General features: G+C 38.9%; 101 protein-coding genes, 1 tRNA gene and 1 riboswitch (2 of these 103 only partly in view). Of the genes, 57 read left to right on the forward strand and 45 right to left on the reverse strand.

From position 1 onward, the window contains the following. On the forward strand, positions 1-386 hold the 3' portion of the coding sequence (locus ACN0TV_RS08480) for a hypothetical protein (protein WP_417362011.1). The gene continues 586 nt to the left of window position 1, outside the view; only the last 386 of its 972 coding nucleotides appear in the window; its start codon lies off the left edge, out of view; the stop codon is at positions 384-386. 35 nt (positions 387-421) lie between these two features. On the opposite strand, the gene ACN0TV_RS08485 is transcribed toward ACN0TV_RS08480, so the two are convergent. Further along, positions 422-1,258, reverse strand: coding sequence for a GIY-YIG nuclease family protein (locus ACN0TV_RS08485; RefSeq protein WP_417362013.1), 837 nt, complete (start codon positions 1,256-1,258; stop codon positions 422-424). 199 nt (positions 1,259-1,457) lie between these two features. On the opposite strand from ACN0TV_RS08485, the gene ACN0TV_RS08490 reads away from it, so the two are divergent. Beyond that, positions 1,458-1,727: an OmpA family protein gene (locus tag ACN0TV_RS08490; RefSeq protein WP_417362015.1), complete on the forward strand. Its 270-nt coding sequence runs from the start codon at positions 1,458-1,460 to the stop codon at positions 1,725-1,727. Between the two features lie 98 nt (positions 1,728-1,825). Here the strand turns inward: ACN0TV_RS08490 and ACN0TV_RS08495 are convergent, their stop codons facing one another. The 3 genes from ACN0TV_RS08495 to ACN0TV_RS08505 all read right to left on the reverse strand — a co-directional run bounded on the left by ACN0TV_RS08495 (position 1,826) and on the right by ACN0TV_RS08505 (position 5,974). Further along, positions 1,826-2,671 carry a phosphatase PAP2 family protein gene (locus ACN0TV_RS08495; protein ID WP_417362017.1) on the reverse strand — a complete coding sequence of 282 codons (846 nt, stop codon included), beginning with the start codon at positions 2,669-2,671 and terminating at the stop codon, positions 1,826-1,828. A 192-nt stretch (positions 2,672-2,863) separates the two neighbouring features. After that, a complete protein-coding gene (locus tag ACN0TV_RS08500; RefSeq protein ID WP_417362019.1) occupies positions 2,864-4,780 on the reverse strand; it encodes a sialate O-acetylesterase in 1,917 nt (638 codons plus the stop codon). A gap of 66 nt (positions 4,781-4,846) precedes the next feature. Continuing rightward, positions 4,847-5,974: a glycoside hydrolase family 43 protein gene (locus ACN0TV_RS08505; protein ID WP_417362021.1), complete on the reverse strand. Its 1,128-nt coding sequence runs from the start codon at positions 5,972-5,974 to the stop codon at positions 4,847-4,849. Between the two features lie 289 nt (positions 5,975-6,263). Here ACN0TV_RS08505 and ACN0TV_RS08510 point away from each other — a divergent pair, with 289 nt between their 5' ends. The 7 genes from ACN0TV_RS08510 to metE all read left to right on the forward strand — a co-directional run bounded on the left by ACN0TV_RS08510 (position 6,264) and on the right by metE (position 21,445). After that, a complete protein-coding gene (locus ACN0TV_RS08510; protein WP_417362023.1) occupies positions 6,264-9,347 on the forward strand; it encodes a SusC/RagA family TonB-linked outer membrane protein in 3,084 nt (1,027 codons plus the stop codon). A 12-nt stretch (positions 9,348-9,359) separates the two neighbouring features. Continuing rightward, the gene (locus ACN0TV_RS08515) at positions 9,360-11,312 is read left to right on the forward strand and encodes a RagB/SusD family nutrient uptake outer membrane protein (RefSeq protein WP_417362025.1); all 1,953 of its coding nucleotides are present in this window, start codon (positions 9,360-9,362) and stop codon (positions 11,310-11,312) included. Between the two features lie 238 nt (positions 11,313-11,550). After that, complete coding sequence (locus ACN0TV_RS08520) at positions 11,551-12,942, forward strand: M16 family metallopeptidase (RefSeq protein WP_417362027.1); 1,392 nt, start codon at positions 11,551-11,553, stop codon at positions 12,940-12,942. Then, a complete protein-coding gene (locus ACN0TV_RS08525) occupies positions 12,939-14,327 on the forward strand; it encodes a M16 family metallopeptidase (protein WP_417362029.1) in 1,389 nt (462 codons plus the stop codon). The genes ACN0TV_RS08520 and ACN0TV_RS08525 overlap by 4 nt, the downstream gene beginning before the upstream one ends. A gap of 134 nt (positions 14,328-14,461) precedes the next feature. Then, positions 14,462-15,388: a malate dehydrogenase gene (gene mdh / locus ACN0TV_RS08530; RefSeq protein ID WP_417362031.1), complete on the forward strand. Its 927-nt coding sequence runs from the start codon at positions 14,462-14,464 to the stop codon at positions 15,386-15,388. 157 nt (positions 15,389-15,545) lie between these two features. After that, positions 15,546-18,527: a protein translocase subunit SecDF gene (gene secDF / locus ACN0TV_RS08535; protein WP_417362033.1), complete on the forward strand. Its 2,982-nt coding sequence runs from the start codon at positions 15,546-15,548 to the stop codon at positions 18,525-18,527. Positions 18,528-18,808: 281 nt separating this feature from the next. Continuing rightward, positions 18,809-18,989: riboswitch (cobalamin riboswitch) on the forward strand. A 140-nt stretch (positions 18,990-19,129) separates the two neighbouring features. Further along, a complete protein-coding gene (gene metE, locus ACN0TV_RS08540) occupies positions 19,130-21,445 on the forward strand; it encodes a 5-methyltetrahydropteroyltriglutamate--homocysteine S-methyltransferase (RefSeq protein ID WP_417362035.1) in 2,316 nt (771 codons plus the stop codon). Between the two features lie 94 nt (positions 21,446-21,539). Here the strand turns inward: metE and ACN0TV_RS08545 are convergent, their stop codons facing one another. Together ACN0TV_RS08545 and lgt are read right to left on the reverse strand one after the other, a co-directional pair. Beyond that, the gene (locus tag ACN0TV_RS08545) at positions 21,540-21,983 is read right to left on the reverse strand and encodes a DUF192 domain-containing protein (protein WP_417362037.1); all 444 of its coding nucleotides are present in this window, start codon (positions 21,981-21,983) and stop codon (positions 21,540-21,542) included. A 44-nt stretch (positions 21,984-22,027) separates the two neighbouring features. Beyond that, positions 22,028-22,867 (reverse strand): prolipoprotein diacylglyceryl transferase, encoded by an 840-nt coding sequence (lgt, locus tag ACN0TV_RS08550; protein ID WP_417362039.1) that lies wholly within the window; start codon positions 22,865-22,867, stop codon positions 22,028-22,030. A 238-nt stretch (positions 22,868-23,105) separates the two neighbouring features. Here lgt and ACN0TV_RS08555 point away from each other — a divergent pair, with 238 nt between their 5' ends. Together ACN0TV_RS08555 and ACN0TV_RS08560 are read left to right on the forward strand one after the other, a co-directional pair. Next, entirely contained in the window at positions 23,106-24,557 is a 1,452-nt protein-coding gene (locus ACN0TV_RS08555) for an MBOAT family O-acyltransferase (RefSeq protein ID WP_417362041.1), read from the forward strand. A gap of 10 nt (positions 24,558-24,567) precedes the next feature. Further along, on the forward strand, positions 24,568-25,527 hold the full coding sequence (locus ACN0TV_RS08560) for a hypothetical protein (RefSeq protein ID WP_417362042.1): 960 nt from the start codon (positions 24,568-24,570) through the stop codon (positions 25,525-25,527). On the opposite strand, the gene ACN0TV_RS08565 is transcribed toward ACN0TV_RS08560, so the two are convergent. Together ACN0TV_RS08565 and ACN0TV_RS08570 are read right to left on the reverse strand one after the other, a co-directional pair. Beyond that, complete coding sequence (locus ACN0TV_RS08565; RefSeq protein ID WP_417362044.1) at positions 25,472-29,311, reverse strand: glycosyltransferase; 3,840 nt, start codon at positions 29,309-29,311, stop codon at positions 25,472-25,474. The genes ACN0TV_RS08560 and ACN0TV_RS08565 overlap by 56 nt on opposite strands. Continuing rightward, positions 29,308-30,597: a glycoside hydrolase family 2 TIM barrel-domain containing protein gene (locus ACN0TV_RS08570; protein ID WP_417362046.1), complete on the reverse strand. Its 1,290-nt coding sequence runs from the start codon at positions 30,595-30,597 to the stop codon at positions 29,308-29,310. The genes ACN0TV_RS08565 and ACN0TV_RS08570 overlap by 4 nt, the downstream gene beginning before the upstream one ends. A gap of 245 nt (positions 30,598-30,842) precedes the next feature. On the opposite strand from ACN0TV_RS08570, the gene argS reads away from it, so the two are divergent. Then, positions 30,843-32,624: an arginine--tRNA ligase gene (gene argS, locus ACN0TV_RS08575; protein WP_417362048.1), complete on the forward strand. Its 1,782-nt coding sequence runs from the start codon at positions 30,843-30,845 to the stop codon at positions 32,622-32,624. Positions 32,625-32,785: 161 nt separating this feature from the next. Here argS and ACN0TV_RS08580 read toward each other — a convergent pair whose 3' ends face one another. Beyond that, positions 32,786-33,136, reverse strand: coding sequence for a DUF6686 family protein (locus ACN0TV_RS08580; RefSeq protein ID WP_417362050.1), 351 nt, complete (start codon positions 33,134-33,136; stop codon positions 32,786-32,788). A gap of 387 nt (positions 33,137-33,523) precedes the next feature. Between ACN0TV_RS08580 and ACN0TV_RS08585 the strand changes: the two genes are divergently transcribed. From ACN0TV_RS08585 to ACN0TV_RS08600, 4 genes are all read left to right on the forward strand, one after another. Beyond that, positions 33,524-34,294, forward strand: a complete 771-nt coding sequence (locus tag ACN0TV_RS08585) for a membrane metalloprotease (protein ID WP_417362052.1) — start codon at positions 33,524-33,526, stop codon at positions 34,292-34,294. A 62-nt stretch (positions 34,295-34,356) separates the two neighbouring features. Further along, on the forward strand, positions 34,357-35,724 hold the full coding sequence (locus ACN0TV_RS08590; RefSeq protein ID WP_417362053.1) for an MATE family efflux transporter: 1,368 nt from the start codon (positions 34,357-34,359) through the stop codon (positions 35,722-35,724). Positions 35,725-35,911: 187 nt separating this feature from the next. Then, complete coding sequence (ffh, locus tag ACN0TV_RS08595; RefSeq protein WP_417362055.1) at positions 35,912-37,240, forward strand: signal recognition particle protein; 1,329 nt, start codon at positions 35,912-35,914, stop codon at positions 37,238-37,240. A gap of 61 nt (positions 37,241-37,301) precedes the next feature. Continuing rightward, the gene (locus ACN0TV_RS08600; protein WP_417362057.1) at positions 37,302-38,195 is read left to right on the forward strand and encodes a bifunctional 5,10-methylenetetrahydrofolate dehydrogenase/5,10-methenyltetrahydrofolate cyclohydrolase; all 894 of its coding nucleotides are present in this window, start codon (positions 37,302-37,304) and stop codon (positions 38,193-38,195) included. A 66-nt stretch (positions 38,196-38,261) separates the two neighbouring features. On the opposite strand, the gene ACN0TV_RS08605 is transcribed toward ACN0TV_RS08600, so the two are convergent. Together ACN0TV_RS08605 and rho are read right to left on the reverse strand one after the other, a co-directional pair. Then, positions 38,262-39,281 (reverse strand): AI-2E family transporter, encoded by a 1,020-nt coding sequence (locus tag ACN0TV_RS08605; RefSeq protein ID WP_417362059.1) that lies wholly within the window; start codon positions 39,279-39,281, stop codon positions 38,262-38,264. A 302-nt stretch (positions 39,282-39,583) separates the two neighbouring features. After that, entirely contained in the window at positions 39,584-41,374 is a 1,791-nt protein-coding gene (rho, locus tag ACN0TV_RS08610; protein ID WP_417362061.1) for a transcription termination factor Rho, read from the reverse strand. Between the two features lie 194 nt (positions 41,375-41,568). On the opposite strand from rho, the gene ACN0TV_RS08615 reads away from it, so the two are divergent. Beyond that, positions 41,569-41,979 (forward strand): DUF4293 domain-containing protein, encoded by a 411-nt coding sequence (locus ACN0TV_RS08615; RefSeq protein WP_417362063.1) that lies wholly within the window; start codon positions 41,569-41,571, stop codon positions 41,977-41,979. Between the two features lie 83 nt (positions 41,980-42,062). On the opposite strand, the gene ACN0TV_RS08620 is transcribed toward ACN0TV_RS08615, so the two are convergent. Continuing rightward, entirely contained in the window at positions 42,063-43,652 is a 1,590-nt protein-coding gene (locus tag ACN0TV_RS08620) for a peptide chain release factor 3 (protein ID WP_417362065.1), read from the reverse strand. A gap of 262 nt (positions 43,653-43,914) precedes the next feature. On the opposite strand from ACN0TV_RS08620, the gene idi reads away from it, so the two are divergent. From idi to ACN0TV_RS08645, 5 genes are all read left to right on the forward strand, one after another. Next, on the forward strand, positions 43,915-44,457 hold the full coding sequence (gene idi, locus ACN0TV_RS08625) for an isopentenyl-diphosphate Delta-isomerase (RefSeq protein ID WP_417362067.1): 543 nt from the start codon (positions 43,915-43,917) through the stop codon (positions 44,455-44,457). Continuing rightward, a complete protein-coding gene (locus ACN0TV_RS08630) occupies positions 44,454-44,858 on the forward strand; it encodes a 6-pyruvoyl trahydropterin synthase family protein (RefSeq protein WP_417362069.1) in 405 nt (134 codons plus the stop codon). Before idi ends, ACN0TV_RS08630 begins: the two co-directional genes overlap by 4 nt. Before the next feature lie 50 nt (positions 44,859-44,908). Further along, entirely contained in the window at positions 44,909-45,922 is a 1,014-nt protein-coding gene (locus ACN0TV_RS08635; RefSeq protein ID WP_417362071.1) for a type I phosphomannose isomerase catalytic subunit, read from the forward strand. A 33-nt stretch (positions 45,923-45,955) separates the two neighbouring features. Further along, a complete protein-coding gene (locus tag ACN0TV_RS08640; protein WP_417362073.1) occupies positions 45,956-46,237 on the forward strand; it encodes a hypothetical protein in 282 nt (93 codons plus the stop codon). 68 nt (positions 46,238-46,305) lie between these two features. Next, positions 46,306-46,379: transfer RNA gene (locus ACN0TV_RS08645), tRNA-Thr, on the forward strand. Positions 46,380-46,769: 390 nt separating this feature from the next. Here the strand turns inward: ACN0TV_RS08645 and ACN0TV_RS08650 are convergent. Genes ACN0TV_RS08650 through ACN0TV_RS08660 form a run of 3 tightly spaced genes read right to left on the reverse strand, consistent with a single transcriptional unit; the run spans position 46,770 to position 49,514 of the window. Further along, a complete protein-coding gene (locus ACN0TV_RS08650; RefSeq protein ID WP_417362075.1) occupies positions 46,770-47,873 on the reverse strand; it encodes a peptidylprolyl isomerase in 1,104 nt (367 codons plus the stop codon). Positions 47,874-47,892: 19 nt separating this feature from the next. After that, positions 47,893-48,465, reverse strand: a complete 573-nt coding sequence (gldI, locus tag ACN0TV_RS08655; protein ID WP_417362077.1) for a gliding motility-associated peptidyl-prolyl isomerase GldI — start codon at positions 48,463-48,465, stop codon at positions 47,893-47,895. A 35-nt stretch (positions 48,466-48,500) separates the two neighbouring features. Next, positions 48,501-49,514 carry a DHH family phosphoesterase gene (locus tag ACN0TV_RS08660; RefSeq protein ID WP_417362079.1) on the reverse strand — a complete coding sequence of 338 codons (1,014 nt, stop codon included), beginning with the start codon at positions 49,512-49,514 and terminating at the stop codon, positions 48,501-48,503. Between the two features lie 186 nt (positions 49,515-49,700). Between ACN0TV_RS08660 and ACN0TV_RS08665 the strand changes: the two genes are divergently transcribed. Both ACN0TV_RS08665 and ACN0TV_RS08670 read left to right on the forward strand, forming a co-directional pair. Further along, positions 49,701-50,726: an alkaline phosphatase D family protein gene (locus ACN0TV_RS08665; protein ID WP_417362081.1), complete on the forward strand. Its 1,026-nt coding sequence runs from the start codon at positions 49,701-49,703 to the stop codon at positions 50,724-50,726. Between the two features lie 208 nt (positions 50,727-50,934). After that, positions 50,935-51,354 (forward strand): nucleoside-diphosphate kinase, encoded by a 420-nt coding sequence (locus ACN0TV_RS08670; RefSeq protein ID WP_417362218.1) that lies wholly within the window; start codon positions 50,935-50,937, stop codon positions 51,352-51,354. 90 nt (positions 51,355-51,444) lie between these two features. On the opposite strand, the gene ACN0TV_RS08675 is transcribed toward ACN0TV_RS08670, so the two are convergent. The 3 genes from ACN0TV_RS08675 to recF all read right to left on the reverse strand — a co-directional run bounded on the left by ACN0TV_RS08675 (position 51,445) and on the right by recF (position 53,332). Then, positions 51,445-51,741 carry a DUF721 domain-containing protein gene (locus ACN0TV_RS08675; RefSeq protein WP_417362083.1) on the reverse strand — a complete coding sequence of 99 codons (297 nt, stop codon included), beginning with the start codon at positions 51,739-51,741 and terminating at the stop codon, positions 51,445-51,447. Next, on the reverse strand, positions 51,741-52,079 hold the full coding sequence (locus tag ACN0TV_RS08680; protein WP_417362085.1) for a hypothetical protein: 339 nt from the start codon (positions 52,077-52,079) through the stop codon (positions 51,741-51,743). Before ACN0TV_RS08680 ends, ACN0TV_RS08675 begins: the two co-directional genes overlap by 1 nt. Positions 52,080-52,252: 173 nt before the next feature. Continuing rightward, complete coding sequence (recF, locus tag ACN0TV_RS08685; protein ID WP_417362220.1) at positions 52,253-53,332, reverse strand: DNA replication/repair protein RecF; 1,080 nt, start codon at positions 53,330-53,332, stop codon at positions 52,253-52,255. A 134-nt stretch (positions 53,333-53,466) separates the two neighbouring features. On the opposite strand from recF, the gene ACN0TV_RS08690 reads away from it, so the two are divergent. The 7 genes from ACN0TV_RS08690 (at position 53,467) to ACN0TV_RS08720 (ending at position 59,835) form a co-directional block, all read left to right on the forward strand. Further along, a complete protein-coding gene (locus tag ACN0TV_RS08690) occupies positions 53,467-54,231 on the forward strand; it encodes a tetratricopeptide repeat protein (RefSeq protein ID WP_417362087.1) in 765 nt (254 codons plus the stop codon). Between the two features lie 76 nt (positions 54,232-54,307). Next, positions 54,308-54,817 carry a 6,7-dimethyl-8-ribityllumazine synthase gene (ribH, locus tag ACN0TV_RS08695; RefSeq protein ID WP_417362089.1) on the forward strand — a complete coding sequence of 170 codons (510 nt, stop codon included), beginning with the start codon at positions 54,308-54,310 and terminating at the stop codon, positions 54,815-54,817. Positions 54,818-54,994: 177 nt separating this feature from the next. Then, positions 54,995-55,288: a hypothetical protein gene (locus ACN0TV_RS08700; protein ID WP_417362091.1), complete on the forward strand. Its 294-nt coding sequence runs from the start codon at positions 54,995-54,997 to the stop codon at positions 55,286-55,288. Continuing rightward, positions 55,288-57,129 (forward strand): DNA mismatch repair endonuclease MutL, encoded by a 1,842-nt coding sequence (gene mutL / locus ACN0TV_RS08705; RefSeq protein WP_417362093.1) that lies wholly within the window; start codon positions 55,288-55,290, stop codon positions 57,127-57,129. The genes ACN0TV_RS08700 and mutL overlap by 1 nt, the downstream gene beginning before the upstream one ends. A gap of 4 nt (positions 57,130-57,133) precedes the next feature. Further along, positions 57,134-57,877 carry a rhomboid family intramembrane serine protease gene (locus tag ACN0TV_RS08710; RefSeq protein WP_417362095.1) on the forward strand — a complete coding sequence of 248 codons (744 nt, stop codon included), beginning with the start codon at positions 57,134-57,136 and terminating at the stop codon, positions 57,875-57,877. A gap of 42 nt (positions 57,878-57,919) precedes the next feature. Beyond that, the gene (locus ACN0TV_RS08715; protein WP_417362097.1) at positions 57,920-58,789 is read left to right on the forward strand and encodes a rhomboid family intramembrane serine protease; all 870 of its coding nucleotides are present in this window, start codon (positions 57,920-57,922) and stop codon (positions 58,787-58,789) included. A gap of 32 nt (positions 58,790-58,821) precedes the next feature. Beyond that, positions 58,822-59,835 carry an endonuclease/exonuclease/phosphatase family protein gene (locus ACN0TV_RS08720; RefSeq protein WP_417362099.1) on the forward strand — a complete coding sequence of 338 codons (1,014 nt, stop codon included), beginning with the start codon at positions 58,822-58,824 and terminating at the stop codon, positions 59,833-59,835. Here the strand turns inward: ACN0TV_RS08720 and ACN0TV_RS08725 are convergent. From ACN0TV_RS08725 to ACN0TV_RS08760, 8 genes are all read right to left on the reverse strand, one after another. After that, positions 59,824-60,144 carry a DUF6122 family protein gene (locus ACN0TV_RS08725; protein ID WP_417362101.1) on the reverse strand — a complete coding sequence of 107 codons (321 nt, stop codon included), beginning with the start codon at positions 60,142-60,144 and terminating at the stop codon, positions 59,824-59,826. The genes ACN0TV_RS08720 and ACN0TV_RS08725 overlap by 12 nt on opposite strands. Continuing rightward, a complete protein-coding gene (locus ACN0TV_RS08730; protein ID WP_417362103.1) occupies positions 60,141-60,776 on the reverse strand; it encodes a WbqC family protein in 636 nt (211 codons plus the stop codon). Before ACN0TV_RS08730 ends, ACN0TV_RS08725 begins: the two co-directional genes overlap by 4 nt. Before the next feature lie 27 nt (positions 60,777-60,803). Beyond that, positions 60,804-62,363, reverse strand: coding sequence for a signal peptidase I (gene lepB, locus ACN0TV_RS08735; RefSeq protein WP_417362105.1), 1,560 nt, complete (start codon positions 62,361-62,363; stop codon positions 60,804-60,806). 100 nt (positions 62,364-62,463) lie between these two features. Next, entirely contained in the window at positions 62,464-63,165 is a 702-nt protein-coding gene (dapB, locus tag ACN0TV_RS08740) for a 4-hydroxy-tetrahydrodipicolinate reductase (protein ID WP_417362107.1), read from the reverse strand. Positions 63,166-63,184: 19 nt separating this feature from the next. Further along, on the reverse strand, positions 63,185-63,946 hold the full coding sequence (locus ACN0TV_RS08745; protein ID WP_417362108.1) for a DUF5683 domain-containing protein: 762 nt from the start codon (positions 63,944-63,946) through the stop codon (positions 63,185-63,187). Further along, a complete protein-coding gene (locus ACN0TV_RS08750) occupies positions 63,946-64,842 on the reverse strand; it encodes a ParB/RepB/Spo0J family partition protein (protein WP_417362110.1) in 897 nt (298 codons plus the stop codon). The genes ACN0TV_RS08745 and ACN0TV_RS08750 overlap by 1 nt, the downstream gene beginning before the upstream one ends. Further along, positions 64,843-65,616 carry a ParA family protein gene (locus ACN0TV_RS08755; protein WP_417362112.1) on the reverse strand — a complete coding sequence of 258 codons (774 nt, stop codon included), beginning with the start codon at positions 65,614-65,616 and terminating at the stop codon, positions 64,843-64,845. A 169-nt stretch (positions 65,617-65,785) separates the two neighbouring features. Then, positions 65,786-66,664 (reverse strand): SDR family oxidoreductase, encoded by an 879-nt coding sequence (locus ACN0TV_RS08760; protein WP_417362115.1) that lies wholly within the window; start codon positions 66,662-66,664, stop codon positions 65,786-65,788. A 196-nt stretch (positions 66,665-66,860) separates the two neighbouring features. On the opposite strand from ACN0TV_RS08760, the gene nirK reads away from it, so the two are divergent. From nirK to ACN0TV_RS08775, 3 genes are all read left to right on the forward strand, one after another. Further along, a complete protein-coding gene (gene nirK, locus ACN0TV_RS08765) occupies positions 66,861-68,291 on the forward strand; it encodes a copper-containing nitrite reductase (protein WP_417362117.1) in 1,431 nt (476 codons plus the stop codon). Between the two features lie 183 nt (positions 68,292-68,474). Further along, positions 68,475-69,191 (forward strand): formylglycine-generating enzyme family protein, encoded by a 717-nt coding sequence (locus ACN0TV_RS08770; protein ID WP_417362119.1) that lies wholly within the window; start codon positions 68,475-68,477, stop codon positions 69,189-69,191. Between the two features lie 19 nt (positions 69,192-69,210). Then, a complete protein-coding gene (locus ACN0TV_RS08775) occupies positions 69,211-69,834 on the forward strand; it encodes an SCO family protein (RefSeq protein WP_417362121.1) in 624 nt (207 codons plus the stop codon). Positions 69,835-69,863: 29 nt separating this feature from the next. Here ACN0TV_RS08775 and ACN0TV_RS08780 read toward each other — a convergent pair whose 3' ends face one another. The 8 genes from ACN0TV_RS08780 to udk form a co-directional block, all read right to left on the reverse strand. Next, the gene (locus ACN0TV_RS08780) at positions 69,864-71,087 is read right to left on the reverse strand and encodes a hypothetical protein (protein ID WP_417362123.1); all 1,224 of its coding nucleotides are present in this window, start codon (positions 71,085-71,087) and stop codon (positions 69,864-69,866) included. A gap of 258 nt (positions 71,088-71,345) precedes the next feature. Further along, positions 71,346-72,068, reverse strand: coding sequence for an iron-sulfur cluster repair di-iron protein (ric, locus tag ACN0TV_RS08785; RefSeq protein ID WP_417362125.1), 723 nt, complete (start codon positions 72,066-72,068; stop codon positions 71,346-71,348). A gap of 7 nt (positions 72,069-72,075) precedes the next feature. Then, a complete protein-coding gene (locus tag ACN0TV_RS08790; protein ID WP_417362127.1) occupies positions 72,076-74,319 on the reverse strand; it encodes a nitric-oxide reductase large subunit in 2,244 nt (747 codons plus the stop codon). Positions 74,320-74,383: 64 nt separating this feature from the next. Continuing rightward, positions 74,384-74,812, reverse strand: coding sequence for an RrF2 family transcriptional regulator (locus ACN0TV_RS08795; protein WP_417362129.1), 429 nt, complete (start codon positions 74,810-74,812; stop codon positions 74,384-74,386). Between the two features lie 68 nt (positions 74,813-74,880). Next, a complete protein-coding gene (gene scpA / locus ACN0TV_RS08800) occupies positions 74,881-77,010 on the reverse strand; it encodes a methylmalonyl-CoA mutase (RefSeq protein WP_417362131.1) in 2,130 nt (709 codons plus the stop codon). Continuing rightward, complete coding sequence (locus ACN0TV_RS08805) at positions 77,007-78,380, reverse strand: methylmalonyl-CoA mutase subunit beta (RefSeq protein WP_417362133.1); 1,374 nt, start codon at positions 78,378-78,380, stop codon at positions 77,007-77,009. The genes scpA and ACN0TV_RS08805 overlap by 4 nt, the downstream gene beginning before the upstream one ends. Before the next feature lie 163 nt (positions 78,381-78,543). Further along, positions 78,544-78,870: an FtsB family cell division protein gene (locus ACN0TV_RS08810; RefSeq protein WP_417362138.1), complete on the reverse strand. Its 327-nt coding sequence runs from the start codon at positions 78,868-78,870 to the stop codon at positions 78,544-78,546. Between the two features lie 2 nt (positions 78,871-78,872). Further along, positions 78,873-79,481 carry a uridine kinase gene (udk, locus tag ACN0TV_RS08815; protein ID WP_417362140.1) on the reverse strand — a complete coding sequence of 203 codons (609 nt, stop codon included), beginning with the start codon at positions 79,479-79,481 and terminating at the stop codon, positions 78,873-78,875. Between the two features lie 211 nt (positions 79,482-79,692). On the opposite strand from udk, the gene ACN0TV_RS08820 reads away from it, so the two are divergent. From ACN0TV_RS08820 to ACN0TV_RS08880, 13 genes are all read left to right on the forward strand, one after another. Continuing rightward, the gene (locus ACN0TV_RS08820; RefSeq protein ID WP_417362142.1) at positions 79,693-80,565 is read left to right on the forward strand and encodes an AraC family transcriptional regulator; all 873 of its coding nucleotides are present in this window, start codon (positions 79,693-79,695) and stop codon (positions 80,563-80,565) included. Between the two features lie 102 nt (positions 80,566-80,667). Continuing rightward, complete coding sequence (locus ACN0TV_RS08825) at positions 80,668-81,963, forward strand: L-fuconate dehydratase (RefSeq protein ID WP_417362144.1); 1,296 nt, start codon at positions 80,668-80,670, stop codon at positions 81,961-81,963. A 31-nt stretch (positions 81,964-81,994) separates the two neighbouring features. After that, positions 81,995-83,335, forward strand: coding sequence for an alpha-L-fucosidase (locus tag ACN0TV_RS08830; protein ID WP_417362146.1), 1,341 nt, complete (start codon positions 81,995-81,997; stop codon positions 83,333-83,335). Between the two features lie 39 nt (positions 83,336-83,374). Continuing rightward, entirely contained in the window at positions 83,375-84,154 is a 780-nt protein-coding gene (locus ACN0TV_RS08835) for an SDR family NAD(P)-dependent oxidoreductase (RefSeq protein ID WP_417362223.1), read from the forward strand. A gap of 47 nt (positions 84,155-84,201) precedes the next feature. Beyond that, positions 84,202-85,056: a fumarylacetoacetate hydrolase family protein gene (locus ACN0TV_RS08840; RefSeq protein ID WP_417362148.1), complete on the forward strand. Its 855-nt coding sequence runs from the start codon at positions 84,202-84,204 to the stop codon at positions 85,054-85,056. Between the two features lie 8 nt (positions 85,057-85,064). Beyond that, positions 85,065-85,880: an amidohydrolase family protein gene (locus tag ACN0TV_RS08845; protein ID WP_417362150.1), complete on the forward strand. Its 816-nt coding sequence runs from the start codon at positions 85,065-85,067 to the stop codon at positions 85,878-85,880. 24 nt (positions 85,881-85,904) lie between these two features. Then, the gene (locus ACN0TV_RS08850; RefSeq protein WP_417362152.1) at positions 85,905-88,283 is read left to right on the forward strand and encodes a glycosyl hydrolase family 95 catalytic domain-containing protein; all 2,379 of its coding nucleotides are present in this window, start codon (positions 85,905-85,907) and stop codon (positions 88,281-88,283) included. A gap of 12 nt (positions 88,284-88,295) precedes the next feature. After that, positions 88,296-90,359, forward strand: a complete 2,064-nt coding sequence (locus tag ACN0TV_RS08855) for an alpha-L-fucosidase (protein WP_417362154.1) — start codon at positions 88,296-88,298, stop codon at positions 90,357-90,359. 4 nt (positions 90,360-90,363) lie between these two features. Further along, positions 90,364-91,155, forward strand: coding sequence for an SDR family oxidoreductase (locus tag ACN0TV_RS08860; RefSeq protein WP_417362156.1), 792 nt, complete (start codon positions 90,364-90,366; stop codon positions 91,153-91,155). Beyond that, positions 91,156-92,463, forward strand: coding sequence for an L-fucose:H+ symporter permease (fucP, locus tag ACN0TV_RS08865; RefSeq protein WP_417362158.1), 1,308 nt, complete (start codon positions 91,156-91,158; stop codon positions 92,461-92,463). It abuts the gene before it with no gap. Between the two features lie 13 nt (positions 92,464-92,476). Then, entirely contained in the window at positions 92,477-92,815 is a 339-nt protein-coding gene (locus tag ACN0TV_RS08870; protein WP_417362160.1) for an L-rhamnose mutarotase, read from the forward strand. A gap of 2 nt (positions 92,816-92,817) precedes the next feature. After that, the gene (locus tag ACN0TV_RS08875; RefSeq protein ID WP_417362162.1) at positions 92,818-93,975 is read left to right on the forward strand and encodes an alpha-hydroxy acid oxidase; all 1,158 of its coding nucleotides are present in this window, start codon (positions 92,818-92,820) and stop codon (positions 93,973-93,975) included. Between the two features lie 209 nt (positions 93,976-94,184). Further along, the gene (locus tag ACN0TV_RS08880; protein WP_417362164.1) at positions 94,185-94,562 is read left to right on the forward strand and encodes a DoxX family membrane protein; all 378 of its coding nucleotides are present in this window, start codon (positions 94,185-94,187) and stop codon (positions 94,560-94,562) included. 78 nt (positions 94,563-94,640) lie between these two features. On the opposite strand, the gene ACN0TV_RS08885 is transcribed toward ACN0TV_RS08880, so the two are convergent. The 6 genes from ACN0TV_RS08885 to ACN0TV_RS08910 all read right to left on the reverse strand — a co-directional run bounded on the left by ACN0TV_RS08885 (position 94,641) and on the right by ACN0TV_RS08910 (position 101,522). Continuing rightward, positions 94,641-95,120, reverse strand: a complete 480-nt coding sequence (locus ACN0TV_RS08885) for a hypothetical protein (RefSeq protein WP_417362166.1) — start codon at positions 95,118-95,120, stop codon at positions 94,641-94,643. Positions 95,121-95,181: 61 nt separating this feature from the next. Then, positions 95,182-95,451, reverse strand: coding sequence for a hypothetical protein (locus tag ACN0TV_RS08890; RefSeq protein WP_417362167.1), 270 nt, complete (start codon positions 95,449-95,451; stop codon positions 95,182-95,184). A 279-nt stretch (positions 95,452-95,730) separates the two neighbouring features. Then, positions 95,731-96,105 carry a hypothetical protein gene (locus tag ACN0TV_RS08895; protein ID WP_417362169.1) on the reverse strand — a complete coding sequence of 125 codons (375 nt, stop codon included), beginning with the start codon at positions 96,103-96,105 and terminating at the stop codon, positions 95,731-95,733. A 79-nt stretch (positions 96,106-96,184) separates the two neighbouring features. Then, a complete protein-coding gene (locus ACN0TV_RS08900; RefSeq protein ID WP_417362171.1) occupies positions 96,185-97,174 on the reverse strand; it encodes a Gfo/Idh/MocA family protein in 990 nt (329 codons plus the stop codon). After that, positions 97,158-98,885, reverse strand: a complete 1,728-nt coding sequence (locus ACN0TV_RS08905) for a sodium:solute symporter (protein ID WP_417362173.1) — start codon at positions 98,883-98,885, stop codon at positions 97,158-97,160. Before ACN0TV_RS08905 ends, ACN0TV_RS08900 begins: the two co-directional genes overlap by 17 nt. 111 nt (positions 98,886-98,996) lie before the next feature. After that, positions 98,997-101,522: a PIG-L family deacetylase gene (locus ACN0TV_RS08910; RefSeq protein ID WP_417362175.1), complete on the reverse strand. Its 2,526-nt coding sequence runs from the start codon at positions 101,520-101,522 to the stop codon at positions 98,997-98,999. 295 nt (positions 101,523-101,817) lie between these two features. On the opposite strand from ACN0TV_RS08910, the gene ACN0TV_RS08915 reads away from it, so the two are divergent. Further along, positions 101,818-102,471, forward strand: coding sequence for a TrmH family RNA methyltransferase (locus ACN0TV_RS08915; RefSeq protein WP_417362177.1), 654 nt, complete (start codon positions 101,818-101,820; stop codon positions 102,469-102,471). A 15-nt stretch (positions 102,472-102,486) separates the two neighbouring features. On the opposite strand, the gene ACN0TV_RS08920 is transcribed toward ACN0TV_RS08915, so the two are convergent. From ACN0TV_RS08920 to rlmH, 4 genes are all read right to left on the reverse strand, one after another. Next, complete coding sequence (locus ACN0TV_RS08920) at positions 102,487-103,254, reverse strand: carboxypeptidase-like regulatory domain-containing protein (protein ID WP_417362179.1); 768 nt, start codon at positions 103,252-103,254, stop codon at positions 102,487-102,489. 170 nt (positions 103,255-103,424) lie between these two features. Further along, positions 103,425-105,194, reverse strand: a complete 1,770-nt coding sequence (locus ACN0TV_RS08925) for a DEAD/DEAH box helicase (RefSeq protein ID WP_417362181.1) — start codon at positions 105,192-105,194, stop codon at positions 103,425-103,427. 198 nt (positions 105,195-105,392) lie between these two features. Then, positions 105,393-105,962: a non-canonical purine NTP diphosphatase gene (locus ACN0TV_RS08930; protein ID WP_417362183.1), complete on the reverse strand. Its 570-nt coding sequence runs from the start codon at positions 105,960-105,962 to the stop codon at positions 105,393-105,395. 25 nt (positions 105,963-105,987) lie between these two features. Further along, positions 105,988-106,461, reverse strand: a complete 474-nt coding sequence (gene rlmH, locus ACN0TV_RS08935) for a 23S rRNA (pseudouridine(1915)-N(3))-methyltransferase RlmH (protein WP_417362185.1) — start codon at positions 106,459-106,461, stop codon at positions 105,988-105,990. A gap of 210 nt (positions 106,462-106,671) precedes the next feature. Between rlmH and nadC the strand changes: the two genes are divergently transcribed. From nadC to priA, 4 genes are all read left to right on the forward strand, one after another. Next, complete coding sequence (nadC, locus tag ACN0TV_RS08940) at positions 106,672-107,529, forward strand: carboxylating nicotinate-nucleotide diphosphorylase (RefSeq protein WP_417362187.1); 858 nt, start codon at positions 106,672-106,674, stop codon at positions 107,527-107,529. Between the two features lies 1 nt (position 107,530). Next, positions 107,531-108,472: a YihY/virulence factor BrkB family protein gene (locus ACN0TV_RS08945; protein WP_417362189.1), complete on the forward strand. Its 942-nt coding sequence runs from the start codon at positions 107,531-107,533 to the stop codon at positions 108,470-108,472. Between the two features lie 39 nt (positions 108,473-108,511). After that, positions 108,512-108,937: a DUF2147 domain-containing protein gene (locus ACN0TV_RS08950; RefSeq protein ID WP_417362191.1), complete on the forward strand. Its 426-nt coding sequence runs from the start codon at positions 108,512-108,514 to the stop codon at positions 108,935-108,937. 61 nt (positions 108,938-108,998) lie between these two features. Continuing rightward, the gene (priA, locus tag ACN0TV_RS08955) at positions 108,999-111,461 is read left to right on the forward strand and encodes a replication restart helicase PriA (RefSeq protein ID WP_417362193.1); all 2,463 of its coding nucleotides are present in this window, start codon (positions 108,999-109,001) and stop codon (positions 111,459-111,461) included. Here the strand turns inward: priA and ACN0TV_RS08960 are convergent, their stop codons facing one another. Next, positions 111,462-112,154, reverse strand: coding sequence for a LytR/AlgR family response regulator transcription factor (locus ACN0TV_RS08960; RefSeq protein WP_417362195.1), 693 nt, complete (start codon positions 112,152-112,154; stop codon positions 111,462-111,464). It abuts the gene before it with no gap. 211 nt (positions 112,155-112,365) lie between these two features. On the opposite strand from ACN0TV_RS08960, the gene rpsF reads away from it, so the two are divergent. The 5 genes from rpsF to hisS all read left to right on the forward strand — a co-directional run. Further along, a complete protein-coding gene (gene rpsF / locus ACN0TV_RS08965; protein WP_008991038.1) occupies positions 112,366-112,704 on the forward strand; it encodes a 30S ribosomal protein S6 in 339 nt (112 codons plus the stop codon). A 5-nt stretch (positions 112,705-112,709) separates the two neighbouring features. Next, positions 112,710-113,009, forward strand: coding sequence for a 30S ribosomal protein S18 (rpsR, locus tag ACN0TV_RS08970; RefSeq protein ID WP_008991037.1), 300 nt, complete (start codon positions 112,710-112,712; stop codon positions 113,007-113,009). Between the two features lie 13 nt (positions 113,010-113,022). Further along, positions 113,023-113,475, forward strand: a complete 453-nt coding sequence (rplI, locus tag ACN0TV_RS08975) for a 50S ribosomal protein L9 (protein WP_417362198.1) — start codon at positions 113,023-113,025, stop codon at positions 113,473-113,475. A gap of 99 nt (positions 113,476-113,574) precedes the next feature. Further along, positions 113,575-114,045 (forward strand): DUF6495 family protein, encoded by a 471-nt coding sequence (locus ACN0TV_RS08980; protein WP_417362225.1) that lies wholly within the window; start codon positions 113,575-113,577, stop codon positions 114,043-114,045. A gap of 113 nt (positions 114,046-114,158) precedes the next feature. Beyond that, a protein-coding gene (hisS, locus tag ACN0TV_RS08985; protein WP_417362200.1) for a histidine--tRNA ligase crosses the window boundary here: on the forward strand, positions 114,159-115,343 show its 5' portion. Its footprint extends 189 nt past the window's final position; the window shows 1,185 of its 1,374 coding nt (coding positions 1-1,185); its start codon is at positions 114,159-114,161; the stop codon falls past the right edge of the window.

Genomic DNA, 115,343 nt, shown 5'->3' on the forward strand with positions numbered 1-115,343 from the left:
CTACAGCTGATGTAGTAGTTGATATCTCGAGTAAAAAAGGTATAGTGTTCAATCCTCCTACCGAAGCCGGAACATTTACCATTGCGGTAAACTTTTTAGACCAGAAAAAGTATGGTAATTTTGTTGGACATGATGTGAACCTCGTGAGAATTGCAGAAAATTCTGATGTAGCTACCCTTGAAGCATGGATGAATTGGATCGATCTCGAAGGACTTATTGATCCAGTTCCTAAGGGTTTCGAATTCCTTGGTGGAGTTAATGATATGACGGCTGGAAGCAAAGGGTATTTTAAAGCTAAACTCGAGCCAGGGAACTATGCCTTGATTTCTGAAGTACCAAATAGTTCCTCTAAAAATTTATTAAAAACCTTTGTTATTTCTGATTAGTATTTTTTAGCAGGATTCTTTGTTTATAGAGATAGCTATTTCCTACTATATTTTCTGACTAGAAATCGCATAAGAATTCTCCGGACATCTCGATTATCTTGTCGAAAAGAGATGCATTCTAACAATTGTTTTTTGGGAGTATCTCTAGGGCAAAATCCAAATCCCTTGTACACACCATTTTCAATATAAACAATGCCGATTTCATTTTCTTTTCTACCGGGTAGTTCGCAAAGTTGTGTGAATTTCTTCGGGAAATTATGGTTGATGAAGTCATCCACCCTTTGGTTATACGATTCAACCGGTTCTATTGATAAACACGCACCATTACATGCTTTGATTTGGTATTGAAAGCATGCTGATTTAGATTTATATAGGCCATTTATTTTTTGACATAGTCCATATTTTTCCGTTATCTTAAATAAAGCTTCTTTGGCTTCAGTAAGGGATGTGAAGGTTGTAAGTTCGTCAATGTCATGACCAATTTTTTTAATGCTCAAGCTCTTATATCCATGAACTTCGTTTAAAAACAGGCCGTATTGATAAAGTGTACGACGTTGTGCTCGGTTGTATATGGGTTTGTTTTTTTTGATTAAATCCGATTCGTAGAGAAGCGCAATGAGCTCACTTCCTGTGCTCTCAAAGGTGATCTTTTTTGTAAAGTGCTGAATTTTAATAGACTTCCTGTCCTTACCACCGAAATGCTGTTTTACTCTTTTTTGAATATTAATGCTCTTCCCTATATAAATGAGCCGATCCTCATCGTCATAAAAGAAGTATACTCCAGGCTGTGGTGGAAGGTTTGATATTTGTGAACTTATACTGATCGAAAGAGCCTTTAGAAAAATGAACTTAATTAAGGCAAAATTAAACAAATTTTGGACGGCATTGATGAGAAGTCATAAGATTATTCTTTGGCTTTATCAGGTAATACGATGTGTTTTTTTCTCGATACTTACATACAATTTAACAGTTACTCCAGTCTACTTTACTTTCAATCTAGCTTTTTAGGTTCCATCACCCTTGAAAGTGAGATTGGATTCCATAGCGTAATTGGTCAAGGGAGTGGAAGGTGTGAATCTAAGAGTGATCGGATATACTTGTGATTTAGGTAGTGCTTCCATAAATCAGTGGGTCGGTATACAAAGAACAGAATCAGTGACGGATTACCTAGAAGCTCAAGGCATACCAAGAAACCGTATGGATCTTGTATCCAAAGGAGAATTGACGCCTATTGTTCCTAATTTATCAGTTTCTATTAGGAAGAAAAATAGGAGGGTAACCTTTGAGGTGTTATCCGAATATTATGTTCAATGGGGTACAAGAATTAGTTCAAGAAACTAAATATTGAACTAGAGATCATTTAAGGATTTTAAAACTGTTATGTTGTGTAGCTGTTTAACCTCTTCTATACTGAAAATAAGGGTCCTATGTCCTTAGCTCTAAAAATTTACACTAACTCCAAGTTGTCCTGGAGCGAATTGTAAGTTCCAAGTGTATTTCTTTTGACGTTGATTGTATTTTTGATCATATCGACTATCTAAGTACTTATCGATGGCCTCGACTGTAGCAATACTGATAGCAACACCTACAACGACGTCTGAAAGCCAGTGAGCGCCTTCCCATAACCTTGACACACCCGGGACTAGACCAACAGCATATAGACCACCTTTAACCCAAGGACTTTTGAATTGTTTGGCAATGGCATAGGCATTGGTAAAGGCTAAAATAGCATGCCCTGAAGGAAACGAATGATAGTCTTTATTGGTAGAAAATGGGTAGAAGGTATTTTTGTCATCACCACTTCGAGGACGTGCTCTACCAAAGGCATATTTACTTGCTTGTTGTAATAAACCGGCAGCAGAGGCAGAGGCAATTAAAAGTACCCCGGTTCTGCGGAGTTTTTCGTTTTTCAGTGCCAAACCTGTTGCGTATACCCCAGCTGTAATCATATAGTTGTTTTGCGGGCTTCCGTAATACCAACCGTAGTCGCGGACAACTTGAGGGACATCATCTGCCTGGTCTATGAAATATTGTGTAGTTTGATCGTCGAAAATGTACAGGATTGAAGCTCCGGCGGCAACACCGCCGAACTGTAACCATTGTTTCTTCTCCCAATGAAATGGTCGGCTATAGGAGTGTATAATCCCTCCAAAAATACTTCCGGTATCATATTTGAGCATTTGCCAACGCGTGGCATCCTTCGAAGGCGCATTATTGTATTGCGCATGTAAACCTGATAACGTCCCAAGAAACATTATAACGGTGATGAATACGAATCTTTTCATGATAGTTAGTTGAATTCGTAAATTTAGTGATAATCCTAGAGTCCCTAATGTTAATTTTATCCATAGGTGAAATGGTTTTAATTCTTTGGGATTATCTCAATTAAAAACCTAATGCAACCGATTGTGTGAAATAGACCTTTTTCCTAGCAATAAGAGGGTTTATTTTTGTATTTTTCTTGAGTTTTTGACCGATTAACGATCAGTCTTAAATGGACTAGCGGGAAGACCTTCTTTATTGTATAGATTTGCATGCTCCGGATTGTCTGCCCACGCATATCGAACATATTTTGGTCGGGCTATATCAGGGCTCCAAACTTCAATGTTATCGCCTTTGATCTGTGCCTTTGCCCATACAAATTTCTTATCGGCTCCGGCGATTGCAAATTCCTTTAAAGGTCCTTTTGAAGTTAAACCGCGGCCTATGTGATCAAAGCTCAGGATGATTTTTTGTTTTTTGATTTTCTGGGATTTGAATTGTGGTCCAGAATATACAATGTTGTCATTTCCATAAGCTAAGTGCTCTGCAGCCAATGCGAGACGATGTCCGACATCCTTTTTGTTTAAGGGGTGTATGTCATTCCATTCCCCTATATCGATGGTTACAGCCATCGCTGTATGATCTATTTTTAAGCTTTGTAGTTGCGCATCCCTTAGTGCTGCCCAATTGCTCTGGGAAGGTTTATCCTTGGCTTGCATGAAGTTTGCCAGCTGTACATAAAGAAACGGAAACTTACCTTGGCCCCAATCTTCTCGCCATGTTTTAATTAAAGTAGTGAAGTGTTCTTCATACTTCTGAGCTGCACCAGTGTCTGATTCACCTTGGTACCAAAGGGCGCCTTTGATACGATAGTTCAAAAGAGGAGCTATCATGGCGTTATATAACCCACCTGGCTCCCAACGGACAAAGGTTTGTCCTGCCAAAGGTTCTGCTGATGAACCTTGGTGTATACTCCAACTGCCTTGAAGGTCGATTTCTTCGGTTCCAACTTCAATTTTGTATTCTTTTTGGGGTGTGAATCCTCCTCGACCTCTTTCATTAATGACCTTTACGGCAATAGTGTTTATGCCTTCCTGTAAAATAGTTGAAGGTATGATATATCTTCTGGGAGGATACTGATAGGTGGTATGACCAACGTAACTCCCATTGACAAATACGGAGTCTGCATCAACAATTGTTCCTAGAAGGAGTTTAGACTCCTTGGTTGATGCAGTTTTAGAAACTTTAAATTCTTTTCTAAGCCAAACAATTCCTTGTTTAAGCTCAGGATAGGTGGAAGACCAGAATCCTGGCATTTGTATTTTTTTCCAGTTATCAGTGTTCACGTCTTTTGCTTTCCAGTTCTTCTGTATTCCTTTATCTTGCTTATTTACAGTTTTATACCAGTTCTGAATGCGATTTTGATCTGCCTGTTTAATGGAGTCTATATAGTGGTCTTGTTGGAATATTTTGTACTGTTTGTGTGCCTCTGGAAATCTTTTCAATGCCTCTTCACTTAACCATGCATCTACTGGAGATCCGCCTAATGCAGAGTTAATTAGGCCAATTGGTACGTTGTAAGTGCTGTGGATTTCATGGGCGAAGAAATAGGCTACCGCCGAAAATTTCAAGACTGTTTCCGGTGTTGTTTTTGTCCATTTCCCACCTGGAATTCGGTCTTGAGCTCCCTTGAAATTGAATGTTTTAGGCACCTCGAAGTATCGGATGTTTTCAAAGTTTGCGTTTTTGATTTCTTCTGGATATATAGGACTTGTCCGCTGTAAGGATATCTCCATATTGGATTGTCCTGAACATAACCATACATCACCGATCAGTACATCATTTAAAGTGATTTTTGAATCGGTGTTGCTAATAATCATTTGGTAAGGGCCACCTGCCTCTATAGGGGGCAGTGTGGTAGCCCAATATCCCGTATGATCCGCTATTGCTTGATGTGTGCTGCTGTTAAATTGTACTTCAACGGTGTCTTGTGCGGTTGACCATCCCCAAATTGTCAGGGGTATGTCTCGTTGTAGCACCATGCCATCGCTTATCAGTTTTGGTAATTCTATTTGACAATGTACATGGATGCCGTAAAAGAGTAACAGACAAGTAATCAGTAAAGATTTCATCAAGAATATGGTTTTGCCGGGCCGTATAACCCGGCGATTAGTGTATTATTGGTTGTTTTGGTGGTCCTATGGTTGTTCTACCATAGCGTCAATGGTTATAATAGTTCCATCAGCGTTATATTCAATTGGAGCCATTTTCATACTTCTTAAGTATGTTTTACCTCCTGAAAGTGAACTGTCATGGAAGAATAAATACCATTGCCCATCAAATTCTGCAATAGAATGGTGGTTTGTCCAGCCTAATACTGGTTTAAGGATCACTCCCTGATAGGTGAATGGACCATAAGGAGAATCACCGATACCGTAAGCAATATTATGAGTGTCACCTGTGGAATAAGAGAAATAGTATTTTCCGTTATATTTGTGAACCCAAGCTGCTTCAAAGAATCGACGCTCGTTATCACCAGTTAATAAAGGTTTTCCTTCCTTATCAAGGATAATAACATCTTTTGGTTCCTCAGCCAAAGTAACCATATCATCACTTAACTTAGCGATTTTAGCCGTCAAAGCAGGTTGGTCATCCTCAGGATAAGTATCTGTTCCTTTGTAGGTTCCATTGTCCCAGCGTTGTAGTTGTCCACCCCAGATTCCTCCAAAATACATATAGTAGTCGTCCCCATCTTTAAAAACAGAAGGGTCAATACTATAGGTGTTAGCGATTGGTTTATCTAAAGCTTTGAATGGTCCCGAAGGTGTTGGGCCTGTTGCAACGCCTAATCTAAAAATATCAGAAGAGTCCTTTGCCGGAAAATAGAAATAATAGGTTCCGTCTTTCTCTGCAGCATCCGGAGCCCATAATTGTTTTTTAGCCCATTTAACATCAGCTAATTCCAGCACCTTTCCATGATCTTTAACTGGACCACCGAAACTATCCATGGAATACACATGGTAGTCGTTCATGTTGAAATGGTTTCCGAGATCATCCTCAGGCACTCCTGAATCCCAATCGTGAGAAGGGTAGATGTATATTTTGTTTTCAAATACATGAGCTGACGGATCTGCAGTATACAGATCAGATACAAGTACTGGGTATTTTTCGGTTTTTACTTCGGATGGAACACTGTCTACTGTTGTGCTTTGGGTAGTGGCTTGTTTTTTCGTGTTGGTGTTGCAGCTTACACAGAAGACAGTAAATGCCAGGGCGGCATAAAAAAGACTTGGGTGCTTACTGCTTAATAATGTTGATTTGTTCATGAATTCATTGAATTATTGGTTGTACTTTTATTGAATTATCCGCACGAATATATAAAAAAATAAAATCAATCGTTTTCTTAAATTGTTATAATTTTTAACATACTGAAAATAAGATGGTTATACCTTTTCAGTTTCCCAGGTTAGACTTTTTAAGTTCTGTATTTGTAAAATAATTGCGCAACCGATTGCGTTGATCGATTATTTATGTATATTTATCACATCAAATAAAATTTCGAATATTTTAACTAATAACGCATTAAACTAACTTATTCATTAAACATTCTATAAAATGACTGACCGATTTTTATTTAAAATTCATTATGAAAGGAGAAAACTTTTAGGTTCCCTCTTTTTCATGCTCTTTGTCTTTGGTAATGTGCTTTATGCACAAAACCAAAATGTTTCGGGTGTGGTTTCCGATCAATTTGGTCCTATGCCCGGTGTAACTGTAATTGTTTCTGGTACTGATAAGGGAACTACTACAGATTTTGACGGGAAATATTCACTTGATAATGTTTCACCAAACGCTGCGTTGGAGTTTAGCTATATCGGCTTCTCCGCCCAGAATATTAAAATTGACGGGAGATCCACCGTTAATGTGACTCTTGTTCAAGATACCCAGCAACTTGATGAAGTGGTGGTTGTGGGTTACGGTACCCAAAGACGGGAAGCGGTTACGGGTTCTGTAGCCTCGATCAAATCAGAAGCGATTCAAGAAGTCCCGGCGCCTAACATTTCTCAAGCCCTGCAGGGTAGAATTGCTGGAGTTGAAATGACTCAGACTTCCTCCAAGCCAGGAGCATCTATGCAAATTAGGATTCGTGGTACACGATCTTTAAATGCAAGTAATGATCCCTTGATCGTACTCAATGGAATTCCGTTTGCTGGGTCTATAGGTGATATAAATCCAAATGACATAGCGAGTATAGATATCTTGAAGGATGCTTCATCTTCTGCCATTTATGGTTCTCGTGGTGCGAATGGAGTTATCTTAATTACCACCAAAAAGGGCACTGCAGGACAGAAAGCTAAATTCACTTACAACGGCTACTCTGGAATCTCAACGTTGTTTTCGGAATTTCCAATGATGAACGGAGAGGAGTTTGTGAAACTTAGAGCTGCAGCGGGACAATATCAAAATACACTTGATGAGTCTGATGATATTTACACCGATTGGCAAGACCTTATCTTTCAAACCGGTTCGTTGACTAGCCATGATGTTGGGGTTACCGGTGGAACTGAGAGCGGAAGTTATAATTTTGGATTGGGATACTACAAAAATGAAGGTATTATTCCTTTACAGGAATATGAGCGCATTTCTATGCGTGCTAGTTTTGATCAAAACATCGGCTCTTTGCTAAGAGTGGGTCTTACAACAAATTCGAACTATGCTATTACTGATGGGAGTAGTGTTCCTGCAGTAGGTATGGCGCTTGCTCGTTCACCGATTGCAAATCCTTACAATCCGGATGGTAGTTTGAAAGAAACCATTCTAGAACAAACCTCTGGTGCACAATGGGTGCCAACTAATGATCGTTTTTATGCATTAGGAGACAGATATGTCAACCAAAACAGATCCTTTAGTTCTTATAACAGTTTGTTCGGGGAATTAAAGATTCCATTTATTGATGGATTAAAATATAGAATTAATGTAGGGCTTAACTATAGACAGAGTAATGATGGTAATTATACCGGAGAAGGTGTCTTTAATGGGAATCCAAACAATCCGTCTTCGGCCTCAGTAGCTAATTCACATACTACAAGCTGGACTGTAGAGAACGTACTAACCTATGATAAGACTATTGCGGACAAACACCATATTAATGTAACGGCATTATATTCTTCTCAAGAGGAACGTTACAACCGTTCTTATATGTCTGCTCAGGATATTCCAGCTGATCACTTTCAGTTTTACAATTTAGGAAGAGCTGAAGGAGAAATCAAAGTGGATCCAGGACAACAATGGTATTCTGTATGGGGCTTGATGTCCTATATGGGAAGGGTGATGTATTCTTATGATGATCGTTATATGTTGAGTGCTGCGTTCCGTTCCGATGGTTCATCTCGTTTAGCAGATGGTCAACAATGGCATTCATACCCTGCAGTATCGGCAGGATGGAATATTGGGAAAGAGTCCTTCTTAGAAAATAGCTCTGTGATCAATCAGTTAAAACTAAGAGTAGGCTATGGGCAAACTGCGAATCAGGCCATCGACCCTTATAAAACATTAGGACTTCTCAATACAAGGCCTTATAACTTTGGAGATCAATTTTCCACAGGATATTATGTTTCTGAATTGCCTAATTCTGAACTAGGTTGGGAGTATTCCGAGACGTGGAACTTCGGGCTTGACTTTTCACTTTTCAATCACAGACTCTCTGGTACTGTTGAATACTACATCCAAGATACAAAGGATGTACTATTAGGAGTAAACCTTCCTTCTACCTCTGGTGTTAATAGTTATACCGCTAACATAGGACAAACTCAAAACAAAGGGGTTGAGCTTTCTTTAAGTGGTTTAATCATAGATAATCCTGATGGATTTAGCTGGGAGGCAGGAATTAATGTTTATGCCAACAGAAATAAACTTGTCAAACTAGCTTCCGGGCAAGAACGTGATGAGTCTAACTGGTGGTTTGTAAATCATCCAATTAACGTAATCTACGATTACGAAAAAGTTGGACTATGGCAACAAGATGATCCGCATTTAGATATTTTGGAACCAGGAGGTAATCCGGGAATGATCAAAGTTAAATACACCGGGGATTACAATGCCGATGGAACTCCAGAGCGTGCTATTGGCCCAGATGATAGACAGATCATGAGTCTGGAGCCTGATTTCCAAGGTGGATTTAACACACGCTTTTCTTATAAAAACTTCGATCTTACTGCCGTTGGGGCATTTAAGAGTGGAGGTGTGTTAATCAGCTCACTTTACAGTTCTTCAGGTTACTTGAACACCTTAAATGGACGCGCCGGAAATAATGTACGTGTGGATTACTGGACTCCAGAGCATACGGATGCTAAATATCCTAAACCAGGTGGTGTTCAAAGTAGTGATAATCCAAAATACGGAAGTACCTTAGGATATTTTGATGCTTCTTATCTTAAAATCAGAACCTTATCCTTAGGATACAATTTTGATCAGGAATTCTTCTCTGATCTTGGACTTGAAAAGTTCAGACTGTACGTTACAGTTCAAAATCCACTAGTGATGTTCTCTCCGTATTACAATGAATCAGGTATGGATCCTGAAACCAACTCTTATGGTGATGAAAATGTAGCTGTAGGTGGACAGAGAAGGCTATTAATTATTGGGACCAATACTCCTGCAACAAGAAATTTCTTGGTAGGATTAAATCTAACATTTTAAAAAACTAGAAGCATGAAACGTATTTATAAAGCTAAATTTATAGGGGTAGGGCTGCTGTTGTTTTTAATAGCTTCCTGTTCTAAAGATATATTAGAAGAACAACCTAGGAGTATTTATGAGCCTGGGTATTTCCAGACTGAAAACGGAGTGTTAGGAGGTTTGACGGCCATGTATGCACATTTGCGTTACATCTATGGTCAAGCTTACTATTACAACTCCTGTTTGACAGGAACCGATGAGGCTACCTATGCACAGAGTGCTGACGGGAACTTTAAGGATATGGATCTTTCGGGTGTTGGGCAATTGACAGCCTCTACCAGTAGATCTGATGTGCTTTGGGGAACTGCATTTACCAATATCAATACCGCAAGCGGTATTATCGAGAATGCTGCGGCCGTTGGAACGATTTCTGATGCCCTAATCGCTGAGGCGAGATTTTTTAGAGCCTTCGATTATTTTTTGTTGGTACAAACTTTCGGGGGTGTGCCTCTGGATCTTGGTGGCGGTGAATTGAAATTCAATACTTCGACTGCCAGAACATCTGTTAGAAATACAGTTCCTGAGGTGTATACCAAAGCGATATTTCCAGATTTGATCACAGCCGTAAATGATCTCCCTGTTGATGGTCGTGTTACGGGAGGTGCAACTCAAACCCTTGCTCGACTTTATTTGGCTAAAGCCTACCTTACCTATGCATGGTGGTTGGAGAATCCAAATAATATTCCAACTTACCCGGAGGTGGCTAGAACAGATCCTGATGGGCATGATGCACAATGGTATTTCCAAAAGGCCTATGATGTGGCTATAGAAGGGATTCAAAATCCGGGAACATTTGGATTACAAGAAACTTATTATGATGTGAATTTGGCATCTAATGATAGAAATAACGAGATTTTACTTTATGCAGATCACACAGAGGATAGTGAACTCTATAACGGAGGAAGCTTGACCTATGGTAGTGGTGGAGCACCTGATAATTTTGCGGTTTGGATGATGACATGGAATTATACCAACTTAAAAAGTGCATTGGATGCTGCGTGGACAGATCAAGCGAGTTCTGTTCAAAGAGAGGCTGCTCAGGCATACGGACGTCCTTGGACTCGTATGTGTCCAACAATCAATGTTATTGAAGAGACCTTTGCTGATAAAGTTGATGATTCTAGATATGACGGAACTTTTGTAACCACCTATCGGGCGAATTGGCCTAAAGGTGGATTGGATGCAGAGTTCCTTTACGGTGCGAATTCGATTCCAGTTTATCCTGGAGATGCAGTCTTAACCTTCTTAGATGAAGAGCCTGCCGGTACTATCGACTATTCAAATTCTGAGTACAACAGTGGAATTGGTGCTGGTGTATTACCTGGAAGGGCAGATTTCGTAATCTCTCCTAGAGGGATCAGCAGATTTACCTATCCAGGACTTTGGAAATTGGGTAACTACAGAACTGATAACGGTGATGGTTTAGGTTCTCCAAATGCTGGTAGTACGAGACCTTTTAATGTTGCTAAATTCTCTGAATTTTACTTTGTTGCTGCTGAGGCAGCAGTTAAAGGTGCAGCGACCTCCGGCCAAACTGCCAGAGATTTAATCAACGTTATCAGAGCCAGAGCTGGTAAATGGCGTTGGGACAATAACGGTAATGAAGCAAAAGTTGAAGATCACAGTGCAGAAATGGTTAGTGAAACACCTGCTACTATTACTGTTGATTATATACTAGCAGAACGTTCTCGCGAGTACTATGGAGAAGGGTATCGTTGGTTTGATTTGGTGAGGACTCAAAAATGGCAACAACTTGCAGGTAGTTATGAAATCGCCGGTTCGGAGCTTGGAAATCACACCGCCGAAACCTTTACCAGAACCATTGAAGATTACCATTATTTACGTCCGGTTCCACAAGGTCAACTTGAAGGTATGGAGATGACGGATGCTGAAAAAGAATCGTATCAAAATCCAGGATACAGATAATAGTTAGTTTGTAATTAGAATTAGAAGAGAAAACAGTTGACTGTTTTTAATGTTAGTTTGCTTAAAAGAGGGTAGTTTTACTTACCCTCTTTTTGCTTTTCTCCCAAGGAGTTGTTTAGAAGCCTAAATCGATGCCTGGTAGGTTGCTTAGCGAATAAGTTGTAGATTTATTAGTAAGAGTGCATTGTTTTTGTAATTTAGTAAGAACCATCAACTCAAAACTTTAAAAATTTCTTTTATGAAACTACAACTTTTGTTTTTTCTGTGCCTGTTATGTCTGTCATGTAATGAGCAGCAATCCAGTGCCAAAGAGGAGAATTCTATAAGCGCCTATAAGGTGCCTGTAGAGTACTACAAACTTGACAATGGGCTCAAGGTTATCCTTTCAAGGGATACTACTGCCCCAACAGCTATTGTAGCTGTGTACTACAATATTGGCTTTAGAATAGAGCCGAAGGAACGGACGGGCTTTGCTCATTTATTTGAACACATGATGTTCCAAGGTTCTAAGAACCTCGGTAAAATGGAATTCATCAATTTAGTTCAAAAGAACGGGGGTGTTCTCAATGGATCCACCCGTTTTGATTTCACCAATTATTTTGAGATTGTACCAGCTCATAAGTTAGAGACCATGTTATGGGCAGAGGCTGATCGTATGAGAGGCTTGGATATTACTCAGGACAATCTCACCAATCAACAAGGGGTGGTCAAAAATGAAGTGAAGGTCAATGTCCTCAATCAACCCTATGGTGGATTTCCTTGGCTAGATATGCCGCAATACGCGAATGAAAATTGGTATAATGCCCATAATTTCTATGGAGATCTCGAAGATCTAGACTCTGCTAATTTGGAAGACGTTTCAGATTTCTTTAAAACCTACTATGCACCCAACAATGCTGCCTTGGCTGTAGTGGGTGATTTTTCATATGAAGAGGTGAAGCAGTGGGTTCAAAAATATTTCGGAGATATTCCCTCTGCGCAGCTCCCTCCCAGGCCTGAGATTGCCGAACCCATGCAGACTGAAGAAAAATCCTTTGTAAAGAATGATTCCTTGGCCAATAAGCCAGCAATCGCTGTAGCCTATAAGATGCCTGAGCGCAATACCCCTGAGTATTATGCAATGGGATTAATAGATCAGATCTTAGTACAAGGAGATAATTCATTGCTTCGACAAAAATTAGTTAACGATAAAGGATATACCTCCGGCGTTAGTGGGGGAATAAACTATTTGGGGAATATGTTTAATTACCAAGGCCCTATGCTTTGGATGTTTAACCTTACCTATGACAATGATACCTCCAAGGATGAGGTGATCGCTGCTGTGGATTCCGTGATTACAAACTTAAAGTCACAGATTACAAAAGAAAATCTAGAAGGAGCTTTAGTGAAAATGAGATCCAGTTTGTATGATGATCTCGGTGGATCCTTTGGCTTAGGAAGAGCAGATTTGCTGTGTAGCTTTGCTCTATTCGATGATGACCCAGGCAGGATAAATTCACTTGAGGACGAATTTAAAAAAGTCACTCCCGAGCTTATTCTTAGCACAATCGATTCTTATCTACGACCAACCAATAGAACCATATTGGTGGTTAACCCTTTGTTGGATAATTCTAAAAACAGCCAAAAATGAAAACACTAATCCTATATATAGTAACGCTCACTTTTATGTGGACACTTTCTGCACAGGAGAAACAACTTCCACCAGAAGGTGGCGAACCTCGGGCATTTAACTTGCCTGAAAAGCAAGTTGTCCACCTTGATAACGGTATGGAGCTTGTCATGGTGCCATATGGAGCTATTCCTAAGGCGACCATCAGTATTCAGGTGAAAACGGGTAATATTAACGAAAATGAGAACCAAGTATGGCTTTCTGACTTACTAGCGGATTTGATGGAGCAGGGGAGCCGTTCCATGGATGCTAGAGCAATTTCTGATACCATGGCGACCATGGGTGGAAATCTTAATATTTCTGTTAGCTCACACGCCACAACTTTAAACACCAGTGTGCTGTCAGAGTTTACGACTTCGGCAATAGGAGTAATGGCTGAGGTGCTCCGGTACCCTAAATGGCCTGAAGCCCAACTTGATCGTTTAAAAAACGATATGAAGCGATCTCTGGCAATCAGGTTGTCCAGACCCGGCGCGCAGGCTAGTCAAGCGTTTTATAAAGAAATATATCCAGATCACCCCTATGGTGATATTTATCCTAGCGATACGATGATCTCATCCTATACTATTGCTGACATTACGAAGTTTTATACGGATAATTTCGGTGCAAAGAGAACTGTGGTCTATGTGGTAGGAAAGCTTGATCCTGCCAAAGTAGAAGAGGCTTTTAGGGCTAATTTTGAATCCTGGGGATCGGGTCCAGAGGTTGCTTACCCCATTGCAGAACCACATACCCAGCAAATGGTTCAGATTATAGATCGTCCTAATGCGCCACAATCGACCATTATATATGGTCTGCCCACCATAGACCCTACCAATCCTGATTTCTTAGCTTTGAGTATAACCAACTCATTGCTGGGAGGATCGTTTGGATCTCGTATCACCAGTAATATCCGAGAGGATAAGGGGTATACTTATTCGCCATATAGTAATTTGCAAAGCAACTATAAAACTGGGGTATGGTATGAATCTGCTGATGTTACTTCTCAGTTTACAGGGGCATCACTTGAGGAAATAAAAAAAGAAATCATCCGACTCCAAGACTCAGTGCCAACAGAGGAGGAACTTAATGGGATTAAAAATTACGAAGCAGGGGTGTTTGTCTTGCAAAACTCCTCTCCTGGTGGAATTATAGGTCAATTGAGCTTTTTGGACATGCACGGTCTTCCAGAATCTTGGTTGGAAAGTAAAGTGGATCATATCATGTCCATTACGCCCGAGCAAGTTAGTGAGATGACAAAAAAGTATATCAGACCTGAAGATATGACTTTGATTATTGTAGGGGATAAAGAAAAAGTGAAAATGCAGGTGAAAGAAACCTTTGGAAATAATGTTATAAAGGATTGATTTCTAATTCACTTTTTTAAACTACACTGTTATAATTTCAAAGTATTTTATAGAATTTCAAAGCTACTGATTGTGCTAAAATTAGTAGCTTTGTGTTTTTAACATACAAGTCTAAATATAAATCTATAAAAAATATGAAAGTTACAGTTGTTGGTGCAGGATCGGTAGGTGCAAGCTGCGCCGAGTATATTGCTATTAAAGACTTTGCCTCAGAGGTGGTTTTACTGGATATTAAAGAAGGATATGCTGAAGGAAAAGCCATGGATTTAATGCAAACCGCATCTTTAAATGGTTTTGACACCAAGATTACAGGAGTTACCAAAGATTATTCTAAAACTGCAGATACTGATATTGCAGTGATTACTAGTGGTATTCCACGTAAACCAGGTATGACTCGCGAGGAGCTTATCGGAATTAATGCCGGAATTGTAAAAGAAGTAGCTAATAATTTGATCAATCATTCTCCAAATGTGATCATCATAGTGGTGAGTAACCCAATGGATACCATGACTTATTTGGTTCATAAAACAACTGGACTTCCAAAAAACAGAATTATTGGAATGGGTGGTGCTTTAGATAGTGCTCGTTTCAAATACAGATTGGCAGAGGCTTTAGGGGCTCCAATCTCAGATGTTGACGGTATGGTTATCGGTGGTCACAGTGATACAGGAATGATTCCTTTGACACGTTTGGCTACTCGTAATAGCTTACCGGTTCATAAAATTCTTTCTGAAGAGCGTCTTACTCAAGTAAGTGAAGACACTAAAGTTGGTGGTGCTACACTTACTAAGTTATTAGGAACTTCTGCTTGGTATGCGCCAGGAGCTGCAGTGTCTGGTTTGGTTCAGGCTATTGCTTGTGATCAGAAGAAAATGTTCCCATGTTCAACTCTTTTAGAAGGAGAGTATGGAATGACTGACATCAGTATAGGTGTACCAGTAATTCTAGGTAAAAACGGAATTGAAAGCATTGTTGAGATTGAATTGACTGAGGCCGAAAAAGCTAAAATGGAAGAAAGTGCTGCAGGTGTTCGTAAAACAAATGGTCTGTTAGAATTGTAGAAATTACCATTCTTTCATAATTTTAATAAAAAGTCCTACGAAGATTAAGCTTTCGTAGGATTTTTTGTGATCTAAATGTTCAAAAAAATAATTGTCAGTTCATATCGTAAACGCTATATTTGTCCGTTTTTATAATTGACCATTAAAATAAATCAGAATGCAGAATAAAGGACTTGTTAGGCTATTTGCCATTTTGTTCGCTCTTGTAAGTATTTATCAGTTGTCGTTTACCTTTGTTGCAAACAAGGTGGAAGGAGCAGCTGAGGAGTATGCTTTCAATAAAATCTCAGATCAAGAGGAGGACTACGTAGCGAAGCGTGAGGCCGTGGAATCTAGATACTTGGATTCACTTCAAAATCAAAAAGTATTTGATCTTGGTTTTACAGATTTTACATTAAAAGAAGTTAAAGAGAAGGAGCTCAACAAAGGTTTAGACCTTAAAGGAGGGATCAATGTAACACTTCAAGTTTCCGTTAAGGACATATTGAAAGGGTTGGCGAATGATTCAAAAGATCCGATCTTTAATAAAGCTCTAGATCAAGCAGACGAGGCTTCTAAAAATAGCCAGGATGATTATGTTGATTTATTTTTCCAAGAATTTACAAAATTAAGTAGCGGTACTACAAAGTTGGCCTCTCCTGATATTTTTGCCAATAAATTATTGAGTGATGATATCAATTTCCAAATGACCGATGCACAGGTTCAACCAGTGATTCGTAGAAAAATTGATGAATCCATTACTTCTGCCTTTGAGGTACTGCGTCAGCGTATCGATAAGTTCGGGGTTACCTCTCCCAACATCCAAAGACTTGGAACTTCAGGTCGTATTCTGGTTGAATTGCCAGGTGCTAAAGATGTGGATCGAGTTAAAAACCTTTTACAGAGTACTGCTCAATTGGAGTTTTGGGAAACATACAAGGCAGAGGAAGTTAACAGTTTCATGATCGCAGCCAACAACAAGCTGATTGATATTCTTGAGGTAAACGACACCACTGCTCAAGAGGAAGAGGAAACAACCTCTGAGATTGATTCCTTACTTTCAGATGCAATACAAGATTCAGTTGATATTGCAAGCCAAGTAAACCCATTGTACGACCTTATGGTTAGTGGTGGAATGCAAGGTTCTCCCATTATCGCGCGAGTCGCAATTAAAGATACCGCAAAATTCGACCAATATGTGAATATGCCGGAGATTCGCCAGTTATTGCCTGCGAATCTTCAATATGCAGTATTCGCATGGGGAGTGGCTCCTAAAGATTCACAAGTTCTAGAGTTATATGCTCTTAAAGGAAATCGTGAAAATCAGCCAAACATGAGTGGTGATGTCATTACTGATGCTCAGCAAACTTATGATATGGCTGGAAGACCTGCGGTTTCAATGCAAATGAATAACCGTGGAGCTAAAATCTGGGAAGAATTAACAGGAAAAGCTTTTAGAGAAGGTGGTAATATAGCCATTGTTCTTGATAATGTAGTCTACTCAGCACCTGGAGTTTCTTCAGGTCCTATTGGTGGTGGGAACTCTGAAATCTCAGGTGATTTCAGCCTTAACGAAGCAAATGACTTAGCGAATGTATTAAGGGCAGGTAAATTACCGGCCTCAGCGGATATTATTCAATCTGCCGTTGTTGGTCCTTCTTTAGGACAGGAAGCGATCGACAGCGGGATGTTCTCGTTCTTGGTTGCTATGATCTTAGTTCTTATTTGGATGATTACCTACTATGGAAGAGCAGGATTATTTGCCGATGTAGCCCTAGTTCTGAATATTGTATTAATATTCGGTATACTTGCAGGACTTGGTGCAGTATTAACCCTTCCCGGTATTGCGGGTATCGTACTTACCATTGGTATGTCGGTTGATGCGAACGTAATTATATTTGAACGTATTAAAGAAGAACTCCGTGCTGGAAAAGGGCAGGCTCAGGCCATTGCAGATGGTTTTGGAAATGCCTTATCATCAATTCTTGATGCGAATATAACTACAGGTTTAACAGCCATTGTATTGTTGATGTTTGGTTCAGGGCCTGTTCAAGGGTTTGCAACTACATTGATCATAGGTATTTTAACTTCATTATTTACTGCAATATTCGTTACGCGATTAATGATCGAACGTAACTACTCAAAAAGTAAAAAGAATTTCACATTTACTACATTTATTACAGAGAAGCTACCTAAAAATTTGAATATTAATTTCTTAGGAAAACGTAAGATCGCATATATAGTATCTAGTATTTTATTACTAGTTAGTATTGCAAGCTTGGCAACCAAAGGTCTTGAAGGAGGTGTTGATTTTGTGGGTGGTCGTTCGTATCAAGTACGATTTGTAGATCCAGTGAATCCAACACAAATTGGAGAAGAGTTAAGTGATGCCTTAGGTAGCACAGAGGTTAAAACTTTTGGTGATGCTAACCAGGTAAAAATCACTACCAAATATAAAGTTGATGTAGAAGGGTCTGAGGTAGATGATGAAATTCAAGAGATATTATATAATAACTTGGCTAAATATCTGCCGGAAGGTTTTACATACAGTGATTTCACTATCGGTGCAAATTCTTCACAAATCGGTATTTTGTCTGCTGTAAAAGTAGGGCCTACCATTGCTGATGATATTAAAAAAGATGCAGTTTGGGCAGTACTTGGATCTTTATTAGTTATATTCTTATATATCCTACTTAGATTCCGTAAATGGCAGTTCTCATTAGGTGCCGTTGCCGCACTTGTCCATGATGTCGTTATTGTACTTGGAATCTTCTCGCTGACATCACATTTGATGCCGTTTAGTATGGAAGTAGATCAGTCCTTTATCGCGGCTATTCTGACTGTTGTTGGTTATTCCATTAACGATACCGTGATTATATTTGATAGGATTCGTGAAGAAACTCAGAAGCGAGGCTGGAGAGGATCTGCTATTGTAAATAGTGCTCTCAACAGTACCATAAATAGATCTTTGAATACGTCGCTAACTACCTTAGTGGTGCTTATGGCAATCTTTATATTTGGAGGAGAATCTCTTCGTGGATTTATGTTTGCAATGATTGTGGGTATTACCGTTGGTACTTATTCTTCATTAATGATTGCTACTCCAATTATGTTCGATAGCACTAAAGATAAGGGTGAGGATAAAACTGTTGATGCATAATACAACAATTAATGGATGTGGTTGTTTTCAAATCGCATTTACATTCAAAACATAATAGAATATTATAAAAAAGGAACTGTCGATGAGGCAGTTCCTTTTTTTTTATAAGCACGATCGTTCATGTTTTAAGTATGCATACTACTTTTTTAATGCCGTTGGAATAGGTTTAGAACTAACTTTTCCTAACAAATCTTTGTGTTGACTGCCTATTATTTATACCCTAGAATGCTCGTTCAGATAAATATATTACGTAGTTTTACCTCAATAATAAGTTCTTTACATAGGAATCAGTCTAGTAAGGTTTGGGTTAAACCAACTAAGAGGGAATTGTGTGAAAATCACAAGCTGTCGCGCAACTGTAAGTAACCAAAAGAGTTTTTACAATATCACCCACTGTCCATGGATGGGAAGGGCGTAAAAATGTTACAAGTCAGGAGACCTACCACTACTAAAATGATAATGCTTTCGCGATTTGAAGCTGTGTCAAGTATTGATGGTAAACGCCTTAATCTAAAGGTGTGTTTTACTATTGGTATATGTTTTAAATCAGTCAGCATCTATGTTTTGAATCAAGATATGTTTAACTGATTTAATTCACACAAATGATTACACACAATCTAGGGTATCCGCGTATTGGTACCAAGAGAGCATTGAAGTTTGCTTTGGAGGATTATTGGTCTGGGAAAATTTCCGCCGACAACTTGCTTCAACAGGCCAAAGAACTCCGAAAAGAGCATTGGTTAGTGCAACAACAAAATGGGATTCAGCTCATTCCCACCAACGACTTTTCTTTATATGACCAAGTTTTGGACCTTAGTTTCACACTTGGTGCTATTCCGGAGCGATATACTGAAAAGTATAGTTTAAAAAATCGAGATCTGGATCTTTACTTCGCTATGGCGAGGGGCGTCCAACAGCAGGAGGTTGATATTATCGCTATGGAAATGACTAAGTGGTTCGATACTAACTATCATTATATCGTACCTGAATTTCATAAAGCACAATGCTTTGAGTTACATTCAGATAAAATACTATCTGAACTTAAGGAGGCTTTAGACTTAGGAATTACCCCGAAGCCGGTACTTATCGGTCCAATCTCATATTTGCTTCTAGGTAAAGAAAAACAATCTGACTTTGATCGATTGGATCTGCTTGAACAACTTCTACCAGTATACATTGAACTGTTGCAAAAAATTAAAGAGGCTGGTGCAGAGTGGGTTCAAATTGATGAACCATTTTTGGTCATGGATGTTGCAGAAGACTTAAAGAATCTTTATTTAGAGGTATTCGGTAAAATTGCCAAGGAGATTCCTGATTTAAAGCTAATCTTAGCGACTTATTTTGGAGATCTGGGCGTTAGTGCTTCATGGGTTGCCAAACTGCCTGTAGACACTTTGCACATTGATTTGGTTCGTGGTAGAGACGGCTTCGATCAAGTATTAGGATCCTTGGGTAAGAAAATCAATCTTTCACTAGGGATTGTTGATGGACGAAACGTCTGGAAGAATGATTATGAGGATTCTCTACAACTTATAGTAAAAGCAATTGATGTTCTTGGAGTTTCCAGAGTGAAATTGGCACCTTCCTGTTCTCTGTTGCACGTGCCTTTCGACTTAGACCATGAAAATCAAACGACAAGTCTACCGAGTGAAGTTAAAAGCTGGTTGGCCTTTGCCAAACAAAAAATAAAGGAAGTGGTACAACTTTGCGAACTAGCAGCAGCTCAGTCTGAAGACTTAAGTGTTTTGCATCAGAATAAAGCGGTAATGGAGTGTAAAAAGCATTCTAAGTTAATCCATAAACAAGATGTGAAATTAGCGGTTGACAGTATTTCTGCAACCGATGATGTTCGTACTAGCGAATTTGAAAGGCGGCAACAGCTGCAAAAGCAGCATCTGAAACTTCCATTATTTCCAACCACTACAATTGGTTCATTTCCACAGACCTCTGAAATTCGTTCCTTACGTTCTAAGTTTAAAAAGGCAAGTATAAGCCAGCAAGAGTATGATTTAAAAATTAGTCAGGTAATTAAGCAGGCCATTCTCTGGCAAGAACAAATAGGTTTGGACGTCCTAGTTCATGGCGAATTTGAGCGTAATGATATGGTGGAGTATTTCGGTGAACAATTGGCAGGATTTGCTTTTACCAAATTCGGATGGGTTCAAAGTTACGGTTCCAGAGCGGTTAAGCCTCCCATAATCTATGGCGATGTACAGCGACCACATCCAATGACTGTGAAATGGACAGCTTATGCTCAAAGTCTTACAGGGCTTCCAGTAAAGGGTATGTTGACTGGCCCTGTTACTATTTTACAGTGGTCTTTTGTGCGTAATGATCAATCCCGTGAAACAACCACTAACCAAATCGCATTGGCTATTAGTGAGGAAGTGCAGGATTTAGAAAAAGCCGGAATTAAAATTATTCAAATTGATGAGCCTGCCATTCGTGAAGGCTTACCGCTTCGAAAAGGTGATTGGGAGTCGTATTTAGACTGGGCGATAAAAGCCTTTAGAATAAGTGCTTCCAAAGTGAGTGATAGCACACAGATACACACCCATATGTGTTATTCAGAATTTAACGATATCATTAAGCACATTGCAGCCATGGATGCTGATGTTATAACCATAGAAACTTCTCGCTCTCAAATGGAGTTACTAGAGGCCTTTGTTGATTTTAAATATCCAAACGAAATTGGCCCCGGCGTTTATGATATACATTCCCCCAGGGTACCAACACAACTAGAAATGACAAGTCTGCTTGAGACCGCGGCTAGTTTAATACCTCATGATAATTTATGGGTTAATCCTGATTGTGGTTTGAAAACCAGAGGTTGGGAGGAAACAAAAAGTGCCTTAATAAAAATGGTGAATTCAGCGAAGGCGCTTCGTGAGAATTATCAAATTACTGTTGTTAATTAATGCCATGAGTTGAAGCATAAAAAAAGGAGCTGTGTTTTAAATACAGCTCCTTATATAGATAAACTAAATGTTTTATAGCCACTAGATTGTAGGCTTATTCTGTTGTAAATTCAATGCGGTCCCCATCCTGAAGCTTCCATAGCTCAATCATTCCAGCGTTAAGTTCCAGTACATATTTAGCAGGGCCCTTTGAAAGTAGGGATTCCTCTGACATTGGTGTTGCGTTTTCAATACTGCTAATAATAACGTTGTCGCTGTTAATAAATAAGAGGTCTAGTGGAATAGTGGTGTTTTTCATAAAGAAAGAACGCGGTTGCTCGTCATCAAAAACGAAAAGCATCCCTTGAGTTTTTTCCATAGTTGTTCTGTACATCAAGCCAGTTTCTCTCTCATAGGCATTGTCGGCTATTTCAATGTCGATTTTACCTACTTTAAGTGAATCCCCTTTAAGGATTTTCAATTCACCTTCCTTTTTAAAACTAATTTCCGTAGGCTTGATATCTTTTTTAGTTTGTGTTTGACAACTGATTAAAGCCATACAAAAAAGAAGTATGAGTACTAAAGTTTTGACTATAAAGTTGATCATTTCGCTACTGTTGAAGGTGTTGTTTTTGATGCTCTAAACATAAAGTAGATTCCAACAAGAATAAAAGGAATACTAAGCCACTGTCCTGTGGAGAGCAATCCGAGCTCACTTTCAAATCCACCTTGTGATTTTTTATAAAATTCTGCAATAAATCGAACCGTCCATAAAAGCACTAAAAAGAGTCCGAAGAGATAACCAGACTTAGTGCTCTTGTCTGTTTTCCAATAGAAATACCAAAGGATTATAAAAACGAGTAAATAACCTGCAGCTTCGTACAGCTGTGCAGGGTGCCTTGGGAAGGATTCACCTAACTGGGTGAAGACCACTCCGTAATCTGAATTGGTAGGTTTACCAATGATTTCAGAATTGAAAAAGTTTCCGAATCTGACAAATACCCCTCCTATAGCCACAGGGATCACTATGCGATCCAATATCCAAAGAATGGGCTTGTGAAGTACCTTTTTACTGTAATAATACATGGCAATGATGATAGCTATAGCTGCACCATGACTAGCTAGTCCTCTAAATCCTGTAAATTCAAACTCTGGTGAAAATTTAACCGGGAGAATAATGCTCAATGGGTCTGTGATAAACACGCTAGGTTCATAGAAAAGAAAATGACCTAATCGCGCCCCGATTAAGGTTGCCAATACGGTATAAATAAATAAAGAATCAAGGGCTTCTTCAGATTGATTTTCTTTTTTGTAAATCTTTTTCATGATAAACCACCCTAATGAAAAAGCGATCACAAACATCAAACTGTAGTACCGAAGTTGAAAGAACCCTAAGTCAAGTAATACCTGATCTGGATTCCATGTAAAACTCAATAAATGCATTTGTTTTATTTTAATACCTGGTAAATATAATCATAAAGTTTATAGTGACCTTACTGAGGATAAATAAACTTATGACTGTTGTTTAAGTACTAAAATCTTAAGGATACAAAGGTTCGAGTGCTGCTCGGTTATACTGCGATGTTTCAGCAATTCAATTCAACAAGTTTTTAGGTGTTTAATCGTTTGCTTTCAGATAATTAGTATAGGAATAGTAGCTTTAATTTTAAACCTCGACTTCATGCTGTTCAATTCGTTCGATTTTCTATTTTTCTTTCCGATTGCAGTGCTGGTTTTTTACCTTTTAAAACACCGTTATCGCTGGATGTGGTTGTTGTTCTGCAGCTATTTCTTCTATATGTATCTTGAGCCCATGATACTGCTGTTATTATGGACATCAACGATTGTCGATTATTACTGCGGTCTAAAAATGGATCAACATGATGAAATTAAAATTCGAAGGCGGTATTTATACTTAAGTATAGTCACCAATCTCGGCTTGTTATTCTTTTTTAAATACTTTGTCTTTTTTACTGTAAATGCCGCGGAAATCCTTGAATTTTTTGGAATTCAACTTGTAGATTCGGTAGGAGCACAGCATTCTGATTATGTAAAGATCTTGCTGCCGATCGGAATAAGTTTTTATACTTTTCAAACCTTGAGTTACAGCATTGATGTGTATAAGAGAGAGATTCCTGCGGAGCGACACTTGGGAAAGTACGCCCTCTTTGTTTCCTTTTTCCCTCAACTTGTTGCAGGACCGATAGAAAGGACCAAAAGGTTATTACCACAATTCAGTAAGGTCGTACATTTTAATGCTGCGCGTATCAAAAAGGGCATCATGATGATGGCCTGGGGATTCTTTTTAAAACTTGTGGTAGCAGATCGATTAGGCGTATATGTGGATGATGTGTTTTATAAGGCTTCAGATTACAGGGGTCTTCCGCTTGTTTTAGGGAGCTACTTTTTTGCGTTTCAGATCTATTATGATTTTTCTGCATATTGTGCTATAGCCATAGGAGCAGCTAAGGTGTTGGGTTATGATTTAATGCAGAATTTCAACCGCCCGCTTTTCTTTAGCTCCTTTAGAGATTTATGGAGAAGGTGGCATATTTCCCTTATGGAATGGTTTCGGGATTATCTATATATCCCACTGCTAAAAAATCTTAAGTTTTCTAAAGTCTCCGCTGTATTAGTCGTTTTTTTCTTCAATGGATTATGGCACGGCGCAAGTTGGACTTTTATAGTTTGGGGAGTGTTGTGTGGGGTATTGCTCATTGCGGAGACTGTAACAATAGATTTGAGGCGAAGTTTGTTACGCTCCGTGGGCTTAAACCATAATATGAAGGTTATTAAATTTCTTAATTGGCTGACGATATTTAGTCTATTGGTTATTACATTGGTGTTTTTTAGATCTAAAAGTATTGGTCAGGCTGGAATTTATTTGAACAATATGTTCTCATTTTCTTCGAGTGAAGTAGATGTTTACCATGACAAATTTGAACTGGGTTTGTCGCTTTTCCTTGTCGTTGTGGTCCAAACAATTCATTTTTACAAAGGGAATGATCGTATCTATGAACTTATCTGGAATAGGCCGAGATGGCTACGCTGGATATTTTATCTGCTATTTATTTTAGTGATGGTGCTCTTTAGTGTTAATCGCCAAAATAACTTTATTTATTTTCAATTTTAAGAACTTTAGTATGAAAGGGATACTGTGGAAAATATCGGTCTTGACTCTTGCACTTATAGGATGTTATTATTTTTTTATGGGGCAGTTAACCCAGGGTTTCGTCAATGAAAATTATTCAAAATTCACGCATCAATCACCTAGCCTGATTATTGGGTTGTCACGGGCTCATAACGGTATTGACCCAAGTGTGTTAGACAGTGTCCTGGATGGAACCCCTTATGAAGGCGGCTTTCTAAATTTTGCTTTTGAAAAATCGCAATCTCCGTATGGAAAGATATATTTTGAGGCTATAAAGAAGAAAATTCCAAAGCAAACCACCAAGGGCGTTTATATCCTTACGGTATCACCAGGTTCTTTTTCAGCGCCTGTGCGCATTACCTCAGTAGAGCAGATTATTGCGTTTGATCAAAATTCACTGTTAGGAAAGATTGGACAGCTCAATAAAAACCCAAATTATGAATACATCCGAAAGGGCTATGGAGGGTCCTTGTACAAGGGTTTTTTACCCAATAATCCACAAATTACTACCGTATTCCACGATAATGGTTGGGAGGAATTTAAGCTCTTTAAGGGAAGCTATCACATCACAGAAGAAGACATTGCCAATTGGACATCTCAAACCATCGGGGGTTACAGACTAATTATGAAGGAGCACCCAGAGAAGGCTTCCACATACCGAATGGGAAGCTTTCAGCAAATCATATCGTTTTTAAAACAACACGGTCAGGTCTTTGTAGTGCGCATGCCAATTGATCCTTTGGTTTTGGGTCTGGAAAACAAATTGTGGAAAGAATTTAACACAGAGATGACTCTAATCAGCGCAAAAAAGGACGTTCCTTATTTTGATTTCTCCGATGCAACTCAGTACAAAACCTACGATGGATCACATCTGAGCTCTATTTACGCCAAGGAGTTTAGTGAACGATTGGCTTTGGAGATACAGCGCTATTATCGGACACCATCCTTTTGATTTCGGTGTTTAAAGGCTTCACTATGGTGCGTACAGTATTGTTGCTGTAATATTTCAGAATCAACCGGTAGTTTAAGTAGTTTTCAGGTATGGTAATCGTGATTTTAGACTTATTACCAATGGATTTCATAACCAATGGATTATCATAAACGTCACATTTTAAAAGGAACCATTCGACTCTTCCGTTTTCTTTGTTTGGAACCTCGAAGCTCCATGGACTTTTTGAAGTTTTAAATACGGCGGTATAGTGATAAGGAAAATGGACCTTTAATCGTGCTGCAGGTTGCAAAATTGTAAGATCAAGATCTTCCGGGGTGTATTTTTGTTGGTTTAAAAATGATTGTACTTGTTTGAGTTCGGGCTTAATTGCACCATTATAGTCGATTAATCCATTTAAATCCATACTGTTGCTCTCGTGTCTATCCTGCCAATTTGCAATATAAATACTTTTGTGTTTCTGGTATAACGAACTGATCTGCTGGAGGGCCTCCGGTGGGACGGCACCTAATTGAAAGGCAATCTTATGCTTGTTGGCATAATGGATGAATTCAGATAAATAACAACTGTCCTTCGCGTTTCGAATATTAATAGCTAGGGCATCTATAGGAGGTGATTTTGATAGCAGCAATGCCGTGTGTTTAATGGTGTGCTGATTTAAATCCAATGAAACAACAATAGGCCGGGACGCATCTGCTGCCTTAATTTTTATCATTAAATCTCGTACCCAATCACTGTATTGTTGCTGTTTATCCTGAATTTTTTCTATTTTATAGTGTTGGGTGTAATAACTGAGAATGTCATGAGAGAAATGCCAAGAGGTGATCGAAGACTGATCCTTCAACCGATGTACTGTATTTAGAACATCTAGCTGTAATTGTTCTATTTCAGCAGTGTTTCTAAAGTCAACAATAGGAGCCAGCCAAAAGCCGTAGTCGATACTTAAGTCGTATTGCTTTGCAGTTTTAAAAACGTTGTGGTCGTAAATGCTACTGCCAAAATATTTAATGTGATTAAACCCTGTGGATTTTATCCGGCTAAAGTCTTTTCGTAATGTTTTATTATCGAGAGTGTAATAATTTTTATACCAATTAATCCCCTTGTTGTAGATAATCCCTTTGATATTTTTAGCGATTTCTTGATCCAGTGTGCTGTGTTGGGTAAGGGCGATACTTGTACTATCCATAGCAACGCAATTTTCGTCCTGTATCTCAGTAGTCCAGATCGTTCTGCGCAGTCTATCATAATCCTTTATTTGCCAATTTAAAATAGAGGTGTTGAGTTGTCGAGGAACATTTTTGTCGATCGCACTATTGAAGAACACCAAGTGTTTAATCTCGGGATATTTTTCTGATATACTTTCTATGGCTTGGCTTAACCATTCGGTTTGATTGGTAGTCTCTGCTAGGCTTCCAAACTCTGCTAAGATGACTGGTTTGTTGATCTTCTGCGCTTTAAGTGCTTTTTGATATGGAATATAGAGCTGATCAAAGTCAGCTTGTGCACCATAGTTTAGGGTAGTAAGCCCTACAAAATCCACGTAAGAATCCCCCGGGTAATACGAGGCCACCGCCTGAGATTTCCATGGATTCCACACCCACCGTACATTGGTGACACCGACCTCCTTAAATATTTTCCAAACATGGACCCAGGCTTTTTTAAATTCTTCAGCACTGTTGCTGCCCGTTTTGGACCATGGATAAAAAGGATTGTCAAATTCGTGTGCAAATCTCAGATATACTTTATTGTTGTATGACTTAATAGCAAAGGCGGTTTGTTTGATGTAGGTATCGAAATCCCCACGTATAATGTGTTTAAAAACGTATTTGTTTTCTCGATAGTCCTTCAGGGTGTGGCTAAAACTAAAATCACTACTCCAGGGTTCCCAGCTAATGATGGGGGTATGGGTTTTCTGTTCCAATGCTCTTTTTAAGTTATTGAAATGATAGGTGTCTCCCCATGGTATGTAGTAAGCACTGATATCAAAAGCTATATTTAATTTTCTCTCAATTTTGCTTATTTCGTTTCCATTGCTCAATCCGTTGTTATACAGGGGGCTATAGATGCCTAAATAGTACTGAGAAAGATGTGCGGGCTTTGCATGAGTGCTAACACCATCCCATTTCTTGTATTGTTGGTTGTTGATGGAAAATATGGAGAAGGCCGTTATTAGAATCACTAAAGGCAAGCCGGTACGGCGGACAAGACTATATATTGTATGGCGAAATCTCCACAGTCTGATCTTTACATTGAGGTTCGTTTGGTAAGCTTTCTTTGAAAAGTTGTTTTTAATGGCGTTGATCTGTTGGGATTTATGGAATCCAAGGTAAACGGTAAAGAACATAAAGAACGCATTTAAAAGTGCAAAACCCGCCATAAAGAGGCTGAAAGGGGTAAGGTTCTTCTGTAACCCATATACAATGGAAGCCAAGGATATAACTCCCATGATGACATTTGGAGCCAATATTTTCCAGCTGGTTTTATCTTCACCTGTTTTTGGAGTAGGAAGGTAGGGGATCTTCTTTCCAAAAACGGTGTATAGGCATCCCAAACAAAATATCCACCATGTACTGATTTGCAATAAACCTCCCATTGCGTGAAAACCCCGTTCTTTTTCTTCCATCACCCAGCGTTGGACGTAATTTCTAATGATAATAATCGTGGCTATCAGAGGAAATAAACCTAACCCAAACTGCAGCACATTTCCTTTCCATGGGGTAATTGAAAACGATAACGCAATGATGGGAATTAAAAAATTGATCAAATAAAAAAATCCAATAATGTAATGTAATGGGATTAGTCCATAATGGATGCGTTGCCTCCAATTAAAGTGTTTGAATAATTTCGGATACACATGGACGAGAAGATCTGTCGTACCCCTGGCCCATTTGAGTTGTTGTTTGTAGTATGCCGTTAGCGAGGAAGGTACAAGCCCTCTAGCTAGAATTTTCGGAACATAAACGGATTTCCACCCATTAGCATGTAGTCGCATGGCCGTATGCATGTCTTCGGCCAGGCCGGCAGCATGACCTTGAATACTATCAATAGCTTCTCGTCTAAAGGTACAATTGGCACCAATCGCATTTACGGTGCCATAGCTATTCATACACATCATGATCGGGCCGTAAAACTGAAAGGTTTGTTGGGCGGAACCTTTTGCGACATAGGATTCATGGATGTTATTATAGGCCTGCACTATCTGGACAAAACCAATTTCTTTATCCTCAAAATAGGGAAGTACATGATCCAAGAATGCAGGGGATGGCACGTGATCAGGATCGAGTATGACGCAGATTTCCCCCTTGGCAATTTTGCGCAAAGCGTTGTTGATATTTCCAGCTTTTGCATCTATACGGTTTGTTCTGCTCACATGATGGATATCGTTCTTTAAACAGAATTCAATCAAATGAGAATCGTTAGCCTCATCACATAAAATAGTAGTATGCGGATAGTTAATACTTTTAATGGCCATTAAGGTGTTTTCAATCATCTCGTAGGGCTCTCCAGGGAAATAGGTTGTCAGTACATCTACCGTATAATGCTTTGTGATAGGTTTGACTTTAGGTACCGATATGTCCCAATAGTGATACCATTCGTATATTATCCTAGCAAGACTATAGCCCAATGTGATACAAAGTAGGATGTAGAGGAATTTGTTGCCGATCTTGTCGATGGATAAAAAAATGAACATAAAATAAATGATGGCCGAGCAGCCCACAATGATCATAAATCGCAAGGTGTTTTGTTCCCTTTTCGTAGGTGGAAGTATGGTGATTGGACGATTCATTGAAGTACGTAGAATGGAATGTTGGCTGTAGTGAAATTTTGATGGCTATCGTATAAATAGACAAATAAACGATATGGTCCAGCTTGCTGTGGCGCTTGAAATTTTATGTGATCTGAATTTCCCACAAGTGCAAAGGATTTCGGTTTTTTCTCATTTTGATCTTGGATTACATTCCATCCTTCAGCCACGATTTCCCATCTGATCTTTAGGCTGTCTGAGGCTTGGTATTCCACCCTAGCTATACAGCTGCTATTTGGATCTAGTAGGATGTTTGCCCAGCTGTTCTTGGTATTCAAAACCAATTTTTCAATTTGCGGCGGTTTACTCAGTACTGTATTAGGGCTTTGGAAGTATTGGGAAACACTATAGGCCATATTACTCCTTCTTCCAGTAGAATCCAACAAGCTAAACCAGGTGTGAGTGCTTTCTTGTTTCTCACCCCAATAAAATACCAGGTCCCCTAAATTTCGGGAACAATACACGTCTAAATACCGACTGTAAATCTTTTCTATTTCTTCAGCTTTTTGAGTGTCATTAAGCTCAATGGTGGCGTCCCATAGCGTTTTTCTGTTAGCCCAGGGGCCTTCAGCACCCCATTCACTGATCAAAAAAGGGCCGTCCCAATAGGGACTTAACTTACCTATTTCGGATTCCATTTGGTAGATCTGTCCAAAGATGTTTATAGAGATAAAATCCAAATCGGGACTTTTCCTTAACAAACTAAATATCCTCTTCTTTGCGATGGAGGCAATACTAGTAGAAACTGGATGATTAGGATCCAGTTCATGAATTTGATTTACCAATGAATTGAAAAAGGAGATAAAACTTTTTTCACTACTGTCCAAAAAATAATTCGAAGGAAACTGTATTTCATTGCCGAGCATCCAAAATAAAAGGGCAGGGTGATTTTTGTGGGCGTTGACTAAGTTTTTGATATTCATCATGGCTGAGTCCCTAGCGGATTGGGATTTGTAATACATGCTTTGGTAATTAGACAGTGGAATATCCACAGCAACTGCCAGGTTGTTGACCAATGCTTTATCAAGTACTGATTTAAGATTCGTGGTGTCGTAAATTCGAATGGTATTGGCTCCCGCTTCTGCCAGTGATTCGATATGTCTTGCAGAACCTGCAGCGCCTTTAATCTTAAAGGGCAGGGAATTACGCATAATTGTAAATCCTTGCTCAGTTTTGGCTACGTATACAGTTCTATCCTGCGATAACATAGCAGGGGGGGTGGAACAAGAGGCTAATGTGAGTAGTAAAATAAACGGTAATAGACGCATATGTATTAGATTGAGGATAAAATTAATAGAAGCGAGTAATTACAAATCGAATTATAGTTAAACTTCTTAAAAACAAGACGAAAGGACCAAGCCTTAGCGACACTCTCTTACCGCTGTAGCCTATGCTGTATTTTGAAAATTCGTGGAAATTTGGATTTTCCTGTACCTTGATGTGTGATTTGTCTATAAGTCAGACTTTAAAACATGAGCTAAATACGTATCTTTGCACCTAAATTTTAGAATTGATGAATATTCAAGATCTCATTATATCCAAGGTTAAGGAGGCCGTAAACACCATTTTTGAAAAAGAATTGGAAAGCGTAGAACTTCAAACCACCAGAAAGGAATTTGAAGGTGATTTAACAGTAGTTATATTTCCTATGCTTCGTACCATTAAAGGAAACCCACAACTTATAGGGGAGGAAATAGGAGCTTATTTGGAGCTTAATGTGGGTCAAGTGATCCGTTTCAATGTGGTCAAAGGGTTTTTGAACTTGGTTATTTCTGAATCTTATTTCATCGACTTTTTTAATGGAATCCGCACTCAAGCTCATTTTGGATATCTGAGCCCAGAACCAGGAAGTGATGCGGTGATGGTGGAGTATTCTTCCCCAAATACCAATAAGCCTCTACACCTGGGCCATATTAGAAATAACTTATTGGGATACTCCGTTTCAGAGATTCTAAAGGCATCTGGAAAAAAGGTATACAAGACTCAAATTATAAATGACCGTGGTATTCATATTTGTAAATCCATGATTGCATGGCAGAAATATGGTAATGGAGAAACTCCGAAATCGACTGGTCTTAAAGGCGACAAACTAGTAGGTAATTACTATGTCGAATTTGATCGCGTATATAAAACGCAAATCCAAGAATTGATCGACCAAGGAGTTGATAAGAAAGAGGCTGAAAAGCAAGCCCCGATTCTTCAAGAAGCGCAAGAAATGCTCCGCAAATGGGAAGCGGGAGATGCAGAGGTGGTAGAACTTTGGACGACCATGAATGGTTGGGTATACCAAGGTTTTAATGAAACATATAAGAATTTAGGGGTTGACTTTGATCAGCTCTACTACGAGAGCAATACCTATTTATTAGGAAAAGACATCGTTGCTGAAGGTTTGGATAAAGGTGTGTTCTACACCAAGGATGACGGTTCTGTCTGGATCGATTTAAGTGCTGAAGGATTGGACGAAAAAATAGTACTTCGTTCTGATGGAACTGCAGTTTATATGACGCAGGATATTGGAACTGCAATACAACGGGTAAAAGATTTTCCTGATGTCGGTGCATTGGTCTATACAGTTGGCAACGAGCAGGATTATCATTTCAAGGTCTTATTTTTAATTCTAGAAAAACTGGGATATTCGTGGGCAAATCATCTTTATCACCTGAGTTATGGAATGGTAGACCTTCCTAGTGGTAAGATGAAAAGCCGTGAAGGCACCGTGGTGGATGCTGATGATCTTATTCAAGAAATGGCTGATACTGCAGGAGAAATCTCTGCTGAATTAGGGAAATTGGAAGGGTTTAGTGATCAGCAAAAACAAGAGTTGTATAAAACCATAGGACTTGGAGCATTAAAATATTTCATATTAAAGGTAGATCCCAAAAAACGTATTTTATTTGATCCTAAAGAATCTATAGATTTTCAAGGAAATACCGGTCCGTTTATTCAATATACTTACGCTCGTATTCAATCCATTATCCGCAAGGCTGATTTTGATTTTGATGCCAATGTGAGTTCAGTATACGAATTGCATGAAAAAGAGCGGGAACTCATCAAACAAATGCAGCAATTTCCTGAGGTTATTCAAAATGCAGCATTGAATTACAGTCCTGCGCTTATTGCGAATTATGTGTTTGATTTAGTGAAAGAATTCAATTCATTCTATCAGAACGTTTCAATTCTAGGGGCTGATCAACTGGAGGAAAAAGTATTTAGGGTACAACTTTCTAAAAAAGTAGGTCAAATTATTGAAGACGCACTGGCTTTATTAGGTATTCAGGTGCCAGAAAGAATGTAGTTGGACACAGAGTATAATGAGCCAAAGGAGATAGATATAACATTTAAAAACCCCGAGACAGTTGCGCTGATCGGGGTTTTTTCCTTGCTTTAGTCAAGGGTAAATTAACAAACTCAAAATAGTTATTATTGTATGTACATTGGGCCTTCAAAGACTTAAAATTAATTTGGTTGCCATTGGTAATTGATGTCAGATGCCTTGATAAGCTCATGACTACTCTGATGCATTTCAATCAACCGTTTCAATTCTAAAACCTCCGCTTTATTGAGCAGAAGCAAAAGGTTGGATTGTATGGTTGGAATCGGAATACGCTTGTCGTAGACCGAATATTTAAACTCCTGTTCCCAATACTCCACTTCTAAGGTATACATATAGCGCTGGAAACTCTCAAACTCATCTTGTGTAAAATTAAAGTTGATGTTGTTAAACAACAATTGATACATGTAATTGCGCTTACAGAAGATGAGTAAGCCGTTTTTTGATCTACTTAGTATTTTGAGGTGTTTACACATGGTCAATTGGTTTTATGATTGCGCTGTTTACTGTAAACAAAAATATAAAATTTATTTAGATTGAATAAAAATAATTATATATTTGTCAATATTATTAAAGCAAGAAGTTATTCTAAATTCAAAGATTATGACTTTACTTAGGAGTGTTTAGTTAGCTTGTTTAGCCATAATGTTAATTAAACAATCAGTTACTCCATTAATTTCATATGGTAAGGGGTGCTTTTTTAAGTGCCCCTTTTTCATAATCCTATCACAACAAAATTTTAGAAGCCGTCTAATTACGGTCACAACCATAGGAAGCAAAGGAGGTGATTTACTATATTCAGGTGTCAATTTATGGGTTACGGAATTTGTAAAAATTCTATATATTGCATAAAATTCACCCCTATGACTAAGCTTTTTTACGGATTGCTTGTCTTGTTTGTTTTGGTGTCCTGTGTTGATGACGATGATTCAAATGAGCTTGCGAAATTAGCTGCTTCCAATCGATTGGGAACGGGTGATTCGGCTCGGGATTTTCTAACTGAAGAAAATTTTAAGGCTGTTGTATTCGAAGTCGTTTATGTGGAGGATTATCCACCTTCTGACGCTGCTTTGGATAATTTAGCAGAATTCACAAACAAGTATTGTCATAAATCCGCAGGTGTGGAAATAACCAAAAGAGCTATTCCTGCTCCAGGAAAAGAATATTATACAATTTCTCAAGTTGATAGTCTTGAACAAGAATTACGTTCGCAATACAATAGAGAAGGTCGTTTAGCGGTGTTTGTATTCTATTTGGATGGAACTTATAAAAGTGAAAAGCAGAGTTCAGTAGCTAGTGGACTTACTTTAGTTCTGGGCGTATCATATAGAAACACTTCCTTTGTTGTTTTCAAGAACAGTATTGATAAGTTGTCTAGCTCACGGTCCTTTGCTTTAGAGAGTACCGTTTTAAGACATGAATTTTCGCATTTATTGGGACTTGTCAATGTCGGCACCAAAATGCAAACTAACCATATTGATCCTGAAAATGGGCATCACTGTATTGTTGAAAGCTGTCTTATGAATTACCAAGTCGAATCGGGTTGGCAATTTTCACGATGGAACATGGCGCCTCAGATACCCCTACTCGACAGTCAGTGTATTGCTGATTTGCGGGCTAATGGGGGCAAATGAATTGTTTTATTCCTAGTTTAAGTAGTATCCAATACCGCATAAATTCTTAATTTTGTATGGTGATGCAACAAGGGATAACTTTTTCTAAAGAAAACAAACACATTCTAAATACGATACTCAAATTGGCATTTCCAATCATAATTGCCAATGTATTGCAAACCATGTATCAGCTGGTAGATACCTTTTGGTTGGGTCGACTTAGCGCCAACGCTGTGGCGAGTGTTAGTTTAAGTTTTCCGATTTTGTTTTTAGTGGTTGCTTTAGGGGGTGGACTTACCCTTGCTGGAACTGTCATTGTTGCGCAGCACAAAGGAGCAGGGGACCAAAGAATGGTCAATTATGCCTCCTCTCAAACCATCATGGTGATTTTCTTTATTTCCATAATACTGGCTCTTGTGGGTTATTTTTCTGCAGAAACGTTAATGTCTTTGATAGGCGCAGGAGAGGAATTGAAAGATGATGCTGTGGTTTATTTCCAAGTATCTTCATGGGGCTATATTTTTATGTTTATGTTCTTTGTGTACCAATCCTTGATGAGAGGAATTGGTAATGTAATTATACCTATGTACATCGTTCTGGGTACAGTGATTTTGAATCTAGTCCTAGACCCCTTGTTTATCTTTGGTTATGGGCCAATTCAAGGTTATGGGGTTGCAGGCGCTGCAGTGGCAAGTATATTTACTCAGGCCATTTCAGCTAGCATTGGACTTTACATACTATTTAAAGGTAAAAAAGGAATTAAAATCCACTTCTCCCATATGCGTTGGGATTTTAAATGGGTTAAAAATCTATTTGCCCTAGGGTTACCAGCAAGTTTGGATCAATCAAGTAGGGCAGCGGCTATGACCGCCATGGTGATGTTGGTTACTAGTTTCGATAGCGAAATTGTGGCCGCCTATGGTGTTGGTGCCAGGATACTAAGTCTTGTAATCGTTCCGGCTCTCGGTCTTTCTATTGCCACCACCAGTCTGGTGGGCCAAAATATTGGAGCGGGTCGATTGGATAGAGCGGAGCGGGTAGGTAATGTTGGCGTTTGTCTAGCTGCTATAGGACTAAGTGTTTTAGGCATTGTATTGTTTTTTCTGGCGGAGCCACTAACGAGATTCTTTGTGCCTGAGGATCCTCATGTGATCGAGGTCGGTTCTAAGTTTATCAAAATTATGGCGCCCAGCTTTGGCCTTTTGGGAATACAACAGGTGTTAAACGGGGTTTTTAATGGGGCAGGACTTACTAAAATATCAATGCTTATCTCAGTGGTAGTACTCTGGATAGCGAGGTTTCCAATGGCGTTTATGCTGTCCAATAATACCAGCTTAAGCTATGAGGGGATTTGGTGGGCATTTCCAATTTCAAATGCCATTGCCGCTATAATAGCCTTTGTTTATTACAAAAGAGGAAGCTGGAAAAAAATACAACCACAGCTGGTGTAAGGGGGCTAATCTATTAAAGAAGGGATTTTAAATTTTAAGCCGCTGTAAATAGCTTGGTTAAGAAGTCTAAAATAACTTTCGAACTTCGAATTCAAATTCTTAAATTTGCAGCTCTCTATAGATTCGAAGTTGAATTTATTTGAGAACATCACCAATTCTCATTATTGAGTAAAAGCAGTAAGATAATATGTTTGATAATTTAAGCGAAAAATTAGATAAGGCCTTTCATGTTCTTAAAGGACATGGACAAATTACCGAGGTTAACATTGCAGAAACCCTTAAAGAGGTGCGACGTGCTTTGTTGGATGCGGATGTGAATTTTAAAACAGCTAAAGAGTTTACCAATTCAGTAAAAAGCAAGGCGCTTGGGCAGGATGTATTGACCTCTCTTAAACCGGGTCAATTAATGGTGAAGCTTGTCAAAGATGAACTTACCGAGCTCATGGGTGGTGAAGCAGCGGGGGTTGATTTATCAGGAAACCCTTCTGTGATTTTAATGGCTGGTCTTCAAGGGTCAGGTAAAACCACATTCTCAGGTAAACTAGCTAATTTTCTAAAAAATAAGAAAACTAAAAATCCACTTTTGGTGGCCTGTGATGTTTATCGTCCTGCAGCGATTGATCAGTTGCACGTAGTGGGTGAGCAAATAGGTGTTGCTGTATATTCAGATAGAGAGAATAATGATCCTGTTGCTATTGCCAAAGCAGGTGTGGAACACGCTAAAGCTAATGGTCACAATGTAGTGATTGTAGATACCGCGGGTCGTTTGGCAGTTGATGAGCTAATGATGAAGGAGATTTCTAACATCCACAGCGCAATTCATCCGAATGAAACACTATTTGTAGTAGATTCCATGACTGGTCAAGATGCCGTAAATACAGCAAAGACCTTTAATGAAGTATTGGACTTTGATGGGGTTATTCTTACCAAACTCGATGGTGATACACGAGGTGGGGCAGCACTGTCTATTAAATCTGTGGTAAATAAACCGATTAAATTTATCGGTACCGGAGAGAAAATGGATGCCGTTGATGTCTTCTACCCATCACGTATGGCAGACCGTATCTTAGGGATGGGGGATGTTGTTTCTTTGGTAGAGAGAGCTCAAGAGCAATACGATGAGGAAGAGGCCAGAAAACTACATAAGAAAATTGCAAAAGATCAATTTGGTTTTGATGACTTTTTGAGTCAGATACAACAAATCAAAAAGATGGGTAGCATGAAGGATTTACTCGGGATGATCCCAGGGGCTGGAAAGGCCTTAAAGGGTATCGATATAGATGATGACGCGTTCAAAGGAATTGAAGCGATCATTCACTCTATGACCCCGGAGGAGCGTACTTCACCATCTGTACTTAATGGTAGTAGAAAAAAACGTATTGCCAAGGGTAGTGGAACTTCTGTTCAAGATGTAAATCAACTACTTAAACAATTTACTCAGATGAGTAAAATGATGAAGATGATGCAAGGAGGCGGCGGTAGAAAAATGATGCAAATGATGCAAGGACTTAAATAAGTCGCTTTAAAATATGTTTGTAGCCAATTAAAAACAAGCTTAAAAATTATAAACCTATACAATGGAACTTCTAGACGGAAAGAAAATATCCAATCAAATTAAAGATGAGATTGCGGAAATCGTTCAAAAGATTAAAGCAAACGGTGAAAAGGTACCGCACTTGGCGGCGGTAATTGTCGGTAATGATGGGGCGAGTCTCACTTATGTAGGGAGTAAGGTAAAGGCTTGTGAGCGAGTAGGATTTGAATCTACTCTTGTAAAGCTTCCTAGCACAACCAGCGAATTGGAACTCATGCGAAAGATTGATGAACTGAACAAGAATCAAGATATTGATGGATTTATCGTTCAGTTGCCTTTGCCTGAGCAAATCAATGAGCAACGTGTGCTGATGGCAATCGATCCAGATAAAGATGTGGATGGTTTCCATCCGACAAACTTCGGGAAAATGGCTTTGGATATGAGTACTTTTATTCCAGCCACTCCATTTGGGATATTAGAGTTGTTGGAACGCTACAATGTAGAAACTAAAGGAAAGCACACTGTAGTTATCGGTCGCTCGCATATCGTTGGACGTCCTATGAGTATTCTAATGGGAAGAAAAGGATTTCCTGGAAACTCAACTGTAACCCTTACCCATAGTCATACTAAGAATATTACGCAAATAACTTCTCAAGCTGATATTATTATTACTGCATTAGGGCAGCCAAATTATTTGAAAGCGGAAATGGTGAAGGATGATGTCGTGATTATCGATGTCGGAATTACGAGAGTTCCAGATGAAGATTCTCCAAAGGGATACAAAATCACTGGAGATGTAGATTTTGAAAACGTGAGTAAAAAGGCAAGCTTTATCACGCCAGTACCTGGAGGTGTTGGTCCAATGACCATTGCTATGTTACTTAAAAACACACTTCTGGCAAGAGAGCGTCACCGCGTTAAAACCCAATCTAAATAAGGGATAAGCACAACAATATTTTAAAATAATAGGACATCAAACCGCCCTGTCGAAAGATAGGGCAGGTTAAATTTTTCGATTCCCGTATTCGTTTTTGTATATTTTTACCAGTAGTAGAAATAGGCTTAAAAGTAAGGGGCCAAATACTAGGCCTATAAACCCGAATAAAGGAACACCAATGATGACTCCAATAAGTGTAATAAGGGGATGAAGGTTGGCTAGTCTTCGCTGCACGACCATTCGAAAAATATTATCCGTGGACCCAACTACCGCAATTCCGTATATCAATAACCCAATAGATTCCCAATGTTGGCCTTGAGTATATAATAATAAAGTTACTGGAAGAACCCCAAGTGCCGTACCTACGAAAGGAATCATAGAACCAACTACGGTAACAACAAACCAAAATATAGGATCTTGAACCCCAAATATATAGTAACCAATAAGTGCCACCACTCCCTGTAGTAAAGCTACCAATGGAATTCCGATGGCGTTTGATTTTACGACCTCGGTACTTTCTTTAGATATTAATTTAATGTTTTCATCGCTCAAAGGAAGGAAGTTTAATACTCGTTTTTGAAGGTTTTCCGATTCTACGAGTAGGAAGTATAGGATGAAATACATCATCGTTAATGCTATCAAAGCATCAAAGGTACCTCCTGCTAATCCCTGAATTTGAGTAGATATCCAGCCTGTAATTTCTTTGGTGTTCAGATCAGTTGAATGACTAAACCCGATATACTGTTCAATCTCTATTATTTTGGTTTTTACAATAGCCATCACTTCTTCGGAGTTGGCTACAGCTTTCTGAATCTTAGACGAAAGTAATAGGATAATTAGGCTTACTGGGATAACGATAATGACAATTGAAATAAGAATGATAATTGTCGCTGCCAGCCATCGCTTGAAGCCGTACTTTACCATGTGTTTCATGAGTCTTTTAAAAATCACATACATGGTAATAGCTCCCAATATGCCAGAGAAATAAGGAAGCAATTCCTCTATGATTAGATATCCCAAAAGTACTATTGAGAGTAGTACAAACAATTGTCGGATGAGTCCAGGACTTAATTGATCTTTATACATATTGATTGATTCAGTATTCCCAAATTTAATGAATGCTTTTATGATTCGCTCATTTTTGAGTGTATTTTTAAAATGCAGTACTAATTTGTGTGATGTGAAGGCTATTGTCGTTGTGGGTAAAGAAATCTTTTATCCTAAAGTCCTTCAACAAATTTGGTAGACAATAGGAGTGATGTAAATTTGTATGGATACAGATCAAGGCTGTGTGTTTAGTGGGGGTATAGGAGTTTAAAAGACATAAAAAAACCTGTACTTTACTAAGTGTAAGATACAGGTTTTTGTGTATTTGACTTGATGCTAAATTATTGATTCATCGTCATTAAAAACTCTTCGTTGTTTTTGGTCGTACGAATACGTTGATCCATGAACTCCATGGCTTCAACAGGATTCATATCTGATAAATATTTACGCAAGATCCACATTCTTTGAATGGCGTTTTCATCAAGCAATAAGTCATCGCGTCTAGTTGATGAAGATATCAAATCAATGGCAGGGAAAATTCGTTTGTTGGCAATACGTCTGTCGAGTTGTAGTTCCATATTACCTGTTCCTTTAAACTCTTCGAAAATAACTTCGTCCATTTTGGAACCTGTATCAGTTAATGCAGTTGCAATGATCGTTAATGAACCACCACCTTCTATATTTCTAGCCGCACCGAAAAAACGTTTTGGTTTGTGCAACGCATTGGCGTCAACCCCACCACTTAAAACCTTACCACTGGCAGGCTGTACGGTGTTGTATGCTCTTGCTAGACGAGTGATGGAATCCAATAGGATAACCACATCATGTCCACATTCTACCAAACGTTTTGCTTTCTCTAATACAATGTTTGCCACCTTTACGTGTCGATCTGCAGGCTCGTCAAAAGTAGAAGCGATAACTTCTCCTTTTACGTTACGTTGCATATCTGTAACCTCTTCCGGACGTTCGTCAATTAAAAGAATTAATTGGTATACCTCTGGGTGATTCGCAGCAATTGCATTAGCGATATCCTTTAAAAGCATGGTCTTACCAGTCTTAGGCTGAGAAACGATCATACCTCTTTGTCCTTTTCCGATAGGAGAAAACAAATCTACGACCCTAGTGGATATGGTGCTTCTGTTTTCAGCCAATCTAAATTTTTCTTCTGGGAATAACGGAGTTAAGTGCTCAAAGGATACGCGATCGCGTACCACCTGTGGATCCAATCCGTTAATTTGGTTCACCTTAATTAAAGGGAAATACTTTTCTCCTTCTTTAGGGGGGCGTACTGTTCCTCTAACAGTATCACCGGTTTTTAATCCGAAAAGACGTATTTGTGATTGAGAAACATAAATATCATCCGGAGAGGAGAGGTAGTTATAGTCACTACTTCTCAAGAAACCGTAACCGTCTTGCATGATATCCAAGACGCCTTCGCTCTCAACAATACCGTCAAATTCAAAATCAGGTTCTCTGTACCTGTTTTTCTTTTCCTTATCAAAATTGTCTTTATCCTTAGGAGCAGTATTGCTACTTTTTTTATGCTGATGTGTTTGGTTATTGTTCGAGTTGCGAGGATTGTTGCTATTCTCGTTGCGTTTATTGTTCTGCTGGTTGTTGCTTGAAGCGTTGTTAGACTGTTGTTTAGGTTCCGTTTTTGGTTTCTGAACAACCTCTGCTTTGAGGGATTTATCAGCTTCTTTTTGAGGAGCTGCTGCTTCTACTTTTGGGTTTGAGGCTATTGCCGCTTTTGGTTTTGCCTCTTGTTGTTTTTCCACTTTTGGTTTTTCTACTTTTGGTTTTGCTTCTACAGCTGGCCTTGAGGCCGCTGGCGCAGGTGAAAAAGCTTTATTTGTACCGCCGTTATTATCTTCTACTTTTCCTGTAGATCTTTTAGTAGTGCGTGTCCTTTTTTTAGGCCTTTGTTGAGAAGGTGTTTCTGTGCTACTGGATTCTTCCTCTTTGGGAGTTTCTTTAGTACTTACAGCATCTGGGCTGGCAGCTTGAACGTCGAGAATTTGATAAATGAGGTCGTCCTTTTTGAACGTTTTAAATTTGGGAATACCAGCCACTCTAGCAATCTCATGTAGTTCGGCAAGCTTTTTTGCCTTTAAATCTGAAATTTCAAACATTGATTAAATAAATAAATTATTATTTGGTCTGAGGTAAATTATGATTGTTGTTTTGAAAAAAAATATAGAAGTACAAAATCTAATTGAAGTAAAGTACTTGTTTTGAATTGACTACGCAATATTACAAATTTATTTTAATAAACAAGCATTATTTTTGGAAAAGAACATTATTTTTGCCTAACAAAATTAAAATTGTGATACAGCGCATTCAATCAATATATCTATTAGTGGTCGTCCTAGTTAGTGGGGCTTTACCTTTTTGGCTGCCTTTGTGGACGGATGAGCAATCAATCCCAGTTTATGCTCAAGATGATTTATTGGTTATGGGGAGTTTTGGAGTTGTTGCAATTTTAGCGCTCAGCGCTATATTTATGTATAAGAATAGAAAAAACCAGTTTGTGATAAACAGACTCAATATGATACTTAATCTTTTTTTACTAGGATTTTTCGTTTATCGGTCGCTAACTCTATCCGGAGAAACTAATGTTTCTGAGAAGGGTATTGGGATGCTTCTCCCTATTGTTTCTATCGTTTTTTTAGTGTTAGCCAATAAGGCTATTAAAAAGGACGAAGATCTCGTAAAATCTGTTGATCGGTTACGATAAACCTAACATCTTAGTATATTAGTGCGTTAAAGCCCCTTCTTTATGTTGGGGCTTTTTTTAAGCTATACTCTTACAAAGGATGATTACTTATATTCCGAAACAAAATGTAGTTTCACTGTCGGATACTTCTGTTGTGTCATTTGGATAGAAAATGGAGAGTCGGCCAAAAATACTAGTTGACCTTGTTTGTCATGAGCTAGGAATTTTTGTTTCACACGCTTGAACTCGGTAAACTCTTCGTTGTTTGGATCTTCAGGCTCTACCCAACATGCTTTGTGCACCGGGAAGTTTTCGTAGCTACATTTAGCACCGTACTCATGCTCAAGTCGGTATTGTATAACCTCGTATTGAAGTGCACCCACAGTTCCAATAATCTTTCTGTTGTTTAATTGTAAGGTGAATAATTGTGCCACTCCTTCATCCATAAGCTGCGTAACTCCCTTTTCCAATTGTTTGGATTTCATAGGATCGGCATTATTGATGTAGCGGAAGTGCTCTGGCGAGAAGCTTGGAATACCTTTGAAGTTTAATTGCTCTCCTTCCGTTAGCGTGTCACCAATTTTAAAGTTTCCGGTGTCGTGTAAGCCGACAATATCACCTGCATAGGATACATCTATAATTTCTTTTTTCTCTGCAAAGAAGGCATTTGGGCTTGAGAACTTTAGATTTTTTTGGTGACGTACGTGCAGATATGGTTTGTTTCTTTCGAAAGTTCCCGAAACAATTTTGATAAAGGCTAGTCGGTCCCTGTGTTTAGGATCCATATTAGCGTGAATTTTAAATACAAATCCGGTAAAGGCTTCCTCTGTTGGTGTAACGACGCGTTCCTCTGCTTTCTTTGGAAGTGGGGAAGGAGCAATGTCAATGAAACAATCCAAAAGTTCACGTACCCCGAAATTGTTTAGAGCAGAACCAAAGAATACAGGCTGTAGGTCACCTTTAATATAGGCATCTCTATCAAAATCCGGATATACTTCGTATACTAACTCTAAATCCGTTCTTAGTTCATCAGCTGCTTCCTGTCCTATGAGATTTTCAAGTTCAGGATTATCGATGTCATCAAATGCAATAGTGTCTTTGATTTTCTTCTTGTTGTCTCCACTAAATAGGTTGATGTTTTTTTCCCAAATGTTGTAAATGCCTTTGAAGCTATATCCCATTCCGATAGGGTAGCTCAAAGGAGTTACTTTTAATTGGAGTTTTTGCTCAACTTCATCCAGTAGGTCAAAAGCATCTTTTCCTTCTCGGTCTAATTTGTTGATAAACACAATCATCGGTATTTTGCGCATGCGGCAAACCTCTACCAATTTTTGTGTCTGTTCCTCAACCCCCTTAGCAACATCAATGACGACAATAACACTATCCACTGCAGTAAGTGTTCTAAAAGTGTCCTCGGCAAAATCCTTGTGTCCCGGGGTATCTAGGATATTGATCTTTTTATCTTTATAAATAAAGGCTAATACAGAGGTGGCTACTGAGATTCCTCTTTGGCGTTCAATTTCCATGAAATCACTGGTAGCTCCTTTTTTTATTTTATTACTTTTCACGGCACCGGCTTCTTGTATAGCACCACCAAAAAGTAGTAGTTTTTCAGTTAAAGTAGTCTTACCCGCATCCGGGTGTGAAATAATTCCGAAAGTACGTCTCTTGTTAATTTCTTTTTCTAGCTGCATCCCTATAATTTATAGCGGTGCAAAATTAAACTTTTTCTTGCAAAACCCGACATAAACAGTAAAACATCTAAGAATCTACAATTCAACTGATATTTCATAACGTTTATGGTGTGTATGTCGCTAGTAATCAGACTTGAGAGTATATTGGGTCTGCTTACTCTCTTTCTATTTATGAAATGCTTAACCTTTTTTGTAATTTTGTTGTGCTACTTTAGTGGCTAGATGGGTGTGTACCCTAATTATTAAATTTAAAATTGACACGATGTACAAAGGAAAAGAACTGGTTGTTTTGGTGGACGAAGATGATCGACAAATTGGCTTGATGGAGAAAATCGAGGCTCATGAGAAGGCAATGTTACATCGCGCTTTTTCTGTGTTTGTTTTTAATGATAAGGGTGAGACTTTATTGCAACAACGCGCAGCACATAAATACCACTCCCCGGGACTATGGGCCAATACCTGTTGCAGTCATCAGCGCGATGGTGAAAGTAATTTAGAGGCCGGGATGAGAAGATTACAAGAGGAAATGGGGTTTACGACGGAACTCGAAGAGGTGTTGTCATTTATTTACCATGCTCCATTTGATAATGGACTTACCGAGCATGAATACGATCATATTTTGGTTGGAAAGTACAACCAAGACCCCAATGTTAATCCCGATGAGGTTGCTTCTTGGAAATGGGTGTCGTTAAAAGACATCAAGGCAGATATTGCCGAGCATCCCAGTCATTACACCGCTTGGTTTAAAATTATTTTCGAAAAATTTTATGTCCATATTGAGCAGCAATCATTAAGTGAATTATGAAATTAAAAGTAAGTAGAAAGGCGCATTTTAATGCAGCGCATCGCCTCTTTAAAGAGCAGTGGGATGATACTAAAAACTTTGAGGTTTTTGGGAAATGTAGCAACCCTAATTTCCACGGGCATAACTATGAGTTAATCGTTAGTGTGACTGGTGAGGTAGATCCTGAAACTGGTTTCGTAATTGATTTAAAAATATTAAAAGAACTGGTTCGAAGGGAGATCGAAGAACATTTGGATCATAAAAATCTCAATATTGAAGTAGAGGAGTTTAAAAAATTAAATCCTACTGTTGAAAATATAGCGGTGGTTATATACAATCGTCTAAAAGCGCATTTGGAAGAATTTGAATTGGAGATTGTACTCTATGAGACTCCTAGAAACTTTGTAACTTATAAAGGGTAGCTTCCTATCCTGACGAATCTTAAAATACATACTAAATTTAAACGCATTTCATGGAAAGTTTAAAATCCGGCCTTCAAAATAAAAATACCGTAACGGAACTTAATTACCCTATTAAGTTCTCACCCATATTCAAAGAGTATTTATGGGGAGGCGCTAAATTAAAAGAGGTATTGGCAAAAGACGTTAATACTGAGACTGCTTCTGAGAGCTGGGAGATTTCTGCGGTAGAAGGCAATGTGTCTCAAGTATCTAATGGGGATCTCCAAGGAAAGAACCTCCAAGAGCTAATGGATACCTATACTTCTGATTTGCTCGGAAAGTCGGTTTACGAACGATTTGGGACTAAGTTTCCAATTCTTATCAAGTTTATTGATGCGAGATTGGACTTATCAGTTCAGTTGCATCCTCACGATGATTTGGCTAAGGAGCGTCATAACTCTTTTGGGAAAACTGAAATGTGGCATGTGATGCAGGCCGATCCAGGTTCTAAACTGATCGTTGGGTTTAATCAAGAATTGACTAAGGAGTCATATTTAGAGCACCTAGAGAAAGGACAGCTTTTAGAGATCTTAAATCAAGAGGTGGTAGAAGCAGGGGATACTTACTTTATCAATACCGGTAAAGTTCATGCTATCGGTGCAGGGATATTGTTAGCTGAGATTCAACAAACATCAGACATTACCTACCGAATCTATGATTATGAGCGAAAAGATAAAGACGGAAACACTAGGGAGCTTCATACGGAGTTAGCTGTAGATGCTATTGATTATTCGCTAAAAGATGATTTTAAGGTGAATTATCAGAAGCAATCCAATACGACTAACAGTATGGTTAACTGTCCTTATTTTGTAACCAATTATTTGAACGTTGTAGGTTCTTACGTGAAGCAATTAGTCAATCGTGATTCCTTTACCATATACATCTGTGTCGCTGGTAAAGCTCAGATTAAAATTGGAGAACATACCGAGAACTTAAGTATGGGTCAGACGGTTTTGGTCCCTGCTGCGGTGAATGAAGCCGTGATTAGTGCAGCGGATGCAAAAATATTGGAGGTTTATATCTAAAATTAGTTTAATTTTGCAAAAAAATAGAATCAAATGGCAAATGTTAGAAGTTTAAAGAGAGACATTAATAATGTACTTGGGGATATTATCGAAGCGGTTTACATCTGGGAAGTCAGCACCGGAACTCCAAACTCAAAAGAAGGAGATCAAATTATCGAGAAGGCAATATCAACCTTTGATACTCTTATAGAGAAAGTTAATGATAAGTCTGTAGAAAATAGAAAAGCTCATCTTAAGGAAGTGAACAAGGAGTTGGAAACTCAAGCTCACGCACTTGTCGAGGATCTAAATAAACTTTCTGTTTCCCAAGCTTAAAAAAGTTCAAATAAAAATTTGGAATAATAAATTTCAGGTTTATATTTGCGCACTTTAAAAACGGAAACGCCGATGTAGCTCAGCTGGCTAGAGCAGCTGATTTGTAATCAGCAGGTCGTGGGTTCGAGTCCCTCTATCGGCTCAAAAGAAGTCTTTCAGAAATGGAAGGCTTTTTTTTATGTGCGCCTGAGCGATAATTATAGGGTGTAATTTAAGAACACAACCTACCAATCCCAAAGGGCAATGGACAGACGCCACAATTAGGGAATTCCTACCATAATCGCCGGGCTAATTCAACAAGCAATTGCCCAGGTCTCGCGCCAATGTAGGTGTCAAAATTCAACCACAATAGTTATGGGTTTAGATCAAGGCGTATCGCCCATGGAGCATTAAGAAAGCGCCAAGCGTACAACATAGAAGGTCATAAATATGCCGTAGATCTGGGTTTAGTTAAATTCACTGCATAAAAAAATTCTGCCAATGCGACCACTGACAGAATTTAATATATTTCGTTTTAACTATTGTATTGTTGTTACTCTTGAACCTCGGTGATCTCTAGATCGAATACAAGGTCTGATTTTGGTGGAATAGGGCCGTAACCTGCTTCTCCATAGGCTAGGTAATATGGGATGAATAGGCGTATTTTTGAACCAACTTCCATAAGCATGATTCCTTCTTTAAATCCAGGGATAATACCTGCGTCAGGGCTTACCTCCAACATCATTGGTTTGTACAATCCGCGATCTACCTTTTGCGGGTTAACATTTGCGAACTTTTCCGCAACCTCTAAAAGACTAGTGTCAAAGAGATTTCCGTTTTTAAAGTACCCAGCGTAGTTGACCATGACCACATCTCCGGTTTTAGGTTTGACACCGTTACCTTCTTTAGTGACATAATATTGTAATCCTGATTCTGTGCTTTGTGCTTCCTTTTGTTGTGCTTCAAACTCAGCAACCATATCCTTTTTGGTTTTCTCAAGTTGTTTTTGCTCTTCTGCCTCACCCGCAAAATAGTCATCCATTACTGCTAAAGCGTCAAATTTTCTGGCATCCTTACCATTTCGGATAATTTCAACATGGTTGATCACAACACTTTCAACAGGTCTGTCTTTAAGCCCGGTTTTAACATTTGCAATGGTATCTACAACTTCCAACCCAGCAACAACTTCTCCGAAAACAGTGTGTTTACCATCTAGAAACGGTGTCGCTTTGTGAGTGATGAAAAATTGGCTACCATTGGTTCCAGGTCCAGCATTAGCCATGGAAAGAATTCCTTTTTTATCATGTTTAAGACTGTCCACGAATTCATCAGTGAATTTGTATCCAGGATTTCCGCTTCCTTGTCCTGTAGGGTCTCCTCCTTGAATCATAAAATCTTTGATCACACGGTGGAATATAACTCCGTCGTAATAGCGCTTTCCTTTGAGGGAGTCTACTACGTGAGTGCTCGTTCCCTCAGAAAGACTGATAAAGTTCGCTATTGTTATAGGAGTTTGGTCATAATATAGTTTCACTATCATGTCCCCTTTATTGGTTTGAATATCCGCAAAGATACCATCGCCTAAATCAGAGTATTTAGAACTAGAACATGATGCAAATAATAGCACTGAAATTAGAATAAGATTTAATTTCTTCATTGTTATAAGGTTTATTTTTTTAATTTCCGGTTAAACTATCTTTTGATTTTTGAATAACTTCTATAATGTGAATGGTGCTTTTAATAGTTTGGTTGGTTCCAATCCTATGATCGTCTCCGTGATACCCATACGCCAAAGACGAAGGGAATAAGAACGTTGCTGTTTCGCCCTCTCTCAAAAGCTTTACTGCTGTTCGTAATCCTGGAAAGTAATCCTCCTTGTCAATCTTGAAATTTATAGTTCCAATTTCTTCGCGAGAATAGATAGTTTGGTTATTTAAAGTGCGAATGTCGTAATTTATTTTTACCACATCACCTTCTTTAGCATGGTAGTTCAGGGTGGAGTCTTGTGTGTTGAAATAATACGAATATCCATTTGGGGAACTGTGATAGTGATTAAGGGTATCTTTAGCGATAATACTATCTATGATGGCTTCTTCAATACTTAATAATGCTTTACTTCGCTCTATGGAAGTCGTCATAAAACTACCAGTTTTCACGCTGATTGGTTTTCTGGGTTTGGGTTGGTTACATCCCGAAACCAATAAAACAAGGCCGAGTAGGTATAGGTGGCTGAGGTGTATTTTTTTCATTAGAAATACGTTTTAGATTTTTGGAGCGTATTTTATTATTGCAATTGATCTTTATAATCTGGAAGCAGGCTTACGAATTTTTTCACAGTATCTTCTAATGAAATGGTACTTCTTCCGCCTGCTGCGTTGGTGTGCCCACCGCCGTTAAAATGTAATCTTGCAAAGTCATTAACCGAGAAATCACCTTTAGATCTCAAGGATATTTTAACTATTTCTTCTTGTTGACTTTCAATGAATATCAGGGCAAATTTAATACCTTTTAGTGAAAGTCCATAATTTACAAAGCCCTCAGTGTCACCCTTTTTAAAATTGTATTGGGCGAGTTCTTGTTTGGATAAAGTGATGTATACGGTGTTGTACTCTGGCAACTGAACTAAATTCTTTAAAGCACAGCCTAGTAATTGTAATTTATCCAACGAGCTGGTGTCGTAAATCGCATTGTGAATCTCCGAGTTGTTCGCGCCTTTGTCAATTAACTCAGCAATCACTCGGTGGGTCGCACTGGTTGTGGATGGAAATCGGAATGATCCTGTATCAGTCATGATTCCGGTATAAAGACATGTTGCGATCTCTTGTGTGATCTTTTGACCATTACCCATCATCAGAATGAAATTATACACCATTTCGCAAGTACTGCTCATGGTCGTGTCTGAATAGGTGTATTTAGCGTATGAGTCTGGCGATTGATGGTGGTCAATCATGATATAATCGCCTTTAAAATGCTCTAGGGTTTCGGCTACACCATTGATTCTGCTTAGTGAATTAAAGTCCAATGTAAAAACCAGGTCTGCTGATTTTATCGACTGCGTTGCTTGATCAAGTTGTTTTTCGTAAATGATTATTTGATCCGTACCAGGCAACCATTTTAGAAAATCTGGAAACTCATTAGGAGCGATAACTTCAGATTCACATTGATATTGTTTTAGATAATGATAAAGTGCTAAACAGGATCCAATAGCATCTCCATCAGGATTTTTGTGTGGAATGATAACCACCTTTATAGGTGTAGAAAATCGATCTTTTAATTCTTGTATTTCTAGTGTAGTCAAAAGTTTTGTTTTAAGCAATTGAGCGAAGCGAATATACAATTTAAAATAGAATCAATGCACTATAGTGAGGTAGAATAGCATGGATGGGTTTAAGGATAAGCCCCCTTGTTTTTTTTACGCTTTGGGTGTTTTTTTAATGATGATGTAAAAATGAATAGTACATTTGTGGTACCAAACTAATATGAGATGCGTTTATTGTTCTGTGGTTTTTTAATACTGTTATTAAGTGGTTGTAACGTGTTCCAAAGCGCATTATACCCTTTAGATAACAATGAATTTCTAATTGCTTTTGGCTCTTGTAATAAGCAGGATCACGAGAATCATCTATGGGATGATGTGGTGGCAAACAATCCAGTGGTTTGGATTTGGGGAGGAGATAATATCTATTCCGATACTGATAGTCTTAGAAAGATGCGGAAAGATTACGAGGAGCAGCGTTATCAAGATGGCTACAAAGAGGTTCGGAAATCTATGGATGTCATAGGGACTTGGGACGATCACGATTATGGACTTAATGATGGAGGGCGTGAATGGGCTTTTAAGGATCAGGCTCAAGAACTTTTCTTAAATTTCTTAGAGGTACCTAAGCACGATCCTCGACGTGATCGAAAGGGAGTGTATGATTCCAAAACCTATAATACTTCTCAAGGTTCAGTAAAGATCATTGTATTGGATACTCGTTACTTTAGAAGTCAGCTGACTAAAAATTTAGGAGACGATGGTAAGCGATTTATGCCAAATCCTAATGGTGAAGGAACCATCTTAGGGGAGCAGCAGTGGGCATGGTTGGAAAATGAACTAACTACCTCTACCGCGAGTTTTAATATCATAGTAAGCAGTATACAATTTCTTTCCAATAAACACGGCTTCGAAACCTGGGGTAACTTTCCATCAGAGGTTGAGAAGATGGTAAATTTAGTCAAGTCGAGCAATGCTCGAAGAGTAATTATACTCTCTGGAGATCGACATATCTCTGAATTTTCCCAGATCAATCTCAGTGACCTGGACTATCCGTTAATTGATTTTACCTCCAGTGGACTCACTCATACCTATGAAGCTTTTTCGGGAGAGGAAAATCCATATAGAGTGGGAGAGGTCGTTACAGAGAAGAGTTTCGGTCTGCTTAGGCTCAATTTAAAAAATAACAGGGCTACCATGCAAATGATTGGCGATGGGAATAAGGTGCTAAATCAGTTAGAGCAAGCCTATTAATAGCTACGAATTAGTCATTTTCTTTTGTCTTTTAGGGTTAATTCAATTTCTAGTATGATTTTATCCGTATTTATTTTAATGCTATACGGGCATTACAATTAATTCCCTTACTTTTGCGCAAAATTTAATAACCCAATTTAAAGGGTCAATGGCGATAAGATTAATTACGCCACATCCTGTTGGGAATAAAAATTATCAAAGTAAAAAAATGGCAACAAACAGAACATTTACAATGATTAAGCCCGATGCAGTTGAAAACGGACATATCGGGGCTATTCTTGAAAAAATTACTACTGCTGGATTTAAAACCGTTGCAATGAAGTATACGCAACTGAGCCAAAGAGATGCAGAGGCATTTTATGCGATTCACAGCGAACGTCCTTTCTTTGGGGAGTTGGTGGAGTTTATGACACGTGGACCTATCGTGGCTGCTATCTTGGAAAAAGACAATGCTGTAGAGGATTTTAGAGCTTTAATCGGAGCTACAAATCCTGAGGAAGCTGCAGAAGGCACTATACGTAAACTTTTTGCTACTTCTATAGGAGAAAATGCAGTTCACGGTTCAGATAGTGATGAAAATGCTGCTATCGAAGGTGCATTCCACTTTGCTGGAAGAGAGATTTTTTAAACTATATCATAGCGTAAAAAAAAAGAGATCACCTTAGGGTGGTCTCTTTTTTTGACCTAAGAATTAAGGATTTAAACTCTTTTGCTGAGTTTATCGCAAAATGATCGTCTTTACAATATCCTTTCCGAGTTCTTCATTGATCATTTTGATAATTTTTTCCTTGCCAAAGGCCAATTCCTGTCGTAGCACTGAAGAAGAAAGGGAGACGTATAAGGTGTCTCTTTTGAGTTCAATTTGAGTGGTGTAGGTGTTAACTCCATTACCCATAAGGTTTATCCATGCGTTACGAACATCAATCTTGTCCATACCTTTCTCAAGGCTGTTTTCTTGTACAAAAGCTTTGAGTACATCATTTAAAGAATTGGATTCGTTTCGTCGCTTAGCCATTATTTTATCTCAAATTTTTTAAAGGGTTTGTAATGATAGGTCTTCTTGTCCTTGTTGATGACTACAAATTCATCCCGCTTTAAGGTGAGCACCTTTTCACTGTGTTTGACACCCTGATTGTCGTAGTCTAAGTAGAGCTCGTTATCGCGTTTTTTTATAGTGAAGATCTCTTGATCGCCATTGCTGACAAAAGTACCATCGAGTTGTGGCATGACCTTTTGGCGTATCCCAGTGGAGTCTCCGGTGAGTAGGAAGTAATCAACTACTGCGTTGACATTATAGGATTTGCTTTCACCTGAAGGGAAGCTTACTTTTTCGATCTCCCAATAACCGTTCATAACGGTTGTGTTTTCGATTTTTCCTTGGCCACAACCCCATAATACAAGGCAAGTCAGGCCGATTATAAGCGCTCTCAAATTGGTTGATTTTAGTTTAGTGACAAAGGTAGGTAAAAGAAGCATGTTTAAACAATGAGATCTGATTAATCTCTGCGATTTCTAAAGTAGATATTCTAGAACTCGATCATCCTGTATGATTGTTCTGCTTTTTTGACTACGTTTTCCGTACGTTCTCGATGCGTGTCACTAATAAAGATTTGTCCAAAAGAATCTTTGTTGACAAGAGCAATGATCTGGCTGACGCGTTTCTCGTCCAATTTGTCGAAGATGTCGTCTAGCAGAAGTAAGGGGGTTTGACCCGATTGTTGTTTTGTGAAGTCGAATTGCGCAAGTTTTAAGGCAACTAGATAAGATTTTTGTTGTCCTTGACTTCCAAACTTTTTAATGGGATGCCCATCGATCTCAAAGATGAGGTCGTCCTTGTGCGTTCCAACAGAGGTATACTGTAGCGCCTTGTCCTTGTTGAGGTTTTCTGACAATAGTTGGCCTAGCCCCTTGTCTTCTAACTGGCTTTGATACGCTAGATTGACTTTTTCTTTCCCTGAGGAGATATCTATGTAACGGTCCTTGAAAATTGGAATGAACTTTTCTAGGAATACCTTTCTCTCCTTGTGAATATGCGCTCCATACCCGCTGAGTTGATCGTTGTAAATGGATAAGGTGTCTTTATTAAAGGTGTTGTTGAGTGCAAAGTATTTTAAAAGTGCATTTCGTTGTATAAGAACCTTGTTGTAATTAATTAAGGTTTGTAAGTAGGTTTTGTTCCCTTGGGAAATCACACTGTCTATGAACTTTCTTCTCATTTCACTACCCTCAGTAATTAAATCCCTGTCCGATGGTGAAATGATAACTAACGGGATTAAACCAAGGTGATCTGATAATTTGTCATAAAGCTTGCCATTTCGCTTGATGAGTTTTTTTTGTCCCTTTTTAAAACTACATATGATCTTTTCAGTTTTCTGATCCTTTAAAAAGGTGCCATCCACCACAAAAAAGTTTTCTTCGTGATTAATATTTTGTGAAGCAATAGGGTTAAAATAGCTTTTACCAAAGGCTAGTAAGTATATGGCATCCAAAGCATTAGTCTTCCCAATACCGTTTTGTCCAACAAAGCAGTTGATCTTGTGATCAAATTCAAATTCTTGTGATTTAAAGTTTTTAAAATTTATAAGGGATAGCCTTTGGAGTTGCATAAGAGTGCTTCTACTGATTTTATTGATGAGGTACTTACTAAGAAGTTGCAAATTATTAAAAATTATCAAATGAATAAGCTTTCCTATTTGAATAAATATTTTATTTTTGCCACGCTTAACAATATATCATTATTATGGCAACATATAAGAAACGAGGCTACAAGAAAGCTGTAGATAAGAGTGAAGAAGGACAAGGTGGACCAAGTACAACTAGAGATGTGTTCTCTGCCTTGGATGAAGGAGCAGGAAAAACTGAGGCATGGGTAATGGACAACCAAAAGATTCTTTTGGGTGTTATTGGTCTAGCCGTTGCAGTGGTGCTTGTGTTTTTGGGTTACCAACAATTCGTGGTAAAGCCTAAAGAAGCTGAAGCTTCTAATGAAATGTTTTTTGCACAACAACATTTTGACCAAGCTGTTCAAAGTACGCAAAACGATTCTCTATACGTATTAGCACTCAATGGAGCTGATGGCAAATACGGTTTGTTGGATATTATTGAAAATTATTCAGGAACTGAGGCTGCTAACCTTGCACAATACAGTGCTGGGATGTCTTTCTTGAATATCCAAAAATACGATCAGGCCATCGCGCATTTACAAGAGTTCAACTCTGATGATCAAATTTTAAGCTCATTGGCTTTAGGAGGTATTGGAGACGCTTTTGTTCAATTAGGACAACAGGCAGATGGTTTGAGTTATTACGAAAAAGCCATCAAGAATTCTTCGAATAATTTTACAACTCCAAAATTTTTATTCAAAGCCGGCGTGATCCTGCTTCAAGACGGAAAAGCTGAAGCAGCTGCAAAATATTTCAACAGAATTAAGGATGAATTCCCAAATTCTGAAGAAGGACGAACCATTGATATCTATATTGGAAGAGCAGAAACAGCTCAGAAATAATTAGAAATTGTTATTATTAATAAGAATTTGAACAATTACGAGTTGAAAAACGAGCAATAATCAATGATAAAATATTATGGCAACAGCAAATACTAATTTGTCTGCTTACGATAAGTCAACAATCCCAAATGCGAAGAATCTTCGATTTGGGATTGTTGTTTCTGAGTGGAATGCAACTATAACTGACAACCTATACCAAGGGGCTGTAGAAGCCTTGATCGATTGTGGGGCTATTGAAGATCATATCGTTAAATGGGATGTTCCAGGAAGTTTTGAGCTCGTCTACGGTGCTCGAAAAATGATCAATAGACACGATCCTGATGTAATCATTGTAATAGGCAGTGTTATTCAGGGAGAGACTAAGCACTTTGATTTTGTTTGTCAGGCTACTGCTCAAGGCATCATGGATATCAATTCTAGCTATGAGACGCCGGTAATCTTCTGCGTGCTAACGGATAATACAATGCAACAAGCCATTGATCGTAGTGGAGGTAAACATGGAAATAAAGGTGTCGAGGCTGCGATTGCCGCTATTAAAATGGCTGTTTTAGGTCGTGGCAGTACCTTTAGTGATGAATTGGATTAAGAGCGTGCCAAATACTTTGTGATATTTATAGATTTGGTCTTTCTTGTTAACAATTTTTAGGATTTAAAGCCTGAGTTTCTGCCGCTTTTTAAGTAATTTTGGTAATTAGGCTAGTGTGCACAATTGTAATATTTTGCTGTGGCGTGCGCTGCTATTATTAATTATAATTCAAGACTAGTGAGACTTCCAACACTTTTTAAAAGGCAAGCACCTAAGGCTTATAACTACAAGCCCAGGTATTATGATGAGCGAAAAGAACGTTTGGATGCCCTTATCAAAAGTAAGGAGTCACGTTCTGATGAAAAATATATCCAAGGATATAGACCTAAAGGTTTCAGAGATGACTGGAAGTCTGCTCGTAAAAGCAGCGGCGATAAAAATGCAAGACTGCGTTTTATTGTAATACTTATCATTCTTTTGTTGTTCGCATGGTATGCGCTTAAAGAAATTAATCTCGAGACTCTTTTTTAATGGCAGATATAATACAGCTTTTACCCGATCATGTTGCAAACCAAATAGCAGCCGGTGAGGTAGTACAAAGGCCGGCCTCAGTGGTTAAAGAATTGGTGGAAAATGCCGTTGATGCGGGGAGTACACTAATTCAGCTTATTGTTAAAGGAGCAGGTAAAACTCTTGTGCAGGTTGTTGATAATGGTAAGGGAATGAGTGAGCGAGACATGCTACTGTCAGTTCAGCGCCACGCTACTTCCAAAATAAGAACAGCTGAAGATCTTTTTCAACTGCATACCAAAGGGTTTAGAGGAGAAGCACTGGCGTCTATTGCCGCAATTGCTCATCTTGAAATTACAACACGACAAGAAGAAGATCAGGTAGGAGTACAGCTTAAAATTGAAGGTGGTGCTATTGGCGATACAAAACCTGTAGCCTGTGATGAGGGAACCTCTATAGCCGTTAAGAATTTATTTTTTAATATTCCTGCACGTCGTAACTTTCTAAAATCAGATACCGTTGAACTACGTCACATTATTGAGGAGTTCCAACGAATTGCACTAGCACACCCGGATATTCAATTTGATTTCTATCACAATAACTCAGAGTTGTTCAAATTGCCACCTTCAAACCTACGTCAACGTATTGTCAACGTATTTGGTGGTAAGACCAATGAGAAGTTGGTACCAGTGCAAGAGGATACAGGAGTGGTGAAAATAAGTGGTTTTATTAGCAAGCCTGCCTTTACAAAAAAGACCAGGGGAGAGCAGTTTTTTTTTGTCAATAACCGCTTTGTGAAAAATTCATACTTGCATCATGCAGTGAGCTCTGCTTTTGAGGGCTTGTTAAAACCTGGCTATCATCCAGGTTATTTTATCTTTCTACAGGTGGAACCATCCTCCATTGATATCAACATACACCCGACAAAAACAGAGGTGAAGTTCGATGAAGATCAAGCCATGTATGCCATCTTGCGATCAACTGTCAAACACAGCCTCGGACAATTTAATGTTACGCCTGCATTAGACTTTGACCGTGACGCAAACTTGGACACGCCCTATAGTTATGAAAACAAAGCTCCTCAGCTACCCGCTGTGGAAGTTGACTCCAATTTTAACCCTTTTAAGGAAGATAATAAAGGCAGCATTAAAGTGAAGTCTTATCCCAAGCATAATAAGGTGGAAGCCTCTTGGGAAAGTTTGTATGTATCTATGGATTCCGGTGACGATTATAATACGGTAAGTATTGAATCGGAATCTAGCAGTGAAGAATTATTCAGTGAACAGGAGACTGATTTTTCAGCCACCACCTATCAATTGCATAAAAAGTATATTGTCACGACCATTAAGTCCGGTATGGTGATCATCAATCAGCACCGTGCGCATCAGCGGGTGTTGTATGAACAATATTTAAAAAACATAACGGTAGATACCGGGAATAGTCAGCAATTGTTATTTCCGTTAGAACTAAAATTTTCTACCACTGAGATGGAGCTTTTGAAGTCCATTAAAGACAGTTTGGAGCGTACTGGGTTTGTGTTCTCAGAGATGACTAGTGATTCTATACAAGTCAGCGGAATGCCTCTGAATATCTCGGAAAGTGACGTTGGAGGCATCATTGATCAGTTGTTAGCTGATTTTCAGCAGGAGGTTCCTGAGTCATCACTCTCACAGTCCGATATACTGGCTAAGGCGATGTGTAGGACTTTGGCTGTAAAGAGTGGGACGCATTTAAATACTGTAGCTCAGGAATCTTTGGTAAACAATTTGTTTGCTACAAAGGAGCCTATGGTTTCTCCATTTCAAAAGCCTATATTTATTACGATGTCATTAGAGGAATTAGATAAACGATTTTTAGAATAGTAGCATGGGAAGAATAACAGAAGCGGTTAAGCATATATTGATTGTCAATGTGCTATTTTTTATTGGCACACAACTTATTGGTGATCAAATGTATCAATGGTTTTCACTGTGGTTTCCACAAAATCAAAATTTTCAACTTTGGCAGGTAGTCACCCATATGTTTATGCATGGTGGCTTTATGCATATTTTGTTCAATATGTATGCGCTGTGGGCTTTTGGAACGCCCATGGAACAGATGTGGGGACGAAATAAATTTTTGTTCTTCTATTTTTCAGCTGGTTTGGGAGCTGCCCTGATTCATACCTTGGTGAATTACTATCACTTCAATAATGGTATGCAGGCACTCTTGGAGGCAGGTTTTCAACAATCAGACATTCTAAGTGTTCTCGTAGAGGGTAAATACAATACGTCCTGGGAAAATATAATTCCTCCTGACATACTTCAGAACTTCCTGGATGCCTTTATGCGACCTGCCGTAGGTGCCTCAGGGGCGATTTATGGGGTGCTGGTAGCCTTTGGGATGATGTTCCCGAATGCGGAACTTATGTTGTTGTTTTTTCCGGTCCCAGTCAAGGCTAAATATTTTATTCCAGGTTTAATAGCATTGGATTTGTTTTCCGGGCTCTCCGGAAGCTCCATCTTCGGAGGAGGAATAGCCCATTTCGCGCATTTGGGAGGTGCACTATTTGGATTTATAATGGTTTGGTATTGGAAGCGAAGTCAATTTAAGAATAACCGTTGGGATTAATTATGACAGAAGATCAACGGTGATATAAACCAACATTTAAGTATGAGTATAAGGAATGACATAAAATTTAAGTTTTCAGCATTAAATATCGCTGAAAAGTTGATTGTAGTCAATACGGCTGTTTTTATTGTGAATGCCCTTGTGGTGTTTTTATTTCAATTGCCATTTGATTACATAATGCGCTGGTTTGAGCTTCCTAAAGGCTTTAGTAATTTTTTGATTCAACCATGGTCCTTGATTACTTATGCGTTTTTTCACGGCAGTTTTACACATCTGTTTTGGAACATGATCCTTCTGTTTTTTGTGGGGAAGTTTTTTCTAACCATACATACCACCAAGCAATTTATCAGTATTTATTTCTTAGGCGCCATGGCCGGGGGGCTATTATATTTGCTAAGCTATAACGTCTTCCCAGTTTTCTCTGGAGTGAACTCTTCTCTCATAGGGGCATCAGCCGCAGTAATGGCTGTTATGATTTATGTCTGTACCTATATGCCTAACATGGAAGTGCGATTGTTTTTTATTTTAAATGTAAAACTTTGGTATATTGGTGCTGCTTTAGTGTTGATTGATTTGGTGTCATTACCTTTCTCAAACTCAGGTGGACACTTGGCACATCTAGGTGGATCGTTACTTGGTTTTGTGTATGCCAAAAGGATGATGCAAGGTGATGATATCGGAAGAGGATTTAACGCAATAATAGATAGTGTGTCCGGACTTTTTAGTAAAAAGAAGAAGGCCCCAATGAAGACCGTGTACAGAGATAAGAAATCCACTACCCAATCAGGCTCTACGGTTACATCCGATCATCAGAAGAAAATAGATGCCATACTAGATAAGATTAGCAAAAGTGGATATGAAAGTTTATCCAAAGAAGAAAAAGACTATCTTTTTACTTCAGGTAAAGAATAACCAAGATTAAAATCAGAACTGACCAATAACCGATGAAAAAGTTAAGCTGGGCACATAAATTTGTTTTTAGTATTAATATTGTTGTGGCCGTACTTCTTATTTTGGGGTACGCTTCAGCCTATATACCTGTGAAATCGTTTCCTAGAATTTCTATTTACAGTCTTATTACGCCAGTGCTTATTGTTGTCAACATAATTTTCATGTTGTATTGGATGGTGAAAATTAAACGACAATTTCTACTTTCGTTCTTAATTCTTTTAATCGGTTACCCTAAGGTGAGTTCTCTGTATAAGTTTTCGGGTACTCAGGAGGTCGTCAGTAATGGAACCTTAAAGGTGATGACCTATAACGTACGCGTTTTTAATGTCTATAAATGGATCAAGGGAGAAGATGTTTTTGGTGAAATTAAGTCTCTAATCAAGGAAGAGAACCCTTCAATTTTGTGTTTTCAAGAATTTTATTACACTAAGGAAGGTATGTTTAATGAATTTCCATATCGCTATATAAACTATAAAACGCAGGAGACAGGTCAAGCCATATATTCCAAATTCCCTATTATCAACAAGGGATCCTTAGAATTTCCAAACTCAGGGAACAATGCTATTTTTGCTGATATCGTATGCGATAGTGATACCATTCGTGTTTATAATATACATCTGCAATCTTTTCATATTGACCCTGAAAGTGAGGAGATCAGCCAGAAAAACTCCTCTCGCTTGGCCAGTCGTATGGGGGCTGTGTTTTCTAAACAACAAGTGCAGACTGAGATCTTTGTTGAACATAAGAACCAAAGTCCTTATAAAACGATCACTTGCGGGGATTTAAACAATAATCAGTATTCTGCTATATACCAGCAAATAAAAGGTAATGATTTGGATAGCTTTGAGGAGCAGGGGGAGGGTACGGGAAAAACGTTTTATTTTAAGTATTTTCCTTTGCGTATAGACTTCATTTTTATGGATCCAAGGCTAGAGGTGGTCTCACATAAAAATCGTTATGAACAGCTCTCGGATCATTATCCTGTTATGACACAGTTACAGCTGTAAAGACATCAGCAAACAATCTGCACCGTCAGCTAGAATGTGCAGCAGTAATGCTAACCCTAAAATTCTAGTTTTTGGATAGACAAAAAGACAGAAGTATAATATGATTGCCCAAAAGGTGTGGAAGGTATGAAATCCTAAACTGCATCGATTAGCATCAAATATTGGATTGGCCCATAAATGATCCAGATCGATACAAATGCCTAACCATAAAATGACCAAGACTTCTTTGAATCGTTTACGATATAAAAACCATGCAATGAGAATGGGGACTATAAAGTGGATTCCGTAATGAACTATAAATCGAATCAAGGGATTTGGTTTAAGTCCAAGTTTAATACATAACTTAGTGCGTTAGGCCCTTCATTGAACAACAGATCCAATATGCTTAAGTTTGGTATAAAACCGTGCTTGTCGTCAAAAACTTGTACATAGGAGTCAAAGTCGCATTCGTGTTTTGTTTTAGCGTTTACCAAAGATCGTTTGTCTAGATATGAATCATATGTTGGCTGAAAATCCGAAGTGAATTCATAGGTGAAAGGTTCCAATTGCATGCATTCTGCTATGAGCTCCATACTCTCTAGGTTCATCTCAAAGAGAGAGTGGTGTTTCTTTTTGAAGAACGGTTTGAGCTCATCCTCGTAAAACTCAAAATAAGGAGAGGTGCGGTAGGCGGTCTCGATTGATTTCCAATGTTGTTTTTTCCAATCATAACAATCCTCTATGGTCACTGCATTGTACTTTTGATGAGCGCTACTTTTGGTGTGTACAATCGGGATAGATAATAATTGTTTTCCATTAGGACTATAGATATAGGCTCTATTTCTATAAGTCTGCTTTTGATAATTATCCTGGGATTCTATCACCAATTGTTCTTGGTGATGCGCTATGACCACCCAATGTGCCACAGAGGGAAAATATGTAGGATGTATGAGTGCGCTCATTTCCTTTTATAAATTCGAATTAAGGAATTAAGATTTTGAATTTTTACGTTTTCTGTAGACGCTATATCCATACCATAGCCCTATAGCTACCAAGAAATACATGAGGTAGGAACGAGGTTTGTCATCTCCACTCACTGTTGTGAAAACACGTTCCCAACGAATCTTATTCCAGAAAGGACCACTAGCATTACTGTCAAAACTCATCCATATAAATACGGGTTTTCCAACAATATGGTCGGCAGGTACAAAGCCCCAAAAACGACTATCTTCAGAGGCGTGACGATTGTCACCCATCATCCAATAGTAATCTTGTTTAAATGTATAATTCTCAGCCACCTCTCCGTTGATTAGGATTAGATCTCCACGAGTCTCGATGCTGTTGCCTTCGTAACGCTCTATAATGTGTTTATACAAAGGGAGTACCTTGGTACTTAAAGTCACGGTTTGTCCTGCTGCAGGAACGTAAAGGGGGCCAAATTGGTCTTGATTCCAAGGATAGTCTTCAGCATCATGTGGGAACACATCACTCATTCTAGTGCTTCCCTCGGCATCGATGTTTCTTTGAATCTTAACCACGTTAGGATTGTCCTTGAGTTGACTTGCTGCCTCATCAGTTAAAGCGGAAAAGAAGTAGACCCCTTCTTTAACTTTACCAAATCTTCCAGTCACTCCGTAACGATCATACATATATTGTGGCGTAAGCTCTCCTGTGGTTTGAACATAGTAGGAGAATTGTAATTTGGCGCGTCCGGGCAACTTATTTTGTTCCCCGTTAATGAAAACATAACCATCTCTTATCGATAGGGAATCTCCTGGTAATCCAACACAACGTTTAACGTAATTTGACTTTTTATCAATAGGTTTACGAATCTTTCGGTGTGTGATTTTAAAAAATTGTTCTACTGTATCAGTAGGCCAGTTAAATACCACGATGTCGTTTCTTTTAATATCTTGGAGAGCAGGAAGTCTAAAATAAGGTAGTTGTGGTTTGTCCAGATATGACTTGGTTTTAATTCCGGGTATGGTATCGTGTACCATTGGAAATGCAACAGTGGTCATCGGTGTACGCGCTCCGTAGTGAAACTTACTTACAAATAAGAAATCTCCGACTAATAAGGTTTTTTCCAGGGAGGAAGTTGGAATCACGAAAGGCTGCATGAAATAGGTGTGTACCAAAGTTGCAGCAACTACTGCAAAGAGAATCGAACTTACCCATTCTCCGGTAGCAGTCCGTGGTTTTAAACTACGATCCTTTATATAGGTTACATCTAAAGCGTAGTTGACATAATAAATGTAAAGCCCTAGAGTGAGCACGGCTAGCCAAGTATCTGCGGTACTGTTTTTTCCATAACTACGAATTGTTTCAACCCAAACTACAGGAAACATAATGAGGTTGATGATGGGAATGAAAAGTAAAATAACCCACCACCAAGGACGGTTTATAATTTTCATCAGTACTACTGCGTTATACACAGGAATTAGTGCTTCCCATGGCTTTCTACCAGCTTTTACATACAATTTCCAAGTTCCTGCAAAATGAATAACTTGTAGGACGAGAAAGAATATAAACCATTGCGTTATAGTCATAATTTTTGGTTTAGCTTAAAGTAAATTTTTTAAAACTATTTCGGTAAAAATAAAATTTAAAAGCACATTAGATTCGCTATATCTGCTTTAAATTCAGTTTTTAACCCAAGTTTAACACGTCTTTCATGGTGAATACCCCTTGTTTTCCAACGATCCACTCAGCTGCGACAACAGCCCCAAGAGCGAAGCCTTCACGGCTATTTGCAGTATGTGTCAAGGAGATACTGTCAATTTCATTTTCATAGCTCACAGTATGCGTGCCCGGTACAGCATCAATTCTCTTAGCTACAATTTGGATTTCATCCGCTTTAGGATCCTCTAGGGTCCATTTTGTTTTATCGGTATGTTTTATAATACCCTCAGCTAAAGTGATTGCCGTTCCACTTGGTGCATCTAATTTCTGAGTATGGTGAATCTCTTCCATACTTATCCCGTATTGCGAGTGGTTGTTCATGATCTTCGCTAGATACTCATTAATCTGGAAGAAGATATTAACACCGAGGCTATAGTTAGATGCGTAAATAAAGGCGCCATTATGTTTTTTACACAATGCTACTGCTTCGGGATATTTATCAAGCCATCCCGTGGTTCCGCTAATCACCGGAATTCTGTTTTCCAGGCAGAGTGTAATGTTGTTAAAGGCAGCATCAGGAATACTAAAGTCGATGGCTACATCAGCCTTAGAGATATCTGTTGCTGTACTATTGATGTCTATTTTGGCAATAATTTCGTGACCACGGCTCAGGGCAATCTTTTCAATCATTTTCCCCATTTTCCCATACCCTAATAAGGCTATTTTCATCGGTATTGTTTTAAAAATATTAAAAATCCAAACTTAGACTAAGTCCGTAATTTGGATTGTAATTCAGTTGATTTTGCTCAATATACGGTTTGAGCGATATGTTTTCATTGACGTTAAATTGTTTTAAATGCGCATCCACATTAGCATCGACGATATTTAAAACATATAATCCAATAGTGATCAGCAGTGAAAGGTCACGATTACGCTGGTAGAATTCCTGTGCATCTCTTAGGGCATCATCACTTACATCTGGACTTCCAGGGGAGATTCCATCCCCGTTAATGTCGTAAAACTCATCATCGTAAAAGCCTGCGAGACGTCTCTTGTAGGCATCACGGTAACGATTGTAGTTATTGGTGTTCTCGATATAAAAATACGCACCAGTTCCGATAGCTCCGTAAACAAAAGGAAGTTTCCAGTAACTTTTGTTGTATATCTGGCCTAGGCCTGGAAGTATAGCGGAATAAAACGCAGCCTTTGCAGGAGAGAGAGGGTCGATATCAACAGCTATTTTTGCGATGCTATCACGTTTTTGCTGTCTTTTGAATTGCCTGATTTCTTTTTTTGACAAGGTATCACTAGAAACGGTGTCTTGAACCGTTGAAAAATGTAAACTGTCTTTTGCTTCTTCTTCCAATTTTAGGAGTTCCCGTTTGGTCATTTCATGAATGGGATCCATTTCGGCTTGTTGGTTCGAAGTGGAATCTTTTTGCTTCTCCTGAGCCGTGATGACAAAATGAAAAAGCAAGAAAAAAAATATGGATAAACCTTTTTTAAGCACTATTTAAGAAGTTTAGTAAGACGTATAAAATCCTCTTTTGAATGGAATGGAATGATAAGTTTTCCCTTCCCGTTCTTTGCTACTTTAACGTCGACTTTTGAAGAAAAGTATTCTGTTAACTCATTGACATTTTCTGAGATATAATCTGGAACTTCTTCTGTAGCACCTTTTGAGGCATTTTGGTCCTTGTCGGTTTGATACACGCGAACTAATTTTTCAGTATCCCGTACGGACAAGCCTTCTGATATTACTTTTTCGTAAATCTCGAGCTGATCCTTTTTGTTCTCTATATTGATCAGTGCACGACCGTGTCCCATACTTACAAAACCATCTCTCATTCCAGTCTGGATGATAGGGTCTAGTTTTAGTAAACGTAAATAGTTGGTGATCGTCGAACGTTTCTTACCTACACGATCACTTAGTTGTTCCTGTGTGATGTTGATCTCATCGATGAGTCGCTGGTAGGAAAGCGAGATCTCGATTGGATCTAAATCCTGCCGTTGAATGTTTTCCACCAAGGCCATCTCGAGAGACTCTTGATCATTCGCAATTCTAATGTAAGCTGGGATTAATTTCAACCCCGCCAATTTTGAGGCTCGCAATCTTCGTTCACCAGAGACCAGTTGGTATTGGTTGAAATCTGTTTTACGAACTGTAATAGGTTGAATCACTCCTAGTTCACGAATAGAGGTGGAGAGTTCTTTTAATGTTTCTTCGTTAAAATTCGTTCTAGGCTGGAATGGGTTTACTTCTATAGAATCTATATCCAGTTCCACAATGCTACCCACCACCTTATCGGCATTCTTATCCGAAGCCGTTTTGATATCGTTATCGGGATCCTTAAGTAATGCGGACAAACCTCTTCCTAAAGCCTGTTTTTTTGTTGCTTTTGCCATTTACACCGTTTGCTTATTCTTCTTAATTATCTCGTGTGCCAGACTTAAGTAGTTCGTGGCACCTTTACTAGTAGCGTCGTAGTTGATAATGGTTTCTCCGTAACTTGGAGCTTCACTCAATCGCACATTTCTTTGGATAATGGTTTCAAATACCATTTCGCTAAAGTGCTTTTGAACCTCTTCTACGACTTGGTTGGATAGTCTAAGTCTTGAATCGTACATCGTAAGCAATAGGCCTTCAATATCCAGATTCGGGTTGTGTATCTTTTGTACGCTTTTGATTGTGTTGAGTAACTTTCCCAATCCTTCTAATGCAAAATACTCGCATTGAATTGGGATAATTACGGAATCAGATGCGGTTAAGGCATTTAATGTTAATAAGCCAAGCGATGGCGCACAGTCTATCAATATGTAATCATAGGAATTCCTAAGGTTCTCAATAGCCTTTGCCAACATATATTCCCGCTGATCTTTGTCGACTAGCTCGATTTCAATAGCGACCAAGTCAATATGTGCAGGTATAAGTTCAACGTTTGGGGATTCCGTTTTTACAATAGTTTCTTCGGGGGTTAACGAATGTTCTAACAATTGATAAGTGCCTCCTTCTACCGACTCAACATCAATTCCTAGACCGGAAGTAGCATTTGCTTGAGGATCAGCATCAATAAGCAATACTTTTTTTTCAAGTACGCCCAATGAAGCTGCTAGATTAATGGAAGTAGTGGTCTTGCCAACACCGCCTTTTTGATTTGCTACAGCAATTACTTTGCCCATGAGTTTAATTCGATTTTAGTAAGGTAATTTTAGTCAGGTAAAAATACGATTATTTGTGAGTTTAGAAAATGAATTTTGTTAACAGTTAGCCAACAAAGTAATTAACAACTACAATTTGGTCCTAATTAACGAAAATGGGGATGAATTTTAATATTTTATTCCTAAAATATTACTTTTTATTTGCACGGATCATGGCCTCGAGCTGATCCCACATTGTTTCTGGGATAGCCTCCAATATATTAAATTGACCAGCGCCCTTTAGCCACTCTCCACCATCTAAAGTAATGACTTCTCCATTAAGGTAGGCCGAAAAATCAGAGACCATATATGCAGCAAGATTGGCGAGCTCTTGATGCTCTCCAACTCTTTTAAGAGGTACTTTTTTAGCCAAGTCAAATTTTTCTTTTAAATCTCCAGGTAACAGACGATCCCAAGCTCCCTTGGTTGGGAAGGGACCTGGTGCAATGGCGTTAAATCGCATACCGTATTTAGCCCATTCTACGGCCAAACTACGTGTTAGTGCTAAAACACCAGCCTTAGCAGTTGCTGAAGGTACCACATAAGCAGATCCAGTCCATGCGTAGGTGGTCACAATATTTAATACCGTAGTATTGGTTTGTTTTTGGTCTATCCAGTGCTTACCAAAGGCCAAAGTGCAATTTTTTGTTCCTTTTAAAACAATATCTATAATGGTGTCAAAAGCGTTAGCAGAAAGTCGTTCTGTAGGGGAAATAAAATTACCCGCTGCATTGTTTAGAAGCACATCAATTTTTCCAAATTTTTCGGTGACGGCACGATGCATGGCCTCAACCTCATCGTAATTTCGTACATCACAGGCCACCGGAAAGCAATTTCCGCCTGTGATATCCTCTAGTTCTTGAGCTGTTTTTTGTAATTTTTCTATATTTCTAGAAGTGATGGCTACGTTTGCCCCTAATTCTAAGAAGTAACTAGTCATTGCTTTACCTAGACCACTGCCACCTCCAGTCACTACTATAGTCTTCCCTTTGAGGGCATCATCACGAAGCATTTTTTTGGTATAATCCATCTTTTTAATTCATTTATAAACTTTATAACATTTTTTCTCTTACACCCAAATGTAAACTATTTTATTTAATTTTGGCTTTGAATACAGTAGTAAAATATGACTTAAGTCATATTCTGAATGAGCGGTTCTACGTATATTTGTATTAAATAAGACAAAATTGTCCTATTTATTGAAATCCTAATTAAATTCAACAGTTATGAGTAATGTGATTAAGTTTTTTGCGTGTCTCTTACTAGTATATTCTTGCTCAACAAAGAATGAAAAAATAGTAGACTTAGAGCACCTCGATGTAGAATTAGAAATGGTCGCGGATCTAACATCACCGCCTAATGTACCAAAACCAACGGCGAAAAGAAAAGCCAAAAAGTTGATTGTGGACATGGAAATTGTAGAAAAGGAAATGGAGTTGGCTGATGGAGTAAAGTATATTTTCTGGACTTTTGGAGGAACGGTTCCTGGTAGTTTTATCAGAGCCAAAGTAGGGGATGAAATCATGTTTACATTAAAGAACCACCCAAACAACAAACTGCCACACAACATCGATTTGCACGCAGTTAATGGACCTGGTGGGGGAGCTGAGTCGTCCTTTGTGGCTCCGGGTTATGAAAAGTCATTCTCTTTTAAAACTCTGAACCCTGGATTGTTCGTATACCACTGTGCTACAGCACCTGTAGGGATGCATATTGCTAATGGTATGTATGGATTGATTTTGGTAGAGCCGGAAGAAGGTTTACCACCAGTAGATAAGGAGTACTATATTATGCAAGGGGATTTCTATACCAAGGGAAAAACTGGAGATAGAGGACTTCAACCTTTCGACATGGAGAAAGCCATGGCCGAAGAGGCGGATTACGTGGTATTTAACGGGAACACTGGTTCTATGGTTGGAAAGAACGCGATCACTGCTAAAGCTGGTGAAACTGTCCGATTATTTGTCGGTAATGGAGGTCCAAATCTAGTGTCATCTTTCCATGTAATTGGAGAGATATTCGATAGGGTTCATGTTGAGGGAGGTGATCTGATAAACAAGAATGTTCAAACCACCTTGATTCCTGCTGGAGGTGCAGCTATCGTAGAATTCAAAGTTAATGTTCCCGGAAATTATGTATTGCTGGATCACTCTGTGTTCAGAGCATTTAACAAAGGAGCCTTGGCCCAACTTCAAGTTGCTGGAGACGAAAACTTAAAAGTGTTCTCTGGTGAATTAAGAGAGGGAATTTATCAACCTGAAGGAGGTGCAATTCAAGAAATGCCATCTAATAATAAAGTTATTCCACCACCGGCCGCAATGGATTTGGCTGATCAGATGGCCTACGGTAAGCAAGTCTATATGACAACCTGTTTTGCCTGCCACCAGGCAGAAGGGCAAGGAATTCAGTCAGTGTTCCCTCCCTTGGCATCTTCAGATTACTTAAATGCTGATGTAGATAGATCTATTAAAGTCGTCTTACAAGGATTACAAGGAGAGATTACCGTTAACGGTAATACCTATAATAACGTGATGCCAAGTCAGGGATTAACAGATGAGGAGATTGCTAACGTCATGACTTATATCTACAATAGTTGGGGCAACTCTAAAGATCGTGTTACCCCTGCAATGGTGGCCAAAATAAGAGCTGGAGAGTAGCGATTTATTGTAAAAAGGGGTTGTTGAATTTTAGAGTGATTTTTAATCAGCGGCCCCCTTTTCGAATCACTTCACTGCTGATAAACGGCTCTTGTGATTGTATAACAATAACGAATTGATGTCATGATGAAGGAAATTAAAAGTTACTGCGTTTTTTTTATATGTTTTTTGATAACCACTGTAATGCTAGCTCAGCAAACAGCTATGGCGCTTATAGAAGCCGGGGAGTACATTCCGCTTTACGGCAATGATACCGTAGCAGTTAAGGTCCAAACTTTTCTTATCGATAAGTATCCGGTTACAATGAAGGATTACTTGAAATTTGTAAAGAGTAATCCATCTTGGAAACGTTCAGATGTCAAAGCTATTTTTGCTGATAAAAATTATCTGATAAGTTGGGAAAAAGATGACCAATTAGGAGATCAACTCAATGAAAATGCTGCTGTGAATTATGTGTCTTGGTTTGCTGCCAAGGCCTATTGTGAATGTCAAGGCAAGCGTTTGCCTACTCTAGATGAATGGGAGTATGTAGCCATGGCGGATGAGGTTAATAAGGATGCTCGCAAGGATGTGGATTACACAGAGAAAATTCTAGCTTGGTATGAGACTCCAAATACAGCAACCATAAGTGTGGGACAGGCTGAACCAAATTACTGGGATGTCTATGATATGCACCAATTGGTCTGGGAATGGACCATGGATTATAACTCAGTGATGTTATCCGGCGAGTCCAGAAGGGATGTAGATAGCGATCAAAACCTGTTTTGTGGCGCTGCATCTATCGGAGCTACGGATCTGATGAACTATGCCGCTTTTATGCGATATGCCTTTAGAGGGAGTGTTAAGGCGCGCTATACACTGAAGAACCTAGGGTTTAGATGTGCATCTGATATAAAATAAAAATGAAAATAAAACACATATGAAAGGATTTAAAGTAATGGTATTATTGCTTATGAGTTTATGTATCTCATGTAATACGAATAATAAAGAGAAAGCTGATGATCAAAATCCAACCCATGTGGTGAGCAGCGATGAAGCCATCTCTGAAATGTCAATATACAATTTGCCTTCGCAATGGACGAATCAGGAAGCAGAGGACGTTAACTTCGTGGATTATCGTGGTAAGGTATTAGTGACTGTTATGATTTATACCTCCTGCCAGATCGCTTGTCCACGATTGGTGGCGGACATGCGGACCATTAAGGATCGTCTACCTGCGGATCAATTGGATAAGGTGAAAATGTTACTCATAAGTATTGATCCGAAGACCGATACTCCAGAGCGCCTAAAAGCTTTTGCCATGGAAAACAAGATGGATCAAGATCCTTGGGTATTCTTGAGATCTACAGAGGCCAATACGCGTGAATTTGCAGCAGTGTTGGCGGTTAATTACCGCAAAATATCACCTGTTGATTTTTCGCACTCGAATATTATCAGTGTGTTTAACGATAAAGGTGAACTCGCTTTTCAACAAGAAGGAATTAATGTCGGGCCTGATGCCATTGTTAAACAGGTTGAAAAGGCAATTGCAGCTATGAAATAAGGAGTTAAGGCGCCATCTATGTCTTTGGGCTAGGTTGTTTCTGAGTTTGTGTTTAGGTTGATTTTAGCCACTGAGCTTTGCAGCACACTAATGAGTAACATAAGTATACCCAGAACCAATAGGACACTTCCAATAAACAACCACATATAATATTGGGGTAGCCCAGAACCTAACCTAAGGATATAGATTAAACCCTGAATGAAAAGAAGTAACTCCGTGGCGACTATTCCAGCTAGAAATAAATAGGCTCCCCATTTAAAACAAAAGAGACTGGATATTTTTAGACTCCGGTGGAAATAAGCAAAAAGCAAACTGCTGATAATACCTAGCATAAAGAGGTGGATAAATCCAATCACTAGATTTCGGTAAAGGTGTGCCTGTTCTGCTATAAATGGCACACATGAAAATATTTGGGTAACTACTTTGACCATAAAACAAAAGACGGCAAAGCGGTATAGGTTTTTTACAAGTACGCTTTGAGTTTTCAGATAACTATCAAGAGGTTTACACAGTAACTGCACTAAATAATACAACATCACCAGTTGTAGTAAAACACCTAAGGTGTTAATCCAGAAAAGCACACTAACATCCAAGTACCAACTAGCAGGAAATGCAAAGGTCAATATCGTAGATACGATGGCGAGTTTATAAACCTTATTAACCAAGGTGCTATTGGGTATCTGAAGTATTTTTAACAGCATAGATAGCACTGCAAATAAGAACCATCCATTGAATTGAAAATGGAGAAAATACTGAATTGCCAATTGGTATAATGGAGACGATTTTCCAAATTGAGTAACCGTTGGCCCTAAACACCATACACCGATGGTGGAAAGTATCATAAATAAAAAGGCCCAACGCATAAATTTGTTAGCGGGGTTTGTAGGTTTAATTTCTTTAAGACAGTAGTAGGCCAAAAAGTAACTGCAGAAGATATGTAGGGTAGAGAAGCTTATGGATATCGCCGCATAGCCTTGAAAAGGAAAACTAAACAGCATCCCTAAAACGGCCAATTGAGTCACCCAAAACAAGCGTTTATATTTTTTTATAGAGCCTTTGATATACCAGCCTACAACAAAACATTGTATGGATAGATAAACCCATCCTAACATAGCGATATGAGAATGCGCGTGGGTTAAAAATTTAAAATTAAAACCGGAAGTTGGATAGATATACAAGAACCGAAGGAATAGTCCCAGTGTTGCGGCAATTAGAAAATTACTCAAAGACAGGCTCATGAATTTTTTTTCCATTACATGGAGGTATCAGGATGAATTTTGGTTGGCATAAAGGTATAAAAGTTGCCACTAAGTTGGATGATATGGAGCTGAAAGATTTGATGAAACCTAGGATTTTTTAACTTAAAATTAAATAACCATAAGTGACTCAAGGGTAAAGTCGAATCACTTATGGCAGAACAAACTTAGGAACAAAAACTCAAAACAAATCGTCCATCAAGAGCTCTTTTTAGTAACAAAAGCAATGCTTTTGTTATGGTTTGGTGCTGAGTTTTAAACCAAAGCACTCTCTAATTCAATAGCCCTAGGAAACAGAATATTGTTTTCCAAGTGGATATGCCTGTGGAGGTCTTTTTCAAATTCATCCAACATGGCATAGGTAATTCTATAGGTGTTGCACGCATCTGCTGGAGGGGTGTAATTGCTAGATAATTCACTAATCTTGACAAATCGATCTCCCTCGTTCTCATGTTCCTGCATCATCATAGCGATTGGATTTTTAACGGTTCCAAACCCTGGAGGCGTCCATGTTGTACCCTGATTTTGGGTGATTTCCATTTTTTTGATCTGTGGGAAGAGCATAAGCTCTTCTTTTTTCATATGAGCCGCAAGATCACCCGCGGTGTATTGGAAATGTTCGTGAATTTCAAAAAGTTCCGGATGTGCCTCTCCATGTACCTTGCAAAGCTTTGCTAAGAATTGTAAAAGGATTGGACTCTTTTCCTCTATATAGCGGTGATGCGTAGGGACGATATGATCGACAAGTTTGGCTAAAGACCAAGTCCTTGGATCGTCAACACCTCTTTCTGCTGTTTCTAGGGCTTCTCTTAGCTCAGCTTCCAGTTTATTCGGATCGATATTTTTCTTCTCACACACATCATTAATTACTCTGTTACCCCGGCAACAAAAATCTATTCCGTGGTTGTAAAACACTGCGGCAGTTCTAAAATTTTCTGCCACGACTTCACCAATGGTTTCTTTCATTATATTTTCCATGACTGTACTATTTTGAATTAATTTTATTTTTAATAGTTAAATCGAATACGAAATAACAACAACTTAGAATTCCAATTGCAAATATGACATCACCAAAGGTTCTCAACCATTTCAAGGTGATCATTGTTGGATGCTGCATGAGCTCAGAGGATCTCGCATACCACATACCGTGTTCGATACTTTCAACTGCTTGCCATACTCCGATAGGAAGTAGACTTAGAAGTGCCATACCGAGCAATCCGATGTTTAATGACCAGAACGTGATGCCAATTAAGCGATCATTCCATTTTACATTTCTGTATAAGCTCCTTAGGACAAAGAGCATCAAACCAATACCTAACATTCCGTAGACACCAAACAGTGCAGTGTGTGCGTGAAGTGCGGTGGTGTTTAGACCTTGGATGTAATACAGGGCAATCGGTGGATTAATAATAAATCCGAAGACCCCAGCTCCAAGGAAGTTCCAGAACGCCACAGCGATCATAAAGTAGATAGGCCATTTGTAGTCCTTTATCCATTGTGTAGATTTGGTTACTTTATAGTTGTGATAAGCCTCATATCCTATGAGTGTTAAAGGAACGACTTCTAAGGCGCTAAAAGTGGCTCCAAGAGCCATGACTGCTGTTGGTGTTCCACTGAAGTATAAATGGTGGAAGGTTCCTAAAATACCTCCAGACATAAATACAATAGTAGCAATAAGAACGTTTAATGTTGCTGTTTTGGTTTTTAAAAGACCAAGTCTTACAAAAAGGAAGGCGATTACCACAGTGGCAAAGACTTCGAAAAATCCTTCTACCCATAAGTGAACAACCCACCATCTCCAGTATTCAGCAATAGCCAAGTTTGTTTGTCTTCCCCACATGAGTCCTGCTCCGTAGAATAACGCGATGGCACAACAAGATATCAGGAATAAAATGATGAGGTTTTTTTCCGCTGTTTTTTGTCTTATAATGGCAATTAGAGGTCGAATCATTAAAGCCAACCAAATAAATAAACCAACAAACAAGAATAACTGCCAGAACCTTCCTAGATCCACATATTCATACCCTTGGTGTCCAAACCAAAAGTTGTCAATAAGGTCTAGTTTTTGCATCACACCCATCCATTGTCCAATCATAGATCCTACTACGATAACCAATAAGGAGAAGAAGAGTAGGTGTACGCCTAGACTTTGGTATTTAGGATCTTTCCCGGAAACTGCAGGTGCTATATATAGTCCGGTTGCCAACCAAGCAGTAGCAATCCAGAAAATCGCAAGTTGGGTGTGCCAAGTTCTTGAGACAGCATATGGAAGGAACTGATCTAGTGGAATACCGTATAAGCCATCACCTTCAACCCCATAATGAGCCGTAATAATTCCAAGTAACATTTGGAGAACCATCAGCAGACATACCACCCAGAAATAGTTCTTGGTTAATTTCATAGAAGGTGTAATCCCTTGTTTGAGAAGTGGATCTTCAGCAGGTCTTAGCATTTCTTCGTCACCTCCAGATCTTACATGGTGAAACACCATCACACCAATACATAAAATAAGTAGTATGATACTCACGCCGGACCATGCTAATAGCTCAGTGGTAGCTTTGTTACCTACCAAATCATCTGCCGGCCAGTTGTGGGTATAACTCACCTTTGAATCAGGACGCTCTGTAACCGTTGCCCAGGTTGCCCAAAAGAAGAATGCGTTAAGTTGCTTTAGCTTCTCGGGATCCTTAAGAGAGTTCTTTGGAATAGCATAATCCTGCCTAAGTTTATCAAACTCGGGATCATCAGTAAATAGTGCGCTATAATAAGAGGACAGTTCTTCTATTGCGTTTGCACGCTCCTCAGATATCGTAATAACTTCACTACTTTTTTCAAAGGTGTTTTTTCGAATGTATTCCTGAAGTACTACTTTTAAAGCAGCCTGCTGTGCTGGAGTTGCCTGCTGATAATCCTTGTTGTATTCTTGGTGAGAATATTGATCGAGGATCAATAGTGCCTCACGGTGCAGCCAGTCAGCAGTCCAGTCAGGTGCCTGATAGGCTCCGTGACCCCATATTGATCCAACTTCCTGACCTCCTATACTTTGCCAGACATTTTGGCCATCTAAGATGTCTTGTTCAGTAAAGATAACTGTTCCATCTTCGGTTTGTACAGATTTTGGAACTGGGGGCATTTCTTGGTAAATTTCAAATCCGTAATATCCCAAGACTCCAAAGGAGAGTATCATTACGGCCGAAAATAATATCCATAGTTTTCGTTCTTTGTTCATTGCTTATAGTTCATTAAATCGGACAATTATGTCCTATTTTACTTTAAATTTTTTTAAATCGTTGTTAAATCTTTAAAACAGTTGTTCCATCGTCAAGCTTAAGCGCGAGTTCTTTTAAAGAAGTGCTTTCCAACATTACTTTTAAATTTTCGCGAACAACTTTGAATTTATCATGAATAGGGCAAGGGTTAAGCTCATCACACTTTACAAGTCCCAGGCCACATCCTTTATAAACATCATCACTATCTATAGCATTGACGATTTGAGATAATTTAAGTTCTTCAGGATTGTGAATTTCGAAGCCTCCTCTGGCGCCCTTTATGGAGGTGACCACCTGGTTTCTAGCTAAATCTTGTAATATTTTAGCTGTAAATGCAACGGGTGAATCGATCTCGGCTGCAATTTCTTTTAAACTCACTCGCGTATTTCTAAGCGAATTTTGTGTAATATAAATTGCTGCTTTAATTCCGTATTCACATGCCTTTGAAAACATAAACATCTTTTTTATTGGTACAAATATACACTGAAAATTTAATTAGGACAAAAATATCTTATTTAAATTTAATCTATCAAAATCTCCAAAATTGTTATGGCTGCCTCACTGATTTTAGTACCTGGACCAAATACGGCTACCACACCATTATCAAATAAAAATTCATAATCTTTTTTGGGAATAACACCACCGACGATAACCATGATATCTTCTCTTTGGTATTTTTTTAAAGCCGCCATTATCTCTGGAACTAGGGTTTTATGCCCTCCAGCCAGAGAGGAGATCCCTAGGATGTGAACGTCGTTTTCTACAGCCTGTTTCACGGCTTCTGTCGGGCTTTGAAACAAGGCGCCTATATCCACATCAAATCCGATATCTGCATAACCTGTTGCAACCACTTTGGCGCCTCTATCATGGCCATCTTGTCCCATTTTGGCAATCATAATACGCGGTCTTCGTCCGTCTTGCTCTGCAAAGCGATCTGCGAGTGCTCTAGCTTTTTCAAAGCTGCTATCTTTTTTCACTTCCTTGGCATATACGCCGCTGAACGATTGTACTTGAGCCTTATAACGTCCGAAACTGTTTTCAAGGGCCGTTGAAATTTCACCTAAAGTAGCACGCTCTCTTGCGGCATTAATAGTTAAATCTAATAAATTTCCTTGGCCTGATTGTGCTACCTGTTCGATTTTCTGTAAACAATCCTGTACTTTGGCATTGTCTCTGTTTTTCTTAAGTTGTTCTAGGCGTTGGATCTGACCTTGGCGTACTGCGTGATTATCTACTTCTAGTACTTCCAAAAAGTCTTCATCAGGTGATATGTATTTGTTGACACCTATGATCAGGTCTTGGTCGCTATCAATTCTGGCTTGTTTTCGAGCTGCGGCTTGTTCGATACGCATTTTAGGGATACCTGAGCTAATCGCCTTGGTCATCCCACCAAGCGATTCAATCTCCTGTATATGTTGCCATGCTTTTTGTGCGATATCTGCCGTGAGTCGCTCTACATAGTAACTTCCTGCCCATGGATCCACCGTTTTGGTAATTCCAGTTTCCAATTGCAAATACAATTGGGTGTTTCTGGCAATCCTAGCCGAAAAGTCGGACGGAAGGGCTATGGCTTCATCCAAGGCATTGGTGTGCAGGGATTGTGTGCCTCCAAATGCTGCGGCGGCAGCCTCTATACACGTTCTAGCAACATTGTTAAAGGGGTCTTGCTCCGTTAAACTCCATCCACTGGTTTGGCTATGCGCTCTAAGTGCGCTGGACTTGTCTTTTTTGGGATTGAATTGTCGCAGTAGTTTGGCCCATAGCATTCTACCTGCCCTTAATTTGGCTATTTCCATAAAGTGATTCATCCCGATTCCCCAGAAAAATGAAAGTCTGGGTGCAAAAACATCAATATCCATCCCAGCGGATAGTCCTGTTTTTATGTATTCTAGTCCATTGGCCAAGGTATAGGCTAGCTCAATATCTGCTGTCGCTCCTGCTTCTTGCATATGATAACCAGAGATGCTGATACTGTTAAACTTTGGCATTTTACGACTGGTGTATTCAAAAATATCGGCAATAATCTTGATCGATGGTTCGGGTGGATAGATATAAGTATTGCGCACCATAAACTCTTTGAGAATATCATTCTGAATGGTCCCCGAGAGTTGATCTGGCGATACGCCTTGTTCTTGAGCCGCAATGATATAAAATGCCATAATAGGTAGCACTGCGCCATTCATGGTCATGGAAACCGAAATCTGATCTAGTGGGATTTGGTCGAATAATACTTTCATATCCTCCACACTGTCAATGGCGACTCCTGCTTTTCCCACGTCAGCATTCACCCTAGGGTGATCCGAATCATATCCTCTGTGGGTTGCTAGATCAAAGGCAACAGACAGTCCTCTTTGTCCGGCGGCGAGGTTTCTTCTGTAAAACGCATTGCTTTCTTCTGCTGTTGAAAAACCGGCATATTGTCTAATAGTCCATGGCTTTCTCACATACATTGTGGTATATGGACCACGTAAATAGGGAGGAAAACCAGCAGTAAAATTTAGATGATCCAGCTGTGCAATATCGTCTTTTGTATACAGCTGTTTTAGGCTAATATTTTCAGCGGTATTATATTCAGTATTGTTTGTTTGAGCCTTTGGGCCGTATAATGTGTCAAACTTCAACTCAAGCTCTTGGAAATCTTTCCTGTTCATGTGTCTTGGGTTTTTAGGCGTTGTTTTTCATTTTGTTCTGACAAGCGTCTCTCTATGATGGGTTCGATCAGTGTCTTTCGTGGATTGGTCTTTACAAAAGGATAAAGCTCCAAGTTTTCAGACATCTGGTCTTGTGGATTTTCAAAGCTATTGGTGCCTACTAGTACTATTTGCTTTTCTTCGAATTTAGTAGCTTCTTTGGCAGCATTTTCTCTGATTTTTTTTTGGATCTGATGCCCCATAAGTTGGGTGATAAAACCACCACTTTTCTCGATTTGTTTGAAGAGCTTGAATGCCTTATCACACATTTCGCGACAGACATCTTCAATATAATAGGCTCCATCAGCAGGATTCCTTACGGTATCAAAGTAACTCTCATGTCTTAAAATTAACAGCTGATTTCTGGCGATCCTTTTTGAAAATTCATTATCCTTGTGGTATATGGCGTCATATGGAAGAAAAGAAATACTATCCGATCCTCCTAAAATAGCACTCATGTACTCTGTAGTAGTTCTGAGCATGTTTACGTTGTAATCATACAAGGTTTTATTCCTTTTAGAAGGCGTGCTGTGTATAAACAATTTTGATGCGCTTTGATGTGCTCCAATCAAATTTGCCCACAATACTCGAAAGGCTCTCAGCTTGGCAATTTCAAAGAAGTAATGTCCTGATACGCTATTGCGTATGCAGTAGTTGGGTGTAGATCCTTCGAAATAATTTAAGTACTCATTGGCATGTGCAAGAGTGTAGGCTAATTGCTGTACCATATTAGCGCCTGCATTTTGGTATAAGCCTGCATCTATGGAAATTGAACTTTCGACATATTTGTTCCCTTGAATCTTGTTTTGAATCTGGGAGAGTTGCTCAAAGTCTTTTTCTTGGTTTTGGTACCAGTTTCCATCTCTGGCTAATTGGCCAATACTATCGATATGAAAATGAAGTTTGGTTTGTTTATCTGCGAAAAAGGAGGTGATTTTGTCTATAAAATCTGCAGAGAGGAATTCGCATTGGAACTCTAACTGAAGTCCTTGTAATGGGATCTGATCAAATACAGCTTCTAATGAAATGTCTTGGGATGCCACTATGAGGTAAAGACATTCGGAGCCGCTTTCAAGAGCCGTACGAATGCTACTGTTAGAAGCGCTTTCGTTTTTTACATATATTTTTTCTGCAATTTTCCATCCTTGGTGATGTATAGCAATGGAATCCACATTATCATAGGAGTGATAAAATGGTTTAATGTTAATATCTTCTGCAGTTCTGCTGATGAGAACTTCATTGTAATCCTGGCCATTTAACTCATATTGGATTTTTTGTTTCCACTGTTTTGCCGTAATCTCATCAAAGTCGCTAAATAGAGAATTTTGCATGCTTGTTAGTTTTAGAGATTAAAGATAAGATCTTGTATCGAATTCACAATCTATAAGGGACTATATCTTAACCGCCTGTGAATCCTGGTAAAGATACAGGACTAAATGCAATTCACCACAGCACAGTACTTTAAATGTCAATTCCAACTGTGATTATTTGTAGCTATTCTGGCGGTATACTGTCCTGATATTCAATCAGGTAAATCTCTTCGTTCTCTTTCTTTAGGTAGTATTTTTCGCGAGCGTACTTTTCGAGGTCCTCCTTGCTTTTAAGATTCCTTAAAATCTTTTTATCATCAGCAATCTCTGTTTGTAAATGATTTTTTTGTTCTTGGAGCTTTTCAATTTCATTATTGAGCTCTCTATGCGTAAACCACCAGGAATTGGTGTCGAAAAAGAGCATCCATATTACAAATAGGGTGAGCACCAATACATAAATATTGGAAAAAAATTTAAACCATCTGGATTTTCTAATCTCTTGAAATGTCATGCTTATATCAGGCGCTCGTTAATAATAGTACGCACAATGTTAACCGCTACGGTATTGTATTTATTGTTTGGTATAATAATATCTGCGAATTCTTTAGTTGGTTCGATGAATTGTTGGTGCATAGGTTTTAGCGTCGTTTGATACCTGTTGAGTACTTCGTCGACATCTCTTCCTCTTTCACAAATATCCCTTTTTATTCTTCGTATTAAACGCTCATCCGAATCTGCATGAACAAATATCTTGATGTCAAACAGCTCCCTTAACTTTGGATGGGTCAATATAAGGATTCCTTCGATAATCATCACCTTTCTAGGGTGCGTTATCACTGTATCTTTTGTACGGTTGTGTTTTACAAAGGAATACACGGGTTGTTCGATAATTTGGTTGTCCTTTAATTTTAATAAGTGTTTGTACAATAAATCAAAATCGATGGTTCTTGGGTGATCAAAATTGAGTTTTGTCCGCTCTTCATAGGTCAAGTGGGAGGTGTCCTTATAATAGGAATCTTGAGATATTACACCAACTTCATTCTCTGGAAGTTCATTGACAATTTGGTTGACCACCGTAGTTTTTCCACAACCTGTACCACCTGCTATTCCTATAATAAGCATTCGTTATATTTTTTTACAAAAATAGAAAATTCGTGGGTTTTAAAAATTTGAAATTAACAAAAGCTTGAACCCGGTTGAAAAATAGCTGAAATCACCTTAGTGGAACAACTATTGACACTGTAGTAGCGCCTTGAAGGCTAGTGCTAATTTAGTTTCAGTCCCTCAGATAAATCTGAAAATTTTGTATCTTGGAGACCTCGAAATAGAATCCATGAAACTTCATTTTTTAGATCGAACAAACTCCCAGTTAAATTCATTTTCTATTACTAGAAATAGGCACCCTCATTTCTTAAAAGTATGGCATTATCACCCGGAGCTTGAACTTGTGATTATACTTCAAAGCACAGGGACGCGATTTATTGGTGATAGCATTGAGCGCTTCGAAAAAGGAGATGTTGTATTGATTGGTGCCAACCTTCCTCATATGTGGATGAATGATGAACTTTATTTTTCAAAGAATAGCGAATTGTATGCCGATGCGATTTCCATTCATTTTCGTCAGGATTTTTTAGGTGAAAGTTTTATAAATGCTTTTGAAATGAAACCGATAAAAGAGCTGATGCAAAGAGCTGCTTTGGGGATTTGTTTTAGCAAACTTGAGGAGCGTACCGTATCCCAATTCAAAAGCCTGGCTGAAGACACTGTCTTAACGCCGCTGGATAAGACCCTCACCCTGCTCAACGTACTAGGGCAACTCTCGAATCATTCGGACTATAAAATACTTTCAAGTGCAGGGTTTAAAAACTCTTTTGATAAGGTAGATAATGGAAACTTAAAGAAGATTTACGAATTCATATTTGAGAATTTTTCCCACCCTATCAGTGCTAAAGATGTGGCTGAGGTGGTGCACATGAATACGGCAGCATTTAGCCGCTTTTTTAAACGAATCCACAGAAAAACCTTCACCAGTTATCTCAATGAAATTCGAATAGGATATGCTTGTAAATTGTTAATTGAGAAGAAGCAAAAGGTCATTAGTATATGTTATGAATGTGGATTTAACAACATCTCTAATTTCAATAGACAATTTAAGCTTATCAAGGGAATGACACCTACTGAATTTGTGCATAAGCACATAACTTAGCTCCATAGGGCAAAAATAGTATCATATTTTGTGAATTCTTTGGTGGATATATCATGGAATTGCCAATACATTTGAAAAAAGCAATTTTAGCATTTCAAAGAAATGACAATAACAGATATTACAATTAAAGACGTTAGATTTCCAACCAGTAAGACATTGGATGGATCTGATGCCATGAATACTGACCCGGATTACTCTGCAGCCTATGTGATTTTAAAAACTGATCATCCAGATTTCGAAGGACATGGTCTGACCTTTACCATAGGAAGAGGGAATGAGTTATGTACCGCTGCCATTGCAAGTTTGTCACCTTTAATTAAGGGAAAGAAATTAGAAGAGTTTACTTCTGATATGGGGGCATTTTGGAAAATGATTACAGGAGATAGTCAATTGCGATGGTTGGGACCCGAGAAAGGCGTCATTCATTTGGCTACCGGAGCCATTGTCAATGCGGTTTGGGATCTCTATGCGAAGGTTCAAGGTAAACCACTATGGAAATTATTGGCCGATATGAGTCCTGAAGAATTGGTGCGTTGTATCGACTTCACCTATATTACTGATGTTATTACGCCTCAGCAAGCCATTGCGTTTTTGAAATCTAAGCAAGAGGGGAAACAACAACGTATTGATTATCTACTAGCTCATGGTTATCCCGCCTATACAACCTCTGCAGGTTGGTTAGGGTATTCGGATGAGAAAATGAGAAGGCTTTGCCGAGAAGCGAAGGTGGAAGGCTTTAAGCATATGAAAATTAAAGTCGGCTCCAATTTGCAGGACGATATTAGGCGGGCTGCAATTATTAGAGAAGAGATTGGAGAGGATTTAAAGTTAATGATGGATGCCAATCAGAAGTGGGATGTGGATCAGGCCATTGAGAATATGGAATCCCTAAAGAAATTTAATCCTTGGTGGATTGAAGAACCCACGAGTCCAGATGATATTTTAGGTCATGCTAAAATTTCAAAAGCAGTCGCTCCTATTAAAGTAGCCACTGGTGAGCATTGTCAAAATAGAGTTATCTTCAAACAACTCATGCAGGCAAATGCGATGCAGATTTGTCAAATCGACAGCTGTAGAGTGGGTGGGGTGAATGAGAATTTGGCCATTATGTTGATGGCCGCTAAATTTGGAATACCTGTATGTCCACACGCTGGAGGTGTCGGTCTTTGTGAGTATGTACAACACCTATCGATGATCGATTTTATAGCTATCAGCGGAAGTATGGAGGATAGGGTAATTGAATTTGTAGATCATTTGCACGAGCATTTTCTAGATCCTGTGCAGCTGAAAGATGGGGCTTATATGCCTCCTAAAATGCCTGGATATAGTATTACAATGAAACAGGAGTCACTTGAGAAATACAGCTTCCCTAATGGCGAAGTATGGATGAATTCTTAAACCACATACATTAACCTAAAAAACTAAATTTATGAAAACCATTAGCCTTTACATTTGCCTTTTAGGACTGTTATGTTCCACTATGGTGGCGCAAGAACGGTATGTACCGTCACAGGAAAATTTGGACGCTAGAGAATGGTTTGAAGATGCACGCTTTGGAATGTTTATTCACTGGGGTGTGTATAGTATTTTAGGAGACGGTGAATGGGTGATGAACAATCAAGACATCCCCGCGGATCGCTATCGTCTGCTACCTACATTCTTCAACCCAACAGCCTTTGATGCCGAAAAAATTGTCACCTTGGCCAAAGAAGCTGGTATGAAATACATCACCTTTACCTCAAAACATCATGACGGTTTGGCGATGTACGATTCTAAAGTGTCGGATTATACGGTGATTAAATCCACTCCTTATCAGAAAGATGTGTTGCGTATGTTAGAACAGGCCTGTAAGAAACATGGCATGAAGTTATTTGTCTATTATTCTCAATTGGATTGGAATCATCCTGATTTTTATCCAAGAGGATGGACAGGAAGGAAAACCGGTAGACCGGAATCTGGAGACTGGAATGCGTATTTGGCGTATCAAGATGCTCAAATTAAAGAATTGGCTGAAAACTATGATATCGCTGGATTTTGGTTTGATGGATGGTGGGATCAAGCACCTGGTAAGGAAGATTGGCATCGTGAAGTTGACTATAGAATCAGTGGGAATGATTGGCATTTGGAAAAAACCTACAGCATGATTCACGATATCAATTCGGCATTGTTGATTGGTAATAATCACCATGAGATGCCTTTTGAAGGGGAGGATTTTCAAATGTTTGAAAAAGATCTGCCTGGAAAAAATACTACGGGCTTCGGTGGAGCCGGCATTAGCCAATTACCACTAGAGAGCTGCCAGACTATGAATTCCTCTTGGGGTTTTAATTTACAAGATACCAAGGAGAAGTCTGAAAAAGAGTTGATACAGTTTATGGTACAGACCTTTGGAAATGGAGCTAACTTATTACTCAATGTTGGGCCCATGCCCAATGGTGAGATCCAAACACAGCATATAAATAATTTAAAGGCTATTGGGGATTGGATGGATATCTATGGTCAGACCATTTACGGAACACAAAAGGGACCCGTTAGCATTGAAGGTTCTATGACATCCACTCGGAAAGATAATAGCGTATACTTACATTTCTACCAACTTGATCAACAAAAAATCGAGCTAAATGGTCTTGATGCTAAAATAAAAGAGGTTATTCTCTTTAAGGATAAATCTAAGATCAAACACAAAAGATCAAACCAGGGAGTCGTGATTGAAATTCCAACCGAAAAGCAGGACTCAATAGTTACCGTGGTTGAGGTTGTTTTAAAATAAGAATGCCGAATGAATGAAGTAAAATTTGATAAGAATAAGATGTCAGTATTTAGTTTAGAAAATAAAACCGCAATTGTAACAGGCGGTGGTAGTGGAATAGGTAGGGCGATCGCAAAGACTTTTGCTCAAAATGGAGCCTATGTCTATATTTTGGAATTTAACCAAGACAATGCTACAGAGACTTTAAATGAAATCACCATCAATGGTGGTCAGGGAGATTGGCGCAAATGTGATGTGTCCAACCATAATGAAGTACAATCAGTGCTCGAAGAGATTGCATCAGTTCGTTCTGTGGATATTTTGATCAACAATGCTGGAATTGCTCATGTGGGTACCATAGAGCAAACCAGCGAAGAGGATCTGGATCGAATTTATAATGTGAATGTAAAAGGGGTATATAACTGTATTTATGGAATACTTCCACACTTTAAAAATAATAATGGTGGGGTGATTATCAACATGGCTTCCATTGCTTCGGCAGTGGGGATTTCTGATCGTTTTGCGTACTCGATGTCTAAGGGAGCAGTCTTAACGATGACTTATTCTGTGGCCAAGGACTTTTTATCTGATAACATACGTTGCAACTGTATATCGCCAGCAAGGGTTCATACACCTTTTGTCGATGGGTTTATATCAAAAAACTACCCGGGTAAAGAAAAAGAAATGTTTGAGAAGTTGTCAAAAACTCAGCCTATAGGTCGTATGGGAACTCCAGAAGAGGTTGCTAATTTGGCCTTGTATTTAGCTAGTGATGCAGCTTCGTTTATTACAGGGACTAATTTTCCCATAGATGGTGGGTTTATCAAATTAAACGGATAAACACTAGAACATAAACTATTTATTTTAAGCGTATAAAAAAATATATTATGAAATTAATTCGATTTGGAGCGGCAGGTCAAGAAAAACCTGGACTGCAATTGGAAAATGGTAAGCGCATCGATGTTAGCGCTTTTGGAGAAGATTATAATGAAAACTTTTTTGGGAATTCAGGAGTCAATCGTTTGCGTGAATGGTTAAAGGATAATCTTGATTCTTGCCCTGAGGTTTCAGAGCGAACTAGACTAGGATCGCCACTAGTACGTCCTTCAAAACTGATCTGCGTAGGGCTTAATTATGCAAAGCACGCCGCTGAGAGTGGTATGGAAACGCCTAAGGAGCCTGTATTGTTTTTTAAGGCAACTTCTGCCATAGTAGGTCCGTTTGATGATGTCGTCATTCCAAAAAATAGTGTGAAGACGGATTGGGAAGTGGAATTGGCAGTGGTTATTGGAAAGAAAGCCTCCTATGTTACCAAGGAAAATGCTTTGGATCACATTGCAGGGTATGTACTTCACAATGACTATAGCGAACGCGAATTTCAAATAGAGCGCGGTGGACAATGGGTCAAAGGAAAGAGTTGTGACACCTTTGCTCCCTTAGGTCCATTTGTGGCTACTGCAGATGAGATTAAGGATCCAAACAATTTGCAACTTTGGTTAAAACTAAACGGAGCACTCCTGCAAAATAGCAACACAGAAGATTTTGTATTTGATATACAGACCGTGGTGAGTTATATCAGTGAATTCATGACTTTACTTCCAGGTGATGTGATTTCTACAGGAACTCCTGCCGGGGTAGGGATGGGTCTAAATCCACAACGATACTTAAAACCCGGCGATGTGGTTGAATTGGGAATTGAAGGATTAGGAGTTTCAAAACAAACAGCAAAAGCATACCAATAAGTTAAACCATGTACATCGATAGCCACCAACATTTTTGGAATTATGACCCCAAGCGTGACGCTTGGATTACAGATCAAATGAGCGCCATACGAAGGGATTTTGGACCAAGGGACCTTGAAGGCTTGTTACAAAAAAACAAGATTGATGGTTGTGTGGCTGTTCAGTCCGACCAATCGGAAGACGAAACTCGTTTTTTATTATCCCTTGCTGACCAACACGATTTTATCAAAGGTGTTGTCGGATGGGTGGATCTGTTTGCCGACAACTTAGGGGAGCGCTTATCACATTTTTCATCATTTGATAAGTTCAAGGGAATACGGCATATTGTACAGGATGAGCCCTTAGGTTTTATGGATACTCCTGAGTTCCAGAATGGTATTCGAGTTTTGGGCGGCTTTGATAAAACCTATGACATTTTAATTAAGCCACCGCAGCTTATGGAGGCCATTACACTAGTGAATACCTTCCCAAATCAGAAATTTGTTCTTGACCATATTGCGAAGCCAAGAATATCTAAAGGTTTGGATTCCAAGTGGGCCAGTGAAATAAAGGAGCTTGCTCAACATCCAAATCTTTATTGTAAGGTGTCCGGAATGGTTACTGAAACGGATGAGTTTAAGTGGACAAAAGGTGATTTTACGGAATTTTTACAACTGATAACAGACGCCTTTGGGACTGATCGAATCATGTTCGGTTCGGATTGGCCGGTTTGTTTGTTAGCGGCAAGTTACAATGAAGTACATTCTATTATTACGGACTTTTATTCAGCTTCTGAGGTAGATAAGGTTATGGGTGAAAATGCGGTGCGGTTTTACAATTTATAAATGATAAACAGAAACATAAATAACATGGTAAGACATATATCCTTGGCTTTGTTGGCCTTGGGAATTATTGGCTGCAATCAACAACACATTGAGGCTACGACTGCCGCAGTAGATGAGCTGTGGTATGAGCAAGCTGCAGAAGATTGGATGCAAGCACTCCCTATTGGTAATGGACGATTAGGCGCCATGGTTTTTGGAAATCCTGATGTGGAACATCTACAACTCAATGAGGATTCCATGTGGCCGGGAGGTCCAACAACTATAGGGGACAGTAAGGGAACAGCGGAAGATTTGGCACAGCTGCGCGCTTTGATTGATCAGGGTAAGGTTCACCAAGCGGATAAATTTATAGTGGAGAAATTTTCTCACTTAGAAGTCACTAGATCACATCAAACGGCAGGAGATCTATTTATAGATTTCAAACGCGATGGTGTTATATCTGATTACTACCGAGGGCTTGATTTTGATAATGCTATGGCTACGGTGTCCTATAAAGTTGATGGAGCACAGTTTACAGAAAAAATTATAGCTTCTCAACCTGATGATGCCTTGATTATTCAGCTAGAGACTACCGCTGAAAAAGGGCTTGATTTTGATATCAAACTTTCTAGACCTTTAGACCAAGGCACGCCCACTGTTTCAGTAGAAGCGCTCCATAATGATCAGTTGATTATGAACGGGATGGTTACCCAACTTGGAGGAAAGGTTGAAAACAAAGCTGTGCCTATGAAACAAGGGGTCAAATTTCAAACCCGACTCAAAGCTATCGCTCAGGATGGAACTGTTCAAGCCGCAGATGGGTTTTTGGAATTAAGAGGGGTGAAAAAAGCAGTAATTTATCTGGTGACTAAGACCTCTTTTTACCATGATGATTACCAATCTAAAGCTGAGGAAAATTTAAATTCGGTTGCGTCAAAGGATTTTGAAGAGCTACTCGATGGTCATAGTACTGATTTTAGAAAATTTTATGACCGCGTACAATTTAGTCTTGGGGATGCTGCTTTGGATTCTCTGCCAACGGATAAACGATTGCAACGTTATAAAGACGGACAGGTGGATCTGGATTTACAAACGAAGCTTTTTGACTATGGACGGTATTTACTAATTTCCAGTTCTAGACCGGGTACAAACCCGGCTAATCTACAAGGAATTTGGAATAACCATATTGCAGCTCCTTGGAATGCGGATTATCATTTGAATATTAACTTGCAAATGAATTATTGGCCATCGATGGTGGCTAATCTAAGTGAATTGCAACAACCACTTTTTGATTTTGCAGATCGATTACTTCTTCGTGGTAAAAAGACTGCTGAACAGCAATATGGGATCCATAAGGGAGCAGTAATGCACCAAACCACTGACCTTTGGGCGCCAGCGGTTATGTTTGCCTCTCAACCCTATTGGGGTTCTTGGATTCACGGTGGCGGCTGGCTTGCTCAACACTATTGGGAGCAGTATCGATTCACCCAAGATGTCGAATTTTTAGAACAAAGGGCATACCCTTTTATGAAAGAAATTGCCTTGTTCTATATGGATTGGTTGCAAATGAATCCCGAGACACAACAGTGGGTTTCTTATCCAGAAACCTCGCCTGAAAATTCTTATTTTGCTGCCGATGGAAAACCAGCTGCAGTTTCCAAAGGAAATGCCATGGGGCATCAAATCATTGCAGAGGTTTTTGATAATGTAATATCGGCAGCTCAAGTTTTAAATATTGAAGATGATTTTGTGGCTGAGGTTAAAAATAAACGATCGCATCTAACTCCAGGAGTTGTCATTGGTGATGATGGACGGATACTAGAGTGGGACAAACCCTATGAAGAACCTGAAAAAGGGCACCGACATCTTTCGCACCTCTATGCTTTGCATCCTGGAGATGCCATTACTCCAGCAACACCAGAGGCGTTTAAGGCAGCAAAAAAAACCATAGACTATCGATTGGATCATGGAGGAGCAGGTACCGGTTGGAGTCGCGCTTGGATGATTAGTTTCAACGCACGTTTGTTTGACAATGTTTCAGCCGAAGAAAATATTAATAAGTTTTTTGAGATATCCATTGCGGATAACTTGTTTGATGAACATCCTCCTTTTCAAATTGATGGAAATTTCGGCTACACCGCCGGTGTAATTGAGTTGCTGCTTCAATCTCACGAAGGATTTCTAAGGATTCTTCCAAGCTTACCACAGAACTGGACAACTGGTTCAATTACTGGAATTAAAGCTAGAGGTGATATTGAAGTTGACTTAGATTGGGATCAAAATCAATTAACACAACTTACTCTAGAATCAGAAGTGACCAAGATTATTGAAGTCACCTATGCAGATATTAATAAGGAGCTTTCACTAGAGGCAGGTAAACCACTAGTGCTTGATGCTTCATTAAACCCTATTACTAACAACTAAACAGAATCGTATATGATCAAACAATATCTCTTTTTCGTTTCAATAGCTTTGTCTTTGATGAGCTGTGCTACAGACCCTCCTAAGCCCTTAGGTCCACTTCCTTCAGAGCGACAATTGGCCTGGCAGGAGCTCGAGTACTATGCTTTTTTCCATTTTAACATGAACACCTTCACTGATATGGAGTGGGGACTAGGAGGAGAGGATCCATCGCGATTTAACCCTACAGCTCTAGATGTGAATCAATGGGTGGAGACCGTAAAGAAAGCTGGAATGAAAGGAGTTATTATAACGGCTAAACACCATGATGGATTTTGCCTTTGGCCTACTAAAACAACAGAACATTCCATTAAAAACTCTCCTTATAAGGATGGTAAAGGGGATATTGTAAAAGAATTAGCAGAAGCCAGTAAAAAGCACGGACTCAAATTTGGAGTCTATTTATCTCCATGGGATCGCAATAGCGAATACTACGGTACCGATAAATACGTTGATATATTTCATGAGCAGCTTAGAGAATTGCTGACCAATTATGGACCTATCTTCGAGGTTTGGTTTGACGGCGCTAACGGCGGGACAGGATACTACGGGGGAGCGAACGAAATGCGTAAAATTGATAATAAGACCTATTATAAATGGGATAAGACCCAAGCCATAATTAGAGAACTGCAACCCGATGCTGTGATTTTTGGAGACAATGGCCCGGATATCCGTTGGGTTGGAAATGAACAAGGTTGGGCAAATGAAACCAATTGGAGTATCATGCGAAGAGATGAAATCTATCCAGGATGGCCGAGATATAAAGAACTCAGAGGAGGTCACGACGATGGCACACATTGGTTGCCTGCTGAATGTGATGTGTCTATCCGTCCGGGTTGGTACTATCATGCCTCAGAGGATCATCAGGTGAAGAGTTTGACGCAACTGTTGGATATCTATTATCACTCCATTGGACGTAACTCTAATTTATTATTGAATATTCCTGTAGATCGTAGAGGATTAATACATCCTAGAGATTCTATTCAACTCATGCGATTAAAGGAACAAATCGATAAGGACTTTGCTGAGGATCTAGCCTTAACTGCAGAGGCGGAAGTATCAAGTAGTAGAGGTAGAGGCTATGAAGCTTCAGTTATAAACGATGCAAAAGAGGAAAGTTATTGGGCTAGTGGAGAAGGTGTAGATACCGCCACAGTAATACTTAACTTTAAGCAGCCTATTGCTTTTAATAGAATTGCCTTAGAGGAATATATTAGATTGGGTCAACGCGTATCTGAATTTACTGTTGAAGCTGAGGTAGATGGGCAGTGGCAACTAATTGATGAGCAAACCACCATTGGAAATAAGAGAATTCTTAGATTTAATACGGTGAACTCTTCAAAAATCAGGGTACGTATAACGGCTTCCAAAGGAGAAATTTTACTGTCTAACATCAGCGTTTATAATGCACCTACCGTTTTGGTGGCGCCCGTGGTGGAAAGAGCTAAAGATGGCACGCTCACTCTTGAGATACCCGACACTACTGTTGAGGTATATTACACCTTAGATGGTACGGAACCAAGTTTGAGTTCCTCGAAGTATACCAAGCCCTTTTTAGTCGAAAAGCAAGCGATGTTGAAAATGTTTGCTTATAATCCAATGACTGAGCAACGCACTGGGATCACAGAAGAAAAATTAGAGATTTCTAAAAACAATTGGAGTATCGTTCAGGGGGATGAAAAAACAGGTCAAGTCATAGACGCCAATAGTAATAGTTTCTGGACTGCGACTGCAAGTGATCAAAACCAAGTGATTATTGATTTAGGAGGCGTAACAGATCTCAAAGGCTTTTCCTATACCCCGATGCAGGCACGATTCCCTCATGGGATTATAACAGATTATGAGTTTTCCATAAGTATGGACGCAAAGCAATGGGTAGTGATATCTAAAGGAGAGTTTGGAAACATTGTCAACAATAGAATCCGACAGGAGATTTATTTTAAGCCTTCTAAAGCGAGGTTCATAAAATTAAAAGCAACCAAAGTTGCGGGAGAAAAACCAAACGCGACATTTGGGGAAATAGGGATTTTACAAAACTAGGAGCATGGATTTAGAATTGAAGAATAAAGTAATTTTAATAACTGGGGGTGATAAAGGCATTGGACTTGGTATTAGTCAGGTTCTTGCCAAAGAAGGTGCCAAGGTTATCATCATTGGTCGAACGGAGAAAGACGTTGTAAAGGCTGTCGAGGATATTAGAAAAGAAGGAGGAGTCGTAGACTATGAAATAGCCGAACTGACAGATCCGAAAGCCTGTGAGCGTGTGGTCGCTTCCGTTATTGAGAAACACCAGAGTATCCACGGACTGGTGAATAATGCTGGGGTGAATGATGGCGTTTCACTTACTGGAGGTAGTTATGAAACATTCATAAACTCCATTAACAAGAATCTAACCCACTATTATATGATGGCACATCTGTGTTTGGATGAACTCAAAAAGAATCAGGGTGCCATTGTTAATATTAGTTCTAAGACGGCATCAACTGGCCAGGGTGGAACCTCTGGATACGCTGCCGCCAATGGTGGTCGTAATGCACTTACAAGAGAATGGGCTGTGGAGTTGTTGCCATATAAAATCAGAGTCAATGCCATTATAGTGGCCGAGAGTTTTACCCCTTTATACAAAAGATGGATTCAGAGCTTTCCAAATCCAGAAGAAAAACTCAAAGGAATCATTGAAAACATACCCTTAGAAAATAGAATGACCACCCCGGAAGAAATAGCAAATACCACTGCTTTTTTATTATCTTCGAAATCAAGTCATACCACTGGACAATTGCTTTATGTGGATGGTGGATACACCCACCTAGACCGTGCCATTAAACCAAATAACTAAATGAAAACTAAGCAGATCAAAATTGTAGACAAGAAAAACTTAAAGCCTTTTATTCTAATCACTTCGCTATTTGCGTTATGGGGATTTGCCAATTCGGTAACAGACCCAATGGTTCAAGCTTTTAAAAAGGTATTGGAATTATCAAATTCCGAGGCCGCTTGGGTACAGATGGCCTTCTATGGCGGTTATTTCTGTATGGCATTGCCTGCCGCTTTATTCGTTCGTAAATACTCCTATAAAACAGGAGTTCTAATAGGACTTACACTTTATGCCTTTGGAGCACTACTATTCTATCCAGCCGCCATTTCAGAACAATTTTGGTTTTTCTGTTTGGGACTTTATGTGCTGACCTTTGGTTTGGCCTTTTTAGAGACAACGGCTAACCCTTACATTTTAGCAATGGGAGATCCTTCCACGGCAACAAGACGACTTAATTTGGCTCAGGCCTTTAATCCAGTAGGATTGTTATTAGGTCTTTTAGTCGCACAGCAATTTGTTTTAGAAGAGTTACAATCTGATGATATTGCAGATTTTGGAGTGCTTTCCGAGGCCAAAAAAGCTTTGATTCGCACAACGGACTTGATGGCCATAAGAGATCCTTATGTGATTCTTGGATTGGTTATCCTAGCAGTCTTTTTTGTGATACTGCTCACTAAAATGCCTCAGGCTAGAGATGAAGGGGGAATTCCAAGCCTTAGACACACTATAAAAAGTTTATTCAGTAATAAAAAATACAGCTATGGAGTCCTAGCACAGGTGTTATACGTTGGTGCACAAATCATGTGTTGGACCTATATATACCAATATGCCGAAGCCTTTGGTATGTCAAGTGAAGATGCTGCCAATTACCAATTTGGTGCCTTTGTACTGTTTTTGGTTGGTAGGGCAATTGGAACTTGGGTTTTGAAATACATCACGGCCTCAAAAATGTTGATGTATTTCGCAACCATTGCCGTGGTATGTTGCCTTTCTACTATATTTTTAAAAGGAGTTCCTGGGCTTTATGCCTTGTTGATGGTCTCTTTTTTCATGTCTGTAATGTTTCCGACCATTTATGGAATTGCTCTGGATCGTTTATCGGAGGAAGAGTCCAAAATCGGTGCAGCTGGTTTAGTTATGGCTATTGTGGGTGGTGCATTAATGCCAAAACTACAAGGAATGATTATTGACCTTGGCGGTATTGGGGTAAATGACACGAAAATTTTAGGGGTGTCAGAAGTGAACTTCTCTTTTGTACTTCCGTTAATTTGTTTTGTCTTTATCGTATATTATGGAGCTTGGGTAAAGAAAAATTTTCAAAATATTTAAAAATCATGGAATAATGAAAGAATATGCATTTGCTTTAGACTTACAAAACAACCCGGAGAAGATCGTTTCTTACATTGTTCACCACAAAAACGTTTGGCCTATTGTAATCGAAAAGATTAAGGAGTCAGGGGTTATTGACATGAGAATATATCAGTTGGCAAACAGACTGTTTATGATCGTAAAAGTGAACGATGATTTTTCAATTGAAACCGATTCAATAGGTGATCCAACTCATCCAGAGGTACAGCGATGGGAAGAACTTATGTGGGAATACCAACAAGCTTTACCCTTTGCACACAAAGGGGAGAAGTGGCTACTTATGAATAACATATTTCAGTTGCATCAGCAATAATCATGGGAAAGAAAGAAATAAAATTTGATGGACGTTATCCTAGTGTAGACGACTTAAGAAATCGCGCTATAAAAAAAATCCCAAAATTCGCTTTTGAATATTTGGATGGCGGTTGTAACAATGATGTCAATCTAGTTAAAAACACAAAGGAAATTAGAGATATAGAGTTAATTCCTTCTTATTTAGATCAACATTCAGGCGCAGCTATGAAAACTGAATTGTTCGGACATACCTATGATGCACCTTTTGGGATAGCCCCTGTTGGTCTTCAGGGATTGATGTGGCCCAACGCCCCAGAGATCCTTGCAAAGTCGGCATTTGAACACAACATTCCTTTTATACTCAGTACAGTGACTACCAGTAGTATTGAACGAATTGCCCGTATAACAGAGGGGAATGCGTGGTTTCAGTTGTATTATCCAGCGAAAGAGGAAGTTCGTATGGATATTTTGGATCGTGCATGGGAAGCCGGTTATCGCGTTCTTGTCATCCTTTGTGATGTTCCCACCTTTGGATTTCGTCCAAGGGATATCCGAAATGGATTGGCAATGCCTCCCAAGATGTCATTGAATAACATCCTACAAATACTACAGCGTCCGGAGTGGGCTATGAAAACCTTGAAACACGGTCAGCCTAATTTTGAAACCCTGAGACCCTATATGCCTAAAAACCTAGATTTAACACAATTAGGCAAATTTATGGACGACACTTTCTCTGGAAGGTTGACCCAAGAGCGTATTAAACCCATCCGCGACAAATGGAAGGGGAAATTAGTGCTAAAAGGGGTGTCCAATGAAAGGGACGCTGAGAGCGCAATAAAATTAGGATTGGACGGTCTTATCGTCTCTAATCACGGAGGGCGACAACTGGATGCTGGAGAGTCTACAGTGATGCCTATGAAGCGCATTGCTAAACAATATGGAGATCAAATTAAGGTAATGATGGATAGTGGGCTCAGAGAGGGACCGGATATTGCAAGATGCATGGCAAGTGGAGCAGAGTTTACCTTTCTAGGTCGTAGTTTTATGTATGGGGTGGCCGCACTCGGAACAAAAGGTGGAGATCATACCATTTCATTACTCAAGGTGCAACTACAACAAATCATGGATCAATTATGCTGTGCTACAACTGCTGATTTTAAAAAGCATTTGAAGGTTTAATTCTTCTATTTTCCACATCAAAAGATTAATTTTTGGAGTGTATACATGGCGGATATGACACTTTATATTGTCGTGTATACCCCACAGTTTTAGGTCAAATAAATTTATATTTACAAACATTTTTTATTGTATAGATATACTGGTTAGTAGATAGTTGTGTATATTTATAGTGTAAAATTTGCTCACTAATCATATAAATTAATTGACCTATGCCTAAAAAAATTCTATTTGTAGTTTCCGTATTATTTGGCCTTATGTTTATCAACGCGGGATTAAACAAGTTTTTAAACTATATGCCCGTTCCAGAAGATTTGCCAGCTGAACTCGTCAATGATATGGTGGCCATGTCAGAAATCATTTGGCTTTCTCCACTGACAGGACTCGCTGAAATTATTGGAGGATTATTAATTATTTTTCCTAGGACGCGCGCGCTTGGAGCTCTGATAATTCTACCCGTTTTTGTTGGGATTGTCCTGACCAATACTTTGGTTGAAACCTCTGGTTTACCCTTGGTGATAGTTCTAGGAGCGATCCTAGTTTGGATCTTTATTGACAATAAAGCCAAATACAAAGCATTATTTCAATAACAAAAAAAAGCACCCCTAACCAAAGAAGCTCAGGCTTCTCGGTTTGGGTGCTTTTCCAACCATGAACAATGCAATTCTTTAGCTTCGCAAAGAATTAACCTTGCTTACTAAATTTTCTACCGCATTCTTGTAATCATCCGCTTTTGACATATTTCCAGTGTTCTCGTCATAGATTTCAATAGTAATTTTATCGCCATCTTTTGGTGATATGTTGAGAATAATTTTATCGATAATACTTTGATTCGATGGGGAGGTATAATGGCTATAATCGGCTTTGATAATCTTAAGGTTATTGATATCCCATAGATGCTGTTGTGTGATCTTAGACTTTAAAACTTCAAGATGTAATAGCTTTTTAGCATTCGTATCTAAAATAAAATTCTGATTCCCCAGATCGTCATAAAGATCAGTGGGGTTTAACTGATTTTGTTCTATTAAGCTAGCTGTTAATTTTTCAGTTTTTCGTGCGCTAGCTTTTGATTTTACGATGGCGTAAATAATTGGAATTGCAATGACTAGTATTAATGCAATTCCGACAAGAGTGGCATTAGAGCTCATATTATTTTGATATAAATGATTTTTTAAAATGTTTTAATGTTCTTCGATAAGCATCATTTCTTTATGTGAATCCATGAAAAGGAAATAATAGTGCAATGACCCCTAGGGTGCTTTGATGTCCATTATAATGGATACCACAGGTAGCATTGTTTGGTAGTGCAATGTGTGCGATATCGCTAATGGGAATAAGTTGTGATAATGCACCTGGACTGTTGGACTGTTGATACGTATTAAAATGAGCGTTAAGGGGTTCTAATCCGAACTGTTGTGTAGAATTTGTAGGACTTAGAACCACTGTGTTATCCTTGCTCCAAGTTTGGCTGCAATCCATGGCTGTGCTACTCTTTGTGCCATAGAATTGGACCACCAAAAGTAATAACAAACCGGTGAAGTGATTAAAATTACGAGTTTTAAGGCAATACATTTTATCAGACTACATTAAAAGTGAAAGCAAAATCGAGACAGCTTTGTAGGGCCTTAGCCGCAGCATGGGTCTATTGATTTGCTTTGATTTCGATCAAATGGTAAAACACCCCTGGTTCTTTTGCAGTTCAATGCAGAACAATATGGCGTATTTCAAATTTATGATGTTACTAAATGATCTCTGGGCTTAAGAAAAGCCGTGGTAAGGAAGTAAATGTTGTATGGTTTTGTTTTTTGCCCAAATGCTAGAAAGTTCTAATTCCTTGTTGTCCTTGAGCGAAGTAGTATTTAAAGGTGGATTGGTAAACTTAACAACTGCCTGAAACGGTCTAATTAAATTTGGTATTTTTGTATTAACATCAAACTCACTATAGATGTTTGTATAGGCTTGGAATTGAAATTGTATCGAATTCCGAGATTGTAAATTGCTATCCTGTATTGTTTGATCGGTAATAGCGTCCTCAGCATTTCCTTGAAACGTAGAAGCTTCATAGGATAAATTTGCGAGAATAAACGCCAGTATGATGGCAACTAATACGCTATGTACTTTTCTTAAAAACATGGGGCAAATATACTGCTTATTTGTTTTAGGAGCGCTTAGAACTTTACAAATTAAAAGTTTGGGCTCTAGTCAAGGTGGCTCACTCCGAATAGCTAAGTCCTATAATTTCTTTAACCTTATCCATGGTTTGTATAAGATTTTTACTAAACTCAAAAGATGCAACAGGACTTTCTGTTTTTCCTCTTCTTAATAAATCATTGAAGTGTAATATTTCATAACTATAGCCTAAGGTGGTTACTCCAAAGTCTTTTGTGGTTTCTTTGCCTTTATCATCAATGAAAGTCACTGAAGTTGGCTTGTGGAACGAAGAGTGCAATATAATTTTACCTCTTTCGCATTGAATTATTCCTTGAGTAGGGGTCTTTTCCAAAATGGTAGAGTACAGCTGTGCAGTTTTCCCTTCTTTATAGTGAAATTTCATCCGGCATTCAGAATCCGCTCCGGTTTCAAAAAATTGCGCTTTAGCTTCTATGTGTTCAGGGATTCCCAAAACGCTCAGGGCTAAAATAATCGGGTATATTCCAATGTCTAATAAACTTCCTCCTCCTAGTTGTTTGTCAAACAGTCTTGATGTGGCATCAAATTCTGGAGCAAAACCGAAATCTGCTTCAACCGAAAGAACCTCCCCGTAAGCTCCGGTAGATAAAAAGGAAAGCACCTCTTTATAATGTGGTAAAAAGCAAGTCCAAAGAGCTTCCATTAAAAGAGTATCCTCTTCACGGGCTGTCTGTATCATTTGATCGACATCAGCACTGTTGAGTGCCAAAGGTTTTTCACAGAGCACCGCCTTTTTTTGTCTTAAACAATCAATAGTATAAATTTTGTGAAAAGCGTGAGGTGTTGCAATATAGATGGCATCCACCTTAGGGTCGTTGATTAGATCCATATAGTTCCCATAAGCGACCTTTGCTTGATGTGCCTTTTTAAACGCTATTGCTTTATCCAAAGACCTAGAGGCTACGGCATATAACTGCGCGTCCTTAACTGTGGCAAGATCACTTGCGAATTTCGTGGCAATATGGCCAGGGGCAAGGATTCCCCATTTGATTTTTTTACTTTTTGATGACATTAGCTGATCGATTTATGAGTTCAAATAATAGGGCTAAAATGATAACCAGAGCACAGCCTATAAAATTAAGCCACATATAACCCAATTTCTCTTCACCTGTGTCATATTGGTAAATGGCAAAATAATACGTTAAAATGACTAGTATCTGTGTGATAATCGCGGCGACAAATACAGCGTTTCCACGAATGAATTTGATGAAAAACGCAATGAGGAATATACCTAAAACGTTACCATAAAATATGGATCCGATGATATTAACCAGTTGGATGAGGTTATCTAAAAGGGTGGCAAAACTAGCAAAGAAAATCGCGATAATTCCCCAAGCAAGAGTAAACCATCGCGTCGCATTTAAATAATAACGTTGACTGTGAGGTTCCTTTTGTTGCCTTTTAAATAAGTCCATTGTAGTGATAGTTCCTAAAGCATTGAGTTCAGAAGCAGTAGAAGACATGGCCGCTGAAAAAATAACAGCTAGCAACAATCCGATTAGGCCGGTAGGGATATTATTAAGTATAAAGTGAATAAACACGTAATCTTTATCATTAGTTTCAAGATCCTCATCTACCTTCTGTATGAGTTCTCGAGCGTCCTTTCTGTTCTGACGTTCTTCAACATTGATATCGTGAATTTTGTTTTTTGCAGACATGATTAATGCGTAATCCTTCATGTCTAACATAGCAGAAAATCGTTCTTGGGCAATTTTCTTCTCTTTTTCTAGCACCAAGTGGTTTTTTTCCATAGTCTGGAACTGCAGTGCATATTCTGAATTCTGTACCGCCTCAACTGCGGCTGGATTAAAGTTTAGCGGAGAGTGGTTGTACTGGTAGAATACGAATACCATTACTCCAACTAGAAGAATGAAGAATTGCATAGGAACCTTTAATAGACCATTAAAGATAAGACCAAGCTGGCTTTCTCTGACCGATTTTCCAGAGAGATAGCGCTGAACCTGACTTTGGTCTGTACCAAAATAGGCTAAGGCTAAAAACAACCCCCCTGTTATACCACTCCAGAAGGTATAGCGGCTTTGGAAATCTAAAGAAAAATCTAAGATGTTAAGCTTGTCATTAGCTCCTGCGATTTTGAGAGCTTTGCTAAAGTTGATATCATCTGGCAAATAACTCATTACCAAATAGAATGCGGTAAACATCCCCACCATAATGACAAACATTTGTTGTTTTTGAGTGACGCTTACGGCTTTGGTGCCACCCGATACGGTATAAATGATAACAAGAATCCCAATGATGATATTCAGGGTGCCTATTTCCCATCCCAGTACTGCGGATAGGATTATAGAGGGGGCGTAGATGGTGATTCCAGCTGCGAGTCCCCGTTGAATTAAGAATAATATGGCTCCTAATGATCGAGTTTTTACATCAAATCGAGCTTCTAAAAACTCATAGGCAGTATAGACTTTAAGCTTGTGGTATATGGGTATAAACACCATACAGATAATAATCATAGCGAGGGGAAGTCCAAAATAGAATTGAACAAATCCCATTCCGTCATGGAAAGCTTGCCCTGGAGTAGATAGAAAAGTGATGGCACTGGCTTGGGTAGCCATAACGGACAGACCGACGGTCCACCATTTGGCTTGTTTGCCACCCAGGATGTAGTCATTAACATCTTGGCTTCCTTTAGTCTTCCAATACCCGTAGACTACAATAAAAGTCAATGTGCCTACTAAAACAATCCAATCGATTAGTTCCATAGGGGACTTACTTGTTAGAGAACATTATTAAATAAAAAACAAAAATATAAATAGCATTTAATACCAACACAAGGGTATAAGCGCGTTTCCATTCAAATTTGCTTAGCATGATCAGTTATTTAATGAGTTCATGTTCATTTTTTCTTGCTTTCCAATGGATAGCATATTGGCTAGCAGCTTGTATGCACCACTAACCCCTGCAGGTAATTCTCTAAAAAAGCTCAAACCCGTATAAATATAGTAACCTTTTCCATAAGAAGCCACCAAAAGACTTCCTTCTTTAGGACTTTCTCCAGGATCGCTCATGGCTAGTATAGGATGAAACTCTTTTGACCAATTATCCGCAAAGTACAAACCTCTCTCTTGGACCCAACCTTCAAAATCTTCCGCAGTAATTTTGTTCGGACTATGGAGTATTGGATGCTTAGGATCTATAAAGCTTACCGGTGCATTTTCATCAGTTACGCGTTCTCTAGATAGCTCGAGTAGGTAGGGGGCTATATTCAACGGCCCTTTGGTCCCGCGACTCACGGTGTTATATTGGACAATTAGATTTCCTCCATTTTTCACAAAATCAAATAAAAGATGTTGTTTGAATTTTAGGGTTTTATTAATGTTATAAGCTCTAATGCCTATAACTACGGCATCATAATTTTCAAGTACCTCTGCGTTGATATTCTGGGCATCTATCAAATCGACCTGATAGCCAATTTGTTCTAAACTCTCAGGAACTGCATCTCCAGCTCCCATGACATATGCGATGCGTCTACCCCGGATTTCGATATCAGAACGCACCACTTTTACACTGGGATCCAATAAAACACTTTGATTTGGGATATGTTGGTAATTAATGGTATTTAATTCTTTTGAATAGCGTTTGCCGTTAATGTCAACCACTGGTGTAATCTTCCCGGTACTTTCATTTTTTGAAGGAATTACATTGAAGGTTACGGTTTTTACCTCTCCTTTATTAGGGATCACAGCTACTTGTTTGTTTGGGGTTACTTTCCAGCCCTTGGGGGCTTTTAGAGTCACTGTTGCGTTGATGTTGTTAGTGGCGGAGCTTATTGACAAGGATAAGGGCTTTGGCTGTTGATCTGCAAAGACCATTACCTTATCGGCAGCATTTACGGTAACCTGAGGTAATATCTCAAAAGGTTGATAACGTTCTCCTTTATCTGGTTTTGCATATTTGTAGACCACAGCGGTATTGAATTCTATTGGAGTCCCTTGGATGGTAATGGTAACCACTGTAGGTAATGCTGCTGGTGTGCGCGCTTTACCTCGAAGTAGTACAGCGGCCTCATACATGCCTAGGCTACTAGGTTTATTGAGCCAATAGGGATTGGAATAGTCACTGTCTTGAGGGATTGTATAATCTATAGTGAAGGTCTCTAATTGGTTATTTCCAAGGGTTCTGCCTGGTTTGAATTCTTTATTATTTGGAAGGATGGTAAGCTTTGAGAACTCCATCTGCACTTCAGATCTATTTAGAAGACTTGCTTGTATTTGGATCTGAGTACCTGGAACCGCAGCAGCAATAGCAGTGGTGGTCTCCATAAAAAGCCCGCTACAGGCTGCTATGATTTTTTTGATTTGTTTAAGTTTTACAGTGCGCCAGTGATCGTCTTCTAAATTGTCAATAAGCTTATAAGCCTTGAGTAGTTCTGGAATATGTACTGCTGGATTCGCAAAATTAAAATGCTCCTCTATGGGTAGGAGTAGTTTTTCGATTTCTTCACCTCCTTTGACTCGGGTCCAGCGGGTATTGATACCATCGAAGATTTTAGTGCCACCCAATTCCCCTCTTAGAAGTTCTAAGTAATCTTGATCAGTTCCCCTGAAGGTTAATCCTCCAAATCCTTGACTCAAATGTTGGCTTCGTGCAAGGGATGCAATTTCATTGTTACTTTTACCTAGATTCGGATAGTAAGTACCGACATCTACGGAGATCATAGATGATTTATCGGCAGCCTCGAATTTCTCCTGACTACCATAAAACCACCACGAGGTATTGAAAAATAGTTTCTGCGGTTGCCAAGTATCTGTATATTTAAGTTGGTCAGAAAACTGCTTTTTATCGTTCGCTTTATCGAAGGCCTCCATGCTTAACATCGCAGAGGCCGTATGGTGACCATGTGTAGTTCCAGGGCTTCTGTGATCGAAACGATTGATGATCACATCGGGTTTGAAATTTCTGATTACCCAGATTACGTCAGATAGCACCTCGTTTTTATTCCAAATAGTTAGGGTTTCATCAGGGTGTTTGGAATAGCCAAAATCGTTTGCCCGTGTAAAAAATTGTTCACCACCATCAATAGTGCGCGCCGCTAGAAGTTCTTCGGTTCTCAGTACACCAAGGAGTTCTCGAAGTTCAGGTCCAATAAGGTTTTGACCCCCATCGCCCCGAGTTATCGATAAATAGGCCGTACGTGCTTTAACACCATTGGAAAGGTATGATATTAGTTGGGTGTTCTCGTCATCGGGATGTGCTGCTATATATAAAGCTGTGCCTAAAAAGTTTAGTTTCTGTACCGCCTGATAGATTTCTGAGGAGGTGTATGTTTTTGGCTTTTGGCCGTAAGTAAGAAGTGTACATAAAAATCCAATAATAAGAATGGATACTCTTAAAAACATGCTCGTTTATTTAGGTGATCTTTCAAATATAGAAAGAATAGTTTTTTGTTAACGCGTTTTAGATAAAAGTTATCGTCAAGCCCTTAAATTACCACAACATTTAGACCAAATTGACAATAATTATACAGAGTTTCATGTATAAGTCTTGCCCATGGCTTTGGTGGGTTTTTAAAATTGTGTCAAAATATTGTAATTTAGTATATCGACGAGTGTAGTTCTACCAGAATCAAATCAGCGCTCCGGGCTACCTCACAACTTTCTTTAGCTAAAAGAGATGACAAAAAAATAGTTCCATATGCCAGAAAAATTACTTGATTATTTAGAAGGATTTATTACCCCAGAGCGCAAAGAGCGTATCAATGAAATCCTTTTAAGACGTACCTATCATATTGCAGTGTGTATTGAGGATGTCTATCAAATGCATAATACCAGCGCTGTTATTCGAAGTTGCGATGTCTTCGGGATTCAACAGCTTCATGTTATTGAAGAACAGTTTGGGAAGCGATTGGACAAAAACATTGCTATGGGTGCTGAGAAATGGGTGGATGTCCATCGCTATGAAACAGCGGAGAATTGTATTGCCCTATTAAAATCAGAGGGTTATAAAATAATTGCAACAACTCCACATCAGACCAGTTTCCCTTTAAAAGATTTTAATATTAGTGAAAAGTCGGTGATTTGTTTCGGTACTGAGAAATCCGGGCTTTCCCCAGTGATTATGGATCAGGCTGATGGGTTTATTCACATTCCAATGCAAGGGTTCGCTGAGAGCTTAAATATCTCTGTGTCTGCTGCAATCGTTCTACACGAACTTCGATCGCGATTAAATCAATCCAAGATTTCCTGGCAATTAAGTAAAAAAGAATTTGAAGCCAAACGCATTGATTGGACAATGAAATCCATCAGAAGTATCGATGATATCATGAGGAGATTCAACAGTGATAATTAATCTTGGGTATTCTCCTTACTTGTTTCTGTTGAGAACTTTGTATTCTTCGTAGCAGTTGCTAATGGCGTCAAGTATTTGTAGGTCATTAGCAGTTTCGATAAAGCTATCTGAGTAATTACAGTTTCTCAAAATATCTTCTATGTCTACCTTGTCAACTTGTAGTAAAGCCATCAAGGTTTCTCTATCAAATTTTGATGCAAGCAAGCCACGGATTTTATCATCTTCCTGCATTTTACGCAATTTCCGCATCTGCTTTGGTTTTTTGCCAAAGAGGTTGTGGAGAAAGTCCGCGGGGTTGAAAATGGATCCCAAAATATTCGAAAAGGCATTCGGGTTGTTGCTTCCTGCTTCGTATCCCATGTTTAACCCTGAGATACTATAACGTGCCGATTGATTAATAGGGATGTTTTTGGAATCGATGTCTAGATATCCAGTTAGTTGGTAAGGACGAACTACGACTTCTTCTAAGGCAAATGCCAGTTCTGTCAAACCAATCTTAGTATTTTGATATTTAAGCATATCATTGGTGACTCTCACCTTGACAGCTTTGTAACCGAGATAAGACAAGTAAAGCGTGTCATTAACCCTGGCAGTAATATTGAATTGTCCTTCTTGATTGGTAATAGTGCCAATGACCTGATTCAGGTTTAAAACGTGTACATTCCCCATGACAGATTCGTCTGAAGTATTAAATACGACTCCTTGGAGTTCGCCTGTGGTATCATCTTGCGAAAAACCGATACCAACAGTTAAGAGAATCAGTAAACAAATTAATTTTTTCATTGTTTCAAACATACTAAAAAAGTATTCCTGAGCCTAAACATAATGTGGTATTTAATAGTAAGTAACTTCGTTTTTTGAGTTTAAGCAAAATTAGCAATATATGGTGGGCTAAAAATAGTAAACAAAAGCAAAAAATGCGCCTGACAGACGCATTTTTAATTTATTATTAACTAAAACCTTTTTTTAGGTTTTCCTTTTCCCTTGTGACCGTGGCCTTTGGGTTTGAAGTTTCGATCTTTACCCTTACCGAAGTCGTTTCCGCCTTTATTGAAGTCCTTTCCACCTTTTCTGTGTCTTCCGCCACCGCCGCCACCGCGACCGCCTCGAGATCTGTTCTCATGAGCGTTTTTAGAAACCTCCACATTGATAAAGCGACCGTCTAGCTTGAACTCAGAGAATGTCGCTAAGACGTTTTCAGTGTGTGTAGCATCGGTATTAAAAAAGGAAAAGCTTTCCTTAACATCAACTTTGAAAACGTCATCTTGTCCAAGACCTAAATGTTCTTTTAGGAAATCCTTTAAGATCATCCAATCATAACCATCTCTTGAACCAACGTTTATAAAGTAGCGCACCTTACCTTCTGATGAATAATTTTCGTCATTGCTACTGCTATTGCCAGAAACATTGATGTCTACAGCTTTTTTATAGTACTCAGCAAAACGTCCAAATTCAACAGAGACCATTTTTTTGATCAATTCTTCTCGGTCAATTCCCTCTAAAACATCCTGAATTGCAGGCAGGTAGTTTTCCACCTCCTTGTTGACTTCAGTGTTTTTGATTTTACTTGCCAAATGATACAATTGAATCTCGCAAATCTCTTCTGAAGTAGGGATCTTTTTAGATTCAAACTTCTGTTTGATAATACGCTCTATTGCACTGATTTTGCGAATTTCACTTTTGGTAACAATTACCATAGAGATACCAGATTTACCGGCACGTCCTGTACGGCCACTTCTGTGGGTATAGGTTTCTATTTCGTCTGGTAACTGATAGTTGATAACATGGGTAATGTTATCTACGTCAATACCACGAGCCGCTACATCTGTAGCAACCAACATTTGTATTTGTTTGTTACGGAAAGCCTTCATGACCATGTCACGTTGATTTTGACTCAAATCTCCGTGTAGTGCACCAGCATTATATCCGTCTTCAATAAGTTTTTCAGCAACCTTTTGGGTGTCTCTTTTCGTTCTACAGAATATTACTGAAAAGATATCCGGATTTGTATCCGCTAATCTTTTTAAAGCCAGGTATCTGTCTCTTCCGCCAACAACATAGTACTCATGTTGTACACTATCAGTTGAGGAATTTTTAGTACCAACAGTAATTTCATGTGGTTGTCTCATGAATTTCTTAGCGATAGCTGAAACTTCTTTTGGCATAGTAGCCGAAAACAACCAAGTATTTTTCTCTTTAGGAGTATGAGATAGAATTTCTTTAATATCTTCATAGAATCCCATGTTCAACATCTCATCGGCCTCATCTAAAACACAGTACTGTATTTTAGAAATGTCGACCATTCTTCTGCTGATCATATCCTTCATACGACCCGGAGTAGCCACAATGATTTGTGTTCCTCTTTTGACCTGACTTGCTTGCTCAGTAATGCTAGCACCACCATAAATTGCAGTGACATTCAGGGAAGGACAATATTTTGCGTATTGTTTTAATTCATTAGCGATTTGTAAACAAAGCTCGCGAGTTGGCGATAATATAAGCCCTTGTGTAGTTTTGCTTTTAATGTCGATCTTTTGAATCATAGGAAAGCCGAAAGCAGCCGTTTTTCCTGTTCCTGTTTGTGCCAAGGCCACGATGTCTGTTTCTTGGCTTAGTAGGACCGGAATAGCTTTCTCCTGTACCTCAGACGGCGACTCAAAGCCCATATCGTGAATGGCTTTTAGTAGCTGTTCGTTCAGTCCTAATTGTTCAAATTTATTCATATATGTGTTTAAAATAAGGGCGCAAAGGTAATCTTAATTATTGGATTCTTAGGTATTTATAATTATAAATATTCGAATTAAATGCTTGAAGCTCACTTTTGCAACTTATTGAGACTTAATTGCTTGTGCGAGTCTTGTTTTGAAATAACTTGAAAAGTAGTTTGTGAATGCCTGAAATTTACCCCAATAATAGTGTGATTACTTTAAAAAAATGGCCAGTTTTTGAAATGCGATTCCGCGGTGACTGATATTGTTTTTTTCACTTGGGGAAAGCAGCGCGAAAGTCCTGTCAAATCCATCAGCAATAAAAACAGGATCATACCCAAATCCTCCACCGCCTACGGGCTCTTCTGTTATTTCGCCATTGACAATTCCTTCAAATTGCGTTAACTCTCCATTAATTATGAGGGCTATGACGGTTTTAAAACGAGCTGTTCTCTGATCCTTGTCTTTTAACTCATGTAATAATTTCGCTATATTGTTTTGCGTATTGTTATCCTCACCGGCGTAGCGTGCAGAATAAACACCAGGAGCATTATTAAGAGCCTTGACCTCTAAGCCTGTGTCATCCGAAAAACAATTTAAATGATAGCGATCCCAAACGTATTGAGCTTTAATCACAGCATTTTGTGCTATGGTGTCTCCCCATTCTTCAATAGGTTCGTCGCAGCCAATGTCTGAAAGGCTTACAATTTCTAGATGTGGAGGAAGTATAGCTTTGATCTCAGCTAACTTGTTCATGTTATGGGTGGCAAAAACTAATTTCATAATTTTTTATTTGATTAGAAACGTTTTAACGATGATGATAAGGTTCGTTTCTTAATATAGTAAATCCTCTGTATAATTGCTCGATAAAGAACAATCGGATCATTTGATGAGAAAAAGTCATTTTAGAGAGTGATATCTTCCCTTGCGCTTTTTGATAGATCTCATCTGAGAATCCAAAAGGACCACCAATGACATACACCAATTGCTTGATGCCGCTGTTCATTCTTTTTTGCAGCTCGGCAGCAAAATCCACGGATGTAAATTGTTTTCCATTTTCGTCCAATAGGATTAGCATATCGCCAGCTGTGATTTTAGCCAATATTTGCGCGCCCTCCTTTGCTTTTTGCTCTGACTCAGAAAGGTTCTTTGTTTGTTTGATGTCCGGAAGGATTTCTATGCTGAAATTTACATAATGAGACAAACGTTTGGTATATTGTGCTATGAGATCAATAAGGTTTGCGTCATCTGTTTTCCCGACTACAATGAGTTTAATATTCATGGGGTAAATTTAGGAAACTCCTGGGGAAATGTAGTAATGACTAGGTTTAAAATTGCCAAGAAATAGGCTGTTGCAATGTTGAGGTGGTAAGTATGCAGAGCCAGATGCGAACAAATATGCTTTGATCCTCTTGCTTTGATAGCGCATTGATATGAAATGAGTAGGTTTAGCTCCCTAATATTTTTTTAACTTAGCGAAAAAATAAATACAATGATATCAAAACTTCAATTTGAAAAAGAATTGGATTTAATAATAGCCAATGCCATTCGCGAGGATGTAGGAGATGGAGATCACAGTTCTTTAGCTTGTATACCTGCAGATGCACAAGGTAAGGCACAATTATTGGTAAAAGATAGTGGGATTCTAGCAGGGGTAGCCTTCGCGAAAATGGTCTTTTCCTATGTGGATCCAAACTTGAAATTGGAGGTGATGTTGGAAGATGGCGCTACGGTCAAACCCGGCGATGTCGCCTTTTATGTTGCGGGAGCTTCCCAATCCATTCTAAAATCGGAGCGTCTGGTGCTCAATGCCATGCAGCGAATGAGTGCTATAGCTACTAAGACCGCTAAATATGTTAAAATACTCGAGGGCACCGGTGCTAAAATATTGGACACCAGAAAAACTACACCCGGAATACGAGCATTGGAGAAGTGGGCGGTAAAAATAGGAGGCGGAGAAAATCACCGATTTGCACTCTATGATATGATTATGCTCAAGGATAACCATCTTGATTTTGCAGGAGGAATACCTCAGGCAATTCAAAAAACTAAGGCCTATTTGAAAGCGACAAACAAGGACTTAAAAATCATTGTAGAGGCTAGAAATTTAGAAGAAGTACAAGCTATTTTAGATGCCGGTGGGGTGCATAGGATCTTATTGGATAACTTCAATTATAAGGATAGTAGAAGGGCTGTGACCCTAATAGGGGATCAGTGTCAAACAGAGTCTTCCGGAGGAATAGATGAATCTACCATTCGTCTTTATGCAGAATGTGGCGTTGACTATATTTCCTCAGGAGCCCTTACGCACTCAGTATCTAATTTGGACCTAAGTTTAAAAGCCCTATAGGATGTCCATAGAAATAGAAGATCGCTTAGCCAAAATTCCTGTAATAAACCACCTGGTGCGTTTACTTAAAAATATAAAGCTCCCTGGGTTTGAAGGGTTGTCGATTTATGATTTGGCTGAGATGTATTTTATAGGGGTTATCAAAGGAGCTTTAACCAATAGAGCAAGTGCGATTTCCTATAGTTTTTTTATGGCGCTCTTTCCATTTTTGCTATTCATTCTAAACTTAATTCCATATGTGCCCATTGAAGGTTTCCAGGAAGATTTTATCATTTTTATTGAAAGTTTACTTCCTCCACAAACAGCACTGTTTTTTGATTCTATAATTAGAGATATTGTAAGTAACCAAAGAGGAGGACTGTTGTCTTCTGTTTTTTTCTTGTCCATCTTATTAATGGCCAATGGTATCAATGCTATCTTCGGAGGTTTTGAAACTTCCTACCACTCCGTAAGTACTAGGAATATGGTAAAACAATATTTTGTAGCTGTGGGTGTGGCAATGCTGATGGCGATTGTCTTTTTAGGATCTGTGATTGGCTTTATCGCGTATGAATTCTACATTGGGCAACTGATCAACGATCTGGCCGCGAGTTCTAATGGAGGTATGTTTGGTTTAGGAGATACATTAGGGATACGACTTGGGCGATTTTTCTTCTTTGTTTTGATTACATTATTTACCACTGCAATGCTGTATTATTTTGGAACAGCAGAAGGGAAACAGACCAATTTTTTCTCACCTGGGGCCGTCATGTCCACAGTGCTGATCATACTGACCACCTATTTTTTTGGAATTTATATTGAAAACTTTTCACAATACAATCAGCTGTACGGTTCCATTGGTGCCTTGTTGATTCTAATGCTTTACATTTGGTTGAATTCAAATATATTGTTGCTTGGTTTTGAACTTAATGCTTCTCTTAGAAGTTTAAGAAGAAATTTTTAACTTTAGATAGATTATGCGATACACTAAAACTATAAATTTATGAAAACGATATTGAGTTTAATGATACTAATGTTTATTGGGACTGTACATGCACAGTCGGTTACCGGTTTATGGATAACCATTGACGATGATAGCGGAGCCGAAAAATCCTTAGTTGAAATTTATGAAATGGATGGCAAAATCTATGGTAAGGTCAAAGAGATTTTGAATAAGGATAGAGCTGGTATAGTGTGTGATCGTTGTAGTGGTGAAAAGAAGGATCAACCTGTTCAAGGTATGGTTATTATTGAAGACATGAAAAAGGATGGTGAGGTGTATAGCGAGGGTACCATATTGGATCCAGAAAAAGGAAAAGAATACAAATGTAAACTTTGGGTAGATCAGGATAATCCAAATATCTTAAATGTACGAGGGTATATCGCGTTTTTATATCGCACTCAGTATTGGAAAAGGGTGGAGGAGTAACAAACCTGTAGCCTTGAACTCGACGCCCTAAAAACCTTTAATAAAAATTCTATAGAATTAAATGCATTTCATTGATGTTATATTACCGATTCCCCTGACCAAAACTTTTGTTTATCAGGTTAGCGAACGGGAGGCAGCCTTTTTGAAAAAAGGAATGCGCGTAGCAGTACCTTTTGGAAAATCCAAAATCTATACCGCTTTGGTGTATGCTATTCATCAAAATGCACCAACGGCCTATAAGGCAAAAGAAATCGATCAGATCCTGGATCGCGTTTCGGTGGTTTCTTGGCAGCAGTTACAGTTTTGGGAATGGATAGCTTCTTATTATATGTGTAGTTTAGGAGAGGTGTTTAAAGCTGCTATTCCTGCAGCCCTGCTTCTAGAGAGCGAGACTATTATTCTTTCAAATAAAAAATTTCAGTGGCAGGGTGAGGACTTTTTCAGCGATGAAGAATCCTTGGTTTACGAGGCCCTTCAGCACCAATCTTCTCTGAAAATACAAGATGTCAGTGATATCATTGATCGGAAAAACGTGTTGCCCATCCTCAAATCACTAATAGAAAAAGAAGTAATACAACTCAAAGAGGAGGTTTATGAGACTTATAAGCCTAAGCTTCTTAGGTATGTAAAAATGCATGAGGATTATAGCTCGGATGAAGCCTTAAGTGCTTTATTGGATACGCTTTCGAGAGCTAAAAAGCAACGGGAGGTAGTTTTAAAACTGTTTTCCATGGAGGCGATGACTAAAAAGCCCATTCTTGTCAAGGAATTAGAGGCCGAGAGCCAAGCGTCCTCGGGGGTAGTAAAATCGCTAATCGATAAGGGGGTGTTACAGGAGTATCATTTACAGACGGATCGTGTGCAATACGAAGGGGAAGAAACTGTTGATAGTAAAACTCTTAATGAATATCAATCTCAAGCACTCACGCAGATAAAAGATCAGTTTGAGACCAAGGATGTTGTTCTTTTACACGGTGTAACTTCTTCTGGTAAGACCGAGGTGTATGTCAAATTAATTGAGCAGGCGATTGCTAAGGGACAACAAGTACTTTATTTACTTCCTGAAATTGCCTTAACTACGCAACTCATTAAAAGGTTACAGCAATACTTTGGGGGTATGGTTAGTGTGTATCATTCCAAATATTCCAATAATGAACGTGTTGAGGTTTGGAACCACATTCTTAAGGCTGATGGTAAAGCTCAGATTGTATTAGGTGCACGCTCAGCCGTTTTACTCCCTTTTAGTAATCTTGGGTTAATCGTGGTAGATGAAGAGCATGAAGTGTCCTTTAAACAATTTGATCCCGCACCGCGTTATCACGCCAGAGATGCAGCTATTGTATTAGGGAAATTACATCAGGCTAAAGTCTTACTGGGAACCGCGACGCCGAGTGTTGAAACCTATCATAATGCACAAAATGGTAAGTACGGTTTGGTTGAAATCAATAGGCGGTACGCCGGAGTGTTAATGCCAGATATTGAATTGACCGATATTAAAGAAAAACACAGAAAGAAACGCATGAAGGGCCACTTTTCAGATCGGTTGATCGAGGCAATAGAAGAGGCTCTAGAACTCGGAGAACAGGTGATACTCTTTCAGAACAGAAGAGGTTATGCTCCGATTTTAGAATGCCAAGAATGTGGGAATTCACCGCAGTGTCCCAACTGTGATGTTAGTTTGACCTATCATCACTATCGTGATCAATTGCGCTGTCACTATTGTGGTCATGCCATGGCTATGCAAAAAAGTTGTATTGCCTGCGGCAGTAGTGATCTGAGTACCAAAGGGTTTGGGACTGAGCAAATTGCCCATGAGTTAGCCGATCTCTTTCCTAAGGCCAAGGTGGGGCGTATGGATTCTGATACCACACGAGGGAAGTATAGTTATGAAAAGCTGCTCACCTCATTTGAACGATTGGAAATAGATATTTTAGTGGGTACCCAGATGCTGACCAAGGGATTGGACTTTAGAAAGGTGAGTTTAGTCGGTGTGATGAATGCTGACAATTTGCTGAACTTTCCAGATTTTAGGGCGCACGAGCGCAGCTTTCAGTTGATTCAACAGGTTTCCGGAAGGGCAGGGCGTACTCAAAAGCGAGGGAAGGTGATCATTCAAACCTACAATCCTTATCATCAAATTTTACAACAGGCATCCGTGAATGATTACCAGGGGATGTTTAAAGACCAGATCAACGAGCGGCACCAGTTTACATACCCTCCTTTTGTCAGGATTATTAAGTTAGTATTCCGTCATAGGGATTACAGTAAAGTGAATGATTCCAGTGATTGGTATATGCAAGCGTTAAAAACGGTCTTTAAGGGTAGCGGAACCCAGGTGTTGGGTCCTGTATTTCCAGCGATTGCTAGGATTAGAAATGAATATTTAAAGAATATAATTATTAAAATCCCAGCTCATCAATCTTTAAATAAGAGCAAACAAGCCATTTTAAAAATTGATAAAAGCTTCCAAGCCATACCCGCTTATAGAAGTGTAAGGATTATATATAATGTGGACGCACAGTAACTAGGTATTGCTAAGTGCCTCTGAGAGGTCTTGTTTTTTGTTTCGGCTCAAAGGGATTTGTTTCCCATTGACTTCAACATTTTTGCTGTTGAACTTCTGTACCTTGTCCAAGTTTACGATGTAGGATTTGTGAATTCTTAAAAAACGCTCCGGTGGGAGTTCGTTTTCAAATGCCTTCATGGTAGAGAGAATTACAATATTAGCATCCTCAGTGACGAGTTTAATATAGTCACCAAGGGCCTCTACCCAGTTGATTTCATTTAAAAATACTTTGCGTTTTTTTAAGTTGCTCTTCACGAAAATGTGGTCGTCATCCTCTTTGGAAGCTACTTTAAGTTTGAAATTGTCCTGAGCTCTCTTTATTGCAGCTTCAAAACGCTCCTGAGTGATTGGTTTGTGTAAATAGTCGGTTACATCGTAGTCGAATGCTTTTAGAGCATACTGTGCGCTACCTGTAATTAAAATTACTTGTGGAGGCTCATTAAGTGCCTCTAAAAGATCAAAGCCATTTACGACAGGCATTTCAATATCTAGAAAAATTAAATCTATAGCCTGTTTCTTGAGACCGTTTTTTGCCTCTATGGCATTACTGTATTCAGCTACCAAATTCAGCATCGGATGATTTTTGATCAACCTGGCTACAGACATCCGCTGGATACTTGAGTCATCTACTATAATACAATTCATTTTCATATTCTAAAATGGTGATCGGTTGGTTTTTAACGTATACAATTTTAATCAAAATACCTCACTGAAGCAAAGAATTGTTGTAAATTGGGGAAATATGTCCGCGAAAAGGGTGTTTTCCACCTTACTTCATCGAAATCTTCAAGCTTCACTTTGTAAATATAATAATTAATTCTACTTTTGCACCCTTAAAAATATTAATAATTTATTCAAGATTATGAATCAATATGAAACTGTTTTCATTCTAAATCCCGTTTTATCTGATACTCAGATAAAGGAAACAGTTAAGAAGTTTGAGAATTTCTTAACCTCAAAAGGGGCCGAGTTTGTAGCGAAAGAAGATTGGGGGCTTAAAAAATTAGCTTACCCTATTCAAAACAAAAAAAGTGGTTTTTATCACCTTTTTGAGTTCAAAGTTGCCGGAGAGGCAATTGAGCCATTCGAATTAGAATTTAGACGCGATGAGCGTGTAATGCGTTATTTAACTGTTAAGTTGGATAAACATGCAATTGCTTGGGCGGAGAAAAGAAGAAAAAAACTTAACGAAAAAGCTTAATTATCATGGCAACATCAATAGAGCAACAAGCAAAAGGTAAAAAAGACGGAGAGATTAGATATCTGACTCCTCTTAATATTGAGACTAATAAAACAAAGAAATACTGTCGTTTCAAAAAATCTGGTATTAAATATATCGATTATAAAGATCCAGATTTCTTATTGAAGTTGGTAAATGAGCAAGGTAAAATTCTTCCAAGAAGATTAACCGGAACTTCTTTGAAATATCAAAGAAAAGTGTCTGTGGCTATCAAAAGATCACGTCACTTAGCACTTATGCCATACGTAGCAGATTTATTAAAATAAAAGGAAGGTAACCATGGAATTAATATTAAAGAACGACGTCGAGAACTTAGGTTTTAAAGATGATGTGGTAACCGTTAAAAATGGTTACGGTAGAAATTATTTGATCCCTCAAGGATACGCTATTCTAGCTACCACTTCTGCTAAAAAAGTATTGGCTGAGAATTTAAAGCAAAGAGCCTTTAAAGAGAAGAAAATTGTTGACGATGCTCAAAAAATTGCTGATCAACTTAAAGGTCTTGAGATAAAAATTACAGCTAAAGCAGGTGTTGGAAACAAACTTTTCGGTTCTGTAACTAACGCTGATCTTTCTGGAGCAATTCAAAAAGAATCAAATGTAGCTATCGAGAAGAAATTTATTAGCATCTTAGGAGGTAACATTAAAGTTGCCGGTCCTTATGAGGCTACTATAAGACTTCACAGAGAAGTAATTGTTGACTTCCCATTTGAAGTAATAGCAGAGGCTTAATTAGAAGAAATTATTTCATCATACGAGGAGGTTGTATAAAAAATTTATTTTTTTGCAACCTCTTTTCGATTTTTGTACACAGATAAATACGGACTTGAAGTGAAGTACAGAAGATTATCAAAAGAGCAATTAGAGGAAATGCATCAAGAGTTTATAAACTTTTTGGCGACTCAATCTATAACTGCAGACGAATGGAAAAGTATTAAAGAAAATAAGCCTGAGGTTGCTGAAGAAGAAATTGATATTTTCAGTGACTTAGTCTGGGAAGGGGTTTTATCCAAAATAGAATACCTGGAAAATATATCAGCCACACAAATGCATTTGTTTCATCTTACTGAAAAGGAAATGAATCTTATTGCCATCCGTGTTGGTCAACCTGGGATAGATTTGAGAACCAAGCATGGCTTTGGATGGTTCAAACAGAACTATATGGGTGAGAACGTAGAAATCATGACCGCAGCTAAGGCATATTCAGATGATAAGTTCGTGGATCGATTTGAACTTATCGAAAAGGGCGCAATAATCACCAAAGGGGAATTATTCCGTTACTTTGACGATATTATCGAATAAGATACAGTCGAATATTAGTACCGCTGGTCATAGGCTAGCATTATAATATATTTCTCAATGCCTTTAAAGAATTAAGGCATAATTTAGTGTAAATCTCCAAACGCATATTTATAATGGCACAAAAACCAAGCATAGCAAAAGGAACTAGAGACTTTGGACCGGAAGAAGTTAGCAAGCGAAACTATATTATCAGCACTATAAAAGCACATTTTGAAACCTTTGGTTTTATGCCTATTGAAACCCCTAGTTTTGAGAACTCGGATACATTGATGGGGAAATATGGAGATGAAGGAGATCGCTTGATTTTTAAAATTTTAAACTCTGGGGATTACTTAGCCAAGGTGGAAGATGATCTTTATCAGAAGAAAGATGCCGGAGCATTGACATCTAAGATCTCAGAGAAGGCTTTACGCTATGATTTAACAGTGCCTTTCGCGCGTTACGTGGTAATGCACCAAAATGAAATTGATCTTCCTTTTAAACGCTATCAAATACAGCCGGTTTGGAGAGCTGACCGTCCACAAAAGGGGCGTTTTAGAGAGTTTTTCCAATGTGACGCCGATGTGGTTGGTTCAAAATCTTTGTGGCAAGAAGTGGAATTTATACAGCTTTATGATGCGGTTTTCAGCAGTCTTGGTGTTGAAGGAGTAACGATCAAGTTGAACAACAGGAAAATACTTTCAGGAATTGCTGAGGTGATTGGAGCCAAAGACAAGCTTATCGATTTTACCGTTGCTTTGGATAAGCTGGATAAGATAGGTGAGGATGGTGTGAAAAAAGAAATGCAGGAGAAAGGTATCACGGCAACTGCTATTGAGAACCTACAGCCCTTGTTTGATTTTAAGGGTAGTAATACTTCTAAGTTAGAAAGTCTTAAAACCATGCTAGCCACTTCTGAGCAAGGGTTGAAAGGGGTGGAGGAACTTAGTTTCATACTTACAGCTACGGATTCTTTAGGTCTAAAATCTGCGAATTTAGATTTGGATGTAACCTTGGCAAGAGGACTTAATTATTATACCGGAGCTATTATTGAAGTTGCCGCTCCAAATACAGTTAAAATTGGTTCCATAGGCGGAGGTGGACGTTATGATGACTTGACCGGGATTTTTGGATTGAAAGATGTTAGTGGTGTTGGTATTTCATTTGGCTTAGACCGAATCTACCTTGTGTTGGAAGAGCTTGGTTTATTCCCGCCTTCGGTTACTACCACTTCAGAAGTTTTGTTCTTGAATTTTGGTCAAAATGAAGCTTTATATGGTCTTAAAGGTGTTAAAGCCCTTAGAGAAGGTGGTGTAAAG

Origin of the sequence: Galbibacter sp., from assembly GCF_048266365.1 — a bacterium.
In the GTDB taxonomy this organism is placed as follows: Bacteria; Bacteroidota; Bacteroidia; order Flavobacteriales; family Flavobacteriaceae; genus Galbibacter.

Coding starts and splice junctions, on each gene's coding strand:
- ACN0TV_RS08495 (WP_417362017.1), bottom strand. CDS start 2,671: ATGAAAAGATTCGTATTCATCACCGTTATAATGTTTCTTGGGACGTTA.
- ACN0TV_RS08500 (WP_417362019.1), bottom strand. CDS start 4,780: ATGAAATCTTTACTGATTACTTGTCTGTTACTCTTTTACGGCATCCAT.
- ACN0TV_RS08505 (WP_417362021.1), bottom strand. CDS start 5,974: ATGAACAAATCAACATTATTAAGCAGTAAGCACCCAAGTCTTTTTTAT.
- ACN0TV_RS08510 (WP_417362023.1), top strand. CDS start 6,264: ATGACTGACCGATTTTTATTTAAAATTCATTATGAAAGGAGAAAACTT.
- ACN0TV_RS08515 (WP_417362025.1), top strand. CDS start 9,360: ATGAAACGTATTTATAAAGCTAAATTTATAGGGGTAGGGCTGCTGTTG.
- ACN0TV_RS08520 (WP_417362027.1), top strand. CDS start 11,551: ATGAAACTACAACTTTTGTTTTTTCTGTGCCTGTTATGTCTGTCATGT.
- ACN0TV_RS08525 (WP_417362029.1), top strand. CDS start 12,939: ATGAAAACACTAATCCTATATATAGTAACGCTCACTTTTATGTGGACA.
- mdh (WP_417362031.1), top strand. CDS start 14,462: ATGAAAGTTACAGTTGTTGGTGCAGGATCGGTAGGTGCAAGCTGCGCC.
- secDF (WP_417362033.1), top strand. CDS start 15,546: ATGCAGAATAAAGGACTTGTTAGGCTATTTGCCATTTTGTTCGCTCTT.
- metE (WP_417362035.1), top strand. CDS start 19,130: ATGATTACACACAATCTAGGGTATCCGCGTATTGGTACCAAGAGAGCA.
- ACN0TV_RS08545 (WP_417362037.1), bottom strand. CDS start 21,983: ATGGCTTTAATCAGTTGTCAAACACAAACTAAAAAAGATATCAAGCCT.
- lgt (WP_417362039.1), bottom strand. CDS start 22,867: ATGCATTTATTGAGTTTTACATGGAATCCAGATCAGGTATTACTTGAC.
- ACN0TV_RS08555 (WP_417362041.1), top strand. CDS start 23,106: ATGCTGTTCAATTCGTTCGATTTTCTATTTTTCTTTCCGATTGCAGTG.
- ACN0TV_RS08560 (WP_417362042.1), top strand. CDS start 24,568: ATGAAAGGGATACTGTGGAAAATATCGGTCTTGACTCTTGCACTTATA.
- ACN0TV_RS08565 (WP_417362044.1), bottom strand. CDS start 29,311: ATGAATCGTCCAATCACCATACTTCCACCTACGAAAAGGGAACAAAAC.
- ACN0TV_RS08570 (WP_417362046.1), bottom strand. CDS start 30,597: ATGCGTCTATTACCGTTTATTTTACTACTCACATTAGCCTCTTGTTCC.
- argS (WP_417362048.1), top strand. CDS start 30,843: ATGAATATTCAAGATCTCATTATATCCAAGGTTAAGGAGGCCGTAAAC.
- ACN0TV_RS08580 (WP_417362050.1), bottom strand. CDS start 33,136: ATGTGTAAACACCTCAAAATACTAAGTAGATCAAAAAACGGCTTACTC.
- ACN0TV_RS08585 (WP_417362052.1), top strand. CDS start 33,524: ATGACTAAGCTTTTTTACGGATTGCTTGTCTTGTTTGTTTTGGTGTCC.
- ACN0TV_RS08590 (WP_417362053.1), top strand. CDS start 34,357: ATGCAACAAGGGATAACTTTTTCTAAAGAAAACAAACACATTCTAAAT.
- ffh (WP_417362055.1), top strand. CDS start 35,912: ATGTTTGATAATTTAAGCGAAAAATTAGATAAGGCCTTTCATGTTCTT.
- ACN0TV_RS08600 (WP_417362057.1), top strand. CDS start 37,302: ATGGAACTTCTAGACGGAAAGAAAATATCCAATCAAATTAAAGATGAG.
- ACN0TV_RS08605 (WP_417362059.1), bottom strand. CDS start 39,281: ATGTATAAAGATCAATTAAGTCCTGGACTCATCCGACAATTGTTTGTA.
- rho (WP_417362061.1), bottom strand. CDS start 41,374: ATGTTTGAAATTTCAGATTTAAAGGCAAAAAAGCTTGCCGAACTACAT.
- ACN0TV_RS08620 (WP_417362065.1), bottom strand. CDS start 43,652: ATGCAGCTAGAAAAAGAAATTAACAAGAGACGTACTTTCGGAATTATT.
- idi (WP_417362067.1), top strand. CDS start 43,915: ATGTACAAAGGAAAAGAACTGGTTGTTTTGGTGGACGAAGATGATCGA.
- ACN0TV_RS08630 (WP_417362069.1), top strand. CDS start 44,454: ATGAAATTAAAAGTAAGTAGAAAGGCGCATTTTAATGCAGCGCATCGC.
- ACN0TV_RS08635 (WP_417362071.1), top strand. CDS start 44,909: ATGGAAAGTTTAAAATCCGGCCTTCAAAATAAAAATACCGTAACGGAA.
- ACN0TV_RS08640 (WP_417362073.1), top strand. CDS start 45,956: ATGGCAAATGTTAGAAGTTTAAAGAGAGACATTAATAATGTACTTGGG.
- ACN0TV_RS08650 (WP_417362075.1), bottom strand. CDS start 47,873: ATGAAGAAATTAAATCTTATTCTAATTTCAGTGCTATTATTTGCATCA.
- gldI (WP_417362077.1), bottom strand. CDS start 48,465: ATGAAAAAAATACACCTCAGCCACCTATACCTACTCGGCCTTGTTTTA.
- ACN0TV_RS08665 (WP_417362081.1), top strand. CDS start 49,701: ATGCGTTTATTGTTCTGTGGTTTTTTAATACTGTTATTAAGTGGTTGT.
- ACN0TV_RS08670 (WP_417362218.1), top strand. CDS start 50,935: ATGGCAACAAACAGAACATTTACAATGATTAAGCCCGATGCAGTTGAA.
- ACN0TV_RS08675 (WP_417362083.1), bottom strand. CDS start 51,741: ATGGCTAAGCGACGAAACGAATCCAATTCTTTAAATGATGTACTCAAA.
- ACN0TV_RS08680 (WP_417362085.1), bottom strand. CDS start 52,079: ATGAACGGTTATTGGGAGATCGAAAAAGTAAGCTTCCCTTCAGGTGAA.
- recF (WP_417362220.1), bottom strand. CDS start 53,332: ATGCAACTCCAAAGGCTATCCCTTATAAATTTTAAAAACTTTAAATCA.
- ACN0TV_RS08690 (WP_417362087.1), top strand. CDS start 53,467: ATGGCAACATATAAGAAACGAGGCTACAAGAAAGCTGTAGATAAGAGT.
- ribH (WP_417362089.1), top strand. CDS start 54,308: ATGGCAACAGCAAATACTAATTTGTCTGCTTACGATAAGTCAACAATC.
- mutL (WP_417362093.1), top strand. CDS start 55,288: ATGGCAGATATAATACAGCTTTTACCCGATCATGTTGCAAACCAAATA.
- ACN0TV_RS08710 (WP_417362095.1), top strand. CDS start 57,134: ATGGGAAGAATAACAGAAGCGGTTAAGCATATATTGATTGTCAATGTG.
- ACN0TV_RS08715 (WP_417362097.1), top strand. CDS start 57,920: ATGAGTATAAGGAATGACATAAAATTTAAGTTTTCAGCATTAAATATC.
- ACN0TV_RS08720 (WP_417362099.1), top strand. CDS start 58,822: ATGAAAAAGTTAAGCTGGGCACATAAATTTGTTTTTAGTATTAATATT.
- ACN0TV_RS08730 (WP_417362103.1), bottom strand. CDS start 60,776: ATGAGCGCACTCATACATCCTACATATTTTCCCTCTGTGGCACATTGG.
- lepB (WP_417362105.1), bottom strand. CDS start 62,363: ATGACTATAACGCAATGGTTTATATTCTTTCTCGTCCTACAAGTTATT.
- dapB (WP_417362107.1), bottom strand. CDS start 63,165: ATGAAAATAGCCTTATTAGGGTATGGGAAAATGGGGAAAATGATTGAA.
- ACN0TV_RS08750 (WP_417362110.1), bottom strand. CDS start 64,842: ATGGCAAAAGCAACAAAAAAACAGGCTTTAGGAAGAGGTTTGTCCGCA.
- ACN0TV_RS08755 (WP_417362112.1), bottom strand. CDS start 65,616: ATGGGCAAAGTAATTGCTGTAGCAAATCAAAAAGGCGGTGTTGGCAAG.
- ACN0TV_RS08760 (WP_417362115.1), bottom strand. CDS start 66,664: ATGGATTATACCAAAAAAATGCTTCGTGATGATGCCCTCAAAGGGAAG.
- nirK (WP_417362117.1), top strand. CDS start 66,861: ATGAGTAATGTGATTAAGTTTTTTGCGTGTCTCTTACTAGTATATTCT.
- ACN0TV_RS08770 (WP_417362119.1), top strand. CDS start 68,475: ATGCTAGCTCAGCAAACAGCTATGGCGCTTATAGAAGCCGGGGAGTAC.
- ACN0TV_RS08775 (WP_417362121.1), top strand. CDS start 69,211: ATGAAAGGATTTAAAGTAATGGTATTATTGCTTATGAGTTTATGTATC.
- ACN0TV_RS08780 (WP_417362123.1), bottom strand. CDS start 71,087: ATGGAAAAAAAATTCATGAGCCTGTCTTTGAGTAATTTTCTAATTGCC.
- ric (WP_417362125.1), bottom strand. CDS start 72,068: ATGGAAAATATAATGAAAGAAACCATTGGTGAAGTCGTGGCAGAAAAT.
- ACN0TV_RS08790 (WP_417362127.1), bottom strand. CDS start 74,319: ATGAACAAAGAACGAAAACTATGGATATTATTTTCGGCCGTAATGATA.
- ACN0TV_RS08795 (WP_417362129.1), bottom strand. CDS start 74,812: ATGTTTTCAAAGGCATGTGAATACGGAATTAAAGCAGCAATTTATATT.
- scpA (WP_417362131.1), bottom strand. CDS start 77,010: ATGAACAGGAAAGATTTCCAAGAGCTTGAGTTGAAGTTTGACACATTA.
- ACN0TV_RS08805 (WP_417362133.1), bottom strand. CDS start 78,380: ATGCAAAATTCTCTATTTAGCGACTTTGATGAGATTACGGCAAAACAG.
- ACN0TV_RS08810 (WP_417362138.1), bottom strand. CDS start 78,870: ATGACATTTCAAGAGATTAGAAAATCCAGATGGTTTAAATTTTTTTCC.
- udk (WP_417362140.1), bottom strand. CDS start 79,481: ATGCTTATTATAGGAATAGCAGGTGGTACAGGTTGTGGAAAAACTACG.
- ACN0TV_RS08820 (WP_417362142.1), top strand. CDS start 79,693: ATGAAACTTCATTTTTTAGATCGAACAAACTCCCAGTTAAATTCATTT.
- ACN0TV_RS08825 (WP_417362144.1), top strand. CDS start 80,668: ATGACAATAACAGATATTACAATTAAAGACGTTAGATTTCCAACCAGT.
- ACN0TV_RS08830 (WP_417362146.1), top strand. CDS start 81,995: ATGAAAACCATTAGCCTTTACATTTGCCTTTTAGGACTGTTATGTTCC.
- ACN0TV_RS08835 (WP_417362223.1), top strand. CDS start 83,375: ATGTCAGTATTTAGTTTAGAAAATAAAACCGCAATTGTAACAGGCGGT.
- ACN0TV_RS08840 (WP_417362148.1), top strand. CDS start 84,202: ATGAAATTAATTCGATTTGGAGCGGCAGGTCAAGAAAAACCTGGACTG.
- ACN0TV_RS08845 (WP_417362150.1), top strand. CDS start 85,065: ATGTACATCGATAGCCACCAACATTTTTGGAATTATGACCCCAAGCGT.
- ACN0TV_RS08850 (WP_417362152.1), top strand. CDS start 85,905: ATGGTAAGACATATATCCTTGGCTTTGTTGGCCTTGGGAATTATTGGC.
- ACN0TV_RS08855 (WP_417362154.1), top strand. CDS start 88,296: ATGATCAAACAATATCTCTTTTTCGTTTCAATAGCTTTGTCTTTGATG.
- ACN0TV_RS08860 (WP_417362156.1), top strand. CDS start 90,364: ATGGATTTAGAATTGAAGAATAAAGTAATTTTAATAACTGGGGGTGAT.
- fucP (WP_417362158.1), top strand. CDS start 91,156: ATGAAAACTAAGCAGATCAAAATTGTAGACAAGAAAAACTTAAAGCCT.
- ACN0TV_RS08870 (WP_417362160.1), top strand. CDS start 92,477: ATGAAAGAATATGCATTTGCTTTAGACTTACAAAACAACCCGGAGAAG.
- ACN0TV_RS08875 (WP_417362162.1), top strand. CDS start 92,818: ATGGGAAAGAAAGAAATAAAATTTGATGGACGTTATCCTAGTGTAGAC.
- ACN0TV_RS08880 (WP_417362164.1), top strand. CDS start 94,185: ATGCCTAAAAAAATTCTATTTGTAGTTTCCGTATTATTTGGCCTTATG.
- ACN0TV_RS08885 (WP_417362166.1), bottom strand. CDS start 95,120: ATGAGCTCTAATGCCACTCTTGTCGGAATTGCATTAATACTAGTCATT.
- ACN0TV_RS08890 (WP_417362167.1), bottom strand. CDS start 95,451: ATGGATTGCAGCCAAACTTGGAGCAAGGATAACACAGTGGTTCTAAGT.
- ACN0TV_RS08895 (WP_417362169.1), bottom strand. CDS start 96,105: ATGTTTTTAAGAAAAGTACATAGCGTATTAGTTGCCATCATACTGGCG.
- ACN0TV_RS08900 (WP_417362171.1), bottom strand. CDS start 97,174: ATGTCATCAAAAAGTAAAAAAATCAAATGGGGAATCCTTGCCCCTGGC.
- ACN0TV_RS08905 (WP_417362173.1), bottom strand. CDS start 98,885: ATGGAACTAATCGATTGGATTGTTTTAGTAGGCACATTGACTTTTATT.
- ACN0TV_RS08910 (WP_417362175.1), bottom strand. CDS start 101,522: ATGTTTTTAAGAGTATCCATTCTTATTATTGGATTTTTATGTACACTT.
- ACN0TV_RS08915 (WP_417362177.1), top strand. CDS start 101,818: ATGCCAGAAAAATTACTTGATTATTTAGAAGGATTTATTACCCCAGAG.
- ACN0TV_RS08920 (WP_417362179.1), bottom strand. CDS start 103,254: ATGAAAAAATTAATTTGTTTACTGATTCTCTTAACTGTTGGTATCGGT.
- ACN0TV_RS08925 (WP_417362181.1), bottom strand. CDS start 105,194: ATGAATAAATTTGAACAATTAGGACTGAACGAACAGCTACTAAAAGCC.
- ACN0TV_RS08930 (WP_417362183.1), bottom strand. CDS start 105,962: ATGAAATTAGTTTTTGCCACCCATAACATGAACAAGTTAGCTGAGATC.
- rlmH (WP_417362185.1), bottom strand. CDS start 106,461: ATGAATATTAAACTCATTGTAGTCGGGAAAACAGATGACGCAAACCTT.
- nadC (WP_417362187.1), top strand. CDS start 106,672: ATGATATCAAAACTTCAATTTGAAAAAGAATTGGATTTAATAATAGCC.
- ACN0TV_RS08945 (WP_417362189.1), top strand. CDS start 107,531: ATGTCCATAGAAATAGAAGATCGCTTAGCCAAAATTCCTGTAATAAAC.
- ACN0TV_RS08950 (WP_417362191.1), top strand. CDS start 108,512: ATGAAAACGATATTGAGTTTAATGATACTAATGTTTATTGGGACTGTA.
- priA (WP_417362193.1), top strand. CDS start 108,999: ATGCATTTCATTGATGTTATATTACCGATTCCCCTGACCAAAACTTTT.
- ACN0TV_RS08960 (WP_417362195.1), bottom strand. CDS start 112,154: ATGAAAATGAATTGTATTATAGTAGATGACTCAAGTATCCAGCGGATG.
- rpsF (WP_008991038.1), top strand. CDS start 112,366: ATGAATCAATATGAAACTGTTTTCATTCTAAATCCCGTTTTATCTGAT.
- rpsR (WP_008991037.1), top strand. CDS start 112,710: ATGGCAACATCAATAGAGCAACAAGCAAAAGGTAAAAAAGACGGAGAG.
- rplI (WP_417362198.1), top strand. CDS start 113,023: ATGGAATTAATATTAAAGAACGACGTCGAGAACTTAGGTTTTAAAGAT.